Source organism: Pseudoalteromonas sp. SA25 (assembly GCF_011378705.1).
Lineage (GTDB): Bacteria > Pseudomonadota > Gammaproteobacteria > Enterobacterales > Alteromonadaceae > Pseudoalteromonas > Pseudoalteromonas arctica.
Window position 1 is genome coordinate 57,672 of sequence record NZ_WTKV01000013.1, and the last position, 85,248, is coordinate 142,919.

At 39.0% G+C, this 85,248-nt stretch carries 75 protein-coding genes and 2 pseudogenes (1 of these 77 cut by a window edge); 32 read left to right on the plus strand and 45 right to left on the minus strand.

From position 1 onward, the window contains the following. The 8 genes from GQR45_RS12000 to GQR45_RS12035 all read right to left on the minus strand — a co-directional run. Positions 1–567: the start of an ATPase, T2SS/T4P/T4SS family gene (locus GQR45_RS12000; protein WP_165726043.1), read on the minus strand. Its footprint begins 732 nt before the window's first position; the window shows 567 of its 1,299 coding nt (coding positions 1–567); the start codon lies at positions 565–567; its stop codon lies off the left edge, out of view. Positions 568–573: 6 nt separating this feature from the next. Next, positions 574–1,341 carry a hypothetical protein gene (locus tag GQR45_RS12005; protein ID WP_007586678.1) on the minus strand — a complete coding sequence of 256 codons (768 nt, stop codon included), beginning with the start codon at positions 1,339–1,341 and terminating at the stop codon, positions 574–576. A 97-nt stretch (positions 1,342–1,438) separates the two neighbouring features. Then, positions 1,439–1,828 (minus strand): hypothetical protein, encoded by a 390-nt coding sequence (locus GQR45_RS12010; RefSeq protein ID WP_010552792.1) that lies wholly within the window; start codon positions 1,826–1,828, stop codon positions 1,439–1,441. Positions 1,829–2,204: 376 nt separating this feature from the next. Next, positions 2,205–2,882 (minus strand): hypothetical protein, encoded by a 678-nt coding sequence (locus tag GQR45_RS12015; protein WP_165726045.1) that lies wholly within the window; start codon positions 2,880–2,882, stop codon positions 2,205–2,207. Further along, positions 2,879–4,798, minus strand: coding sequence for a pilus assembly protein N-terminal domain-containing protein (locus GQR45_RS12020; protein WP_165726047.1), 1,920 nt, complete (start codon positions 4,796–4,798; stop codon positions 2,879–2,881). Before GQR45_RS12020 ends, GQR45_RS12015 begins: the two co-directional genes overlap by 4 nt. A 213-nt stretch (positions 4,799–5,011) precedes the next feature. Further along, positions 5,012–5,584 carry a tRNA-(ms[2]io[6]A)-hydroxylase gene (locus tag GQR45_RS12025; RefSeq protein ID WP_007586685.1) on the minus strand — a complete coding sequence of 191 codons (573 nt, stop codon included), beginning with the start codon at positions 5,582–5,584 and terminating at the stop codon, positions 5,012–5,014. A gap of 47 nt (positions 5,585–5,631) precedes the next feature. Next, positions 5,632–6,264 carry a sulfotransferase gene (locus tag GQR45_RS12030; protein ID WP_165726049.1) on the minus strand — a complete coding sequence of 211 codons (633 nt, stop codon included), beginning with the start codon at positions 6,262–6,264 and terminating at the stop codon, positions 5,632–5,634. 14 nt (positions 6,265–6,278) lie between these two features. Next, positions 6,279–6,650, minus strand: a complete 372-nt coding sequence (locus GQR45_RS12035; protein WP_007586689.1) for an MAPEG family protein — start codon at positions 6,648–6,650, stop codon at positions 6,279–6,281. Positions 6,651–6,803: 153 nt separating this feature from the next. On the opposite strand from GQR45_RS12035, the gene GQR45_RS12040 reads away from it, so the two are divergent. Further along, positions 6,804–8,156, plus strand: a complete 1,353-nt coding sequence (locus GQR45_RS12040; protein ID WP_165726050.1) for a DUF2254 domain-containing protein — start codon at positions 6,804–6,806, stop codon at positions 8,154–8,156. Positions 8,157–8,159: 3 nt separating this feature from the next. Here GQR45_RS12040 and GQR45_RS12045 read toward each other — a convergent pair whose 3' ends face one another. From GQR45_RS12045 to ggt, 3 genes are all read right to left on the minus strand, one after another. Then, positions 8,160–8,885, minus strand: a complete 726-nt coding sequence (locus GQR45_RS12045; RefSeq protein WP_007586691.1) for an SIMPL domain-containing protein — start codon at positions 8,883–8,885, stop codon at positions 8,160–8,162. A gap of 154 nt (positions 8,886–9,039) precedes the next feature. Next, entirely contained in the window at positions 9,040–10,734 is a 1,695-nt protein-coding gene (locus GQR45_RS12050; protein ID WP_007586692.1) for an NAD-dependent malic enzyme, read from the minus strand. 142 nt (positions 10,735–10,876) lie between these two features. Continuing rightward, a complete protein-coding gene (ggt, locus tag GQR45_RS12055) occupies positions 10,877–12,655 on the minus strand; it encodes a gamma-glutamyltransferase (RefSeq protein ID WP_165726052.1) in 1,779 nt (592 codons plus the stop codon). A 97-nt stretch (positions 12,656–12,752) separates the two neighbouring features. On the opposite strand from ggt, the gene rrtA reads away from it, so the two are divergent. Beyond that, positions 12,753–13,361, plus strand: a complete 609-nt coding sequence (rrtA, locus tag GQR45_RS12060) for a rhombosortase (RefSeq protein ID WP_165726053.1) — start codon at positions 12,753–12,755, stop codon at positions 13,359–13,361. 89 nt (positions 13,362–13,450) lie between these two features. On the opposite strand, the gene GQR45_RS12065 is transcribed toward rrtA, so the two are convergent. From GQR45_RS12065 to GQR45_RS12085, 5 genes are all read right to left on the minus strand, one after another. Next, a complete protein-coding gene (locus GQR45_RS12065; RefSeq protein WP_165726055.1) occupies positions 13,451–15,955 on the minus strand; it encodes a prolyl oligopeptidase family serine peptidase in 2,505 nt (834 codons plus the stop codon). Positions 15,956–16,087: 132 nt separating this feature from the next. Next, positions 16,088–17,263 (minus strand): endonuclease/exonuclease/phosphatase family protein, encoded by a 1,176-nt coding sequence (locus GQR45_RS12070; RefSeq protein WP_165726056.1) that lies wholly within the window; start codon positions 17,261–17,263, stop codon positions 16,088–16,090. Between the two features lie 122 nt (positions 17,264–17,385). After that, positions 17,386–18,534 carry a 5-(carboxyamino)imidazole ribonucleotide synthase gene (locus tag GQR45_RS12075; RefSeq protein ID WP_165726057.1) on the minus strand — a complete coding sequence of 383 codons (1,149 nt, stop codon included), beginning with the start codon at positions 18,532–18,534 and terminating at the stop codon, positions 17,386–17,388. Positions 18,535–18,536: 2 nt separating this feature from the next. Beyond that, the gene (gene purE, locus GQR45_RS12080) at positions 18,537–19,019 is read right to left on the minus strand and encodes a 5-(carboxyamino)imidazole ribonucleotide mutase (protein ID WP_002962540.1); all 483 of its coding nucleotides are present in this window, start codon (positions 19,017–19,019) and stop codon (positions 18,537–18,539) included. A 161-nt stretch (positions 19,020–19,180) separates the two neighbouring features. Beyond that, positions 19,181–20,770 (minus strand): ABC-F family ATPase, encoded by a 1,590-nt coding sequence (locus GQR45_RS12085; RefSeq protein ID WP_165726100.1) that lies wholly within the window; start codon positions 20,768–20,770, stop codon positions 19,181–19,183. 637 nt (positions 20,771–21,407) lie between these two features. Between GQR45_RS12085 and GQR45_RS12090 the strand changes: the two genes are divergently transcribed. Continuing rightward, positions 21,408–22,616, plus strand: coding sequence for a porin (locus GQR45_RS12090; protein ID WP_165726058.1), 1,209 nt, complete (start codon positions 21,408–21,410; stop codon positions 22,614–22,616). A gap of 90 nt (positions 22,617–22,706) precedes the next feature. Here GQR45_RS12090 and GQR45_RS12095 read toward each other — a convergent pair whose 3' ends face one another. Continuing rightward, the gene (locus tag GQR45_RS12095; protein ID WP_165726059.1) at positions 22,707–23,618 is read right to left on the minus strand and encodes a LysR family transcriptional regulator; all 912 of its coding nucleotides are present in this window, start codon (positions 23,616–23,618) and stop codon (positions 22,707–22,709) included. A gap of 108 nt (positions 23,619–23,726) precedes the next feature. Here GQR45_RS12095 and GQR45_RS12100 point away from each other — a divergent pair, with 108 nt between their 5' ends. Then, positions 23,727–24,899, plus strand: a complete 1,173-nt coding sequence (locus GQR45_RS12100) for an MFS transporter (RefSeq protein ID WP_165726060.1) — start codon at positions 23,727–23,729, stop codon at positions 24,897–24,899. Positions 24,900–24,923: 24 nt separating this feature from the next. Then, positions 24,924–26,063, plus strand: a complete 1,140-nt coding sequence (locus GQR45_RS12105) for an MFS transporter (protein WP_165726061.1) — start codon at positions 24,924–24,926, stop codon at positions 26,061–26,063. A gap of 520 nt (positions 26,064–26,583) precedes the next feature. On the opposite strand, the gene GQR45_RS12110 is transcribed toward GQR45_RS12105, so the two are convergent. From GQR45_RS12110 to GQR45_RS12120, 3 genes are all read right to left on the minus strand, one after another. Continuing rightward, on the minus strand, positions 26,584–27,465 hold the full coding sequence (locus GQR45_RS12110) for an alpha/beta hydrolase-fold protein (protein ID WP_165726062.1): 882 nt from the start codon (positions 27,463–27,465) through the stop codon (positions 26,584–26,586). A gap of 30 nt (positions 27,466–27,495) precedes the next feature. Further along, entirely contained in the window at positions 27,496–28,107 is a 612-nt protein-coding gene (locus tag GQR45_RS12115) for a MarC family protein (protein ID WP_010552776.1), read from the minus strand. 167 nt (positions 28,108–28,274) lie between these two features. Then, a complete protein-coding gene (locus tag GQR45_RS12120) occupies positions 28,275–28,757 on the minus strand; it encodes a GNAT family N-acetyltransferase (RefSeq protein WP_165726063.1) in 483 nt (160 codons plus the stop codon). A gap of 107 nt (positions 28,758–28,864) precedes the next feature. On the opposite strand from GQR45_RS12120, the gene GQR45_RS12125 reads away from it, so the two are divergent. Then, positions 28,865–29,065: a hypothetical protein gene (locus tag GQR45_RS12125; protein ID WP_007586727.1), complete on the plus strand. Its 201-nt coding sequence runs from the start codon at positions 28,865–28,867 to the stop codon at positions 29,063–29,065. Between the two features lie 58 nt (positions 29,066–29,123). Here the strand turns inward: GQR45_RS12125 and GQR45_RS12130 are convergent, their stop codons facing one another. Then, positions 29,124–29,318, minus strand: coding sequence for a CPXCG motif-containing cysteine-rich protein (locus GQR45_RS12130; protein WP_007586729.1), 195 nt, complete (start codon positions 29,316–29,318; stop codon positions 29,124–29,126). Between the two features lie 287 nt (positions 29,319–29,605). Here GQR45_RS12130 and msrA point away from each other — a divergent pair, with 287 nt between their 5' ends. Together msrA and GQR45_RS12140 are read left to right on the plus strand one after the other, a co-directional pair. Further along, a complete protein-coding gene (gene msrA / locus GQR45_RS12135; RefSeq protein WP_165726064.1) occupies positions 29,606–30,205 on the plus strand; it encodes a peptide-methionine (S)-S-oxide reductase MsrA in 600 nt (199 codons plus the stop codon). Between the two features lie 227 nt (positions 30,206–30,432). Further along, positions 30,433–31,347, plus strand: coding sequence for a 2OG-Fe(II) oxygenase family protein (locus GQR45_RS12140; protein WP_165726065.1), 915 nt, complete (start codon positions 30,433–30,435; stop codon positions 31,345–31,347). Positions 31,348–31,455: 108 nt separating this feature from the next. Here GQR45_RS12140 and GQR45_RS12145 read toward each other — a convergent pair whose 3' ends face one another. Genes GQR45_RS12145 through GQR45_RS12160 form a run of 4 tightly spaced genes read right to left on the minus strand, consistent with a single transcriptional unit; the run spans position 31,456 to position 37,162 of the window. Then, positions 31,456–33,567, minus strand: a complete 2,112-nt coding sequence (locus GQR45_RS12145; RefSeq protein WP_165726066.1) for a TonB-dependent siderophore receptor — start codon at positions 33,565–33,567, stop codon at positions 31,456–31,458. Between the two features lie 24 nt (positions 33,568–33,591). After that, positions 33,592–34,905 carry a DUF3526 domain-containing protein gene (locus GQR45_RS12150; protein WP_165726067.1) on the minus strand — a complete coding sequence of 438 codons (1,314 nt, stop codon included), beginning with the start codon at positions 34,903–34,905 and terminating at the stop codon, positions 33,592–33,594. Continuing rightward, positions 34,902–36,350: a DUF3526 domain-containing protein gene (locus GQR45_RS12155; protein WP_165726068.1), complete on the minus strand. Its 1,449-nt coding sequence runs from the start codon at positions 36,348–36,350 to the stop codon at positions 34,902–34,904. Before GQR45_RS12155 ends, GQR45_RS12150 begins: the two co-directional genes overlap by 4 nt. Then, positions 36,350–37,162, minus strand: coding sequence for an ATP-binding cassette domain-containing protein (locus tag GQR45_RS12160; RefSeq protein WP_346774201.1), 813 nt, complete (start codon positions 37,160–37,162; stop codon positions 36,350–36,352). Before GQR45_RS12160 ends, GQR45_RS12155 begins: the two co-directional genes overlap by 1 nt. Before the next feature lie 363 nt (positions 37,163–37,525). Here GQR45_RS12160 and GQR45_RS12165 point away from each other — a divergent pair, with 363 nt between their 5' ends. From GQR45_RS12165 to GQR45_RS12185, 5 genes are all read left to right on the plus strand, one after another. Further along, positions 37,526–38,788, plus strand: a complete 1,263-nt coding sequence (locus tag GQR45_RS12165) for a hypothetical protein (protein ID WP_165726069.1) — start codon at positions 37,526–37,528, stop codon at positions 38,786–38,788. Between the two features lie 2 nt (positions 38,789–38,790). Continuing rightward, complete coding sequence (locus GQR45_RS12170; RefSeq protein WP_165726070.1) at positions 38,791–39,237, plus strand: hypothetical protein; 447 nt, start codon at positions 38,791–38,793, stop codon at positions 39,235–39,237. After that, positions 39,224–40,852, plus strand: coding sequence for a sensor domain-containing diguanylate cyclase (locus tag GQR45_RS12175; protein ID WP_165726071.1), 1,629 nt, complete (start codon positions 39,224–39,226; stop codon positions 40,850–40,852). Before GQR45_RS12170 ends, GQR45_RS12175 begins: the two co-directional genes overlap by 14 nt. Positions 40,853–41,015: 163 nt before the next feature. Continuing rightward, positions 41,016–41,717, plus strand: a complete 702-nt coding sequence (locus GQR45_RS12180) for a metal-dependent hydrolase (protein WP_165726072.1) — start codon at positions 41,016–41,018, stop codon at positions 41,715–41,717. Positions 41,718–42,070: 353 nt separating this feature from the next. Beyond that, on the plus strand, positions 42,071–42,673 hold the full coding sequence (locus tag GQR45_RS12185) for a thiamine biosynthesis protein ThiC (RefSeq protein WP_165726073.1): 603 nt from the start codon (positions 42,071–42,073) through the stop codon (positions 42,671–42,673). A 292-nt stretch (positions 42,674–42,965) separates the two neighbouring features. Here the strand turns inward: GQR45_RS12185 and GQR45_RS12190 are convergent. The 6 genes and pseudogenes from GQR45_RS12190 to GQR45_RS12215 form a co-directional block, all read right to left on the minus strand. Next, positions 42,966–43,939: pseudogene (locus GQR45_RS12190) on the minus strand (transposase). Between the two features lie 179 nt (positions 43,940–44,118). Then, positions 44,119–44,457 carry a hypothetical protein gene (locus GQR45_RS12195; protein ID WP_165726074.1) on the minus strand — a complete coding sequence of 113 codons (339 nt, stop codon included), beginning with the start codon at positions 44,455–44,457 and terminating at the stop codon, positions 44,119–44,121. A 248-nt stretch (positions 44,458–44,705) separates the two neighbouring features. Continuing rightward, complete coding sequence (locus tag GQR45_RS21565) at positions 44,706–44,816, minus strand: transposase (protein WP_225913170.1); 111 nt, start codon at positions 44,814–44,816, stop codon at positions 44,706–44,708. A gap of 131 nt (positions 44,817–44,947) precedes the next feature. Next, complete coding sequence (locus GQR45_RS12205) at positions 44,948–46,762, minus strand: S8 family serine peptidase (RefSeq protein ID WP_165726075.1); 1,815 nt, start codon at positions 46,760–46,762, stop codon at positions 44,948–44,950. Between the two features lie 11 nt (positions 46,763–46,773). Further along, complete coding sequence (locus GQR45_RS12210) at positions 46,774–47,778, minus strand: hypothetical protein (RefSeq protein WP_165726076.1); 1,005 nt, start codon at positions 47,776–47,778, stop codon at positions 46,774–46,776. A gap of 64 nt (positions 47,779–47,842) precedes the next feature. Further along, positions 47,843–48,299 (minus strand): annotated as a pseudogene (locus GQR45_RS12215) (cold shock domain-containing protein); the annotation flags it as partial. Between the two features lie 419 nt (positions 48,300–48,718). Between GQR45_RS12215 and GQR45_RS12220 the strand changes: the two are divergent. Next, positions 48,719–49,339, plus strand: a complete 621-nt coding sequence (locus tag GQR45_RS12220; protein WP_002961255.1) for a trimeric intracellular cation channel family protein — start codon at positions 48,719–48,721, stop codon at positions 49,337–49,339. A 71-nt stretch (positions 49,340–49,410) separates the two neighbouring features. Here GQR45_RS12220 and GQR45_RS12225 read toward each other — a convergent pair whose 3' ends face one another. Together GQR45_RS12225 and GQR45_RS12230 are read right to left on the minus strand one after the other, a co-directional pair. Beyond that, on the minus strand, positions 49,411–49,920 hold the full coding sequence (locus tag GQR45_RS12225; RefSeq protein WP_165726077.1) for a YetF domain-containing protein: 510 nt from the start codon (positions 49,918–49,920) through the stop codon (positions 49,411–49,413). 26 nt (positions 49,921–49,946) lie between these two features. Further along, positions 49,947–50,306: a hypothetical protein gene (locus tag GQR45_RS12230; RefSeq protein WP_165726078.1), complete on the minus strand. Its 360-nt coding sequence runs from the start codon at positions 50,304–50,306 to the stop codon at positions 49,947–49,949. Between the two features lie 212 nt (positions 50,307–50,518). On the opposite strand from GQR45_RS12230, the gene gloA reads away from it, so the two are divergent. The 3 genes from gloA (at position 50,519) to GQR45_RS12245 (ending at position 53,428) form a co-directional block, all read left to right on the plus strand. Beyond that, positions 50,519–51,046: a lactoylglutathione lyase gene (gene gloA, locus GQR45_RS12235; RefSeq protein ID WP_002961250.1), complete on the plus strand. Its 528-nt coding sequence runs from the start codon at positions 50,519–50,521 to the stop codon at positions 51,044–51,046. A 167-nt stretch (positions 51,047–51,213) separates the two neighbouring features. Further along, positions 51,214–51,843, plus strand: coding sequence for a response regulator transcription factor (locus GQR45_RS12240; RefSeq protein ID WP_024589303.1), 630 nt, complete (start codon positions 51,214–51,216; stop codon positions 51,841–51,843). Beyond that, positions 51,830–53,428, plus strand: a complete 1,599-nt coding sequence (locus GQR45_RS12245) for an MASE1 domain-containing protein (protein WP_165726079.1) — start codon at positions 51,830–51,832, stop codon at positions 53,426–53,428. The genes GQR45_RS12240 and GQR45_RS12245 overlap by 14 nt, the downstream gene beginning before the upstream one ends. On the opposite strand, the gene GQR45_RS12250 is transcribed toward GQR45_RS12245, so the two are convergent. The 9 genes from GQR45_RS12250 to bioB all read right to left on the minus strand — a co-directional run bounded on the left by GQR45_RS12250 (position 53,425) and on the right by bioB (position 64,363). Beyond that, a complete protein-coding gene (locus GQR45_RS12250; RefSeq protein ID WP_165726080.1) occupies positions 53,425–53,967 on the minus strand; it encodes a hypothetical protein in 543 nt (180 codons plus the stop codon). The genes GQR45_RS12245 and GQR45_RS12250 overlap by 4 nt on opposite strands. Before the next feature lie 201 nt (positions 53,968–54,168). Then, positions 54,169–54,687 carry a hypothetical protein gene (locus GQR45_RS12255; RefSeq protein ID WP_165726081.1) on the minus strand — a complete coding sequence of 173 codons (519 nt, stop codon included), beginning with the start codon at positions 54,685–54,687 and terminating at the stop codon, positions 54,169–54,171. Between the two features lie 281 nt (positions 54,688–54,968). Continuing rightward, positions 54,969–57,197 carry an endo-1,4-beta-xylanase gene (locus GQR45_RS12260; protein ID WP_165726082.1) on the minus strand — a complete coding sequence of 743 codons (2,229 nt, stop codon included), beginning with the start codon at positions 57,195–57,197 and terminating at the stop codon, positions 54,969–54,971. Between the two features lie 610 nt (positions 57,198–57,807). After that, positions 57,808–58,671 carry a protease HtpX gene (gene htpX / locus GQR45_RS12265; RefSeq protein ID WP_165726083.1) on the minus strand — a complete coding sequence of 288 codons (864 nt, stop codon included), beginning with the start codon at positions 58,669–58,671 and terminating at the stop codon, positions 57,808–57,810. A gap of 212 nt (positions 58,672–58,883) precedes the next feature. Next, a complete protein-coding gene (locus GQR45_RS12270; protein ID WP_165726084.1) occupies positions 58,884–60,467 on the minus strand; it encodes an FAD-dependent oxidoreductase in 1,584 nt (527 codons plus the stop codon). Positions 60,468–60,588: 121 nt separating this feature from the next. Beyond that, entirely contained in the window at positions 60,589–61,272 is a 684-nt protein-coding gene (bioD, locus tag GQR45_RS12275) for a dethiobiotin synthase (RefSeq protein ID WP_007586785.1), read from the minus strand. A gap of 28 nt (positions 61,273–61,300) precedes the next feature. After that, complete coding sequence (locus GQR45_RS12280) at positions 61,301–62,164, minus strand: methyltransferase domain-containing protein (protein ID WP_165726085.1); 864 nt, start codon at positions 62,162–62,164, stop codon at positions 61,301–61,303. Next, a complete protein-coding gene (locus GQR45_RS12285; RefSeq protein ID WP_165726086.1) occupies positions 62,161–63,312 on the minus strand; it encodes an 8-amino-7-oxononanoate synthase in 1,152 nt (383 codons plus the stop codon). Before GQR45_RS12285 ends, GQR45_RS12280 begins: the two co-directional genes overlap by 4 nt. A gap of 10 nt (positions 63,313–63,322) precedes the next feature. Then, positions 63,323–64,363 carry a biotin synthase BioB gene (gene bioB / locus GQR45_RS12290; protein ID WP_165726087.1) on the minus strand — a complete coding sequence of 347 codons (1,041 nt, stop codon included), beginning with the start codon at positions 64,361–64,363 and terminating at the stop codon, positions 63,323–63,325. Positions 64,364–64,456: 93 nt separating this feature from the next. Between bioB and bioA the strand changes: the two genes are divergently transcribed. The 8 genes from bioA (at position 64,457) to GQR45_RS12330 (ending at position 73,390) form a co-directional block, all read left to right on the plus strand. After that, entirely contained in the window at positions 64,457–65,758 is a 1,302-nt protein-coding gene (bioA, locus tag GQR45_RS12295; protein WP_165726088.1) for an adenosylmethionine--8-amino-7-oxononanoate transaminase, read from the plus strand. 171 nt (positions 65,759–65,929) lie between these two features. Further along, entirely contained in the window at positions 65,930–66,742 is an 813-nt protein-coding gene (locus GQR45_RS12300) for a hypothetical protein (RefSeq protein WP_165726089.1), read from the plus strand. Further along, complete coding sequence (locus GQR45_RS12305) at positions 66,743–67,783, plus strand: extracellular solute-binding protein (RefSeq protein WP_165726090.1); 1,041 nt, start codon at positions 66,743–66,745, stop codon at positions 67,781–67,783. Then, a complete protein-coding gene (locus GQR45_RS12310; protein ID WP_165726091.1) occupies positions 67,783–69,282 on the plus strand; it encodes an iron ABC transporter permease in 1,500 nt (499 codons plus the stop codon). The genes GQR45_RS12305 and GQR45_RS12310 overlap by 1 nt, the downstream gene beginning before the upstream one ends. Before the next feature lie 14 nt (positions 69,283–69,296). Next, the gene (locus GQR45_RS12315) at positions 69,297–70,313 is read left to right on the plus strand and encodes an ABC transporter ATP-binding protein (protein WP_165726092.1); all 1,017 of its coding nucleotides are present in this window, start codon (positions 69,297–69,299) and stop codon (positions 70,311–70,313) included. Between the two features lie 441 nt (positions 70,314–70,754). Further along, positions 70,755–71,945, plus strand: a complete 1,191-nt coding sequence (locus GQR45_RS21570; protein ID WP_165726093.1) for a PAS domain-containing sensor histidine kinase — start codon at positions 70,755–70,757, stop codon at positions 71,943–71,945. Then, complete coding sequence (locus tag GQR45_RS12325) at positions 71,920–72,285, plus strand: response regulator (protein ID WP_165726094.1); 366 nt, start codon at positions 71,920–71,922, stop codon at positions 72,283–72,285. Before GQR45_RS21570 ends, GQR45_RS12325 begins: the two co-directional genes overlap by 26 nt. 40 nt (positions 72,286–72,325) lie before the next feature. Further along, positions 72,326–73,390: a two-component system response regulator gene (locus GQR45_RS12330; RefSeq protein ID WP_165726095.1), complete on the plus strand. Its 1,065-nt coding sequence runs from the start codon at positions 72,326–72,328 to the stop codon at positions 73,388–73,390. A gap of 218 nt (positions 73,391–73,608) precedes the next feature. Here the strand turns inward: GQR45_RS12330 and GQR45_RS12340 are convergent, their stop codons facing one another. After that, positions 73,609–74,043 carry an ATP-binding protein gene (locus GQR45_RS12340; protein ID WP_121953997.1) on the minus strand — a complete coding sequence of 145 codons (435 nt, stop codon included), beginning with the start codon at positions 74,041–74,043 and terminating at the stop codon, positions 73,609–73,611. Positions 74,044–74,340: 297 nt separating this feature from the next. Between GQR45_RS12340 and asnS the strand changes: the two genes are divergently transcribed. Beyond that, positions 74,341–75,738 (plus strand): asparagine--tRNA ligase, encoded by a 1,398-nt coding sequence (asnS, locus tag GQR45_RS12345; protein WP_010552735.1) that lies wholly within the window; start codon positions 74,341–74,343, stop codon positions 75,736–75,738. A gap of 140 nt (positions 75,739–75,878) precedes the next feature. On the opposite strand, the gene GQR45_RS12350 is transcribed toward asnS, so the two are convergent. Both GQR45_RS12350 and GQR45_RS12355 read right to left on the minus strand, forming a co-directional pair. Then, on the minus strand, positions 75,879–76,805 hold the full coding sequence (locus GQR45_RS12350; protein ID WP_165726096.1) for an FAD-binding protein: 927 nt from the start codon (positions 76,803–76,805) through the stop codon (positions 75,879–75,881). After that, positions 76,806–77,555, minus strand: a complete 750-nt coding sequence (locus tag GQR45_RS12355; protein ID WP_165726097.1) for an electron transfer flavoprotein subunit beta/FixA family protein — start codon at positions 77,553–77,555, stop codon at positions 76,806–76,808. A gap of 221 nt (positions 77,556–77,776) precedes the next feature. On the opposite strand from GQR45_RS12355, the gene GQR45_RS12360 reads away from it, so the two are divergent. From GQR45_RS12360 to GQR45_RS12385, 6 genes are all read left to right on the plus strand, one after another. Then, positions 77,777–79,423 carry an electron transfer flavoprotein-ubiquinone oxidoreductase gene (locus tag GQR45_RS12360; RefSeq protein WP_165726098.1) on the plus strand — a complete coding sequence of 549 codons (1,647 nt, stop codon included), beginning with the start codon at positions 77,777–77,779 and terminating at the stop codon, positions 79,421–79,423. Between the two features lie 132 nt (positions 79,424–79,555). Then, positions 79,556–80,020: an acyl-CoA thioesterase gene (locus GQR45_RS12365; RefSeq protein WP_007586808.1), complete on the plus strand. Its 465-nt coding sequence runs from the start codon at positions 79,556–79,558 to the stop codon at positions 80,018–80,020. 259 nt (positions 80,021–80,279) lie between these two features. Continuing rightward, positions 80,280–80,849 (plus strand): outer membrane beta-barrel protein, encoded by a 570-nt coding sequence (locus GQR45_RS12370; protein WP_007586810.1) that lies wholly within the window; start codon positions 80,280–80,282, stop codon positions 80,847–80,849. A gap of 413 nt (positions 80,850–81,262) precedes the next feature. Next, entirely contained in the window at positions 81,263–81,967 is a 705-nt protein-coding gene (tsaA, locus tag GQR45_RS12375) for a tRNA (N6-threonylcarbamoyladenosine(37)-N6)-methyltransferase TrmO (RefSeq protein ID WP_007586811.1), read from the plus strand. A gap of 89 nt (positions 81,968–82,056) precedes the next feature. Beyond that, positions 82,057–83,781, plus strand: coding sequence for a proline--tRNA ligase (locus GQR45_RS12380; RefSeq protein WP_024589214.1), 1,725 nt, complete (start codon positions 82,057–82,059; stop codon positions 83,779–83,781). 214 nt (positions 83,782–83,995) lie between these two features. Further along, positions 83,996–85,009, plus strand: coding sequence for an IS110 family transposase (locus tag GQR45_RS12385; RefSeq protein ID WP_165725710.1), 1,014 nt, complete (start codon positions 83,996–83,998; stop codon positions 85,007–85,009). The last annotated feature ends 239 nt before the right edge of the window (positions 85,010–85,248 follow it).

Below are 85,248 nucleotides of genomic sequence, written 5' to 3' on the forward strand. Positions count from 1 at the left end.
AACTAAAAAGTCATCGTTTATTTTTTTATGGTTAAACTTACGAATAGACACAATAGCTGCGCTGGTACACGCAGGCGGTACAATAATATGAACACGGCTACCATCTTTTAGTTTGCCATCAACAATTGGCATAAGCGCATTGACTTGTCGGCCACAACCATCAAGTAAGCGATCAACAAATCGGCGTAAATGGCGTTCGTCATCAAACTTACTGGCTGTGCAAAGTAGTTTGCCTTGTTTATCAATCCAAATATCTTGCGTGTCGTTTATTAAAATATCACTTACCTGATCGTCCAGCATAAACTGTGCAATAGGTCCCAGGCCTTGAATTTCATCAAATACAGCCTGAACAACCTGCTCTTGTTGATGTTGGTTAAATGAAGATTGATTAAATTGTGGAATTTCACTGCACAAAGCAGAGATTTTTTCGAGAACATTACTTGATAAAAGCGCGGTTGGCTCTTGTTCGTACTCTTCGATAACGGCATCGTGCAATAGCTTTTTAAGCTCTTCAAAGGTACTTAAACTGGTTTGAACTTCTTCATGTTTGCTTGATAAATTAAACATAAAAACTCACTTAGCTACATATACAGCTTCATTTTTAACGCCTTTAACCACTTCGATTGTGCGACTGGTTTGTAAGCGTGAAAAGTTTTGCAAACGACCCTGTTCAATGTCATAAGCGCTATGCACAATAATTGAAACTTTGTCGGCGTTATCTATACCCGCCAACGAATAAACATCTTTTGGAAGTACCGCAAGGACTAATGAAACACCGCCCGCAGCAGAATTAGACTCTTTAGCTAAATTATCCATTACGCCACTTTTAGCGGCTTGCGATTTAGGACCTTTTGAAACACCAATAAGCTGTACATCACGGGCAACTGTTCTTACTAAGCGATTAGTTTTAGCGACTATGTCGAGTCGGTCACCTTTGTGTATGCGCGAAAGCGGAATATCTAAGGTGTTTAGTTTTAAAGTATATAAAACACGCCCTGCCGGTATGGCTTCTGATAAATTTTGGCTTTTCGCTCTAATAAAATCGGTGTCGAACAAGGGTTGTTCAACCATTTTGTTAGTTGCTAATTTTTGACCAATTAATGCACGTGGGTTTTGAACGCTCAGTGCAATATTTGAATAGTTACTTGGATCTATACTTTTTTGCTCTACATCGTGAACGGTTACTGTTTGACCGGCTGACATATTTTTGTTTACTACCCAGGCTGTTACGCTATTTTCATCGTTTACCTGTCTAATGCCCAAAGCCGAAGCTAACATGCCAGAGGTGATGAGTAATGTGAGAGCCGCAGTGGTTGCGCCTTTGTTACTTTTACTTTTCATAATATTCCTCCAGAGTAACTTTCACTGCCACACTTTTGTGGCAGTGAGCCTTAAGCTTGGTATTCAAACCTGGTTGCCTTATATTGGGTACCTTGCGTTAGTTACCTTGTGAACCGCCTGCTGCTGTACGTGTTGCAGCATCGCCGCTTGGTGTTGCATTAACAAGTGCGGCACTTTCACTAAAGTCTGATGCAACAAAAGTGAATGAACTGCCATCGCCTGCGTACACATCAACTGAATCCACAAACCCAGAGCCAGACACTTCAGCTGTGCCTTCGGCGTTAATCATGCCGTCAAATACATAGCTTTGGTCAAGTGAGCCAATTGCTTCAGCTACATCTTCAAGTTCACTGGTTACCGAGTCACGTAATGTAGATAAACCAATTACAAGTGCTGCTACCATTGAAGTAGAAAGAATGATTAGCTCTGACGTTAGTACAAAACCTTTTTGCTTTTTGCTATTTAAGTTATGTTTAATAGTTTTCATAATCGTAGCCTTTAAATTAGAAGAGCTTATGCTCACTTTACATATTGCGAGGACCATGCCAGCTATAAATAACCATTAAATACAGTTGGTTATGTTTTTAATGGTTATTGTTTATTAGATGTTTTCATTTTTGATTTGCAAAATGCAAATCAATATTAAAAAATAATTTTTAGATACTTAATGCTAGGTTTACGTTATTGAAAGTATTATTAAAACTGATGGATAGTGTAAGGAGTAAATATTAAAAGCAATCTTGTGAGGTTACGTATAAAACGTAGGATGAGCGTAAGCTTTACTCCTATTTTTGATAAATAATAAAGTGGTTTTGGCTACTAAATAATGCCAAATTTTAGGTATAAAAAAAGGCCCGAAGGCCTTAAGAATAACAATTACCTAAAACGGAGAGTTTACCGCGCCTAGCAAGTGCTTTTTTATGCGTGGGTTCTGCACGTAAAACTTGCTCATAGTAGCCACAGGCCAATAAATTATTGGTATTCGCTTCTTCAATTAACCCTTTATGGTAAAAATAGGCGGTGCTATTTAAACCAAACTTAACCGAAAGCTCTAAGTAGTTTGAAGCTATAACGTAACTGCCCTGAGCATAATGTATAGAGGCCATTTGCAGGTATGGTGAAGCATGTGTACCAAAAACATCGACGCCGTATTGAGCAATACTTTTTGCTTTAGCTAAATTACCTTGCTCTATTGCTAACGTAACCCCTAAAGTAATTGCATTTAATGGTGGATTAGCTTTATTCAGTAATGTGTTTATAACCTGTTGAGATTGATTAGCACGGCCACTTTTATAAAGTACATATGCCGATATCGACAGTATTGCCGTGTTATCGGGGTGTTCAAGCATTAACTGATTCACCTCATGCACTAGGTTTAAACAGTTACTTGCATTTATACCTTCACACTTTAATGGTTGGGCATTTAATTGGTATTTTTTAACGATGTCACCCAGCGCGTTGTAAGGATTTACTGTTGGCTTGTAATCAATATGAGCGCAACCCGATAAAGTAAGCAGTAAAATAATATAAAATATTCTCATAGCCCTTGCTCCTGTATATAGCTAAGTACTTGGGTGTCGATATTTGCCTGTTCCCACGAACGTAAGGTATTAATTGGCTCACGCACCAGGTTTGGAGTAACAACAATAATTAGCTCGCGGTTGTTTTCACTTTTACTGGTTGTTTCGCTTAACTTTCCTAGCATGCTATTGCCGTTGCCATCAGGTACAAAGTCGTGGCTTGCGTTGTTATCGGTGCTAATTAAGCCACCAATAATAAGAGGTTGTCCGTCTTTTAAACGTGTTGATGTTTGCATGCTGCGTGTATTAAATGCACTGCTATTTAAACTGCTGCCTGTACTTTGTGCAATTTTGGCGGTTAACGTGGTATCGGGTAATGAAATTACTGGGTTTAGATCAAGTGTTATTCTATCTTTGTCGTCAACCATGGCGCGTACATTTAATTCAACTCCGAATGATTTAAATTCTGTACCGCTAAACACCGACCCACTACTACCTTGCTGACCGCTTGTAATTCCAGATGGGCTATAACTTGTAGGTACAGGTACTTCACCACCGACTTTAAACACGGCACTTTCACCGGCTAAAACCGTTATTGTAGGGCGAGAAAGCGTTCGAGAAATACCTTCTTGTTCAAGTAATGAAAATAACATATCAATGGCAAACTGTGAGGTAGAAAGCTGTAAGTTATTAGTTAATTGACCGCCAATTAATTGCAGCGCATTTTCTATTGTTGCAGAGCCAGATTCACGATTAGTCATACCGTCACGGCCAAATAAACCCGCTTCTTTTTCATATCCATTAGAGAGCACGCTAATATCTGGGCGCCATTGCTTTAACCTACGTTGATTTACTTCGTATAGCTGCACCGATACACGCACTTGCGGTAAATCTTCAACTTCAATACTTGATAAAACTTTACCGCCAGCCACTGACAGCAACGTTGCTCTTGCAATGTTTGAACTTACATTACTTAAATTTAATCCTGAGGTAGCATCATTTATTAAACCGCCTGACTCGTTGGCAAGTACTTCAATACCTGAACTTTTATCCTGCGTTGCGCCGCCCATTAAATTATTAGGATCAAGAGGAGAACCCTGAGTTTGTAATGCTTGCTCTGGTTCGAATAATTTATTAATTGTATTTAATAAGCGCACTAGCTCTATCTGGTTTTTTACAGAGCCGGAAAGTAAAAACACATCGTTGTCGTCATTTGATAACTCATCAACCGAGATGCGTTTAATGGTCACTTTATCTGCGCCCATTGATTTAATCACTTCGCTAATACGCTCTTCTTTTGGCTTGGGTGCTTGAGTTACTTTTATTAAATTAATAATAGCGACTTTACTCGAGTTTTGAGAGCTGCCGCCGTTTGCGTTACCCAAGCCTTGCAAGCGTTGAGCAAGTGAATTAAACATACCTTGGTTAGGATTTGAGGTGATAACGGGTTGTGATGCTTGTGAGCTACTGGCATAAAGGTAGTTTTTTGCAGCTTCATAAGCGGCATGACGATAATTTATAGTAGGTACTTCACCACGTAATACAACAGCATGGCGATCAGGCGCTATGGTTAGCTGTACGTCAGGATGGATGTCGTTTAAGGCATTTTCTAGTACGCTGTAGTCTTCGGTTACGCCAAGTAAAAATGTTTCAGAGCTTTTATCGTCGTACCACACCATCATAGATGTACGGCCCAACTTTTTAGCTAAAATTAGTAGCTCACGGCCATTTACCACGTTCACATCAAGTGTTGTTTCGTGGCCAAGTGCAATACGAGAAATATCACGGGTAAACACAAAGCGAGTATGCGTCCATTTAACTAAGTGCGATACTTTTTGTACCCGCTCACCATTTGCATTTTCTATATAATCTAAATGACTTTCACTGCCCATAGCGGTAAAAGATATTAGTAATAGTATAAAAATAAATTTTAACATAAGCCTTTCCCTCAATTTGCTTACTGTATAGGTAGCAAGTATGAGACCAAGGGTTTTTGTATTTATAATCAGTGGATTAAGATGTATAAACGTGTTTTTTATTATTTTGATTCGCAAATTGCAAATCAACAATTCATGAAGAGGTTAACAAAGAAATAAGAGCAGAGGTGTGTGGCGCAAAGCGAGTGAAAGTACGCTTTACGCTAGTTTTAATTAATGCAAAGCGGCTGTAAACGGGATGCTTTCACAGATTTTAGCTTCAGCTATAAGCAGCTCTTCTAGACGAACATCAACTTCTTCTTTTTCAAAGTATTCGTAAGCGAGTTCTACAAATAGGTTTTTATGTTTTTCTTCTGACTTAGCAATAGCAACATAAAAATCTTTTTCTTTACCCTCAGGAAGTGCTTGTGCAACTAAAGAAAAACGCTCGTGGCCACGTGCTTCAATTACACCGCCAACCAGTAATCGGTCCATTAAAAAACCATCACGACCATGTCTAAACAGTGCACGTATTTGTTTTATGTACGGGTCTTTTTTGTCGTCACCTAAGTTTACATCTCGCTCTAAAAGCAATTTAAGTACTTGTTTAAAGTGTATTAATTCTTCTAGCGCTAAGTCGGTCATAGCTTTTACTAATTTACGTTTGTCTGGATAATGCGAAAGCATAGACATAGCCATACCCGATGCTTTTTTTTCTGCAGCGGCGTGATCTTGTAAAAAAGTATTAAAGTCAGCAAGGACAACTTCGGTCCATTCAAATGGGGTGTGGTATTTTAATTCAAACATTTTCTGTACAACTTAAATAATAATGCGGGGATTTTAACGTATTTGATTTAAAAAATCTTGTAAGGCAGTAATTTATCTATCCGTCCTTTAGCCGTAGATTCAACTTTTAACGGGTGTTTAATATCGTTCCACGCGGTAACTTTGCCGCCCATATTCATTTTTTCAAAATCAGTTTTATCACTTTTTAACGCTAAAAAATTGCATAGCTTTTTATAGCTATCAGGCTTTGCTATATCAATGGATAAAAAATCGTTGTCACGGTTATTAAAGTACGTTTGAGCATCATTAAAATGTTTTTTATAACAGTCTGCTAAGTAACTATCGTCGCTAATATTATTAAGCGAAAGCTCACTAAACGTATTTAAATAACAACGTTTTATATGAATATTAAAGCCCCCGTCGCCGCGCGTTAAATTAGTGTGCATACGCGTTAAAAGCTGTTTTATTGATACAAGCCATGCACCAAGTTCGCGCTCTAAATAAATAAACTTAGAGTCTGGGTAATGAATATCAAGCGCTTTAAAGTCATTAAATATGGGAGTGTCGGCAATCGCGTTAGCATTTTCAAAACAAGCATTAGTATACGCGGTATGCGCCGTTGTAATACCAAGCTCTAAAAATGCGTGGCACACACTAGTAGTGCCGGTACGTGGTAAACCTATTATAAATATTTTGCTCATTAACTTTTCTTTAATTATCCGCGTGTCACTAGCAATACAAAGGCGCTAACAATAATCACTAAAAATGTAGTAATGGTACCAATTTGGCGATATTTCAGGCTTTTTTCTACTATGCCTAAATTTTGAAACACACGGCCTATTAATAACGCACCACCTAATATATGACAGTAATGGCTAGCAAGCCCTTGGTACTCTGCCAAAAAAAGTAAAATTAAAGCAATTGGAACGTACTCCATAAAGTTAGCGTGGGCACGCACAGCACGTTGTAGCGTTGCGTTACCATTATCACCAAGTGATATCTGCTCCGCGCGGCGCACTTTTATTACATTAAAGCTCAAATAAATGTAAAAGAATGCAAGTAATGCAGCATAAGTTGAAATGATCACGGCGTTTTCCTGTTATTTTTATCGCATAAGCATGCGCTTTATTATTGTGGGCGTGATAATAACATATAAATTTGAGCAGCATTATCAGAAGTTTAATAAATGCCTATGCTAAGCTAAGGGTATTAAGTTAGTAGAAAATCACATAAGGATTTTATGTTTGTACCTCGCAAAGTAGCCGACAGTTACCGTGAAATGATTAACAGTATTGGCTTTTACCCTTCTATGCTTTCAGTGGGCTTTTTAGTATTTGCCATTATAACTATGTCGGTTGAATATTTAGCCCCTATTGAGCAGCTGAAATCGTTTATATCGGTTGTACTTGTTGATAGCGCCGAAAACGCGCGTACTATTTTAAGCACTTTAGCGGGGAGTATTATTTCGCTTACTGTGTTTAGTTTTTCGATGGTAATGGTGGTTTTAAATTCGGCCAGTGCGAGTTTATCGCCCCGCGTAGTGCCTGGGCTTATTACGCGTAAATCACACCAAATGGTTTTGGGCTTTTATTTAGGCAGCATAATTTACTCAATTATTATGCTTATAAATATTAATAAACTTGAAGGTGGCAGTACGGCTATTCCTTCAATTGGTGTGTTGTTCGCACTTGTTTTTGGATTGATTTCATTAGGTTTATTTGTATTTTTTATACATTCAATCTCTCGCGCCATTCAGGTTGATAACGTATTAAATGGCTTGTTTAGCCAAACTAAAAACGAAATTAAAACAATAATACTAAGACAACAAGAGAACCCAGTTGAAGACTTTCCAGACTTTAGCAAGTGGCATTCGGTAAGCAGTAAAACGGAGGGATATTATAAAGGCGTACAAACCGATAAGCTGTGTGCCATTTTGGCAGAGCAAGATATAAAGGTGTATATCTCTGTTAACCAAGGCTATTTTACAGTTAAAGGTTACCCGTTTTTAAAATGTAATAAAGATATAGCAAACGATGAAGAGTTGATAAATAAAATTCTCGACTGCTTTATTTTTTATATAGAAGAGTACATCAGCGATCATTACCGTTATGGGTTAACGCAAATATCTGAGATTGCAGTTAAGGCAATGAGCCCGGGCATAAACGATCCCGGTACTGCGGTTAAATCAATTGATATGCTGAGTATTTTACTTATTCAACGACTTTCGATTAACGATATTAACTACTCGTTTAAGCACAGTGATAATGCCCCATTGTTGTACCTTCACGAAACAAGCTTTGATGAGTTATTACACGACAACTTTACACCGCTGCGTAATTACGCCAAAGGCGATGCATACGTAATGACAAACGTGCTTGAGGCATTTAAAAATATTTTGTTTGTTGCCCATAAAGATACCGATGCACGCAACAGTTTATTTAATTATTTAAATGCGATTGTTGATGACATAAATGAACATGTAACTAATGAATACGACAGACGCGAAGTGACTAATATGCTCAACTCAATAGCGCGTATTAGCCAAGAGCAAGGTGAGAAGTTGGTGGCACGTTTTGAGCACCACCAAAAATAAAGTTTAATCTATGTAGTACACAGCATAGCTTGAGGCAGTAACTTTAATCTCTCCAGCATGGTAGGCATCAGGTACATAGTTACTTGGTGCGCTATCAGCCATCATTACTTTTTCTGCACGCATGTACGGCTGCGACTGCACATTGAGTGGACTTAGTGACGCGCTATATAATCCTTTTAAATCAACGCCATAATCTTCACTAAACTCTTTTGCTGCATCCCGTGCGTCTTTAATTGCTAACTTTTGCGCTTTTTTATGCAGCTCGTTGTAGTTACTTGCTAAAAATTGCGTTTGATTAATTTCGTTAATACCGTTGTTAACTAAGCTTTGTAGTAACTCAGGGTATTTATTTATATCGCTGAGTTTTACTGTTAACGTACGAGAAACCTTAAAGCCTTTAAATTCTTGATTACCGGTAGTGCGGTTGTATTGGCTATCACGGTTTATTGAAATTTGTCCGGCGTTTATATCTCCCTCTTTAACACCAATTTCTTTAACGAGCTTAATTGCTTTAGCGATGGTTAAGTCGGTTTTATTTTTAGCTGCAATTAAGTCTTTATCAACTTCAGTAATACCTACACTAAGCTGTACGTAATCTGGCATTGTGGTAAGAGTAGCTTCGCCTTTAACATAAATATGAGGAGCATCGGGAGTCGCTGCCGCAAGTGCATCAAAACTAAGTACGTTTAAAGCCAGTGCACTACCTAAAACAAGAGTCAGTGTTTTCATTAAGTCGATCCTTTAATTTTGTAAACGCTATTAAAGACCTTACGTGGTTAATTAAATATGAACAAGCACAAAAAAACAGGCAATTGCCTGTTTTTTGTTAAGCGTTGTAACTGTGCCTACAACGTTATTTATTTTTAATTACGTATAAACCTAATTAAACACTACAACGTTTATAGTTACGGTATTTTGGTAACCAGTAATTTTTGTCGATTGCTGCCCATAACGCATCATCAGTAATCTCAAGAGCAACGCCCTCTTCGATTGCTTTTTTAGCAATGGCAAATGCAATACGCTTACTTAGCGTTTCAATTTCAGTCAAGGCTGGTAATAAACTACCTTTACCTGTGTTGGCACGCGGCGACGACTCTGCAAGCATTTCGCTAGACACGCTTAACATAGCATCTGTAATGCGTGTCGCTTTAGCTGCAATAACCCCTAAACCAATACCAGGAAAAATATAGCTATTGTTACATTGTGGGATTGGGAAAATTTCACCGTTGTGTTCAACCGGATCAAACGGGCTACCTGTTGCAACAAGCGCTTTACCGTCAGTCCACTTAATCACATCAGCAGGATGCGCTTCTACCTGCTTAGATGGATTACTCAATGGGAAAATAATTGGCTGTTCACAACCGGCGTGCATTGCACGAATAGCTTGCTCAGTAAATAAACCAGGTTGGCCTGAAACACCAATTAAAATGTCTGGTTGTGCACAGTGCATAACATCAAGAAGTGATGCGTATTCACCGCTGTAAGTCCAATCACTTAACGAGCCTTGCGGTTGTGCAAGTGCTTGTTGGAAATCGCGTAAGCCTTCCATACCCTCTGAAAGCAAACCAAAACGGTCAACCATAAATACTTGGCTACGCGCTTGAGCTTCTGTAATACCTTCAAAAACCATTTGGCTAATAATTTGCTCAGCAATACCACAACCAGCAGAACCTGCACCCACAAACACTACTTTTTGTTGGCTTAGGGTTGAATTTTTAACGCGACACGCAGCAAGTAAAGAACCTACAGTTACAGCCGCAGTACCTTGAATGTCATCGTTAAAGCTACAAATTTCATTGCGGTAGCGCTTAAGTAACGGCATTGCATTCGGCTGTGCAAAATCTTCAAACTGAAGTAATACATTTGGCCAGCGACGTTTAACCGCTTTAATGAATAAATCTAAAAACTCATCGTATTCGTCTTGAGCAATACGCTTATGGCGTGCACCCATGTACATAGGATCGTTTAAAAGTTTTTCGTTATTAGTACCCACATCAAGCATTACAGGCAATGTGTATGCAGGGCTTATACCACCACACGCAGTGTAAAGTGACAATTTACCAATTGGGATACCCATGCCACCAATACCCTGATCGCCTAGGCCTAAAATACGCTCGCCATCGGTTACAACAATCACTTTTACTTTACCTTTGGTAGCGTTGCGTAAAATGTCGTCAATTTGGTAACGATCTTCATACGAAATAAATAAGCCGCGTGCGCTGCGATAAATGTCTGAGAATTTTTCACAAGCGTCGCCAACTGTCGGCGTGTAAATGATTGGCATCATTTCTTCAAGATGATCACGCACTAAACGGTAGTAAAGTGTTTCGTTGTTATCTTGAATCGCACGTAAGTAAATATGCTTATTAAGGTTGTCGGTAAAGCTAGAATACTGCTGATAACAACGCTCAACTTGCTCTTCTATTGTTTCAAAGCGAGGAGGAAGTAAACCAGCAAGATTGAAATTTTCGCGTTCTTTTTTACTAAAGGCACTGCCTTTATTTAATAGCGGTGTTTCAATTAGGCCAGGGCCAGAATGATGAATATATAAGTAGTTAGGATCAGTATTAGTTGTCATATTTCCAGGCTTTAACGGAGTCTTAAGTTATGATCTGTCATTATCAGTGTTAAAGGTTTAATTGCAACGACAATTAAGCTAGTCAGACCATTGAGAGAAAATACATGCGGGCTTCACTGCCCACATGCATATTATACATAATTTAAAATTGTATAGTGGCGTTATTATCAGTTAAATCAGATAACGCAACACCTTCACGGCGAGGGTCCGCACCACCATATAAGGTATTATTTTTAACTTCAACTGCGTGTAAGCCTGAGTTTAAATCAATAATACGTACATTGTGGCCACGTTTAGTAAGCGCAGGCGCAATGGCTTCAATGGTTGTGCCTTTTTCAAGGCTGGTGTAATCGTTACGATTTGTTGTACGCGGCAAGTTAATAGCGTCTTGTGCTGATAAATTCCAGTCAATAACACCCACAACAACTTGTGCAACGTAATCTATGATACGACTACCACCAGGTGAGCCTACAATTAAACGTAAGCTACCATCTTTATTAAATACCATTACCGGTGACATAGAGCTACGCGGGCGTTTACCAGCCTCTACACGGTTTGCTACTAGCTTACCGTTTTTACGTGGCGATAACGAAAAGTCAGTTAGTTGGTTATTTAAAATAAAGCCATTAACCATAACCGTAGAGCCAAACGCCATTTCAATTGAACTGGTCATCGAAACTGCATTACCTTTACTATCTACAATAGAGACATGCGAAGTAGAAGGTAACTCGTATGAATCATCCATTGCATAACTTAAGTACCCTACAGGATTACCTGCTACGGCTTTTTGGTCTGTTTCGGTAATTAATTTAGCGCGTGAGGCAATGTAATCTTTGTTTAAAAGCTCTTTTGTAGGTACTTGAGTGAAATCGGGATCGCCCATGTACATATCGCGATCGGCAAATGCAATACGCGAAGCTTGGCTAAAGTAATGAATCGCCTTTTCGCCATTTGGTTTAAGTGCGCTCATATCTTTATGCTCAAGTAGGCCAAGCATTTGTAGTACTGCTACACCGCCACTACTTGGTGGTGCCATAGAACACACGTTATAAGCACGGTATTGTATACATACCGCATCGCGTTCTTTACTTTTATAATCTGCTAAATCTTGCACACTTAATTTACCAGGGGCAATTTTAGAGTGCTGTACAGCATTAACCATTTGTTTAGCGTTTTCGCCTTTGTAAAATGCATCAATGCCCTGCTTTGCAATGTCTTTGTATAAATCAGCAAGTGGTTGATTCTTTTTAACGCTACCCGCTTCGATTAATTTACCATTTGGGTAAAAGTATTCGTTAATAATTGGCATGCTCAGCACGCCTGGGTTTAACTGGCGTGCTAATAAACCATGTAAACGCGGAGAAATTACAAAACCTTGCTCTGCAAGTTCAATAGCCGGTTTAAAAAGCGCTTCCCACGGCAATGTACCGTATTGTTTATGCGCGCTTGCAAAGGCATGTAAAATACCAGGCACACCAACAGAGCGTCCGCCTACTACAGCTTCAATCCATTTAACGGCTTTACCATGCTTATCTAAAAACAGCGTTTCGTCTGCATTTGCAGGTGCTGTTTCGCGGCCATCAAAACTAGTCAGCTTATTGTTTGCTTTGTTGTAGTACATCATAAATGTACCACCGCCAATACCTGACGACTGCGGTTCAACTAAAGTAAGCACTAGTTGAGTAGCAATGGCAGCATCTACGGCACTGCCGCCTTGGGCTAAAATTTGTTGACCGGCTCTTGAGGCATATGGATTTGCCGCAGCAACCATGTATTTATCACCTTGCACTACTTTTTTATGAATTAATCCAGTAGCGGCTTCAGGTTCGCGAGTTTCAATTTGAGTTGCTTGCTGTGCAAATGAAGGCAGTGATACTGCGCACAGTCCAATGGCAAATAATGAGTTAAGTTTAAAATGCATAAAAATACTAAAAACACTTAATTACGTAGTTGTATTTGGCATCTTAAAGTTAAACGGGCACAATATGCAAAAATTTTGACTAAAAAAATATAATAAAATGCTTAATTTACCTATTCAACCACGTTATATATTACCGCCTATTATTCTGCTGCTATTTAGTACCATTTTTGCTGCATTTGATTTAAATAATTTACTTGAATTTAACCGAAGCCTAATTGATGAAGGCGAACTGTGGCGAATCTTTTCTAGCCAATTTGTTCATGCCAATTGGGCTCATTTGGGATTAAATGCCAGTGGTGTTTTATTAATATGGCTTTTACATGGCGAATACACATCACCTACTCGCTACGCTTTTAACACAAGTGCGCTAGCACTGTGGTGTGGGCTCGGCGTGTACTGGTTTTGCCCAAACATACATATTTACACCGGATTAAGTGCTCTGCTGCATGGTGTAATTATTTGGGGGGCAGTTAAAGATATAACTGTAGGGCTTAAGTCTGGTTATTTATTATTTGTAGGCGTATGGATTAAAATAGCGTTTGAGCAATTTAGCGGCCCTAATGCTGATATAGGAAAGCTTATTAACTCCACTGTGGCTATTGACGCACATTTAATTGGTGTAATTGGCGGGACTCTGCTTGCCATACCACTGGTTATAGAACTCTTTAATAAGAACTTTAAAAAGAACTTTAAAAATAAAAAATAAAGTTAGATTTTGTTCAATCCAATAAAAACGCCGCATAGGTTAACTAAACCAATGCGGCGTTTTTGTTTTTATAATTTAATAGTTAAAGATTAAAGCGTTTCTTTAAATAATTTATGAATACGGCGGTATTCGTCTAACCAACTTGAAGGCTGTACAAAACCATGTGGTTCAACAGGGAATATAGCTGTTTCAAAGTTTTGTTTTTCAAGCTCTATTAAGCGCTGTACTAAACGCACTGAGTCTTGAAAAAACACGTTATCGTCAACCATGGGTGCATTAATGAGTAAACGTTTGTTTAAACCCTCAGCGTAATAAATTGGCGAGCTGCGCTCATACGCAATCGGGTCAACATCAGGATGGTTTAATATATTAGCCGTGTAACCTGTGTTGTAATGCGCCCAGTCGGTAACAGGTCGTAGTGCCGCACCTGATTGAAATAACTCAGGCGCAGTAAACAATGCCATAAAGGTCATAAAGCCGCCGTAAGAGCCACCATAAGTACCGACTGCTTTGGTATCAACGTTGGCATTTTGCGCCATCCATTTAACGCCATCGGCTAAATCTTGTGTTTCAGGTGTTCCCATTTGACGATAAATCGCGGTGCGCCAATCACGCCCGTAACCTTTAGATGCGCGGTAATCCATATCCATTACTATGTAACCTTCATCAGCGAGCAATGAATGAAACATAAATTCACGAAAATAAACCGAAAATCCCATATGTGAGTTTTGTAAGTAACCCGCGCCGTGGTTAAAAATAACTGCTTTGCGATTTTTACCTACTTCACCTTCAACGTAATCAGCTGGGTAGTACACTTTTGCGTATATTGGTTGTTCGGTATGGCTAGATGGCACGGCAACAATTTTAGGTGCAGTTAGCTTTTTAGCTAAAAACTCATCCGACACAGTATGCGTTAATCGCGTTGCTTTTGTATTGGCTTGTGCGTCAGCTACATAAAGCTCATTAGGCATGGTAATTGTAGAGTGCTTAAGGAGTAACTTGGTTTCATCTGGGCTTAACGTGTAATCAGTCATGCCATTTAAATCAGTAACTTGCTCGCTATTACCTGTTTGCGGGTTAACACGGTAAATTTCGTACAGACCTGGGTGTTCAACATTCGCTTTGTAATAAATTGCGCTGTCGTCACTTGTAAGCGTTAAGTTAGAAACCTCAAATTGGCCTTGTGTAAGCGCAGTTGCACTTCCATTGACTGGCTTTTTATAAAGTTGGCTGTAACCCGACTCTTCCGATAGGTAATAAAGCGTGTTCGAGTTATGTAACCACCCAAAGTCGTTAAACGCATAAGCAATCCATGCATCGTCGTGTAGGCGATGTTGCGACACAAGTTTATTGTTTTTAAAATCTACGGTAGCAAGCCAGCGGTCTTTGTTATCCCATGCTTCGAGCATGATAGCCACTTGCGAGCCGTCATCGTTCCATACTATTGGGCTTTGCTCAAAACCCCAGTCCATAATAAGGTTAATGCCACGAGGCGCCTTTTTAGACTTATATGTTTTACCTTTCCGTGCATAGTTTTCTTTTTTAACTGCGGCTAAAACATCTTCGTCAAAGCCCGGTAAAGTATTAAAGCTAAGTGATGTTTGCTCTTTATTAGTTAAATTGATGTAGACAAGCTTTGACGTTTCTTCTTTAGCGTCAGCTACTCGGCGGCGTGCTTTTTTAGGTTCAATCGTTGCATCATTAGTGATGTAATTTGGCATAATATCGCCATCACCACGCCAATCAGTTTGCTTTTGTACAACAACTAATAACGCATCACCATTTGGCGAAAGCTGAGCCTCAGCAACTTTATTACCGTCACCTAAGTAGTAAGCCGTATTAGCAATTGAATCGTTTTGTTCATTAATTTGCTCATTACGTGCTTGCTTGTCTTTTTTATTTTTTTGTTGAAGCGCCACAAACTTAATCAATTTATGCTGCTCTTTAGCAATATACGTGCTTGGCTCTTCAATCCCTTTTGGCTCATCAGTAAGTTTTAAGTTAGCAAGCTCGCTCGTTAAGCCTGTTTTTAAATCAACTTTAAAAAACACATTGCCTTGGCGGTAAACTAAATCGCCATTATTTAAAAATTGTGGTTTAGACTCGTTTGCTGATGTCGCTGTAATTTGCTTAAGTTCACCCGTTTTTAGGTTTTTAACAAACACATTGCCTTTAAATGTATAAGCCGCCATTGTTTTATTTTTAGAATAAACGGCTTTATTAGAACCCACAGTATGAAGTTTTTTAAGAGCTACCTGCTCTGCTGTTTGGCTAGTAACAGATTGGCTAAATAAATTGCGTAGTGTATTACCTTGCTCTTTTTGAGCATAAATTATAGTTGCCGAATCGCTAGCCCAGTAAGCGTTCTCTGGTTGATTGCCCATCCAATCAGGATCGGCCATTGCTTGTTCTAGCGTTATTTTTTGTGAGCCGATATCTGCTGGCGTGTTCACAACCGCAGCAACCTTACTTGCTGGTAAAGCACTTTGCTGTGTTGATGAGGTGTTAGCGGTAGCGCTACAACCTGCAAGCATAACACTTGAGGCAACAGCTAAGGCCACTAACGTTTTAGATGAAGAAAAATTAAAAATCATAGTGCTTCTATACGGTTATTATAATTAAGCCGTATTTAAGCAGAAGCACTTGAGTTATTGCAATTTTTTAAGATAAATAGCCATTAAACAGGGTAAAGCTCTGTTTACTAGCGCCTCTTTTGTTAACAGGCGTTATTCAATTACCAAATCAAGCCAAACCATGCGGTGATCGCTCGATGCGTTTCTATCTTTAATTAAACGATATTCACTACTCGTTTTAGTAGGCCAAAACACACCACCGTCCTTAATTTTTAAACCATAGTTTGACGGTAAAACGTAATCAACACGCGCTTGCCAATTAGCACTGTAATTTTGTGCATAAGGCACTGCATACTGCTCTTTAGCGCCCTCACTTTTTGGAACAAAGCTTGCATTTATCAATGGATTTTTAAGCAGTTGATCAGTGGTACTTGTGCGGGCTTTATCGCCTTCAGGGGCTGCATTTAAATCACCTAAAATAACAAACCGAGAGTAAGTTTTTAAACCGCCCTTTTCGCCTTTATCATCGTAAATATACTTAGCGTTTGAAACGTAATCGGCAATTAACCTTACTTCATCGTGGTTACGTTTGCCGTTTCTATCCTCTTCACCGTCAAATACAGGAGGTGTTGGGTGAGATGCAATAACATGAATGGTTTTATCATTTACGTTAATAGGTAAATCCCAAAACGATTTAGAGCTAAGTCTTAACGCTTGCCATTCTTGTGTGTTATACCAGTTTTCGCCTGTTTTAGGCATTACGGGCATTTGTGCATTTGGCATGTCTTTATATTTAAAGGTTTGAAGGGTTCTTACTTTATCAAAATCGATTGGGTATTTTGACAAAATAGCCATACCGTAATGGCCTTCAAAAAAGCCAAAACCTTGTGCATCGCCCATCACGCCATTTTTCTTGCCATCGTTATCTAAATCAAACTCGGTAGCTAGGCCTGTATTTACAGGGGCAATATAAGAGTAAGGGTAATTAATAGCGGCTTGTTTTTGCTGACCTACATTTAAATAATGTTGATTAAAGTATTCAATTCCCTGCTCTTTTGGGATGTAATCAAATTCGTTAAGTAAAATAATATCAGGGCGAACACGTTGAATAATTTCCGCTATGTTCTTAATTTGCTGGTGGTTTGCTTTAAGTGCATTAACTAAAGCATCACTTTTAACTTGCTCACCTTTAGGGGTGTGATTAGTTGCATCCATACTTACATTAAAAGTAGCAACACGAAGAGAGTCTGATGCAAATGCACTGTTACTAAAAAAAGGACTAAAAGAAGCGGCAACAAGTAGTGCGCTATAAATTGCTTTAAGTTTCATTAAATAATTTCACTGTAAAATTTTAGACTCAATCATTATTTCACAATCTAGGTAACCTTGCGCTTTTTTTAAGTACAAAAAAATGCCGAGCAAGCTCGGCATTTAATAAAACGGTTAGCCATTTAATGAAGGATTAAATTTGCCGCCGCTTTTAAAATACCTGGATAATCATGCTCAGGTAGATATTCAGTAAGCTCACCTAATTTATCTGCTAGGTCGTTCATGCTAGTGGCCGATACGTTTATATGGCCCATTTTACGACCTGGTTTTGCAGTTTTACCGTACCAATGGCTAGTCACATCTGCATATTTAAGTACGTCAGCTGGAATATTAGGTTGCCCTAGTACGTTTATCATCGCGGTAATGTGTTTAAGCTCTGTATTACCAAGCGGTAAACCTGCAACAGCACGCATGTGGTTTTCAAACTGTGAGCAATGGCAGCCTTGTTGCGTCCAGTGGCCTGAGTTATGTACGCGCGGTGCAATTTCGTTAACGAGTAACGTGCCATGTACATCAAAAAACTCAATAGCTAACACGCCAACGTAGTTAAGCTCGTTTGCTATTTTTGTAAATGCATCGTTTGCTTGCGCTTCAACGCTGTGATTATTTTTACCAGCAATAGAAAGCGTTAATACACCATTAGTGTGCTCGTTTTCTGTTAGCGGATAAATAGCAACGTTACCGTGTTTATCGCGCGCACCAATAATAGATACTTCACGATCAAACGGGATCATTTTTTCAGCAATAATTGTATGTGGCGCAAGCTCGGTGCCCGATGCAATAAAATCAGACATTTGTGACCAAATTTCGTCTATTTGACTATCCGATTTTAAACGCCATTGGCCTTTTCCATCGTAACCCGCTTGGCATGTTTTAATAACAAGTGGCTTTCCTAGGGTTTTAACTGCGTGTTCAAGATGCGCTTTTTCAGTAATTAATTGATACGGCGCACAAGTTACGTTTGTTTTATCAAGCAATGCTTTTTCAAGCGAGCGATCGCCACCGGTTTTAATAGCGGCTTTCCCTGGGTAAAACTTATTGCTGTTACAGCAAAGTGTTAATACGTCATCAGGAATGTGCTCAAACTCTGCAGTAATTGCATCAGCGTTTAATATTGCTTGTTCAAGTGACGTGCTATAAACCTCACCAGTTAGCGGATGCTTAATTTGCTTGCTGCCTACATCGTATGCAACCACATTTAAATTAAGCGGCGCGCCTGCAAGACTCATCATACGTGCAAGTTGCCCTGCACCTAATATTAAAATATTCATTATTACTCTGCAGGGTTTGGATTAGCTAATATAGTGTCGGTTTGAGCTTTACGAAACGCTTCAATTTTTGCAAAAATTTCTGGATTTTGACACCCTAAAATTTGTGCGGCTAGTAAACCTGCGTTTGCTGCGCCCGGCTCACCAATTGCAAGTGTGCCCACTGCAACGCCTTTAGGCATTTGGCAAATAGATAAAAGTGAATCAACACCATTTAATGCTTTTGATTTTACAGGCACGCCCAGTACAGGAAGCGATGTAAAAGCAGCAGCCATACCTGGTAAATGAGCCGCGCCGCCAGCGCCAGCAATAATAACTTTAATACCGCGTTCTGCGGCTGAACTTGCGTAATCAGCAAGTAATTGAGGAGTGCGGTGTGCAGACACGACTTTAGTTTCGTACTTAATGCCAAAATGCTCAAGCATAAGTGCTGCATGTTCCATGGTTGGCCAATCTGATTTAGAACCCATAATAATGCCAACAGTCATAAATACTCCTCAGTAATGTATTTTTAAAATAGCGGACTTATGTCCTGTTTAAGCCGGGTATTATACCCAAAGCCATATTAATTGCGACTAATACAAAGCCACAAAAACAAAAAAAGCCATGTTTAAACATGGCTTTTTAGGGTTAACGGGTAAATAGCTAATTAAGCTTCTTTACTCGCTAGGTATTCTGCGTAGTTGCCTCTAAAGTCAATGATTTTACCATCTTTAACTTCCCAAATTCGGGTAGCTACCGATGATACAAATTGACGATCGTGCGATACAAACATTAATGTACCTTCGTAGGCTTCAAGTGCTAAGTTAAGCGCTTCAATAGATTCCATATCCATGTGGTTGGTTGGCTCATCCATTAGCAATATGTTTGGTTTATGCATCATAATTTTACCAAACAGCATGCGGCCTTGCTCACCACCTGAAATTACTTTAACTGACTTCTTAATATCGTTTTGAGAGAACAGCATACGACCTAAGAAGCTACGAACCACTTGCTCGTCGTCGCCCTCTTGTTGCCATTGCTCCATCCACTGAAACAAGTTCATGTCGGTTGCAAACTCATCTGCGTGATCTTGCGCGTAGTAACCAATATTTGCATTTTTTGAGAACTTAAACTCACCGGCTTTAGGAGCTAAGCGCCCTGCTAATGTATTAAGTAATGTTGTTTTACCAACACCATTTTCACCAATAATAGCAATACGTTCGCCAACTTCTACTAAACCTTCAAGCCCAGAAAACAACGTGTTGTCATCAAAGCCTTGCGTTAAGTTATTCATTTCAAGCGCGTTTCTGAATAACTGCTTTTCTTGGTCGAAGCGAATAAACGGCGTTTGGCGTGAAGACGCTTTAACTTCGTCTAACTGAATTTTGTCGATACGTTTAGCGCGCGATGTTGCTTGCTTAGCTTTAGATGCGTTAGCAGAGAAACGTGATACAAACTGTTGAAGTTCAGCAATTTGGTTTTTCTTCTTCGCGTTTTCGCTAAGTAGTTGCTCACGTGCTTGCGTTGCTGCAAACATGTATTCGTCGTAGTTACCTGAGTAAATACGTAGCTCACCGTAGTCAATATCGGCCATGTGAGTACACACAGAGTTTAAAAAGTGACGGTCATGCGAGATGATTATCATGGTACAGTCGCGTTGGTTTAACACGTCTTCTAACCACTTGATGGTGTAAATATCCAAGTTATTGGTAGGCTCATCAAGTAGCATTATATCTGGGTCTGAAAACAACACCTGTGCAAGTAGCACACGTAGTTTAAAACCCGGTGCAATTTCTGACATTGGGCCAAAGTGTTGGTCTGTGCCAATACCTACGCCTAATAGAAGCTCGCCTGCTTTAGATTCAGCAGAGTAACCATCCATTTCAGCAAACTCAGTTTCAAGATCGGCTACTTTCATACCGTCGTCTTCACTCATTTCTGGTAAAGAGTAAATACGGTCGCGTTCTTGTTTTATTTTCCACAGCTCTTTGTGACCCATGATCACAGTATCAATTACTGAGTATTCTTCGTAGGCAAACTGGTCTTGGTTTAGTTTAGCAACACGTTCATTTGGATCAGTACTTACATTACCTGAAGACGCTTCGAGCTCACCACTTAGAATCTTCATAAATGTTGATTTACCACAACCATTTGCACCGATTAAACCGTAACGGTTTCCGTCGCCAAATTTTGCTGAGATATTTTCAAATAATGGTTTAGCACCAAATTGCATGGTGACATTAGCTGTACTAATAATAGCGCTACCCTCCAAAGGAGTAATGATGTATTTAAATTGCGCGCAGTTTAAACCAAATTGCCCTGTTTTTCTATGAAAGTTTAAAGGCAAACCACTGCGTTTTAGGCATTTATTATGGCTATGTAGTTAGTAGTAAAAATAACGGATTAGATTTAATGGTTTCGTTAATTTTTATTCAACTTATTCTAATTAAAATTCATAAAGTATGTTTTACAAACAGGCATAAGAGATTAGAAATTACGATACAAATTAGAGTAAAAACACTTTTAACGTGTTTGTGTGTTTACTTAACTCATTTTTGTACAACCTATAACAATAAAAAGTTATATTTATGAAAATAAAGCACTTTTAGAGCTTTTGCACTAGTCGCTATTTTTTAATCAAGATGAAATTAATTCAAATTAGAATTTTAACACACCACTTATTACCAATCCTTTTTACCTACAAAACAACTAAAAAAACAAACCTCAGCAACACTTGAAAAACAAAATTAACCTTGAGTGAATGTTAATTAAGTTTTCCTTCAAATTTTGTTGATTTTTTTTCACTTTTGAGCCGTTTATTGCTTTGTTAGTCTTCGAATCTGAATTTTTACCTACGTAAAAAACTGACCAATTTACACAGGGCAACACACAAGATGAGCAAAAAATTAGCGACGCTTATTAGCGCAAGTATTGTATTCGCACCCGCTGTTTCGGCAGTAGAGTTATACAAAGATGACAAAAACACTGTTGAAGTAGGTGGATATCTTGATGTGCGTGTAATTAATACACAAAACGAAACCGAAGTTGTTAACGGTACCTCGCGTATTAACTTTGGATTTACCCGAAAGCTTAAGAAAGACTGGACTGCCCTCGCACTCGTAGAATGGGGTGTAAACCCTGTTGGCAGCAGCGATATTATTTATAACAATCGTTTTGAGTCTATTCAGGATGAGTTTTTGTATAACCGTTTAGGTTACGCAGGCCTTTCACACGAAAAGTACGGTCAACTTACCATTGGTAAACAATGGGGTGCATGGTACGACGTAGTTTATGGTACAAATAATAGCTTTGTATGGGATGGTAATGCAGCTGGCGTTTACACCTATAACAAAGACGATGGCGCTGTAAATGGCACTGGCCGTGGCGATAAGTTAGTGCAGTACCGCAATAGCTATAACGATTTTAGTTTTGCAGTACAAGCGCAGCTTAAAAACAGCGAATTTTATACCTGTGACGTAAGCGATATTTCAGAAGAAGAATGCGAAACGCTATGGAACTCTGGCGATAGTGCAGCCCAAGAAGTTGAATTTAACTACACATTTGGTGCATCTGTAACATATACCCCTACCGATATGCTCACGCTTACAGCGGGTATTAACCGTGGCGAGTTTGATTTAACGTTTGGCGATGGTTCTACTCGCAATGTTGAAGATTTAATTTACGGTGCAGGCATTATGTGGGGCAACATTGATAAGCCCGGACTTTACGTTGCTGCCAACATAAATAAAAACAAAAACCACGACACCGATAATATTGGTCGCTTAATTGATGACGCAATAGGTATAGAAACATTTGCATCTTATCGCTTTGATAACGATTTTCGCCCTTTTATTGCCTACAACGTGTTTGATGCCGGTGATGACTACGTAATTCAGCCAAACTTTAACGCCGATCCAGACGATATATTTAAGCGTCAGTTTGCTGTTATTGGCCTTCACTACTTAATTGACGAAGACACTATTGCCTACGTAGAAGCGCGTAAAGACTTTAGCGACTTTGAAAGTGATAACGACGATCAACAAGCACAAATGGAGCAGTCGGAAGATGACGGTATAGCATTTGGTTTTAGATATAAGTTCTAAATATAAGCTCTAAATATAAGTTTAAAAACGACTACAACTTCCCTAAGCACAACCCTTTTAGCCCTTTTAACTTTTTTAACTGGGCTTTTTTTATTCCGCCATACTTTTTTCAATACTCGATTTTGCATTTAAGGCTATTTCAACAAATGCATTAACAGCTGCATTGGTATCTGCTTTTTTAATTTGTAATAGCACCGGGATTTGCGTGAGTACGTCGCTCAGTTTTATAAAATGGCACCCTTCACTATATAATTTACGTACGCAATATGGCGCAATTGCCACACCAAGGCCAGCAGCTACTTCAGTAACTAATGTTTGCATATGCCTAGGTTGGCTAATAATGTTCGGTGAAAAATGAGCTTGTTTGCATTGCAAAATGGTTTCATCAAAAAGACCAAGTGCTTCCTCTCTATTAAAAATAATAAAAGGCTCATTTTTTAGTTTAGCTAAATCAATATTTTTATAATTTGCCAGCGCATGGTTTTGATTAACGATGGCCACCAATGAATCTACATAAATAGTATGACTTACAAATTCATCATTAATTGAATCAGGTAAAGGCCGTGAAAAACCCACATCAATTAAATCATTTTTAAACGCATGTATTTGCTCAGTTGCAGTCATTTCAAACAATGTAACGTGTACGCTTGGGTATTGCTGTTTATATTCTCGAACCAGTGCTGCCATAAAGGTTAAACATGCCGAGCTTAAGTGCGCAATATTAAGTGTACCTACCTGCCCGTTGTGGGCACGTTTAACCTGAGTTTTAGCTTTGTCAGCTAGAGCCAAAATAGCGCGTGCATCTTTTAATAGCTGCTCACCCGCTTGAGTTATTGCAACATCGCGTGAATTTCTTATAAACAGCACAACATCAAGCTCGCTTTCGAGCTGTGCAATATGCCTACTTATTGCAGGTTGCACGGTGTGTAGCTCTTTGGCCGCTTCTGAAAAACTCTGATGCTTGGCCACGCTGACAAAACTTTTTAATGTTTTAATATCCATTACGCACCTTAAATACATTATTTGCATAGATTCTATAAAATAATATCATTTTTGTTATAGGTAAAGAACTCATACCATAGCGGCATGAGTTAACAACACTAGACAGCTATGACCAAACCTGAACAAAATCAGTCATTAAGTCGATTTATTTTATTACTAATGACCACTGCAATTGCCGCAACAGCAGCAAACTTGTACTACAACCAGCCTATTTTACCGCTTATAGCGAACGAATTTAATTTAACTGATTCGCAGCTTGGGAGTATTCCCGCACTTACACAAATTGGTTACGCGTTTGCGTTATTATTTATTTCTCCGTTGGGTGACTCGATTGCTCGCAGGCGTTTAATTACTATTTTGTCGTGCTTATTAGTAGTGGCTTGTAGTGCAGCAATGCTTGCACCTAACTTACCTTTATTACTTATATCGGTATTTTTAATTGGTGTAAGCGCCAATATAACCCAGCAATTAATACCCTTTGCAGCATCGCTTGTATCGAGCGAGCAAAAAGGTGCCACGTTAGGCACATTAATGATGGGCTTAACCATCGGTATTTTACTTTCAAGAACGTTAAGTGGGTTTGTAGGTGAGCAATTTGGTTGGCGAAATGTATTTTTAATGTCGGCAGTACTCGCGGCATTATTTGGTATATTACTGCGCGTGTTTTTACCTAGCAATAAGCCACACACTAATTTGCGTTACTGGCCTCTCATTAAAAGTACGTTGGCGTTGTTTATTAAACATAAATCACTGCAGCATTTTACACTTTCGGGCGCATTTTGGTTTGCATCATTTAATGTGCTTTGGGCAACACTTGCAATTTATGTAAGTAACGAGCCATTTAACTACAACGCTCAACAAGCCGGTTTATTTGGTGTAATAGCATTGGCTGGCGTAATTGGCGCTAAGTCGTCGGGTAAATGGGTCAGCAAACTGGGATCTAAAGCTCTAATTATGATTGCACTTACGCTTGCGGCAATCGGCTTTGCTATTACAGGTTTGTTTAATGGCAGTTTAGCGTCGTTAGTTATTGGCATTATTCTAATCGACTTCGCCATATTTAGTGCACAAGTGGCTAACCAGGTGCGTGTTTTTAGTATTGACCCCACTGCGCAAAGTCGCATAAATGGAATTTACATGCTGGGTTATTACATTGGAGGCGCTGTTGGCTCAATGGTTGGTGTTAAAGCATTTGCACTTTATCAATGGCATGGCGTTGTTGCTGTAAGCATTATATTTATTTTGCTAAGTGGCATTTTTAATTCATTTGCTAAAAAGTAATCGCTTAAAACTTAAGGAGTAAAAATGGGTACGTTAAAAACAGCGGGTAGCTTTACATTACTGTGTATCGCCAGCTTAACTATTATGGTGGGAACCCTACTTGCGCCAGGTTTAGTAAGTATTTCACAAGGATTAGGTATAACCGATAACACCGTACTTTTAATTACGTTGCCATCGTTAGGCGCTGTGGTTTTTGCGCCGCTAGCAGGAAAATTAATAGATAAATACGGAGCTTATAAACTTTTAGTAATTGGGTTATTTTTATATGGGGTTGCAGGTGCCAGTGCTTACTTTTTAAAAGGCCCAACGCTTGTATTTGCTAATCGATTTTTACTCGGCGGTATAACTGCTGTGGTAATGGCAAGTTGTACGGTTTTAATTTCTGCTTGGTACACAGGCGAAGCACGCCTTGGCATGATTGCAAAACAAGGCATGGCGATAGAGTTAGGCGGTGTTATATTTTTATTTTTAGGCGGATTATTAGCGTCGCAATTTTGGGCGCTGCCATTTTCACTTTATTTAATAGCGTGGGTATTTTTGGCCATGCTTTTATTGTTTGTGCCAAGTAAAAACTCACTGGCTAGTAATAACGATGAAGTGTCAGAACATCTACATCACAAAGCTAATAATGGTCTCTCGTTAAAAAGCGTTTATGTAATTTCAACACTCGCGATGACCATATTTTTTACGTCTACTGTGTTACTACCCATTACAATGAACGAAGAAAACTTTAACGAATCACAAATAGGCCAACTACTCGCATTTATATCTTTAGTGGCTATAGTTACCGCAGGCTTTATGCCTAAAATAACAAAGAAGCTTGGTGAGCCCAAGGTTTTGGCATTTGCCTTTTTAGCGTTTAGTTTATCGTATATTTGTTTTACACAAGTAAGCACCCTACTTTTAATTTTAGGCGCAATATTAATAGGTATAGGATTTGGTTTTAGTATCCCGCTTTTAAACCATATGACGGTAGAGCTCAGTGATGTGAAAGTACGCGGCCGTAATTTATCGTACTTTACGATGGCTGTATTTTCGGGTCAGTTTTTTACCTCATTTATGCAGTACATACCTGGTGGTGAAAAAAACGTATTTATAATTTGTAGCGTTTCAGCATTTATAATTGCACTGGTATTGTTTTTTAAACCGATCAAAGCAAAGTAGTCGTAACTTAAAAAAGAGCATTTTTATAAATGCTCTTTTTTATCTAAACCTCCCGCTTTATTATTTGCACTACCTCACTGATTACTTTTTTCTAATTTAACTCTATTGCTAAGTTTACCATTATAACAACATTTAGCATGATGTGTTCTTTTACTATAAAGCCACCAGCTAATTTATATTAACTGCATTAAGAGTGTAAAAAGATGGTGAAATTATATTGAAATTGCAAAGTACTTACACTGCTTATTGCTGATCACAAAGGCGTAAGGCTGATTAAAAGCAGTAACAAATAGATGTGTATATGCTCATAGGTACTGACTGGATTCTAACTCAATAGCTGAATACTGTATATAAACACAGTATATATATTTCCTGTCAAAAATAACTTAAACCAACTTCCCTTTGTAAGTCGTTAATAATATTAAACTAAATAAAGTGCTATAAAACTGATTCGTTATCATAAATAGATAAAACAGCGGTAACTGTATATGCATACAGTTACCACTTAAACCTATCTAACCTACTTTTTAATAAACGCACTATAACCAGCTAATGCCTTTGATACACTAAGTGGTGGATTATCTGAATGCTCAGCACCTTCGTTTATAGCGCTTTGCCACGCAAGGTTATTATTAGGGTTTGCTTTTAAAGCAGACTCTAAATTATTAAACGCTTTTAACATTAACGGATGCTCTGCTCCACCCACCGAAAGATATAAATAAGTAGGCGCCTTAACTTTGTTAGCTTGAGTAGTTAAAAACGCTTCTACATTATTAACCACTGTCATGTCGTCATACCAAGCCGCTGGGCTAAATGCAAAGTAGCCATTAAACAGTTCAGGCCTTGTATGAAGTGTATAAAGTACAAAGCTGCCACCGGCCGAAAAACCACTTAATACACGGTTATTACTAAGCTTATATTTTGCCGATAAATACGGGAATAACTCAGTTTCAATAAACGCTAAAAACTTGTCGGCTTCACCATTAGGCTCTATAAGTATTTCGCCCTCTGGGCGCGCTTGTGTATTTACATCTTGGCGAGCATAGGGAGGCACTAAATCGCGATTACGTGTATCTGTAAAAAACAAATTAGGAATAGACACCAATATAGCCTTATCCCCTTTTTCGCTCTTAGCTTGTTTTGTAAGTGCTTTGTCCCATGTATCTAAATTAAAGTTACCATCGGTTTTAATAATTAACGGATACGCTTTTTTAGGATTGTAATTAGCGGGTAATCTTATAAACACTTTGCGCGACTCATTAAGCACGCTTGAGTTAATTGTTACGTCTGTATAGGCCGATACATAATGGTTGTAATAACGTATGGCTAAAATACCGATAGCAAAAATGACTACGGCTAAACTTAAATTAATAAAATAGTGTTTTGTTATTTTTATTGCCATGCGGCATTCCTTTAAATGTTTAGGAGTTATTTAATCGAGCTTAACCCATTGTTTTATTTCAAGCGCGGTCATAATAAGCTCAACCGAAAACGCGGCTAAAATCATCCCCATCACACGCGTTAAAATAGACGCGCCGCCAGTACCAATAAGCTTAATTATTTTACCCGAAAGCAGCAACAGTATTAAAGTAATACCCAACACACCAATTGTAACAAGCGCTGTGCCTATTTGAGTAGTAATTGGGTGTATGTGGTTGTCGGTAAGTAGTATCACCGCCAAAATAGCGCCAGGGGTCGCAGTTGCTGGTATAGCTAGCGGAAACACCGCAATATCGTGATCGGGGTCTTGTTTAGCTTTGTTAGAATCGTTTCCAAATATCATTTGCAGGCCAAACAAAAACAATATAATTCCGCCCCCTAACTGAAACGACACCAACCTAATTCCCATCGCATTAAGTATTAGCTGCCCTATTAAAATAGAACCCAATAGTACGCAACCAGCGTAAAGCACCGTTTTAAAGGCTGTTTTACGACGTTGTTGATCTGTTAAATGAGAAGTAAGCGCAGCAAACAGCGCCATAGTGCCTATTGGGTCAATGGTTGCCCAAATAACAAGCGCATCTTGAGATAGTTTTTCTAGCATATAAAATCCTTGTTAAGCGTAAATATCTAATAAAACACGGGTAACAAATTCATTTGCTTACGCTTAACTATAATAGAAAGCCGTTATTTTTTGTATTTTATTTACACTTGGAGGCGTTGACCTTTCAGGATTGAAAAAAGATAAACACTTATAATTGCCGTCTTTCGTTAAAGTGATTTATGCCAAATAGAATTTTCTCTTAAGCTAAAACCTAACTTAATAAGTAAATTATGTGAACGTGCATTGTGTGCACTCACCTCAGCCGATAGATGTTTAAGCGCAATTTCCTTAAGTAGCGCTTCAATAAAACCGGTGACTACTTCAAACATTACGCCTTTATCCCAAAAGTCGGGGTGCAGCTCAAATCCTATAAACGCACTACTTTTACACGGTGTTAAATTATAAAGCCCACAAGTACCCATTAACTTCCCAGATGTATTATGTTCAATTGCGACTCTAATCACTTCGCCTTCGTAGTAGGCACTAATATCATCTTGTATTAATTGTTTGATTTGTGTTTTGCTGAGCGGTGTTTCGTAGTCGTTAAATTCTGACACATGCGGGTGGTTTAAAATATTAAATAAACACGCAGCGTGTTTGTGGGTAATTAAACGCAGCGTAACGCGTTCAAGCTTTGTGGTATTAAACATTTTATTTAAGTGGTTAGTTAAATTAGCTCTTTATGGGCAGGCATTATTAACTTACCATACCCCATTAACAAGCATTATCTTTAAAGCAAAAAGAGTAAGAGAACGTAATGAGTGACGATTTTCAAGTAATACAACCCACTACCACAGTATATTGCCCAAAGCGCGGCGAAGGCTGGACCTTAACAGGCATTACTAATATTAACGAGTTTACCTCAGTAATGTTTGACGGCACACGCTATACACTTCCAGCACGCGAAATAGTAGAAGAACTTCTTCCTAACCAGCTAGCGCGTGAGCAAAATAGCTAACCAAACACATACACAATAAAAAGGCTGCAATTTTGCAGCCTAATATCTAATTAACGAGTTAAAATGCTTCGTCTTCACTGTAAACATTAACGTTTAACTCGTCCTCATCTTCAAATACTACAAACGAAATAGGCTTACAGCATACTTGGCAGTCTTCTATGTATTGCTCATCAATATCTGCTGCATCAAGTAATACTTCTATACTTTCTCCACAATAAGGGCAGCTTATTGATGTTTCTGTTAACTGGTTCATTTATCACCTGCTAATTTATATCTCGAATGTTGTCACTTTAATGAACACGTAAGCATAATTCAACACCCCTTTAAATAACGCATACTTGGCTAACCCAATTAAACCATGCTACTAACTAAAAAGTGATCTAAATACCAGCTTTACGTTTATAAAACATCTTAAGCACATTAGTTTGCACCATATATAAGTTAGCCAGCTAAAACTATGCCTCTACAATGAAATAGTATTAGCACTTAGCGGGTCTAACTTCATAAGTATTTAAACTCACACTTCAGGTGGATAATTTTATGAAAAAATCACTCGCACTCGCATTAACATCTGCCGCAATATTGTTTAGCACATTTACTCATGCAGCTAAAACCGAAAAAGCCGTTTTAGCTGGAGGTTGTTTTTGGTGTATGGAAAGTGACTTTGAAAAGCTAGAAGGCGTAACCGATGTAATATCGGGCTTTACTGGCGGCAAACTTAAAAATCCAACATACAATGGTAATCATAAAGGCCATTACGAGGCCGTAGAAATTACTTACGACCCAGCCATAGTAAACTATCAGGGTATACTTGATCATTACTGGGTAAATATTGATCCTTTTGATGCCAGAGGCCAATTTTGCGATAAAGGCCCTAGTTACTTAAGCGCTATATTTGCACAAAACGACGAACAACGTAAATTAGCTGAAAAAACAAAAGCAGCAGTAGTTGCCGAGTTTCCTAATCAAACTGTGGTTACACCTATACTAAACGCAAGTACCTTTTACCCTATAAAAGGGAGGGAAAGCTTTCACCAAGATTATTACAAAAACAACCCAATCCGATACAACACTTATCGTTGGCGTTGTGGTCGCGACAGCCGCCTAGAAGATATTTGGGGCGACAGAGCAACCCACTAGTATTTTATTAAGCAACTTAAATTACACCAACAAAAGGCTACGTATTGTGCAGCCTTTTGCTTATCTACAAAGCTAGCTTTCTCTGCTTCAAAAAGTATATAAACCTTCATTATCAATAAATAGTATATTCTGTTTCCTGAAGCAGGCTGTTTATCTACTAAATCAAATGCAATAAATTGCACTCCTAGATTGATATAAACCAAATTCAACAACTGGAGTTACACAAAATGTTTGCCAATCAATTACAGCTAGCGCGTGCTCTAGAGTTACCTACACGCCAAGCCATGCTTTACCGTGAACCATCAGTACAACACTTTTGGAATAGCAACACCGACCTAATTACAAACGCGTGGAGCGAATGGGAAACAACATCAATAGATGGCTCAACGTTTACGGTTGACGACACACTACTTGATAAAAACCTACGTGAAGCAGTAAAGCAAGCATGGGAAGATCCATCAAAAGAGCTGGCCGTAAAAGCGTTATTACACGAAGTAGCGCCTGATGTATTTCAATTTCAATTTTTTGATCCAGAGCGCCTTGCCGTATTACGCGGGTATTTAGAACAAGTATGGAATTCGCAAATTCCTATGCGCCCACCATATGGCATAGTGTTAAATCGCCGTGGTGCAATGCTTGATAGCCGATCAGAAGGTTATTTAGCAGCGCCAAGCTTTCAAGCGTTTTATAACGAAATACTAAACACTTATATGCGCCCTATTTCGCGTATGTTGTTCCCGGAGGTTACGGGGTTTGATACACAAACATTTGGTTTTTCTATTTATTATGAGCCAAACACAGATTCGTCAATTCGCCCACATACCGATGCATCGGCCGTAACGCTTAATATTAACTTAAACTTACCAGGCGAAGAGTTTACAGGGTCAGAAGTTGACTTTTATCACCCGTACACAGGCGACATTAAATCACTTACGTTTAAGCCCGGCACTGCCATGTTACATCGTGGCAATATTGCACACGCAGCAAAGCCTATTACCAGTGGTGAGCGAACTAATTTTGTTTTGTGGTTGTATGGAGAACGCGGGCGATTACCAGCACAAGGTGCACCACGCATTCCTATTGATGCTAAACAGCGCTGGATTAACCCTAAAAAAACGAACGACGGCTATACACCGTTTTAATCGAGTTTTTAACTAAGTTTTTAACTAAGTTTTTAACTAAGCTTTTAACTAAGCAAAAAGGCTGCTTAATTTAAGCAGCCTTTTTGTTAGCATCGTTTTAGTTTACGTTTAAAACTTATACGTTGCAGATAGCCTTACACTTCTGGGTGTGCCCGGTTGAACCCAGGCATCAGCAAATGAGTTAGTGTAATAGGTTTCATCAAACAGGTTATCAACCTCTGCACGCAAGCCAATAGCCTTAGTTACATCAATATCTATAAACGTACGCGCTGTTGTATAGCTTGGTAGCTCAAAGTCGGTACCAAAAAAACCGTTTCGAGAGTCTACATAAACTAAACCTGCGCCAAATTTAATTGCTTTGCCATATAACTCGGCTGATTTAACAAGCTGTAAACTAAGTTGATGTTTAGGAATATTTAATAAAGAACTACCCGCTTCAACGGTATAGCCAAAGTTAGCATCAAAAAATGAGTTTTCAATAGTTGCATCAACATACGCATACGATAACCATAGGCTTACATCATCCGTTAGCTCACCGTTTACATCAATCTCTATGCCTTTGCTTTGTGCTTCGCCAATTGCAGCAAAGGTAAATGCAGTGGGATCGTCAACCACCAGCATGTTGTCTTGCTCTACTTTAAACATCGCGATAGTGCCAAATAAAGCGCCATCGTTTAAAGTAAATTTAACTCCCAACTCTGTTGAAGTAGATTGATTTGGTTCAAACCCATCGCCATTTGTATCAGTGCCTGATAAAGGCCTAAAGTTTTCGCCATAAGCGGCATAAACAGATACAAACTCGCTCGCCTCATACACAACACCTAACTGGGGGCTAACACGTGACTCATTTTGTTTTGATTGTGTATCAGCTAAGCGGTTATTAAGTGTTTGCTGGTAGTCATCAAAACGTATACCAATACGTACATCAAGCTTATCGGTTAGGCTTATTTGGTCTTGTATAAATACACCTAACGACTCCTGCACTTCTAACTTATCGGTATTGGCCGTTGGCGTAGGTAACTCATACGCTCCATATACAGGATTAAAAACATTTATATACTGATCGCCACGTACACGAAGAACAAATTGATCATTTTCGAACTTATCAGAATCAACACCAATTATTAAACGGTGATCCAACCCTGCAACCTCTAAATTACCTGTCACTTCGGCTCTAAATACCTGATATTTTGCATTGTAATCACGGTAGCGCCTAAAGCGATTTACCTCACTATCAACAACACCTGCAAAACCAGTTTCGGTAGCAAACCCTTCAAGCGAGGTATCACGGTAGTTAGCGCCCAGCAATACGCTCCAATTATCATTAAAGTCATGAATAAACTCTAATTGATGGCCAAGTACGTCAGCCTCTATTGGGCCATCACCTGGCTCACCTAAAAAGCGGCTCTGTGGTATTAAACCAAGTTCGCTATTTATGGCTAATACGCCTCTATCAAAAGGGACCTCTTGGTCACTGTATTCAAGCTCATATATTAGTTGGCTATTATCATTAATAATCCATGTTATTGATGGGCTAAAGCCTTGTTTAGTTGTTTCTATTGTATCGCGAAAGCTTTTTGCGTCTTCATAAAAACCAACCAGTCTAATTGCTACGTCGTCGCTAAGGGGCGTGGTGTAATCTACATCAGCGCGGTAGGTGTCAAAGCTGCCTACGCTTAGCTTTAGCTCGCCGCTTGTATCAAACGTTGGGCGCTTAGTAACGAGATTTACTGTACCGCCAGGTTCACCACGGCCAAATAAAGCAGCACGTGGACCTTTTAACACCTCAACCGATTCAATACCCGACAAATCACGTGAGCCACCAAAACCACGCCCGGCATTAAACCCATTAACAAGGTAATTGCTTGGCAAGTTTTCATCGCCTACAAAGCCGCGTAGCGCAAAGCTATTCCAAAGCCCGCCAAAGTTATTTTGACGCGCTACCGATGCCGATAAATCAAGCGCTTGATTTAAATTTATCGCACCTGCGTTTTCAAGCGCTTCTAAGTCTATTTTTAATTCTGATTGCGGTGTTTCTAAAGGGCTAAAATTACCTTGATAAGCTTGGCGCGAGCCAATCACTGCCAATCTTTCTATAGAGCTATTATTTACGCTGTCATCCTTTGGGGTTTGTTCAGCAGCCATAGCGTGGCTGCTAAACAAACTGACTAAGCATGCGCTTAAATAGCTGAGCTTTAGCCCATTTTTATTGGTATTCATTATAAACCTTGTTAATTAGTTGACTCATAAATTTTCTTTTAGCTTAACGCCTGTAACGTCAGGCTCATCCGTTTCATTAAGCATTGTTTTTTTAAAGCTAGGCATACTCTTAAGCGCAGCTTTAGGTGGGTTGTCTTTTATAAACAGCCAAGGGTAGTAAAACTCCCTTAAACTTTTATGAAATCCTCGCATACGGTATTCATATCTAAATGCAGCTAAAGCATCAGTGCTCGCCAATCGGGTAAAACTGCGTTGTAGCAATAGTGGTGGTGAAAACCACGATACAATCCCCGCTAGTTGATACTTTGTATGCGCTGCATCACGATAAGCATGTGAAAGTTCACCTGCTTTTTCGTCTCCAACTTGCTGAAATGCGTAATACCATTTCCACTCAAACTCGCTTTGCATATCAACATGATCTTTCCACTGTGGATTTGACGCTACAAAAGCATCCATTGTGGTTTTCTTTGGTAAGTCCCATGCATCGTTAACCGCCTCACGCTGAGTAAGCACAATGTCGCCGCCCTTTGGTGAGTGAACCGTTTTGTTTATAACTAAATCGCCTAAAATAGGAATAATAAAGGCAACTAACACCCAAAAACCGATTAATGTTGAAGCAACACGCGGCGCACTGTTGGCATTTTTGCCCCACCACACACTGAGCAAAGTCCAAAACGCAATGTAAATTACACATATAAAAGTAACAAACCCCACATCAGCAAGGGCCGAATGACTAAGCAATGTACCTACATAAAATGGCAACATTAAACACACTATTACTGCTATTAACCTTACAGCTATACGTGCCCCCCATAATGCAAAGTACGACTTAGCCGTTGTCACTAATAAGTCATGCCTACCACTTGTTCGCTCATTAGCAAATAAATCATGAAATAGTAAAATAACTATCAGCGGTGCTAATGCACTAATTACAAATACAAAATCAATTTTACCTGCCTGCGCTAGCTCTGCGTTTTGTGAATCGCTTTCATAAATTTGTCCCTCTAGGGCAAGTAAGTTCAGCCGATGTTTCCACGGATAAATATCACGCTCGCCTAAAGCAGCAAACGCTAAATTTGAAGGTGCTGAATACGTTAAATGAAAGCTGTAATAGGCAAGCGAACCAGCATCACTGTATTTATTTTGTACGTTAGCTAATTCAGTTAAATCAGCCGTTTTTAAACGCTCAATAGTATGTTGTTGCTGGCTTACTTCACTAAGGCCGCTGAAAACTGCAAACCCCGATATAGCAAATGTACATGCTAGTAATATCACTAAATATTTTTGACGAAGTAAAAAACGCCATTCACGAATTAGCTGTGAAAATACATAACTCATAACAAACGCTTCCCTACAAATTTAATACCGCCTAACAGCACTGCAATCCAAATAAATAACTGTAAAAATGCTGGGATACTTCGCTGTGCTCTCACTTGTGCGTTATCTACATTAAAAGTAAAGTTTTGCAGTACTTGCCAATTTTGTGCACTTACACGAGCTTGCTTAGTTGCTTCGGTACTGGCATTGCGGTTCATATCGTCTTGGTAGCTAAGCTTTTCTACATGAACTTTGTTAAGCCCTTGCACAAAGTCAAAACGCAACTGTTCGGTTTCACGCAAAAAGCGGTGATGAGTTTCAATACTCGTCCCTACCACTATCATCGATAACGACCGAATAGCCACCATAGGTGAAACCCAGCCAAAATAACGAGATACCTTCGTTTGTTTAAGCTCTGCTTGCATACGTTGCTCGGCAAATTTGTTTAGTACGTTAGTCAATTTTGCTTCAGATTCGCTGGCTACTAATCCTCTAAAATTAATCGGTAGCTCATCTATACTTTTAACGTTGTATTTATTAAGGAGTGATTGTTTAAATTGCATAAATGCGGGGTCGTTTGCGTTATGGCCGTCACCTAGTTTTCTAAGTTGTGCTTTTACAGCAAAGTCTGTTTCTATTTTACCGGCAGATGGCACCGCCGTTGAGGCACTGGTACTTGCTACGCGTGGCATAACAATACACAGTAAAATCCACACAAAGGCAAGTGCGGTAAAGCTACCACTATTTTTACTAAACACGCTCGATGCCAGTAAAATCAGTAATACCCACACAGTTAAATATAAAGCGTAGCCAACAACAAAACTTACAACTGCCAGTAAGCTTTCGCCCGCAGCAACCGTAAATAAAGCCGATACCGTAAGCGGAGTTAAAATTAAGCCCACAACAGAAAGTAGCGCCAATCCTTTACCTGCAATTAGCGTTACACCCGATGTACCTTGCGATAACAAATAAGAAAGCGTTTGCGATTCGCGCTCTCGGCTAATACCGCTGTAGCCAATTAATATTAATAATAAAGGTGCGAGTGTTTGCACAATAAATGCAGGCGTTAAACTGCCTAATTTAGTTAATGCAGTCCCTTGGCGACTATCTGCAAACATTGCGCTGTTTTGTCTGTGCCCTTCTAAAAATATAGAGTTGCCTGTATAAGCGTCAATACCAGGGTCTAGCGTACTAAGTGGCGAAGGCGTTCTAAATGCATAATGCCCGTAATGCACCATTCTGTGTGGATGGCGGTCTGGTTGATCAACAAAGCTCTTATCGCTTGTTGTTTGTAACTCATGGCGAGTATGGCTTAGCTCCATCATAGTAATAGCCGTTACAATTACCGAAGCAAGCGTGAGCACCAAACCAATAGCAAGCACGGTCATTGCTAATTTTGAGCGAAGCCAATAACGCCACTCATCTTTGGCAACAATCACCACCTTTGAAAAGTTATTTATACTCATTAAGCACCTCTTTTAGCGTGATGCCCAAACGCAGCGTGTACTTGCTCGGTATCTATACGCCCACTTTGGGGCGCATCAAACTCACCCACCAGCTCACCGTTTTTAAGTAAACCAATTCGATTAGCGACTTGGCAGGCACCGTATACATCGTGGGTAACCATTAAAATGGTCGCACCCGTTAATGCAAGCTCTCGTACAAGTTGATTAAATTCATCAATAGCAACAGGATCAAGACCAGAGGTTGGCTCATCAAGTAAAAAAATGGGTGCTTCACGCAGTATCGCAAGTGCAATTGCTGTTTTTTGCCTCATACCTTTTGAATAAGTTTGCATGTGGCGATCCCATGCATCGTGTTGCAATGCAACTCGATTAAAAGCCGCGTTAATTTGCTCATCTGATTTTTTAATATCAGCGAGTGATAAAAAATATTCAACATTTTCACGAGCTGTTAAATGCGGATATAACGTAGCCGACTCTGGCAAATACGCTGTTTTACCTCGCACAAAATCAAGCGCTTTACTCACCTCTTTACCCGCTACTTTTACAGAGCCTTCGGTTGGTTTATTAAACCCAAGTAACGTTTTTAACGTGGTTGATTTACCCGCACCATTACCACCAAGTAGCGCATAAACCTCACCTGCAGCCACACTAAAGCTTAAGTTTTTTAAAATAGCGTTATTTTTAATACTAAAATTTAAAGAACTCACTTCAATCATCGCATCACTCAGGTCGGCTTCTGAATTGCTAAGTTGTTTATCAAAAGTTTTAGGGGCAATTGTTGGTGTTTTATTAATCGTGGTAGGTGTTGTCACACTCAAACTCTATTTAGGGAAATTACATAGATGTGAATGTTATACTATATCAAATAGTAATTGCAACAATATAACATCCCAACAGTTAACAAATAAGATAATTATGGTTACTTAGTTAATAAATTATTACTTTAAGAGGTAAAAATTAAAGCAACTTAAAATAGCCACTTTTAAGTGGAATTTATGATGGTGTTATGTGTGTTTATTTACAATTTAACGTAAATTAAAAACCAAGCATAAAGAGTGTAATTTTTTTAGCTTTGCCATGCTAACGCCTTTGGTAAAATCTTATGTTGGGTAAGTTGGTAATTTTAAAAAATGTGCTATCTTTTTATTATCCATATCATAAAAATAAGCGCTAACATGTTGTTCCGAGGTACAATTGCCATAGCCATATTGGTAATTTCTGCTGCTAATAAAAGCGATGCAAATGAAATAGACGTGCAATTTAGTGGTTTTGCATCTTTAACACTCAGTTACACTGACGATTCAGATATCGGCTTTGCATCAAATTATTTAAACGAAAACGATACAGGCTTTTCAGCAACGCGTGATTCAATTTTAGGTGGGCAAGCTAATATATCGCTCTCAAAAAATTGGGACTCTGTGGTTCAAGTAGTAGTACAAGATCATAGCTTCAAAAGTCTTGATAACTTTTTAGAACTCGCTTTTGTACGTTACCGCCCATCACGCCATTGGGCTATTCGTGCTGGCAGGCTAAACAGCGACCTTTACTTACTCTCCGAATACCCTTATGTAGGATACGCCTATTTGTGGATCCGCCCTCCTCACGAATACTACTCTTTTGCAAACATTGCAGGAAATTACGACGGTGTGGATATTGAATACAGTAAAGCCATTGATGAAGGTTTTTTACGTTTAAAGCTCGCATATGGAAGCTCTACAGCAAAGTTAAAAGCCTATAATGACGACTTTTTTATTGATTTTGATAATTTAACCACCTTTAGTGCTACCTATTCACTGGATTCTTGGACAGTGCGCTTTTCACTTTCAAAGTCTGATTTTGGTGACTATAAGCTGGACTCACTAGATGAGTTTTTAGCTTTACTAGACGCTGTCCCACAAAGTATATGGCCACAAGCACAAACGATATCTAACAAATTTAATACCAAAGGCCACAGTATAGAATACGCGGCTTTTGGACTTACCTACGATCATAATAATTGGCTTATTCAATCTGAAGTAGGTATTTCGGAATCCGATTGGATAATAGCTCCATCAGTATTCAGCACTTATATTAGCGCTGGTTATAGGGTAAACAATGCAATATTTTACACTAGCTTTTCAGCAGCAAAAAATCGTCACGATGTTATACAAGTAAACGAACCTGTTTTTTCACCAGGCATATCCGATCAAATTTCAGAGCCAATACAACAGCTAGCACTTGCAACACAGGCTGCTATTAAGGTGCCTTATGTTCATCAGCATTCAATTAACATAGGTGTAAAATGGCAACTGTCGGAGCGATTAGCGCTAAAAGCTCAACTAGACCGCTTTGATATAAAGCCCGAAGGCGCGGGTTTATGGAGTCTTAGTAATCCTTCCGATGTAGACAAAGGCCACAAAGTACATATGCTAAGTTTGAACGCTAGTATGGTGTTTTAACAATGATGAGCTATCGTAACTCACTCCTTTATGTGTTGCTGCCGCTTTGCCTGCTTCTTGTTAGTGTTAATGCCAAATCTACAGAGTTTGTAGTAGTGGTAAATAAAAGCAATACAATTAACGCCTTGTCTAAGCGCGAAGTTATTGATATTTACATGGGCCGTTATTTAACGTTTCCTGATGGTGAAACCTCTAAGCCACTTGATTTACCGGCGCAATCAACATTAAAAAATGATTTTTACCTGCAACTAGTCAACAAAGATGAGCAAAAAATTAATGCTTATTGGGCAAGGTTATTATTTTCAGGGCGTGCAAAGCCTCCATCACCGTCAACATCCGTTGAAGACGCGTTAAACAAAATAGCTGCATCACAATTTGCAATTGGTTATATTCCTCAATCGCAAGTTACAGACGCAGTAAAAGTGGTATACACATTTGATAAAAATTAGCCAAGCACTCTACGTACGCGTTGCTCTATCAATCGCTATTGTCGCCATTGTAGTCACGTTAGTATCGTCAACACTTTCTTATTACTCGAGTCTTAAAGAAAAGAAAAATACCAATTACCTACTCGTGCAGCAGTTAGCACAAACAATGGGAAAAACAGCCGCCATAGCAGCCTACCTAAACGATCGTGAATTAAGCCAAGAAATTATTAATGGCTTGCTAAGTAATGATCTAGTGCAAGGTGCAAGCTTAGAAGGAGAAGTAAACCCAAAAGGAGAAATGGATTTATTTATTGCAAGTGGCTCTACTAACAAGAAAAAAGAAGCTGTTTTAATTAAATTAGTTCACCCCTTTATAGAAGACACTTTTATAGGTGTACTGGCCATATACCCCGACGATAACTTTATTGAACAACAAGCACAGTCATCACTTATAAAAGAATTTATTTTAATGCTGATTCAATCAATCGTCATCGCTTTTTTTGTGTCGCTGGTTGTACGCAAATGGCTCACTCAGCCTATTCAAAACCTAACAGACAGCTTTGCGACAATTGATCCTACCAATCCCGAAACCATGACAATGCTAGAGTTCAAGCAAGGTAAGCGAGACGAAATAAGCAGGCTAACACAAGGTATAAATGCCTTAATGCATGAGTTAAAGCTAACCATTAGTAATGAGCAATCCCTTCGTAAAAAAACTCAAGAACTAGAAGCTAAATTTAGACTTATTTTTGAACAAGCCAGCGCCGGTATTTGTTTATTAGATGACAAAAATATTATCACCACCTTTAATCCCGCGTTTAAACATTACTTTACCGTACCCGGCGAAGAAGAATTATCAACCTTGCACTTTCCTGCTCTGTTAAATAACGTTGATGAATTACAAAGCCTGCTTGCAGATATTCGTTGTGATAAAAACCCACCACAAGCAACCTTAGATATAGAGTGTAAAGTGGGCCATAAAACCATTTGGTTGCACTGCTTATTTGTTAGATTAACAGAGCAACGTGAAACAAAGCGTAGCGCTCAACAAGAACACTTAGTTGAAGTAATTTTACATGATGTAACTGAGCGCGCCGAACGCGAATTTCAAACCCGCTTTGAAGCCGATCACGATCCACTTACTGACCTACTTAATCGCCGAGCCGGCGAAAAGCGCCTTAAAAAAGCACTGCGCGAGTGCATTAAACACAATCAGCACCTAGTACTAATGATGATTGATTTAGATAAGTTTAAACCCATTAACGACACCTACGGCCACGAAGCCGGTGATAAAGTACTTATTGAAATAGCACACCGATTTAAAAAGCACTTTAACCAAGAAACCGACATATGCATCCGCCTAGGCGGTGACGAGTTTATTGTTGCAAGGCAGGTTAATACCTACAACAAAGCAGCCACGCGTGAGCAATCAATCGCTTTGCTAAATGAGCTACAACAAGACATTTATATTTCACAAAATAAAACATGCGCCGTGGGTGCAAGCATTGGTATTGCAGTAGGCCCTAATGATGGTGATGAACTACTCGAATTAATGATCAATGGTGACAAAATGCTCTACCACGTAAAAGAAACTGGCCGCGCGCAAATTGCATTTTATGACGAGTTTAAAAAGTAAGAGGGTTAATTGAGCTCTTTCAACGCAGTTAGCACTAAAAATGGCTACTAGAGAGTGATTTATAAACAGAGCCCAGGTTATTTAAGCCCAATTTTTAAAGAACATTGAACAATAAACTTTTCAATTGATAGAATGCCCCCCTATTTTCCTATCAAGAGATACAATGGCAAACTTCAATACTCATCTTAATACTGCCGTAATCATCACAGGCTTAGCCTCAGCCACCTTATTATCTGCAGGACATATTGAATTAAAGGGCGCACTCTGGTTATGGTTTTTAGGCTCAATCGGCGGCTTATTACCAGATATAGATTCAGATAACTCAACATCACTCGATACTATTTTTAACTTATTCGCACTCAGCGCTGTATTACTGGTACTGCATTACATAACCACCGAGCTCATTATTGAAATTAGCTTTATCGAGTTAATCGTAGTGCCGTTATTGGTGTACGGGTTTATGAAATATATTATTAGACCAATTTTTGAATGGATCACAGTACATAGAGGTAGTTGCCACTCTTTACTATTTATACTGTTATGCGCGCTATTAACGACTCAAGTAACATGGAAACTGAATGACCAATCAACCACACAAGCTGCCGTCTTTGCCTGGTTAACGGGTGGGTTTATTTTACTAGGCGGATTAATTCATTTATTGCTGGATGAAATTTACAGTGTAGATTTAAGTAATGTCAGAATTAAACGCTCTTTTGGCACCGCTTTAAAAATAGCTGACTTCGATAATAAGTTAATTACGTTGGCATCAATAGTTGCCATTGCAGGTTTAATCTATGTTGCGCCCCCTACAGAACAAACTATCACAGCGTTAAGTGATTGGTCTCACTTTATATTTCTATCTTAACAAAGTAGGTTTTAAGCTCTTTTACAGCATTGCCTGACTACAATAAGTGGCTTTTACAAAGTCACTTATGTCCATTGCTAGAATACGTGTAAAATGCCCTCTTAGTAATCTAAAAGTTAATTCACTAAGAGGGTGTGAGACCCAGCGTTTTTAGAGGCATAAATGGCTTGAATCACAACGACTTTGCCGATTTAAGTTTTAATTAAAATCCGTAGCTTGAGCCTATTTGTTATTAATTATTACTTTTGTAGGTTTGAGTGAAATAATTAAATAGCTTTACCTGTCTTCTACCCAAGTATGAGAGCTATTACAGCTTTTTAAAGCATAAAATATAAAATTATAAGAGGTACATAATGGAATTTACGAATAAACGCACCATGCTAATTGCGGCATCTTTATTGTTGGTGTTAGCGATAACACAGGCTGTTTTTACTGCCCTTTACAGTGCAGAAATTAGTTTTTCAAGGCAGTATGCATGGGGACTAGAAGCCGTGCTTTTCACTCTACTTGTTGCCTTTGCGGGTTCTGCTATGGTGCAAGCACAAAACTCTCAGCTAGGATGGTCGGCTATAACATTTAGCGCAATTCTTAACATAGTGCAGGTAAGCATTGGCCTTACTTTGTTTTCAACATTTGGAAAAGTAGCGGGTGCCGTAGAAGGCGCACAACCTTTAATTAGTGGCGTGGTTTCTTTGTCATTCATGATTTACTACGCAGCTAAATTATTATTAGGGTTAGCAGCTCTTGTTTTTGGCCTGTCTTTTATAGCTAAAGGCGGCAAAGCGATTGGAGGGCTTACTGCCTTAGCTGGTGTGGTTGCTATGTTTGCCAATGCTATATTAATCATCTTTGGCCGTGATGGATTTATGCCATCAGGTGTTGCTGGTGCTTCGGGCATGATTGCAACGTTACTTTTAGCAATATGTTTAATAAGCCTTTACCGTAAAGCAGACTAAGGCTTAATACCTTACAAGTAATGTGCTTACTTAAATAAGTCATAAACATCGGCGTGTATTAGAAATGCTAATTCGCCGATGACTAAACTAGACAGCCACTTTAATTGAACAAACAAAACTATGCCAAAAAATTCGCTCTTCAAGTTCAAAATTTATCTTTTATGACTGGGTCACTTTATTTCATCCGTTAAATGAGTAATTAGCCCTATTAAACCTAAATTACACGCATGAAAATAACTGCATAATGCAGTTGTGATTTATTACTGAATAGTTTTACTGAGTAGCTTAAGTTTTATGCGAGTAGCTTTTCGCAGTTGCTAATATTTGATCGCCGTTTACGCTTTAAATTTTCACAGTAACTTGCTTGTGAAGTGGGTCTGCCTACTGCACCATGAAATACGCGCGTAAATTGCGTAGTGAGTTTTAGCCAGTTCTCTGGGGATATATTAAGCCTTTCTAACAAAGGAAGGTTCATATTATCAATATGCCCGCGTTTATCTTCTCGTATTATTCGCCCTGTTAGCTCAACAAGTTCAAGGTACGATTTAAGCTCAAACGGCAGCCCTTTGGGCATAATCTGACGAGCATACCAGCAAAACGTAGTAACTGTTTTGGTTGTTTACCTTCTGCTGCGCATGTTAAACGCTTTTGTACACTGGTATGGTTTGACTCTTCTGGTGTGTTAGTCATTTTAGCTCTAATGGGATTTAAATCGACATAGGCCATACAGGCCGCAAGTGCTGCTTCATCTAGTAATGCCTGCGATTTGAATCTACCCTCCCAGAACCTACCAGTGCAGTTGTCTTCTTTATTTGCTCTGCGCGCAATGTCTTCATTTAAGAGCCGCATAAACCAGCTGATACTTGATAAGCGTTCGCGGTATTGTTTAACCGTTTGGTTGAAAAAGATGAGCTCAACTTTACTTAACTTCTCACCTCGAACATATTTCTGCGTTAACACTGTGCCTTTACACAGTTTATGCCAGCGGATAACAATCGCTTTATCATTCAGCCTGTTTGCTCGATTATCATCTACATACAGGACTAAGTGAGTGTGATTACTCATAACAGCATAAGCACACACATCAATACAAAATACCTTTGCTAATTCAAGCAGCTTATCTTCAACCCACCCTCGTCGATGCTCGTAAGATTGACTAGTAAAACGGTCTTCTCCACATAAAAATGCACGACGAACACAGCGTGAAATACAGTGATAGTATTTTGTATCAACCAAACTTACTTGACGCTTTCTTGCAATTGCCATAAGACACCCTGCTCGTTTTTTTGCACTAACTAAAACGTAGTCCTAAATTTTGAAAAGAGAAAAATCTAGGATGGGTGTCACTGTTAATTCCACTGTTAATTCCATTATTGACCACTACAGTCTCCACTAAAACGGGAAAAGAGCAAAGTCCTGCTTAAATGGCTTATAGTTATAAATCGTTAGATACCACACTCTAATTTTATATAATCATCTTCAGAAACTGAGCTGTCAGGTATAGTAAAACCTATATTTTTTGCAACTTGTGAATCGGTTTTATCAATAGTGAATACATGTAACTTCCCTGTTCCCCCACCACACACCGCAGCGTAAGTAAATTGAGTTAAATAACCACAACTTTCATTTTTCACTTCTACATTAGCATCGAGTAAATAACTCTTAGTTACTGAAATAGATAAACCGTTTTCCTGACATTGTAGCTCCCCCGTACTTATATACACTTCGATATCATTGTTGGAATCCGATTCATTACAGCCTGAGATCATGACTAGTGTAGACATTATTAGATAGTTAATTTTCATGTGTACTCCATTACTTTATTAAGATTTATAACGAGCCAGTAGATTAACTCGTTTTTATATGTTTTTATTTATAAACAAACCATAGCTGAGTTCCTATTTTGGTTCAATCTATTACCGTACCTTTATGCAGCATAAAAATAAGTGTTTGGTATTGTTTTAATTGGCATTTTTGAAAGTGTTATTAGTCTTTGAGTGGCTTTATTTTAGGTTAAAAGGTCTTACTCTTCTTAATTCATCGTGTTTTTCAGCTTTTCTATATTATGAACAAGGCAATACAGTTGACATTGCGCATTCACTTTAATTTGACCTCGTAAGGTTGTAGTGATCAATTTATTCATAGCTTTATTCACACTTATTAAAGCTTAGTAATTCGTTTAATTAGGTGCACAATTTAGGATCGGTGTATTGTTAAATATATTTTCCCGAAAGGGAAAAGCGCACCTAAGTGCGTTTTTGATAACATGATTTTTTACTTACAAGATTCAGGTTTAAACTCTTCTGTAGCCAAGTCTGTATTAACCTCAAAGAAAGTATCATTACAAACACCTGACTCACAATACTGAACTGTATAGTCATTTTCAGCTACATTTAAAGCACTAACATAAGCTTCGCTTTTGGTGTATTCACCGATAAGAGTAGCTTCTTCGGTAGTTCCCTTTGCTGATTCGAAAAGTTTAAATGTAGTATTAAAAGCAATGTTACCCGCAAAGAACGTTACTTTTTGAATTTCACAAATCGGTAATGCGTCACTAAAGTTATTTAACAACCAAGTATCATCACAAGCACCATCTTTATCTAAAACGAATTCAATTGTATTCAAAGTGCCATTTGCCGCTCTTTCTGAAATATCAATCATTTTCATTAGATTTGGAACACCCGAACCACACATACTAACACCACCAATAACACAATCATCTTTAATCACAGATGAGTTAGAGCTAAATTTCAGTGCTAAGTCTAAAACTTCTCGACTTGGATTAGCCTTTAGTCGCGTCGCAGCGATAACACCAGCAACTAAAGGTGATGCCGTCGAGGTTCCTGAAATAAGGCAAGAGTCGTTTGTTTCATCACACGGTGTCGCTAAAAACTCACCTAAAACTGATACTTTGACGTTTTCGTCATAGTTAGAAAAGGATGATTTAGAGCCGCTCTTATCAAGTGATGCTACAGATATTACATTTTCACAAGATGCCGGCACTGCCAATCTGTCATTAGCGTTATCATTACCAACCGCAACAACGACAGTAAACCCAGCGTCAGTCGCTTTATTAATTGCTGCTTGCAATGTATCACCACAACGATCACTAATAGCTCTTAGACTTATATTAATAACGCCTGGCTTACCTTCGTATGGATTAACGTTTTCAATAGGTTTACCAGCAGCCCATTCTAAAGCTTCTATTGAATCAGATAGATATCCTTTACCACAAGTCATAACGCGAATAGGGTGAAGTACTACATTATTCAACACTCCGCTAGCACCAATACCATTATTGTTTGTAGCAGCAATAATACCCGCAACACTTAAGCCATGACCAGTACAAATACCCAAATCAAGAGCTTCTTGTGGTGGATCGAAAGTATTACCACGATCCTGAAATGGTCCATTTTCTGTAAGTGGGACTAAAGAAAAACTACGTCCACCGGCAACATGGTAATCAAGATCGTCATTTAGAAAGAAAGATGAGTCAAAAACAAGAACATCAATACTATCTTTTTTATCAAACAATGGGTACTTGTCCCATGCATTAAATATATCCATTCCTACAGGCGACTCTTCGACAGAAGTAAAGTAATCATTAAGACTGCTATAGTTAGGATCGTTACTTCTTGGCGAATCAACTGATTCTTGGTTCGCAACAATTTTTTGGAAATCACCAGTAGTTACTTCATAGTCAACTTCAACATAACCAAACCGACCATCTTCGTTTAACATTTCAGCAACACTGTTTGCGTCATAGCCGTAAGAAGGTAGTTCAACTACTTCCATTTGGTTGAAACTTACAGAACTCTGCTGAGAAGCTGTGTTATAACTCACGCCAACTTTCTTAGCCTTTTTTGTTATACACCATTCATTATTTCCATCTGGCGTTGTTAAACAAGATTCGCCTACATTTGGTAAAGATGCTTGGCTAAATGTGCTGATTTGAGCTTTTTTTGAACTCACTTTTTGCATTGGGTTCTTATCTAAAACCATAAGTCGAACTGTATCACTTGCCATTGATGGTGAAGCTACAAGGGCTAATGTCATTACTGCTAGTGCTTTCATTTTAAAGTTTTTCATTTTCATATACCTTATTGTGCTTCACAAGTTTCGATGTTAGGGATTACTACTGATGTTAATAATTTGAATTCATTTTTAAACACCCATGTTCCATCGTCGTTATAAGAGCCTAATTCTTCGTTGCCAATAAATAGAGAGAAAGTGTCATACTCTTCTGAATACTCATAAGCACCAGTTTTAATTTCACTAACCAACCCTCCAGTTTGCTCAATTTGATGGTTGATATTTTCGACCTTTATTGATGTTAGTGCTGACAAGTTTTGTTCAAATGAGACTAAAGTGTCAGGAAAGTCATTTTCACTACCTTGCTGGGCGAAGTAACGTTTATTGGCTTCATCTAGTGTTGCAGCTATGTTTAAAAGTCGCTCTTTTGTCTGTTCTTCAAGGTAAGCTGCCTCCGTAGAACTGAAAATCGAACTGAAATTCGTGTAGTTTTCGTTATTAACGATTTTGGCTAATTCTGAAATTCGGTTAATTAACTTTTTTTCTGGAGTCATTAAAAGTAAGGCGTTAACATTTCTTACTGCGCTTTCCGATTTTTTAAGAATCGCAATTGCTGATGTGTTGATTAAATTGATTGATATCGTTGAATTAATGATATTCGTCGTGTCGTCAAAGTTGATAGTGAATGACGTAGATGAATCTCTAATCAATTCCCCAACAGTTACGTCTATAACCCCCGTAGTACTTGTTAACTGGGTAAAAGCCACGCTGTACGTGTTATCTGGAATTGCTTTATTGATTGTAGTAACAATGTCTGCGTTTGCATCTGTCAATGTAACCGGGAATGATAATGACTCTCCCTCTCCAACAGTATTAACATCAACCACGATATTAACTTTGAAATCTTTTATTGTTCCAGTATCGCCACCAGTATCGTCGTCATCACCGCCACCAGTTGGAGGTGTAACTGGAGTGGTTGGAGTTGGAGTTTTTTCGTCACCGCCGCCACATGCTACAAGTGATAGCGATGCCACCGTTAGGATTAATGCTTTTAAAATATTTTTATTCATCATGTTATTCCTGTTTATTAAGGTGAGGTTTATTCTATGTTTGATTACAGTATTGCTTGCCACTTGAGGTAACGTTTTGTGTTATTTTAGGAATAACAATCTTCAGATATTTTCATCAACGATGCGTGATTATTTGAACGAACACTACTTAAATTTATAGTGTTTGAGTGAGAACTGTATTTATTAATCGCATAAAAACAAAGTGCTGCAATAAGCGCTATTGAGGCAACTTTGCCCAAAAAGCTACTGGTAAAATTAGATTTGGCAATGCGATGCGGCTGTTGTGTGTGTTTTTGATAAGGTGCTTTAAGCTCTGCAACGCCTTCTATGCGGCAGTTAACTGCTTTGGTTTTACCGTCGGGCTGCGTAGCTACTTCAAAATAAATGGTGTCGCCCACTTTGGGCTTGCGGCTCATGTGTTTGAGCGCTGATATGTGTATAAATGTGTCGTGCTCTAGGGTGTCTGATTTAATAAAACCAAAACCTTTGTCTGTTTTCCACGACTTTAACAATCCTTTGTTCATGTATCCACCTGCTCTGCTTAAGCTGCGTTTTACGCAAATTCCATTTAGTTAACACTTGTTATTATACGTTCCTAAATTAAAACCATGCAACTAAATATTCATATTGCGTTAATTTTACGCTTTACCTACTAAACCAAATTATTAAACTTAGCTGTTAAATTTAGCTAAAAATAAACGTGCTAAAAAACAACTAAACCTCAACCTGTTTTATTTATAATTTGCGGCCAAATGTCCTTTAATTCACATCAACCATTACGCATTCACCAATTAGCTTAACAGCTTGTTTACACAAGGTTTTGTCATTAGTTATTTTTATCTAAATTAAGCAAATTTAGTATGATTTCTCATTCGTTATTTACTTAATTTATCTATACAATCCACACCTTATTTTTTACGCACGTATTTTAAGTGATTATCTCATGCTATTAACGATTGTTTATATTATTGGTATTACAGCAGAAGCCATGACCGGCGCACTTAGCGCAGGACGAATGAAAATGGATTGGTTTGGCGTAGTGCTAGTAGCCAGCGCCACGGCAATTGGCGGTGGTAGCGTACGAGATATATTACTAGGCAATTACCCGCTTACGTGGGTACAACACCCAGAGTATTTATTAATTACCTGTATTGCCGGTATTGTCACTACGTGGCTGGCTAAATGGGTGGTTAAATTTAAAGGCATATTTATGCGCCTAGACGCCCTTGGTTTAGCTGCCTTTAGCATTATTGGCTGCCAAGTGGGGCTAAATATGGGGCTGCATTATGGTATTTGTGTAGTGGCTGCGGTTGTTACTGGCGTATTTGGTGGATTACTTCGTGATTTAATATGTCGCCAAGCACCGTTGGTACTGCACAACGAGCTATACGCGAGTGTATCGTTACTTGTAGCGTGCTTGTACTTAGCACTACACCATTACAATATAGACGACAACATAAGCATTATTGTAAGCCTTGTTGCAGGCTACTTAATACGTATGGCGTCAATACGCTTTAAGTGGCGCTTACCTACCTTTAGTTTATTAGAGCAGCACGCTAAATAAAAATAAGCTTTAATACAAAATAAGGCAGGTAATATACCTGCCTTAGTTAATATAACTATTAGCGTATTAATTTAATGCCCGCTTACATCACTTAACGCGGTTTTTAACCCGCTGTTATTTTGCTTAAGTACGCTAAAACTGCCATCGGTTTCGAGCACTACTGCGGCTACATCTTCTATGGCTAGTATACCAGCGCCACGAATAGCGGCGCGAATTTCTGATTTTGTTACCCGCTGCGATTTAAGTGCAGCAGTGCAGTATTCACCATCACTCAGTAAAAGCGTGGGCTCTGCTTTTATAAGCGCAGCAAATTTTGACGAGCGCACACTAAACCACGTAATCACATATTGCAGCCCTATTAATACTACAAAGGCAAGTATGCCCTCAGCTAACGGAACACTTTTTGAAATAATAACAGACGCTAATATAGAGCCCAGCGCAATGGTGACTATAAAGTCGAACACGTTCCACTTTGAAAGCGTACGTTTACCCGATACGCGCAGCCAAAACACCAGTGCAATATAACCCAGTACGCCTATTGTAAGTACACGTAATACCCCCTGAATATCATCGTAAAACATAGTGGCTCCTTTTTTGTAAGTGCTCGTTATTTACTTACACTTTTTAATCTAATTAATTGCTTAATACCTAAAAACGTACCAAGTGGAATAAATAAAATCCACAGGTAGGCATAAAATTTTGAAATATTTATAAGAATGGCTGAGCTGTTTATGTTTTTATTTAACCTACTATTTAGCACGTACGTATTTATAAAAAGCCCAATTAAAGCAGGAATAATTTGTATCAGTGATACAACAATGGCTGATGAAATATGCCCCGCGATTAACTTAGGATCGCCACCAGCAAATACTGTATACGCATTATAAAACCCACTAAAAAAGCTCGTGAGTGCGAGTAATAAAAAAGCCTGTAATATTAGACTTAGTAAAGGTAAAAGTGTTTTCAAAAAAAAACGTCCTAGTTTGTTTTAATAATATGCACAAGAGATGTTTAACAGCCCATTAGTTTTAATTATACGCTTTGCAAATACTGTGCTAGTAATTTAAAGGCAATTATAACGCGTTGAATTACCTAGAATGGTTTTAATTTAAGTGGCGGTTGATTATGATGGAACACGTAATACTTACACCCTTTTTATAATTTTCAGTAAGGATCACCATGTCTAACTATAACGAATCTCCAGAACAAGTTGAACAGGCCACTCAGGGCTTTGTCATGCAACAAACTATGTTACGTATTAAAGATCCAAAGCCGTCGCTTGAATTTTACCAAAATGTATTAGGTATGAAGCTGTTAGGTAAGTATGATTTTCCTGGTATGAAGTTTACGCTTTACTTTTTAGGCTACGAGCAAGAATTGCCACAAGGTGATGATAAAACTAAAGCAGAATGGGTGTTTCGTCGCCCTGCGCTAATTGAGTTAACCCATAACTGGGGCACTGAAAACGACGACAGCTTTGAGGGGTACCACAGTGGTAACCAAGAACCTAAAGGATTTGGGCATATTGGTATTAGCGTACCGGATGTTTACGAAGCCTGTGAGCGCTTTGCAAAGTACGATGTTGAGTTTGTTAAAAAACCAGATGATGGCTCAATGAAAGGCTTAGCATTTATTAAAGACCCTGACGGCTACTGGATTGAAATACTATCTGCTGAAGGTATTACTGAAATTATTCTTTCTCAGTAATAATAAGCTGCTATGAAAAGAGCTTAGTTGTAATCTCCACCAGCAACTAATTACCAATTTAGAACCACTGGTTTTGTTACCTTGCTTTTAAGTGAGGTAACCCATTTAAACGTTTTAGGTAATTAGTTACCCGCCCCGCTGTATTGTAAGCATAAAAGGAGATTTAAATGCTCATTGGCATCATAGAAGATCATCAATTAGTAAGAGACAGCTTTAAAAAGCTTTTAGAGTTACAACCAGATTGGAAAGTAATTATTGAAGCCTGCAGCGTGACAGAAGCTAAGCTGGCTGTAGAACTTGAACAACCTGATATATTTATTGTTGATATATCGCTTAACGGGACTGAAACCGGCCTTTCTTTTTTATCGTACCTTGAAGAGTTTTTCCCGCATATTAAAAGTATTGTGGCCTCCATGCACGACCACGAACCTTATGTAAGCAATGCTTTGCGATTAGGTGCTTTGGGTTATGTGTCTAAGCGTTCTGCCTCTGATGAACTAATAGATGCAGTTAAAGCGGTCGCTTTAGGTAAAAGGTACATTAGTGAAGACGTAAATTTTTCGATGAGTAGCGAAAATTTAGCATTAACTGTGCTTACTAACAGAGAGCTTGAAGCCCTTCCGTTATTTTCTAAGGGATTAAACGCTAAACAAGTTGCGCAAATACTCGAAATAATGCCTAAAACAGCGCATGTACACAAAGCAAACATATACAGCAAGCTTAATGTTACGACCTCGTTTGAACTGCTAAAAATTGCAATTGATGCGGGAGTAATACAGTTAGATGAACTTACCTAACGTTTCTTCTTTATCTAATGTTAGTTTTACTACCGCATACAAAGAGGTAGCTAAACAGTTATTGGTGGGGCTAATTTACTTTATTGCTTCTCTCGCCGCTTTTTGGGTTAGCCAAAACCTTGAAACCGTACCCGAGAGTAGCGCGATATTTATTCCCGCAGGCGTAAAAATTGCGTTTTACTTACTCACTCCAACACGCTATTGGCTCACCTTATGGGTTGTGTCGCGCGCTTTAGCTGCACAGCTTGGTTTAACATACAGCGGGATTTGGGAGTTTGATTTATTTCATGGCTTTTGGCAGGAGTTTTGCTTTATAGCGCTTGTTTATGTGTTTAAAAATAGCCGCTGGCCGCCAAGCATTAACGACAGCCTAGGTATACTTTCGTTAATACTGCTTTGTGTTGCGAGTACATCTATAAAGTGGTTTTTGTTTGCCAGTGCGTTTGAATTTACAAATGTATTGGTTGCTAAAGAGCTACTGCAGTATCAGTTAAACATGTGCTTGGGCGATATTACTGGCTCGTTGTTAATTGCCCCTTTTATTATGTTAATTTACGATTCTAAATACAGTTTTAACACAGTCAGGTTCACTAAGTTATTTGCCCTAGTAGCCACTTTAGTGTGTTTTATATTAATTGTACTTTTTGTCTATGCGGTTCGCCCAGACACCTACCCGCTATTAAGACTTGCATCGTTATTACCTATTATTTGGTTTTCGTATAAGTATGGCTCGTTAGGGGCTGTAAGCAGTGCAGCGCTAATTAACGCGTTAATAATTGTTGAAGCAAGCATTACGCACGAGCCTAGCAATACCTACATTAGCCAGTTATTTATTTTAGCAAATGCAATTACCAGTATGGTTTTAGGCGCTGCAATTACTGAGCTTAAACGTAAAAACAACGAGTTAAAGCAAACCAATAAAGAGCTTAAAGAGCAGCTAACTCAAAACACGGCGCTGGCTGCCAAAATGGTGTCGGTGCAAGAAAACGAGCGAAAGCACCTTTCGCAAGAGTTGCATGACGAATTAGGGCAAAACCTAACAGCATTAAAAACAGATTTAGCTATTTTGTCGCACCTTAGTAACGAAGATACCCAATCGTTTGTAACTACATTAAAAATCAATGCTAATTCGATGTATGACTCTGTTTATCAATTAATGCATTATCTTCGCCCGCGTGAGCTAGATGAACTCGGTTTAGAAAAGGCAATAACACAAGGGCGACTAAAAAGCTTACTACACAAGGCAAATATTAAGTATCAGCCACAATTTAAGTTAGATAACAGCCTTTCAAAAGATCACGAAATAGCTATTTACCGAATTTGCCAAGAAGCAGTAACCAATTGTATGAAGCACAGCAATGCCAGCAAACTGATTATAAATATAATAAACAGCGACGAATTTATTGAGTTAACAATTAGCGATAACGGGACTTTAGTAACCCCAACAGATAACTCAGGTCACTACGGTTTGGCGTTTATAGAGGAGCGAACTACGGCATTAGGCGGGACTTTTAAAGTGTTTAAACAAAATGGCTTTACCATTAAAGTAAAGCTGCCTTTGAGTTTTGATGGCGCAATTAATTAGCAAACATGAACTTGTTTGGTATAAAACTTTTGCCTTAATTGGCCTTCTTCAAGGTGGTCGGAATTAACTTGAATCTCGGCTTGATTACCTAATAGCTGTAATAGCATGCCTTTTGATATTAGATAGTTGCCTAAACTTGATTTTACAATGACTTCTTTGCCTATGGCTTCTTGTAAGCGTGGCGTAGGTAGGCTCGGATGGTTAATTGGTTTTAAGCCCTCAGCTGAGGTAAATAAGTTTATGCAATGCTCTTTAGCGGCAACAATGCTTTCGTTTTTACTTTTAATCACATCTACATTATTTAAAAAATGAATTAGTGCTTGGTTAGCCCGATCAAACTCTGCTGAAACGTCATCTATATTGCGGGCGGTTGCCCATTTGCGCACAACTATATATTCGTTTTTTTTAACACGAATTAAGCTTATTGAGGCTCCTGTCATTCTGCTATTCCACTCAATGCGGTAGCAATCAGTTCCTAAGCTGTGAAGCAACACGCTCATGCTTCCAAAATCCTTTGTACTTTCATCAATCAAGCTCATTTTCGATCCCTCACTTGCAAGTTACAAGGAGTGTATAAACGATTACTTAAGTAATAAATCATCCATATTCTTAATCGCTCTAGGAAAATGGCTTATATAAATTTTGGATTTAGTGGCTTGCAAGTTAATAACTAATATTACAAACAAAAAAGCGAGTGGTTTGGCTAACTGCTAATAATTAATTTGTAAGTGATTTATAACTTATTTATAAGCCCAGGCATCGGTTATTGTTACTTGGCAATTGTTATAACTGGCCGCTTGTTTTTGCGCAATACCTCTTACTCTAAAGTTTGTTGATTCATTAGGAAGTATAATTAGGTCTTCGTCGGTTATTGATAGCGTATCGACTAGCGTGTTTTGATCTGTTAAAAAATCGACCTTAAACTTTATATTTTTAAAGGTGAATTCCGACTCGTTTTTTACCTGCCCTATGCATGCAACATACAATGCATCGTTTTCATTTTTAGTATGAATTTGGCTAACATTAGCGATTAAGTTTTTTTGTGCTTGATCTTCAAGCCCTGCTACATAAATATTTTGATAAAAAATAAACCCAAAAATACCAACAATACTAAGTGCTAATGCACCAATAATAATGGGATTGTTTTCTAAGTTAGAATATTTGGCTTGAAGTGAGGTGCATTGTGGGCATTTTTTAGCCCGTGAATCTATAGCGCTAAAGCACATAATACATTCTTTAGTGTGTTGCACCTTTTCCATTACAATAAGCATCCTTGTTAAGTATTAAATGTTAAGTATTGCTGGCTTTAAAGTATTTTACTTTACTCGTACCTAGTAACCGCGTAAACACATATAGCTTAAAAAAGTAACGATTTTATAGAGTAATACAAATAACTGTATATAAACACAGCACATGCGGTTTTGGTATTTAAACCCGCATATGCAGCCGATACTAAATTAAAAAGTGCTTATGAAAAAATAGCCCGCATAAAATTATGTGGGCTATTTAATTTAGGGTTAAATACGTTTATTTAAATATATTATTGTTCTAGTAATGTTAGTGATACATCGTCCACATAGAAGTCAGCTGTGATCTCGTTTGATTCAACATAAAGTAATGCGACACTTTCTTGTGTTGTGATTGAATGCGTGTAGGTACCTGACAACTGTACCCAACTACCCGCGCTTACTGTTGTAACGGGCGTGAGTTCAAGATACTCAGTGCTAGCGTGCTCTATTTGTAGGGTTAGTTTTACCCCTGGTGAAACAGTGCTGGTATCGTCAGATAACTTAATCCATGCAGACACATTATAGGTTTCACCTGCTGTAAATAAGCCTTTAACATCTTTTTGAATACCATTCCACGTTTCAGTTCGCCCTTGTACTAAAGCACTATTACTGCCAGTGTGAGCTTGGGTTGCATCTAAGGTTATGCTTGCACTTCCGCGCGCTTGCCATGAATCAAGCCCAGCTTCAAAGTCACCATTGGTGAGCAGTTCTGATGAAGGTGTTGGCTCTACTACTTCAATTAGCTCTTTTAATGCATTTGCAAAACCTTGTAACGCTGGCTTAGCTGTATAGTCGTTAAAAAATAAAAGTGGCCATTCTGTAGTAGGCTCTGGCCAGTTTTGTAACCAGCTATCTTCGTCAATTACACCCCAAATAGTTATGCCACCGCGTTGATCTTCAGGGACAGTTTCTAAATAGGTTTTAACAATATTGTAGTAGTACTGCTTTTGTTCATCTGCTCTTTCACTTGTTAGGTAAGTTAAAGGAATGCCACCTTCGTTGTTCATTCGAACATCTAATTCGGTAATTTTAACTTTAATTTTAGGGCGAATATCGACCACTTTTTGAAGATGAGCTTGTATTGTAGAAATATCAGGGCTGTTGAGTGAAATATGAGATTGAAAACCTATGCCATCAATAGGCACGCCATTATTTTGAAAATCGTTAACCATAGATATAACGGCATCTAATTTGTCGGCGTTCCAAATTAGGTTGTAATCGTTGTAGTATAAATCTGCATCGGGATCGGCAGCTCTTGCGGCTTTATAGGCTAGCGGTAAAAATTCAGCACCTATGTTTTCAAACCACACCGATTCATCGGCACTGTCACTTGTGGTTTTTTCGCCACGGTATTTACCATTTTCCATAAACGCTTCGTTAACTACATCCCAACTCACTACGGTATCGTTAGCGCCTTCTTCTTCAAAATGAGTGGCTATTTGTGTTATGTGATCTTCCATCATTGTTATCCAAGCGGCTTTATCCCCTTGAAAACTTTGCATCCACGGTGCTATTTGTGAGTGCCACACAAAAACATGGCCATGCACGGTGAGTGAGTTGTCTTTGGCGTAGTTAACTAGCTCATCAGAATCATCATAAAAAAATTCGCCTTGGGTAGGTTGTAAATAGGTAGGCTTCATAATGTTTTCGGCAGATAGTTGATTAAAGTGTTGTTCAATAATCGTTTTAATTTCTGGTCTATCTATTATGCTGTTACCAAAATCGCCCGCTGGCACGGCAACGCCTATGTTAAAGTTAGGTGCTAAAGCTTTTAAACTTTGTGCTGTTACTTCGCTGTATTGCACATCAGGTATTTCGTCTGCTGGTACATCGTCTAAAATAAAGCCTGAAAACTCATCTATGTATATAGATTTATTAATGTTTTCTTCTTTTGAAAAGTGAATTGCTAATCTAACTAATGAGTCAGCTTCGGCAGTTGCTGCTGTTAATGTTATTTTTTGCCACTCGCCTGTTAGCGTTTCTTTTACTAGGCTAAGCTGGCCATAATCTGGAGCAGGTGTTTGTATCCAAAAATCGGCACTGGTTCCCTCTTCCCCTTTGGCCCAAACACTAAACTCGTAATTTTTACCGCCGGTGACAGGAATGTCCTCATAAGCTATTTCAATACCCCAAGGGTTATCACCTAATGTATTAACAGTAACCTGAACCGCTTTAGTGCCTTTGTAAGCATTAACGCCTTCTTCTGATTCGATTACTTCTATTGTTGAAGAAGCACTTGATTCTTGATCTGGCCTAAATACCCAATTTCCAACTGGTGTTGTTTGCCCTGCCGCGTCTTCTTCAAAGCTACCATTTATTATTTCAGCCGCTTCTGGGGCGTCAGGTACTGGCGTTTCTGGCACTACAACTTCAGGTGTTTGTACTTCTGGCACCTCTGCGTCGTTATTATTCCCTCCGCACGCCATTAATAGTGACACTAAGGTCACTATTCCAGTGTTACGAAAAATCGATTTTTTCATTTTTTATTCCTTAGACTAAAGCAATAAATGAGTCGTTTAGCAAAATGTTATAATCGTCATCTCAGTGAGTAAAAATGATGGAATATTTTACATCACTTCAAATAAACTTTTATTCATAATGACTACAACTAATTTAATTAAACAAATACTCATCTATTTTTATTATTGTAATATCTCATCAAATTTTAATGTCTCTCTTGTGATAAACCACAAAGATAAATTAAAAACCAATGAGTTATAGTTAAGGTTTAAATTAAATTTTTACTGTTCAATATTGTGTGTGTGAATATATCATCATTAAATTAACCTAAAACCAACATTGTTATAGTCTAATTTACAATAACTATCAAGGTTAAAATTCACTCAGTTTTTTATTAGATATAATGGCTTAATAGTAAAATTGATACTTTTACTGAGGTGCTTAGTGGGCTTTGTTATGTAAGCTAATAATAAATCAGAAGGTAAATACAATAAAAAATAAAAGGGGTTACCGCTTAGCTAAACCATACAATTTATAGCTTTAATGATATGAATATAAGCGAATTGGTATAAAACAAAAAGCCAGCGATTAAGCTGGCTTATAGGTTTGCTAATTACGTTATTTAGCTAATTATTTACGTAGTGCGTCGATTCGTACATCAAGCGGCGGGTGCGATGAAAACAATTCAGCCATGCCTTTGCCACTTGCAATACCAAAGGCCATCATTGAGCCTTCTAATTGCGAAGGATGGTTTTGCTTTAATCGCTCAAGGGCTGATCGCATTTTGTCAGCACCAACTAGTTTTGCTGCGCCGCTGTCGGCTGCAAACTCACGTTTACGGCTGTAACTTGCAACTACTATGCTTGCTAGTACACCAAATAATACTTGGAATAACATATCGAATAAGAAGTATGTCCAGCTACTGCCGCCCTCTTCTTCATCGCTATTTATAAAGTTATCTACAATGCCTGCCAGTACTTTTGCGGCAAATATTACAAAGGTGTTTACCACGCCTTGTATTAGCGTAAGCGTTACCATGTCGCCGTTAGCAATATGCGATACTTCGTGAGCAAGTACGGCTTCGGCCTGATCTTTGGTCATGTTGTGCATTAAGCCTGTGCTTACTGCCACTAATGAGTTGTTTTTACTTGGACCTGTTGCAAATGCGTTCATTTCTGGGCTGTCGTAAATTGCCACTTCTGGCATTTTAATACCAGCTTTTTGTGCTTGCGCAGATACCGTTTGTACAAGCCAATGTTCGGTTTCGTTTCGAGGCTGCGTAATTACATGCGCGCCTGTTGATTTTTTAGCGATCCATTTCGACATAAATAACGAAATAAACGATCCACCAAAACCAAATACGGTGGCTATAAGTAAAATTCCGCCAAGGCTACGATGGCTTAAGCCCAGCGCGCTCATTATTATTGAAAGCACTACACCTAATACCAACATAACCGCTAGGTTAGTTAATAAAAACAAAAATACACGTTTCATATTGTCCTCACAAAAATAGGTTTGATCACCGAACATAAAATTAAATTAGGTTAAAGCAATCACTGCGCTATGACACACTATGTTATAACGTTAGCGCTATTTTGTGACAAACTATGTCATAACACAAGTGTTATTTATGTGTTTATTGATAATTTTTTTAAGAAGAGTTTTACAGCAAATTTAAATATGAAGTTTCTTTATAAATCAGCTTATTACAAGCTGTTATTTAGCTCTGCCATATCAATTGGAAATCCACGCTCATGTGCCAATATGCGTGCAACTTCGCCAATTTTGTCGCTGCTATTATGTTTAAGGTACGACCATTGATGGGTACTGCGGTGATGATTTACAGCAGGATCGCTGCTTATTATTCCCAATTTTATAAATTCACCCACTATCTGATCTGCCGCTATTAACGTTGACGATGCTTTAACATTTTCGGCCCGTGCATAATTAATATGCGAATATAAGCTTACATCGGCTACGCGCAAAGTGTCGTCATCCCCTGGGATTTGTTGCCCGCCAAACAAGGCATTATTTTGTGTATTCGCAGTTTTAAACGCAGGTACAAACTCGGCTACATAATCAATTGCTGTTTGGGTGCGTGTTTGCAACGCTGCTTTGTCCCAGCCATCTTTAATATAATGCAGATATTTATCGGGGAGTTTAGGTTGTGCGCTCATTGGCGTTGCATCAGCTAACCCATCATTAAACAATGTAATGTTGTTAGTCATTCCATGTATTTGAAAGTAACCATTAGGGTAAGGCGTCAGCTGCGCCATACCTTCTGGCGTACCACGGTTACCATAAATAATTATTTCGGGTATTTGCCCACCAGCACCTTGCCAATGAGTAATGTAAGAGGCTTTAAATTCGACCATGCGTTTTACATCTACCCCAACCAGGTCGTCAATAATACCGGTTTGAAAACCACACGCATTAATAAGGTAATCTACCTCAATGGTTTGTGTATCGACTTGTGTATCGGTTTGAGTATCAGGTTGTTCATCAAGGCTTGGCTCTGATTGGTATTCAATGCGCCATTTAAGTGTTTGCTTATCATTATTGGTATTTATAACAGGCGATACACTTTTAACACTGGTGCTTGTTAAAACGTGAGCGTGTTTGTACTGTGCAAGTGCTAGTTGTGCACTGGCCGATAAACGAAATATATTCCAACCATATTCTTGTGCAACAATAAGCGGAAACTTTAGCTTATCTAAATCTAAATGCTTAGCCACGGGTATCATCCACTCATCTAACGACGTGGGCTTCGCTACTTGTTTTTGCTTAGCAAGCTTTAGCATTTGCTCATAACTATATAACTGATAATAATGCTCTGGCTCGCCTAATACTTTGTTAGCGCTGTCTTGTTCAACAAGCTCGCTGTAGGCTTTTACTAATTTATTTAAACGCGGAAATAAATCCTCCGGGGCGTCGTCATCGCGCTTGGGTACGCCAAATACTGTGGGGCGAACATCTATGGTGTGAGGATAAAGGCGAGCAATATCTATACATTGCTTAAGTAAATCTATGCAGTCTTCGTCGGGTATTTCACGGTATAAGTTGCCACCTGCATGCAAATGGCACATTGGAGGGCCATCAATTAACGACTTTTTCTTTTCAAGTACATAAGTTTCTAGCCCTAACGCAGCAAGTCTAATGGCTATTGTGGCGCCAGCTGTGCCTCCACCTATTATACCTACGCGTTTTTTAGGTAAGCCATAGTTTAGTGCTTTTGGCTCAGCGCTTACGTGCGCATCTGGGGCGTAGTTTTCAATAAATGGGTGCGTCATATAGTCGTTATGTCCTTAGTAACATTGTCTTTAAGCAAGCTATGTATTTATAAACGTTTATATGTGTACTAAGGCTGACTATTTCAAGATTTACCTAACAAAGTAGCTTTTTTAAAACCGCTTAAGTGTTTATAGATAACGCACTAAGCAAGCTTTTGTATATTTGTAACTTAGGAGTTTGCTCGCTGTATGGGCTTATGGCAAGTATTGGAAACGGTAAACGTGCTTTAAGTGAATCAAGGTTTGCTTGGTACTCGTCCATGTTTTTATCGACTTGGTTTGCAATCCAACCAACGCAGTTTATTCCCATACTTTGCATATGCGCAGCGGTTAGTAACGCATGATTTAAGCAACCTAGCTTCATACCAACAACCAGTATTACCGGTAGTTGCTCTGCTTTAACCCAGTCGTATAAATACTCCGTATTGTTAATAGGTAACGCCCAGCCACCAGCACCTTCGGTAAGTATGTAATTAGCGCCCTGCTGTTTTACATCATTATAAGCATCACTTAGTTTATCAATAGTAATACTAACCCCAACTTGCTCAGCGGCTATGTGCGGCGCAATAGGTGGCGCAAACGCAAACGGATTTACTACGTCGTATTTAGCGCTGACTGTTGCGCTTTCCATTAGTATTAGAGCATCAGCATTCACTAGTTGATCGAATGCCATTTCGCAGCCAGCAGCAAGGGGTTTAAAGCCAATGGCTTGTTTTTTGTGTTGGGCAAGTAACTTTAATAGCAAACTGGTAACGTGGGTTTTTCCGGCATCGGTGTCGGTGCCTGTTATAAAAAATTCTTTCATGCGTTGCCTTTAATGTCTTTGGGCTTATTTAGTGTTTTTCTAATGATAACAGCACCACATGATAAGACACACATGCTTTGTTATTTATAAGCGGATACGCACTGCATACTTTTTGTAGCGCCGATTTTGTAAGTAGCCCTTGACGTGTATTGGTATGATTTTGCGTAGTACCGCCAATAGCCTTAATTGAAGTAATAGCTTTTAAAGGTGTTGTATATTCATCGGTGTAAATACGTTTTTTAGCGCTGTTAATAGTAAACCCTGCATTTTGGACTGATTGGTTTATATGCAATTCACTATTAAAGGTATTTATGTGGCTGTTAGAATCAAGCGCTGCAAAGGCTGTTTTTATTTCGTTAAGTGAGCCCTCTACCACAGTGCTTATATACGCCTGCCCGCCTGGTTTTAATATGTTGTAAAGTGACTGCATTAAAGCCGAAAAATTAGCAGACCACTGCACTGCAAAATTACTGTAAATTACATCAACACTGTTTGCTTGTAGCGGTAAGTTATCCATATCGGCGCATATTTTAGGTGTGGTTAAATCACTACTTTGCAGCATGTTTATGCTTAGATCCATTGCTACAACGCCTTCAAACATACTTTGTAAGGTATGCGTATCAACAAGCGGACCTGCACCTAAATCAACACAAAGCTTATTTTTATTAAAGCCTGGTTTTATGAGTGAAAATAGATCGCTTGCTGCCTGTTTTTGTACATTTGCATGGGTCTTATAACTCGCCGCCGCCTTTGAAAACTTACTTTGGGTCGACTTTTTAAGCTCCTTGCTTAAATCCTTGTTTAACTCTATATCCAATTCGCTACTTACTAGGCACGGTTTTACAAGTTGTGTTTGCACTAGGTCTGTTTTTAATACTGGCTGAGCAGTCATGCTATTGCACCTACTAAATGCTTAACTAAGTGCGTTATGTCTTGCTCAGTATGTGCGGCGGTTAAAGTAATGCGCAAACGTGAGGTGTTATGTGCAACTGTGGGCGGTCTAATTGCAGTGAGCCAAATACCCTCTTGTTTAAGTTTATCTGCCGCTTGCAACGTTTGCTCAGCGCAGCCTAATACAATGGGCTGTATGGCTGTGTTTGACTCCATAACTGCAATATTATGGGTTTTAGCGAGTTGCTTAAATAATGCAATATTGGCATTTAGCTTATCGCGTTTATCATCAGCTGTTTTTATGCTTTTAATACGCGCAAGTGTGTGGCTTGCCATAAGCGGCGACATAGCGGTTGAATACGTGTAATCGCGATTAAATTGCAGCATGTAATCAATAAACTGTTTACTGCCTAATACACACGCGCCACTACTAGCCACTGTTTTACCAAAGGTAATGATTAATATATCTGGCAGCGTTTGAGTAATAAACGCTTCGCAACTGCCTAAACCGGTTTTGCCTAATGCACCAAAGCCGTGTGCGTCGTCAATCATCAGCCATGCGTTGTGCTGTTTTGCAAGTGCGAGTAATTCTTTAAGAGGCGCGGTATCGCCATCCATCGAAAACACACCTTCGCTTATAATTAGCTTGTTTTGCGCTTTTGATTTTTCGAGCCGTGAGCGTAAATGGTTCATGTCGTTGTGATTAAAACGCACTAAAGCCGCGTTAGAATGCATAGCCCCGTCGATCAAGCTTGCATGATTTAACTTATCTTGAAAAATAGCGCTGTTTTGTGCAGCCGCTTTATCTTGAAACAACGCTTTAATTACGCTGCTATTAGCGCTAAACCCTGAGTTAAACAGCATCCCTGCGCCATAACCAAATTGCTCGCATAAGTATTGTTCGAGCACTTTTTGCTGCGCCTGATAACCGGTAACCAATGCTGAGCTGTGACTCCCTAATGCGTGGGAGTCATTAATATTAACAGCCTCATCAGCAAAACCTAAATAGTCGTTACTGGCAAAGTTAAGGTAGGCTTTATTATTAACCGTTATGGTGCGCGCTGTTGCATGTTGCACTACGTGGCGTTTACGAAGTAACGCATCTTGCTGGCGAGCCTGCAGATGCTTGTTTATAAAATCAAAAGGCATTGATATAAGCCTACGCTTCGTAAAACAATTCAGACGTTGCTTTGTCGGCTACTTGCGATGAAAGCGAGGCTTCTACTGCTTCGTCTGAATAGTCGTGACGCTTTTCTGGGTTCATGCCTAATTTTTTAATTAGGTTCATATCGGCATCAGCGTCTGGGTTATCGGTGGTAAGAAGTTTGTCGCCATAAAATATTGAGTTAGCGCCTGCAAAAAAGCACATTGACTGCATTTGCTCGTTCATGGCGTTACGCCCTGCCGATAAACGCACATAACTGTGTGGCATCATAATGCGCGCTGTTGCTATGGTACGTATAAATTCAAAATGATCTAAATCGTCTGCGTTTTCAAGCGGTGTGCCTTTAACTTTAACGAGCATATTAATAGGCACGCTTTCTGGCTGTTGTGGCAAATTAGCTAGTTGCATCAGTAACCCATAACGGTCGCTTGCTTGTTCGCCCATACCGACTATTCCGCCTGAGCATACTTTCATACCAGCATCGCGTACGTGGTCAATGGTATTTAATCTATCTTGAAAAGTACGGGTTGATATAATTTGCTCGTAATACTCAGGAGACGTGTCGAGATTATGATTGTAGTAATCAAGCCCTGCGTCTCTAAGCTCATGAGCTTTTTCGTTAGTGAGTTTACCCAGCGTCATGCAGGTTTCTAACCCTAGCTCTTTTACTTCTTTAACCATTTGCGAAATGTATGGCATGTCTCTGTCTTTTGGATCTGACCATGCAGCCCCCATACAAAAACGGGTAGCGCCTTTTTGTTTTGCAAGGCGTGCTTGCTCTACTACTTTTTCTACTTCTATTAAGCGTTCGCGCTCTAAATCAGTTCTGTAATGGCCCGACTGCGGGCAGTACTTACAGTCTTCTGGGCAAGCGCCTGTTTTAATTGATAACAACGTAGAAATTTGCACTTCATTTGGGTTGAAGTTAGCACGGTGAACCGATGCGGCTTTAAAAAGTAAATCGTTAAATGGCATTTCAAATAATGCTTTAACTTCAGCGTGGGTCCAATCATGACGAACAGGTGCAAGTTCCATAATACTCTCTTATTTTTTCTCAGCGGTGATATTGGCTTAGTCTACGAGTTGAAGTACCATTGTCAACGAAGCCCACCAAGTTAAGGTTTACATATGATTAAAAAGAATACGATTGACCTTGATTTTGATCGTGAGCACATTTGGCATCCATATACATCTATGACTAAGCCAATTCCGGTATATCCCGTTACACATGCAAATCACAACATTATTCACCTTGAAACTGGCGAGCAACTAATCGATGGCATGGCCTCGTGGTGGAGCGCAATACATGGCTATAACCACCCGGTTATAAATAACGCCATGATTGAGCAAATTAATAGTATGAGCCACATTATGTTTGGCGGTATTACGCATAACAGCGCAGTAGAGCTTTGCAAAAAAATAGTAAATATAACGCCGCCTGATTTAACTAAAGTGTTTTTAGCCGACAGCGGATCGGTAAGTGTTGAAGTAGCAATAAAAATGGCGCTGCAATATTGGTTAAGCCAAGGTATTACGACAAAACAAAAATTAATGACGCCTTACAAGGGCTACCATGGCGACACCTTTGCAGCTATGAGCGTATGCGACCCCGTTAACTCAATGCATAGTTTATATTCAGGCTTTTTACCTGAGCATGTATTTGTGCCTGCACCGGTTAGTCAATTTGGGAGCGAGTTTAACCAGGCAGAAGCCCAAGAGCTTGAAGAATACTTTAAAGCAAACCACAGCCAAGTAGCCGCCTTTATCATTGAGCCTATTGTACAAAACGCGGGTGGTATGAATTTTTATCACCCTGATTATTTAGCCTGCGTACGTAAATTGTGCACCCAATATAATGTACTGCTAATTTGCGACGAAATAGCCACAGGCTTTGGCCGTACAGGTAAATTATTTGCTGTAGAGCACGCCAATATAGAGCCCGATATAATGTGTATTGGTAAAGCATTAACTGGCGGATCAATGACGCTATCGGCCACTATCACTAGCGATAAAATAGCCATTGGCATCAGCGAAGGTGAAGCAGGTGTTTTAATGCACGGCCCTACTTTTATGGGTAATCCGCTTGCCTGTGCTGCGGCCTGCGCAAGTATTAACTTGTTACTTGAGCAAAACTGGCAACAACGAATAAAGCAAATAAACACCCAGCTACAACAACTTAATAAATGCAGTGAACTAGAAGCGGTTGCCAATGTACGTACCTTAGGTGCAATAGGTGTTGTTGAGCTAAACGAGGCTGCTGGCAATGTTGATGTTGCAAAAATTCAGGCTTATTTTGTAGAGCAAGGCGTATGGATACGTCCATTCGGTAAACTAATTTACCTTATGCCACCGTATATAAGTGACGATGCAAGTATAAAAACACTGTGTGATGCCATTTATAATGCCATTAAAGGCAAGCATTACGCTTAATAGTCGGTCTCAATAACTAATCCTAATACAGGTTATAGCGCTATTTACTGTAACCTACCGCTACATTTAGTGTTTTTATCTATTAAGCGAGTTTGTGGTTATTGATCTCGTTAACTATTAGCTATATGATAATGTCTATCATTTACAATTACCTTTTTGGACTTCTTTGCTATGAAATTACTATTTAAACCAGCCAAAACTTTAGGTGCAAGCCTTTTACTAGCCTCGGCGTTTATGGCTCAACCAGTATTAGCTAACGGCCCTATTGGAGAGCATGTTAATCATCTTCAAGCTAACCTTAAAAGTTACGCAGAAGAAGTAGAATGGATGGTAGGCAAAGTTGATACCATGGTAAGCGACTACGACACTAAAGGCGCAAAAGCTGTAAAAACTGATGATTTAATTGAATACTGGGAATCAGTTAAGTTTCACAGCGCAATAGAAACTAACTTCGTACCGGTATACGCTTCTATTTGGCAGGGTATTTACGGCGTTAAAATGGCTATCGAAAACGGTAAACCAGCGGCTGAAGTACGTAAAGAGCAAGAAGCGATGAACATAGCCTTGTGGCAAGGTCTTGGGGCTGTTAAGCTTGCTGCAAAATTCCAGCAAAAAGGCTTGTTAGACGCTGTAAAAGCAACCGCTACAACTCAAATGACACAAAGTGCCACAATTGATGAAATTAAGCACAAATTAGACCGTGTAGTAGCTAAATTTGCTGAGCGCTTACAAGACGAAGCAACTGAAATTGTTCACGATACTTACCTACACCTGTTTGAAGGCGTAGAAGGTACTCTTATCGAGCAAGACGCTAAACTAGTTGAAGTGCTGGAAAAAGACTTTAACGTAACACTGCCACAAGCAATTAAAAACAGTAAAAGCGTAGATGAAGTACGCGATGTGATTAGTGATATGCAAACAAAATTAGACCGCGCTAAGGTTTTAATAGAAAAAGCCGAAAAAGCACGTAAGGATGTATTTTAAGTGAAGCGTAGGACCTTTATTCAAGGCCTAGCTGCGTTAGGGGTGGTTGGCTCATTGCCACTACCTCTTTCTCGTGCGCTAGCCGCTGATATAGCAAACCCTGTTTCTGTTGATGATTTACCAAAGCTTAAAGGTGAGCTAACCCTTTATTTAGGCCGAGGCGAAGGTGGTTTGTATGAAAACGTATTACAAGCAATCCAGAAAAAAAATCCAGACTTTAAACTCGGTATACGCCGAGGTCCAACGGCTGCTTTAGCTAATACCATTGTTGCTGAGTCTAAAGCGGGTGTTCGCCGCGCTGATTTATTTTGGGCAGTTGACTCAGGCGCGATTGGTTTAGTAACCGATGCAGGTCTTGCACAACCTATTCCAAGTGATTTATCTGCTCAGTTACAACCACAATTTAGATATAAAGAGTGGGCACCTGTAACTGGTCGTATTCGTACATTGCCATATAACACGTCACGTTTGACCAAAGATCAAATTCCAACAAGTATTATGGAAATTGCCGACAGCGATTTAAGTATTGGTTGGGCGCCCGCCTACGCTTCTTTTCAATCGTTTGTAACCGCAATGCGAATTTTAGAGGGCGACGACAAAACCGCTAAGTGGCTTAAAAAGATTCAAAAACGTGCTAAAACATACGCTGGTGAATTAGGTGTTGTTATGGGCGTTGAACGTGGCGAAGTTGATATTGGTTTTGCTAATCACTATTACACATTGCGTTTAAAATCAGGCAAGCCTGATGCTAAACTTGATTTAGCATTTACACAAAATGATGCTGGCTGTTTAGTTAATGCATCGGGTGTGTTAGCGCTTAACGACGATCCGCTTGCTACTAACTTTATGCGTTACTTACTAAGTAAAGAAGTACAAGGTTACTTAGCCAGTGAAGCGTACGAAATTCCACTAGTAAATGGTATTACCCAACCTGAAGGTTTACCGTCACTTGCTAATATTTCTCCACCTAAAGTAGATTTAACACAGCTTGCTGATTTACGCCCTACTATAGATTTGATGCGTAGCAGCGGCGTATTGTAATGAGAATACCTGCTTCTTACCCAATGGCGCTGCTTGCAGCGCTCATTACGCTTACCCCTGTTTTTATATTAATGGTACTAGCGAGCGATTCAAGCTCAGTATTTGATAGCCACAATCTTAAAATTTTAGGCAACACGTTATCTTTAATGGGATTAACGGTAGTAGGCTCTATTTTAATTGGTGTGCCACTGGCGTTTATTAGTGCCTATGTTCATTTACCTTTCAAAAAACTGTGGCTAGTTGTATTTGCAGCCCCGCTTGCAATACCTAGCTACATTGGCGCATTTACCCTTTATGCTGCTTTTGGTCCTGGAGGTGAAATAAACACCTTAACGGGAATAGAAACACCATCAATGTATGGCTTAACAGGCGCAGCAATTGTAATGACGCTGTATACCTTCCCATTTGTAATGATGACAACTCGCTCATCCCTACTTAGCCTTGATGCGAGTATGGTTAATGCAGCACGTACGCTAGGCATGTCGATGACACAAAGCGTGTTTAAAGTAATATTACCCCGTGTAGTTAATGGTATTGCAGCCGGCTCGTTATTGGTCGCGCTTTATACATTATCAGACTTTGGCACGCCCGCAATGATGCGCTTAGATACGTTTACCCGTGTTATTTACGTTGAATACAACTCGTTTTCTTTAGGTCGCGCAGCAATGCTCTCCTTGCAATTGTTGGTAATTGTTGGGTTTTTATTATTACTAGAATCACAAATAAAAACAGCGAGCGAAAAGCAAGGTCGTTCATTAGTGTTATTCCCTAAAAAATGGCAGTTGAGTGCAATGTTTATAACGTTTGCCCCTATATTGTTTTTAGCTATTGGTTTGCCGCTTGCCATATTTTCGCTTTGGTTAGCACGAGATGGTTTAAGTTCTTTTGATTTTAGTATTGCATGGAATTCAACATATGCATCGGGTATTGCGGCAATTGTAGCCGTTATCGTTGCGATCCCCGTTGCACATGCCGCACTGAGTGGAAAAGCGGGTCGTATAATGGAACGTGTTACTTACTTTGGTTTTGGTATTCCGGGTATAGTAATGGGCACAGCGCTTGTTTACGGTGGTTTGCAGTTACCGTTTTTATACCAAACACTAGGACTGCTTATTATTGCTTATATGCTGCGGTTTTTACCACTTGCTGTAGGCTCTGTTAGAACAAGCACCGAACACTTAGATCCAAGCTTAGTAAAGTCTGCGCGCGTATTAGGGGCAAGTCCACGTGAAGTATTTACTCGTATAACACTGCCTTTAACTATGCGCGGTATTATTGCCGGTGCAGCACTGGTGTTTTTAGAGTCAATGCGCGAACTCGAAGCCACGCTATTACTTGGCCCAACAGGGTTTGAAACCCTCTCTACATATTTATGGCGTGTATACGAAGCGGGTTATTTTGGTCGTGCTGCTGTGCCTGGGTTACTTTTAGTCGTGATTTCTGCCTGCGCGTTAGCTATTATGCTTTCTGGCGAAAAACGCAACCAGTTTGAACACTAAGGATTTAAAAATAAATGCTATCTGTAAGTAAGTTGTCTATAGATTATGGAAGTAACCGTGTAGTAAGCGATTTAAACTTATCACTGGGTGAAAACGAAATCCTTATGCTTGTAGGACCTACAGGTTGTGGTAAAAGTACTATTTTACAAGCACTCGCTGGTCTTATACCTATTAGCGAAGGTGAAATAAACACGGGTAAATGGCGTGCAACACCAAAATTAACACTGCCTCCTGAAAAACGCAGTGTAGGTATGGTGTTTCAAGATTTTGCATTATTTCCGCACTTAACCGTACAGCAAAATATTTGCTTTAGATTAAAAGATACAGCCCCTGCCGAGTATTGGATAAACCTACTTGGACTGAGCGACTTTAGAGATAAAAAACCAGCAACGCTTTCTGGCGGACAAAAGCAACGTGTAGCACTTGCGCGCACCCTTGCCCACCAGCCAGACTTTGTATTGCTTGATGAGCCGCTTTCTAACTTAGATGCCGCCCTTAAAGACATGCTTCGTTGGGATATTAGAAACGCACTTAAAGCCGCTGGCGTACCTGCTATTTGGGTAACACACGATCAAGAAGAAGCTCTTTCGGTTGGTGATCGTGTTGGCGTTTTAAAAGGCGGCAAAATTCAGCAAATTGATTCACCCGAGCGCTGCTTTAGCACGCCAAACAATCGTTTTGTGGCACGTTTTTTAGGTGAAGCCAGCTTTATTGCAGGCAGCTTTGAAAACGGACAAGCAACCACCTCGATTGGTAATGCGCCCGCTCATGGCGTTGACTGTGAAAGTGGCGACGTTGATGTACTACTTCGACCAGACGATGTGTTACTTGTACAAAGCAGTGTTGGCAATAACGGCGAAGTAATTTGGGTACGTTTTGAAGGTGGCAGCCGCTTGTGTGCTGTAAAACTTGCGTGCTCTACGGTTGTAACTAGCCGAGTAAGCCATGAAGTTGTTGTAAACCCTGGCGACGAAGTGCATGTATCACTAAGTACCTCGCACCCATTAGCGGTTTATAAATCTATAGACTGATTAAAATATTGATGTAGGCATTAATTTAAACATTAATACCTACATCAATACTTACTATTTAGACCCAAAATTCAGTTTAAATACGTTCCCCGTTAAAACCCTATCTCGCTTAAAACTAATACTTTTTACCTTTAAGAAACTCACTATAGTCAATAAACAATAATAATATGCAGGTTAAATTATGAACCTCTTGCTATTAATCAGCTGTTGCTGTTTACTGAACAAAGATTAATGTTAAACAGTTCCTCTCAGATATCACTTATCAGGTTACGTCTTTTATATTAGTTAAAACCACACACAAACATTAAAACACATTATTAAGCATTGCTTTTAGCGAACGTATTATAAAAATAAAGCTATATTCAAGCATTGCTGAACCTTAATTATCCTTTAAACGTTTATAAAGTTGTTCAGCCCTTAATGGTACAAAGGATCTAGATAGTGAATAAAATAAGTACCAAGAAAGAACTATTAGAATATTCCGAAAGTATTGTAAATACGGTTCGAGAACCACTGATTGTTTTAGACCAGCACTTAAGAGTAGTAACAGCGAGTCGCTCATTTTATGAGTTTTTCCGCGCTAATCACAAAGACACCGTTGGAAAGTTAATATATGACCTTGGTAATAATCAATGGAACATTCCCAAGCTTCGTGAATTATTAGAAACCATATTACCCCAAAAAACGAGCTTTGATGATTACAAAGTTGAGCATAATTTTAAAACAATTGGCTGGCGTACAATGCTGCTCAACGCAAGGCAAATTAAGCGTACTCAGTCAAAAGATCGAATTATTTTATTATCTATCGAAGATATTACCGAACGTAATGCGATTCAAGAAGGGTTAGTAAAAGCAAACAAAGAATTAGAAGTACTTACAAATGATTTAGAAAGTGCGGCTCGAGTTAAGTCAGAGTTTTTAGCAAATATGTCGCATGAACTGAGAACCCCGCTTAATTCTATTAATGGTTTTTCTGAGATACTTTACGATGAGACATTTGGCACTTTAAACGACAAACAAAAACAGTATGTTAAAAATGTACTGGTAAGTGGCAAACACTTACTGTTACTTATTAACGAAATACTGGATATGGCAAAAATTGAAGCTGGAAAAATGACTCTAACCATCTCTCATTTGCCGATACGCCAAGTATTGCACGAAATTACAGGGCTTACAGCAGATACAGCTAACCAGAAAAAATTGAATATGTGTCTTGATATTGCTGATGACTTGCCACCAATTGAAGCTGACTCCCTTAAGGTTAAACAGATACTTTATAATTTGCTTTCAAATGCAGTGAAGTTTACACCCGATGAGGGTCAAATTGGCGTTAAAACACGACATACTGATACAGAAATAGAAATAACAATTTGGGATACGGGTATTGGTATTGCGGCTGAAAATATGGAAAAAATATTTGAAGGCTTTTTTCGCATAGAAACCCCCTACTCTAGATTAACAGAAGGTACAGGACTTGGACTGCCTATTGCAAAAAGTCTAGTAAAGTTGCATGGAGGCGAATTTGTTATTGAATCTGAAGGTGTTAATAAAGGCACATCGGTTCGTATAACTTTGCCAATTAAACAAAAGCCTATGGTAAAGCATAATGAAAACCAAAATAGTAGTAGTTGACGATAACGCTAATAATCTATTGCTAGAGGAGGATCTTTTACTCATGGCAAATTTTGAAGTATTCACGGCAATGAATGCAAAAGATGCCCTTTTGGCAATAAGACGTGAACACCCAAAAATTATTATTTTAGATGTTCAACTACCAGATATGTCTGGAACAGAAATTGCCAAAATTTTGCGTGATGAAAAAGAAACTGCAAATATCCCTATTGTATTTGTTACGGCTTCTGTTTTACCCGCTGATATAGACCAATTACTGTGTATACCTAACAGTGCGTATATTTCTAAGCCTATAGACACACGCATGTTCGCTAAACAAATAAGTTTATATATAAAGTAATAACCACCCTGGTTCAAACCTTAATACGCAGGAAAAGTTAATGAAAGATAGCCCTTTAATTTTGGTTGTTGATGACAATCTTCAAAATATAGAACTCATGCAAGCTTATCTTGAACCCAAGGGATATAAAACAGTAACAGCGACTGGCGGGCAACAAGCATTAGATATCTTAGCACAACAACCTGTAGACCTTATTTTACTTGATATAATGATGCCCGGTATGAACGGTTTTGAAGTAACGCGCCGTGTTAGAGAAAATGCTGTATTAAAACTTTTACCTATCATACTTATTACTGCTTTAAGAGAGACAAAAGAACGAGTAAAAGGAATTGATGCTGGTTGTGATGATTTTATTACAAAGCCTGTAGATAAAAACGAGTTGTTATCGCGTGTTAAGTCCCTTCTTAAAATTAAAGACTATAACGATTTAAGAACTAATTATCAGAAGCAATTAGAAGCTGAAGTAGCCCAAAGAACTGAGTCATTAAAACAAGCAATGCAAGCTATTAAAGACGCATCGCTTGAAACAATTAATAGATTAACTAAAGCTGCTGAATATAAAGATGAAGAAACTGGTGCGCACATTCAACGTATGAGTTTGTATTCTGAGGCCGTTGCACGCAGTGTAGGGCTAGATGAGGGAACAGTTGAAAATATTTTATTTTCAGCGTCGATGCATGACCTCGGAAAGATTTCTACACCTGACCATATTTTGCTTAAAGCAGGACAATTAGATGCTGCAGAATGGGAAATAATGAAACAGCACACCGTTGTAGGCGCCAGCATACTTTCAGGTTCTGATTCTGAGGTTATTAAACTCGGTGAAATTATTGCCCGCTCACATCATGAAAAATGGGACGGCTCTGGTTATCCTGATGGCTTAAAAGGTAATGAAATTCCAATTGCAGCACGCGTAGTTGCTATTGCTGATGTATTTGATGCTCTCTCCTCAAAACGTCCTTATAAAAAATCATTCTCACAAGAAAAAACATTTGCCATTATTAAAGAAGGTAGTGGGAAGCACTTTGACCCCGCAGTAGTGGATGCTTTTTTTGCAGTTCAAGAAGAGATTTTAGCAATTAAACAAAAGTATGCTGAAAAGTAACACGTCCATAATTAATTAGAGGGAACCCCATGAACGGACCAAACCCCAATAATCCTTCACCAATGGAAGGTTTTCCTCAAGTAGGTTTTTATATTTGACGATAAAACAATAAATACGCTGCTAGATATAGCTTGGTGGGATTGGAGCAATGAAAAAATCACTGCTCATTTAGATACTATAACTCAAAATAATTTAGATGTGCAGTCTAAAATTTAGCACTACCACTCAAACATGTAGGCCATTTTGCTTATTGTTTTAAGCGGGACATTATGCGAGTTACGTTTAGCATATAAGTGCTGCATTGATTTGTCTTTCACTTCACCCACTATCACTTCTTTTACTTGATAACCTAAAGCAACAGCAGCTTGAGTGTAAGCTATAAATTCCCACTTTTTAATATTGGTGTTATCTACAATTACCAATGGCATACCTTGAGCAAGTGCATTTATAAAGCGCGCTAAATTTAAATTATGAAATTGCGACAATTTAAATTTATCGAAATGATATTCGCCCAGCTCATTAATAAAGTAATCATCAGTTGAGCAGATTAGGTATTGGCTTTCGTCAACTCCACCTAATTCGTCAGCAAGGCTTTGCGCGTAGTAAGACTTACCGCTTCCTGGTAGTCCTCGTAAAATAAAAACTTGTTTCATAGCATCGATTTTTTAAGTGTGAATAAATATTAATTTGATTTGTTTGTTAATAATGCCACAAAATCATTAAATTTAAGAGCAACAAATCATAATAGTAGTAATTAAACTCTAAAAACTGTTTAAAAATAAACCGCATGCATAAAAACTTTTAAAGAGTTGCCCACAATAGTTTTTTTATTCAACTTTACTAGGTAAGATACAGGGTTCAAGTGCAGCGCCGTTTATGTGCAATTTATGCCCGAGTGCTGCGCACAGTTAAAATAAAATAGTTAGGCAACTTATATCATTGGAGTGAAGATGAGCCATTTAGCGATTTCAGAGCTATTAAAAGGCAATGTTGCGGTAGACAGCCAAGTAACAATTAAGGGCTGGATCCGTACTCGCCGCGATTCAAAAGCAGGAATTTCATTTTTAGCCGTTCATGACGGTTCGTGTTTTGATCCTATTCAAGCGGTAGTTCCTAATTCACTGAATAATTATGATGAAGTTACTAGCTTAACAGCCGGTTGTTCTGTGTCGGTTACTGGTGTTTTAGTACAATCTGCTGGTCAAGGTCAATCTTACGAAATTCAAGCTAATACAGTGACTGTATTAGGTTGGGTAGAGAACCCAGATTCATACCCAATGTCGGCAAAACGCCACAGCATTGAGTACTTACGTGAGCACGCTCACCTTCGCCCTCGTACAAATATGATTGGCGCGGTAACTCGTGTACGTAACTGTTTAGCACAAGCTATTCACCGTTTTTACCACGAGCAAGGCTTTTACTGGATCAGTACGCCAATTATTACGGCAAGTGACTGTGAAGGCGCTGGCGAAATGTTCCGTGTGTCTACGCTTGATATGCAAAACTTACCGCTTACAGACAAAGGCGAAGTTGATTACAGCGAAGATTTCTTCGGTAAAGAAGCATTCCTTACTGTATCTGGCCAGTTAAATGGCGAAACTTACGCGTCTGCAATGTCAAAAATTTACACGTTTGGGCCAACATTCCGTGCAGAAAATTCAAATACATCACGCCACCTTGCAGAATTTTGGATGGTAGAGCCTGAAGTTGCGTTTGCTGATTTAGAAGACATCGCAAAACTTGCTGAAAATATGCTTAAGTATGTGTTTAAAGCCGTACTTGAAGAGCGCCGTGATGACATGGAATTTTTTGCACAACGTGTAGAAAAAACCGCAATTACGCGTTTAGAAGAATTTGTAGAAAAAGACTTCGCACAGGTAAATTACACTGAAGCAGTAGAGATCCTTAAAAACTGTGGTAAAAAGTTTGAGTACGCTGTTGAATGGGGTGTAGATTTACAATCTGAGCACGAGCGTTACTTAGCTGAAGAGCACTTTAAAGCACCGGTAGTTATTAAAAACTACCCACGTGACATTAAAGCATTCTACATGCGCCAAAACGAAGACGGTAAAACCGTTGCCGCAATGGACATTGTAGCACCCGGTATTGGTGAGATCATTGGTGGTTCACAACGTGAAGAACGCCTTGATGTACTTGATGCACGCTTAGAAGAAATGGGCTTAAACAAAGAAGATTACAGCTGGTACCGCGATTTACGTAAATACGGTAGCGTGCCACACTCAGGCTTTGGTTTAGGCTTTGAACGCTTAGTTGCTTATGTAACAGGTATGGGCAACGTACGTGACGTTATTGCCTTCCCTCGTACTAAAGGCAGCGCAACTTACTAATACTAAGTTAGCCGTTTATAAATACTAAAAACCAGCCAATTGGCTGGTTTTTTTGTGTCTTTAATTTACCGAATAAAAAAGCCGCAGCACTCAAAGAGCACCACGGCTTTCAACCAGAATAAATTTTGCTTAATTAAGCGCTATAAAGCACTCTCTAACTGTGGCAGTACTTCAAACAAATCAGCCACTAAACCGTAATCAGCGACTTGAAAAATAGGTGCATCGGGGTCTTTATTAATCGCGACAATTACTTTTGAGTCTTTCATACCGGCTAAATGCTGAATAGCACCGCTAATACCTACTGCAATATATAAATTAGGCGCTACAATTTTACCTGTTTGCCCTACTTGCATGTCGTTAGGTACAAAGCCTGCATCAACCGCTGCGCGCGACGCACCAATCGCTGCACCGAGTTTATCGGCAATACCATTAAGTAGTGCAAAGTTTTCACCGTTTTGCATACCGCGACCACCCGATATAACCACAGTGGCAGCTGTAAGTTCAGGTCGTTCAGACTCTGTTTGTTCAACACTTACAAAGCTACTTAATTGCGAATCAGACACTGTATCAATGCTTGTTATAGCCGCTGCTGATTGCTCGCCTTGTAAATCAAAGCTACTAGCACGTACGGTAATTACTTTTTTACTGTCGAGTGATTTAACTGTTGCGATTGCATTACCTGCATAAATTGGACGTTTAAATGTATCGGCGTCCACTACTGCGATAATTTCAGAAATTTGCGCAACATCTAATAACGCAGCAACACGTGGCATAAAATTTTTGCCTGTTGTAGTAGCACTTGCAACAATGTGGCTGTAGGTGTCGCTAAGAGATAAAACTAAATCGCTCATGCTCTCAGCTAACTGATGTTCATAAACGCTATTATCGGCAACTAAAACATTAGCTACGCCATCAATGCTGGCCACTTGTGAGCTCATTGCGCTTAGGCTGTTACCTGCAATAAGTACATCAACAGGAAAACCAATTTTTACTGCGGCGTTAATAGTTTTTGAGGTTTCTGGTTTTAAGGCACCGTTGTCGTTCTCTGCAATTACGAGTGTTTTCATTTAAATCACCTTTGCCTCTGTTTTTAATTTTTCTACAAGCTGTGCAACGTCTTCAACAATAATTCCTGCGGTACGTTTAGCTGGCTCTTCTACACTTATTAATTGAATACGCGGTGTTAAATCAACACCAAGCGAATCAGCTGCTATTACTTCAAGCGACTTACGTTTGGCTTTCATAATATTTGGCAGTGATGCGTAACGAGGCTCGTTTAAGCGTAAATCAGTTGTAACAACCGCCGGTAAATTAAGTGCTACCGTTTGCAGGCCCCCATCAACTTCGCGGGTCACGTTTACTTTGCCATTTTCAATAACAACCTTGGATGCAAATGTACCTTGGCCACGTTTAGTTAAAGCCGCTAGCATTTGACCTGTCTGATTATTATCTGAATCGATTGACTGTTTACCTAAAATTACAAGTTCTGGAGATTCTTGCTCTACAATTTTAGCGAGTAGCTTTGCAATATGGAGTGACTCGAGCTTTTCATCGGTTTCGATGTGAATGGCTTTGTCGGCACCCAGTGCTAATGCTGTGCGCAATTGCTCTTGCGATGCTTTAGGACCAATAGTAACAGCAACAACTTCATTGGCTGTACCGGCTTCTTTAAGGCGGATTGCTTCTTCTATAGCAATTTCACAAAACGGGTTCATTGCCATTTTTACGTTGGTTAAATCCACGTCGCTGTTATCACTTTTAACGCGTGCTTTTACGTTGTAATCAATCACTCTTTTTATTGGTACGAGAACTTTCATAGGAACTCCATAATTATTTAAACCTACAAGGTAACGTGCACGTCAACTTATTTATTTTATGAAATTAGACTACTTCCTGTTGACGTAAACGTCAACCTAAAATAACCTTTAACTATTCACAGTCTGTAACGTTTAATTTGCAAGGTTAAAAATAGGCTGTACACCTTATTTAAATGCGTAGTAAACATTCGAATAAGTCCGTCATAGATAAAGAGGTTATTATGGTCGAACGTGAAACCATGGAATTTGATGTAGTAATTGTTGGCGCAGGCCCTGCGGGGCTTTCAAGTGCAATTAAACTCGCGCAATTAGCACAAGAAAAACAACAAGAGTGCATGATTTGCGTCGTCGAAAAAGGTTCTGAAGTGGGTGCACATGTACTCTCAGGCGCTGTTTTTGAAACCAAAGCTTTGGATGAACTGCTACCAAATTGGCAAGAGCTTGGCGCACCGGTTACAACCAAAGTAACTAACGATGAAATTTATTGGTTTAATAACGAGCAAAAATCGACATCAATCCCCCACTTTGCTACGCCAAAAACATTTCATAATGACGGTAACTACATTGTATCTATGGGTAATGTATGTCGCTGGCTTGCTGAGCAAGCTGAAAGCTTAGGCGTAGAGATTTTTCCAGGATTTAGCGCACACTCTTTAATAATTGAAGATAAAGCAGTAAAAGGCATTATTACTGGTGATATGGGTGTCGACAAAGACGGTAATGAAAAAGACGGTTACATGCCTGGCATGGAGCTTCGTGCAAAATACACTATATTTGCAGAAGGCTGCCGAGGTCATTTAGGTAAGCAGCTAATTAATGAGTTTGCACTTGATGCAGATTCATCGCCGCAGCATTACGGTTTAGGCTTTAAAGAAATTTGGCAAATTGATGAAAGTAAGCATGAGCTCGGCAAAGTTGTTCATGGTACAGGTTGGCCACTTAGCGGCGATACTAATGGTGGTGCATTTATGTATCACAGTGAAAACAACCAAGTCGTTGTAGGTTTAATTGTTGATTTAAATTACTCAAACCCACATTTAAGCCCGTTCGATGAGTTTCAGCGAATGAAGCACCATCCAGTATTTAAAAACGTACTTGAAGGCGGTGAACGTATTGCTTACGGTGCGCGTGCTATTGCTAAGGGCGGTTTACATTCATTACCAAAAATGCATTTTGCTGGTGGCTTAATTATAGGGTGCGATGCAGGCACACTTAATTTTGCAAAAATTAAAGGTAATCACACCGCAATGAAATCAGGAATGGTTGCCGCTGAAGCTATTTTTGAAGCATTGCAAAATGAGTTGGCAAATACCGATTTAACTCATTATCAAACTGCGTTTGAGCAATCGTGGGCATATAAAGAGTTATATCAATCTCGTAACTTTGGCCCTGCTATGCACAAATTAGGTAAATTTATAGGTGGTGCGTATAACACGCTTGATCAAAACATTTTTAATGGTGGTTTACCCTTTACGTTTAAAGATAATACGCCCGATCATTCAACCCTTGTTGATGCTAACGCCGCTGACAAAATAGCGTACCCAAAGCCAGATGGACACCTTAGCTTTGATAAACTCTCAAGTGTGTTTTTATCAAATACTAACCACGAAGAATCACAGCCTTGTCATTTAAAGCTCAAAGATGTGTCAATCCCTATTAACGTAAACCTAGTTAAATTTGATGAACCCGCACAACGTTATTGCCCAGCAGGCGTTTACGAAGTACAAGAAATAGCAGGCAATAAAGAGTTTGTTATTAACGCCCAAAACTGTGTGCACTGTAAAACCTGCGATATTAAAGACCCAAGCCAAAACATTACCTGGGTAACCCCAGAAGGTGCTGGTGGGCCAAACTACCCTAATATGTAACTAAATTATGCGTTATATACACATATAGTCACTTTTTTTACATATAAATTATAAACATATCCTAAATTGCAGGGGCTTCGGCCCCTTTTTTACGTTATGCTAATAGTAGTTTTAATAATAAGAGTGTTATCTATGCCGTCGTCAAAAGTTGTTTTTCGTTTTTTAGCAGAGCCTACCGATGTTAATTTTGGTGGTAAAGTTCATGGTGGAGCAGTCATGAAATGGATTGACCAAGCAGGCTATGCATGTGCTGCGGGTTGGAGTGGTCACTACTGCGTAACGGTTTCGGTTGCGGGTGTAAAATTTAGACGCCCAATTCTAGTAGGTCAAATAGTCGAAGTAGAAGCTAAAATTGCCCATACGGGTAGAAGTAGCATGCAAATATTTATACAAGTGCGTTGTGGCGATCCAAAAACACAAAATATGGTTGAAACAAATCATTGTGTTATCAGCTTTATTGCAATGGATGAAACGGGTTACCCAATAGAAGTGCCTTCGTTTAAAGCTGTAACAGAAGAAGATATTAAATTAGAAAATTACGCTATAAAAATGAAAGAAATAGCAATTGAAACAGAAAACTTGCTTCATACAGTGTAATTACTAGTTTAAATAAAGTCAGGCTATGTAAAAAACTCATTATACTTTGTAAAACATACAACTTATTTTAGAGTACTCAATTACACAAAAGTTCACTTTGATTATAAAACACGCTAAACACCGTAAAAACCAATACAAAAGAATTAATTAAGGCGTGTTTTTAATTCATTTTAATATTGGCACGCTCGCTGCAAGTAGATAATTGAAGTTTGATTAATGAAATCAAGCATTTGATTATTTTTTGTAAAGGAGCTATTCAATGATTAAAACACTTTCTCTTTCAGCTATTGCACTAGCAACACTGGGTTTTAACTCTGCAGCACACGCTGACATTTCTGATTTCGATTCTCCACGTATTTATACTGGTATCGGTTACGGTCAATATTCTTTTGAATTTGAAGACAGTGATAACGACACTGACTTTGACGACGATGCACAAATGCTTAAGGGTTACGTTGGTGCACAATTTAACGAGTACTTAAGCTTAGAGCTTGCTTATCAAAACTTTGATGAAGTAAGTGATATAGACAGCAAAGCTGAAATTGATGGCGTATCGCTTGCCGCACGTTTGGGCTACCCTATAACAGAAAGCTTTTCTGTGTATGCAAAAGGCGGTTGGCTTGAATGGGATGCAGATTACACACAAGATTTACCAGTAGGTGGCGTATCAGCGTCTACAGATGGTGGTGATGCATTTTACGGCGCTGGTATTGAATACGCGCTTACAACAAATGTACAATTTCGTTTAGAGTATGAGCGTTATAAACTTGATGACGACATTGACCCAGATATGGATGTAGCGTCTGTATCAGTTCAATACATGTTTTAATTAGTCTTTAGCATGTATAAAAGGTAAGCCCAAGGGCTTACCTTTTTTGTTTTAGACTCTTTTTAAATATATTAATATAAACCAATCAGTCTAATAAACAACTTTAAACCGTTTGGTCTATAATGCCAAGTGCATTAAATAAGTGTTCTATTATAGCACTAAGAAAATAGCGCAATAACAAGGCAAAATTATAATATATAATTGTTATCACTAATTGCTCCCTGCATTGCTCTACCTCCTGCATCCATGCAGTCAACTATGAATAATTCCTAACAAAGTAAGTGCGCTATTTAATGCAGTAGAATAATCATATTTTTAATAAAATTGGTATACGCAATAAACTTGCTTACATTAATGCCATAAATGCTAAATGCGGGTAGAATAGCGCTCTATTTTATTTGTACTCGAGTACTATGAGCGATTATACCATTTCGGCTATTGGCCACATTCAATCTCCTTATAAACAAAAGTTTGCTATACCTAGGCAACCACGTTTAGTGCCACAAGCTAAAGCAAAGCTTATATTTGCCCCCGATTTTAATCGCGAAGAGTTTGTACGTGGTTTAGATGAATTTACTCATATTTGGTTATTATTTCGTTTTCATGAAACAGCCGATAAAGGTTATTCTGCCATGGTGCGCCCGCCTCGTTTGGGTGGCAATGAGCGAAAAGGTGTATTTGCGACTCGTGCTACATTCAGACCAAACGCAATTGGAATGAGCGCCGTAAAACTTGAAGGTATTGAATATAAAAATGGACAACTTAGCTTATTACTCGCTGGCATTGATTTACTTGATGGCACACCGATTATTGACATAAAACCGTATTTGCCGTATTCAGACTCTATGCCGGATGCAAGTGCTGGCTTTGCAGATACACGCCCTGAAACACAAATGACGGTTGAATTTAGCCCTCAGGCAATTGAGTTTGTTAATGCGCAAACACAATACCCAGATTTACATGATTTTATTGCCAATGTTTTAAAACAAGATCCTCGCCCTGCATATAAAAAACAAAAAGACGGCGAGCAGAGCTATGGTATGACTCTGTATAATTATAATATTCGCTGGCAAGTCAATGGCGAGCATAACGTAGTAACAAGCATAGAAAAAAACTAAATAACTCAGTTAGCGCTTTAGTGTAAAAGCATCCGCTGGTAAACTTAAGCTCTATTAAAAGATTATAATTACTCTATTTCGGAAAAAACATGCGTACAAGCCAATATATACTCGCAACACTTAAAGAAACGCCATCAGATGCTGAAATCGTATCGCATCAGTTAATGCTTAGAGCCGGTATGATCCGCCGCGTCGCTTCGGGTTTATACACTTGGTTACCCTCTGGTTTACGCGTGCTACGTAAAGTAGAAAACATTGTACGTGAAGAGATGGACAAAGCAGGTGCAATTGAAATGCTTATGCCTGTTATTCAACCTGCTGATTTGTGGGAAGAGTCTGGCCGTTGGAATGAATTTGGTCCAGAGCTTATGCGCTTTACAGACCGTCATAACCGTACATTTGCACTTGGCCCAACACACGAAGAAGTAATAACTGATTTCGTACGTAAAGAAATAAGCAGCTACAAGCAATTACCAGTTACTTTATACCAAGTACAAACTAAAGTACGCGACGAACGTCGTCCTCGTTTTGGTGTAATGCGTGCTCGTGAATTTACAATGAAAGATGCCTACTCTTTTCACTTAAGTGAAGAGTGTTTAGATGCGACTTATCAAGCAATGCACAAAGCATATTGTAATATTTTTGAGCGTTTAGGCCTTGATTACCGCCCTGTTATAGCCGATACAGGCTCTATTGGTGGTAGCGTATCGCACGAGTTTCATGTACTTGCTGAGTCGGGCGAAGATGCAATCGCGTTTAGTGATGGCAGTGATTACGCCGCTAATATTGAAAAAGCAGAAGCACTGGCACCAAGCGAGCCTCGCCCTGAAGCATCAAAAGAGCTTAAAGCGTTTCCAACTCCTGACGCTAAAACGATTAACGAGCTTAAAAAACACTACGGTGTTAAGCCACATCGCGGTGTTAAAACGTTAATTGTTTATGGTACGCCTGATGAAAACGAAGTACGCGGTTTAGTAGCCTTAGTACTGCGTGGCGATCACGAATTAAATGAACTAAAAGCTGAAAAGCACCCATTAGTAGACTCTCCGCTTGAAATGGCAACAGAGGCAGATATTGTTGCTGCTATTGGCGCAAAACCTGGCTCATTAGGCCCTGTCGGCTTATCTATGCCTATTATTGTTGATAGAGCCGCTAACATACTTGCTGATTTTGTTGCCGGTGCAAATAAAGACGACGAGCATTACAGCGGTATTAACTGGGATCGTGACGTAACTGATTACGAAGTTGCTGATATTCGTAATATTGTTGAAGGCGATATGAGCCCATGTGGCCAAGGCGTTTTACAAATTAAACGTGGTATTGAAGTAGGTCATATTTTCCAACTTGGCACTAAATACTCAGAAGCGATGAAAGCGGGTGTATTAAACGAAGGTGGTAAAAACCAAACCATGACTATGGGTTGTTACGGTATTGGTGTTTCACGTATTGTTGCTGCTGCTATTGAGCAGAACAACGATCAATACGGGATCATTTGGCCAAAATCAATCGCGCCATTCGATTTAGCAATTGTTCCAATGAACATGCACAAATCACATCGTATTCCTGATATTGCAAATAACCTTTACCAAGGTTTAAAAGATGCTGGTCTTGATGTGTTATTTGATGACCGTAAAGAGCGCCCTGGTGTTATGTTTAACGATATGGAACTCATTGGTGTGCCATTTACGCTAGTAATTGGTGAGCGTAACCTTGACGAAAACAAAGTTGAGCTTAAAAACCGCCGTACAGGTGAAAAGCTAATGATTGATATCGATACAGCAATTGATGCAATTAAAGCAGCCGTTAAAGGTTAAGCTAAAAATACTTATAAGTAATTTTAAAACCGCTTTTTAAAAGCGGTTTTTTTATACCTAAATTTTATGCGTGTTATTTGGCTTTAGTATTACTGTCGTATAATTGTCATTTTTATTCCCTAAAGTATTTAACCTGATGTAATGGTCTCCTCCCTATACGGCATCTATGTGCCATGATTAAAGTGGTTACAATAATCAAAGGGAGAAGACCAAAATGAAGATTACAACAATTGGTTTAGACATAGCAAAAAGATTTTTCCATGTGGTGTGCTGCAATGAACAAGGGCGCTTAGTTAAAAAGAAAATGTTAAAGCGTGCGCAAGTGTTATCTTTTTTCCAACAACACACTACGTGTTTAGTTGCTTTAGAGGCCTGTGCAACTTCTCATTTTTGGGCTCGAGAAATCAGAAAATGTGGTCATCAGATTAAGCTTATTCCACCTCAGCATGTAAAAGCCTTCTTAGTTGGCAATAAAAATGATTATAACGATGCTTTAGCAATTAGCGTTGCTTCAAAACAACATCATATTAAGAGTGTCTGTATAAAATCAGTTGAGCAACAAGATAACCAAGCACAGCACAAAGCGAGAGAATTAGCGGTCAGACAAAGAACGGCACTATGCAATCAAATCCGAGGCTTAACTGCTGAATACGGAATTATTTTAAATCAGGGTGTAAACACAATACGCAAAAGTATCCCCCTAATTTTAGAAGATGAAAATACCGGATTATCAGGCGCATTTAAAGCGGTACTAAAGCAGTTAGAAACACAATTGAGTAACTTAGACAGCTGCATTGAAACTTACAGTACATTAATAGTTGAAACAGCAAAAAATAATGATATTTGCCAACGGATCCAAACAATACCTGGATTTGGTCCTATGGTATCAAGCGCCTATTTCAATGAAGTTGGAAATGGCAGTAACTATAAAAGAGGCCGCGATGTTTCAGCGTCTTTAGGTATCGTTCCGCGTCAACACAGTAGTGGCGGAAAAGATACTTTACTTGGGATAAGTAAGCGAGGAAATAGCTACTTAAGGTGCCTGTTGATCCAAGGAGCAAAAGCTGTTGTCTCAAGAGCAAAAACGAAGAATGATAAATTAAGTCAATGGATAAACCGACTGGTTCAAACTCGAGGGCATAATCGAGCATGTGTAGCTTATGCCAACAAGATGGCGAGAATGGCTTGGGCTATTAGCGCTTCAGGTGAGAGTTACTCACCCGTATAAATACTCTTCAAAGAATTGCGTAAGTGGCTAAAACGATGACATAACAGGTCAAACCTGCATATTGAAAACCTATAGAGTTCAGTGGTAGTAAATACCGATAACCTGATCAGGACAATATGCGCGGATTACATCAAGGTCAGAAGTAATAATCTTCACTAAAAGACCGTATATATGACAGCAAACCTGTCCCTGCTATCGTTGAATGACACCTTGCAATACTGGAGGAGACCATATATGAA

Excerpts from the sequence above, each read along its gene's own strand:
- GQR45_RS12005 (WP_007586678.1), bottom strand. The coding sequence starts at position 1,341 with ATGAAAAGTAAAAGTAACAAAGGCGCAACCACTGCGGCTCTCACATTA.
- GQR45_RS12010 (WP_010552792.1), bottom strand. The coding sequence starts at position 1,828 with ATGAAAACTATTAAACATAACTTAAATAGCAAAAAGCAAAAAGGTTTT.
- GQR45_RS12015 (WP_165726045.1), bottom strand. The coding sequence starts at position 2,882 with ATGAGAATATTTTATATTATTTTACTGCTTACTTTATCGGGTTGCGCT.
- GQR45_RS12020 (WP_165726047.1), bottom strand. The coding sequence starts at position 4,798 with ATGTTAAAATTTATTTTTATACTATTACTAATATCTTTTACCGCTATG.
- GQR45_RS12025 (WP_007586685.1), bottom strand. The coding sequence starts at position 5,584 with ATGTTTGAATTAAAATACCACACCCCATTTGAATGGACCGAAGTTGTC.
- GQR45_RS12030 (WP_165726049.1), bottom strand. The coding sequence starts at position 6,264 with ATGAGCAAAATATTTATAATAGGTTTACCACGTACCGGCACTACTAGT.
- GQR45_RS12040 (WP_165726050.1), top strand. The coding sequence starts at position 6,804 with ATGTTTGTACCTCGCAAAGTAGCCGACAGTTACCGTGAAATGATTAAC.
- GQR45_RS12045 (WP_007586691.1), bottom strand. The coding sequence starts at position 8,885 with ATGAAAACACTGACTCTTGTTTTAGGTAGTGCACTGGCTTTAAACGTA.
- GQR45_RS12050 (WP_007586692.1), bottom strand. The coding sequence starts at position 10,734 with ATGACAACTAATACTGATCCTAACTACTTATATATTCATCATTCTGGC.
- ggt (WP_165726052.1), bottom strand. The coding sequence starts at position 12,655 with ATGCATTTTAAACTTAACTCATTATTTGCCATTGGACTGTGCGCAGTA.
- rrtA (WP_165726053.1), top strand. The coding sequence starts at position 12,753 with ATGCTTAATTTACCTATTCAACCACGTTATATATTACCGCCTATTATT.
- GQR45_RS12065 (WP_165726055.1), bottom strand. The coding sequence starts at position 15,955 with ATGATTTTTAATTTTTCTTCATCTAAAACGTTAGTGGCCTTAGCTGTT.
- GQR45_RS12070 (WP_165726056.1), bottom strand. The coding sequence starts at position 17,263 with ATGAAACTTAAAGCAATTTATAGCGCACTACTTGTTGCCGCTTCTTTT.
- GQR45_RS12075 (WP_165726057.1), bottom strand. The coding sequence starts at position 18,534 with ATGAATATTTTAATATTAGGTGCAGGGCAACTTGCACGTATGATGAGT.
- purE (WP_002962540.1), bottom strand. The coding sequence starts at position 19,019 with ATGACTGTTGGCATTATTATGGGTTCTAAATCAGATTGGCCAACCATG.
- GQR45_RS12090 (WP_165726058.1), top strand. The coding sequence starts at position 21,408 with ATGAGCAAAAAATTAGCGACGCTTATTAGCGCAAGTATTGTATTCGCA.
- GQR45_RS12095 (WP_165726059.1), bottom strand. The coding sequence starts at position 23,618 with ATGGATATTAAAACATTAAAAAGTTTTGTCAGCGTGGCCAAGCATCAG.
- GQR45_RS12100 (WP_165726060.1), top strand. The coding sequence starts at position 23,727 with ATGACCAAACCTGAACAAAATCAGTCATTAAGTCGATTTATTTTATTA.
- GQR45_RS12105 (WP_165726061.1), top strand. The coding sequence starts at position 24,924 with ATGGGTACGTTAAAAACAGCGGGTAGCTTTACATTACTGTGTATCGCC.
- GQR45_RS12110 (WP_165726062.1), bottom strand. The coding sequence starts at position 27,465 with ATGGCAATAAAAATAACAAAACACTATTTTATTAATTTAAGTTTAGCC.
- GQR45_RS12115 (WP_010552776.1), bottom strand. The coding sequence starts at position 28,107 with ATGCTAGAAAAACTATCTCAAGATGCGCTTGTTATTTGGGCAACCATT.
- GQR45_RS12120 (WP_165726063.1), bottom strand. The coding sequence starts at position 28,757 with ATGTTTAATACCACAAAGCTTGAACGCGTTACGCTGCGTTTAATTACC.
- GQR45_RS12125 (WP_007586727.1), top strand. The coding sequence starts at position 28,865 with ATGAGTGACGATTTTCAAGTAATACAACCCACTACCACAGTATATTGC.
- GQR45_RS12130 (WP_007586729.1), bottom strand. The coding sequence starts at position 29,318 with ATGAACCAGTTAACAGAAACATCAATAAGCTGCCCTTATTGTGGAGAA.
- msrA (WP_165726064.1), top strand. The coding sequence starts at position 29,606 with ATGAAAAAATCACTCGCACTCGCATTAACATCTGCCGCAATATTGTTT.
- GQR45_RS12140 (WP_165726065.1), top strand. The coding sequence starts at position 30,433 with ATGTTTGCCAATCAATTACAGCTAGCGCGTGCTCTAGAGTTACCTACA.
- GQR45_RS12145 (WP_165726066.1), bottom strand. The coding sequence starts at position 33,567 with ATGAATACCAATAAAAATGGGCTAAAGCTCAGCTATTTAAGCGCATGC.
- GQR45_RS12150 (WP_165726067.1), bottom strand. The coding sequence starts at position 34,905 with ATGAGTTATGTATTTTCACAGCTAATTCGTGAATGGCGTTTTTTACTT.
- GQR45_RS12155 (WP_165726068.1), bottom strand. The coding sequence starts at position 36,350 with ATGAGTATAAATAACTTTTCAAAGGTGGTGATTGTTGCCAAAGATGAG.
- GQR45_RS12165 (WP_165726069.1), top strand. The coding sequence starts at position 37,526 with ATGTTGTTCCGAGGTACAATTGCCATAGCCATATTGGTAATTTCTGCT.
- GQR45_RS12170 (WP_165726070.1), top strand. The coding sequence starts at position 38,791 with ATGATGAGCTATCGTAACTCACTCCTTTATGTGTTGCTGCCGCTTTGC.
- GQR45_RS12180 (WP_165726072.1), top strand. The coding sequence starts at position 41,016 with ATGGCAAACTTCAATACTCATCTTAATACTGCCGTAATCATCACAGGC.
- GQR45_RS12185 (WP_165726073.1), top strand. The coding sequence starts at position 42,071 with ATGGAATTTACGAATAAACGCACCATGCTAATTGCGGCATCTTTATTG.
- GQR45_RS12195 (WP_165726074.1), bottom strand. The coding sequence starts at position 44,457 with ATGTCTACACTAGTCATGATCTCAGGCTGTAATGAATCGGATTCCAAC.
- GQR45_RS21565 (WP_225913170.1), bottom strand. The coding sequence starts at position 44,816 with ATGAATAAATTGATCACTACAACCTTACGAGGTCAAATTAAAGTGAAT.
- GQR45_RS12205 (WP_165726075.1), bottom strand. The coding sequence starts at position 46,762 with ATGAAAAACTTTAAAATGAAAGCACTAGCAGTAATGACATTAGCCCTT.
- GQR45_RS12210 (WP_165726076.1), bottom strand. The coding sequence starts at position 47,778 with ATGATGAATAAAAATATTTTAAAAGCATTAATCCTAACGGTGGCATCG.
- GQR45_RS12220 (WP_002961255.1), top strand. The coding sequence starts at position 48,719 with ATGCTATTAACGATTGTTTATATTATTGGTATTACAGCAGAAGCCATG.
- GQR45_RS12225 (WP_165726077.1), bottom strand. The coding sequence starts at position 49,920 with ATGTTTTACGATGATATTCAGGGGGTATTACGTGTACTTACAATAGGC.
- gloA (WP_002961250.1), top strand. The coding sequence starts at position 50,519 with ATGTCTAACTATAACGAATCTCCAGAACAAGTTGAACAGGCCACTCAG.
- GQR45_RS12240 (WP_024589303.1), top strand. The coding sequence starts at position 51,214 with ATGCTCATTGGCATCATAGAAGATCATCAATTAGTAAGAGACAGCTTT.
- GQR45_RS12245 (WP_165726079.1), top strand. The coding sequence starts at position 51,830 with ATGAACTTACCTAACGTTTCTTCTTTATCTAATGTTAGTTTTACTACC.
- GQR45_RS12250 (WP_165726080.1), bottom strand. The coding sequence starts at position 53,967 with ATGAGCTTGATTGATGAAAGTACAAAGGATTTTGGAAGCATGAGCGTG.
- GQR45_RS12255 (WP_165726081.1), bottom strand. The coding sequence starts at position 54,687 with ATGGAAAAGGTGCAACACACTAAAGAATGTATTATGTGCTTTAGCGCT.
- GQR45_RS12260 (WP_165726082.1), bottom strand. The coding sequence starts at position 57,197 with ATGAAAAAATCGATTTTTCGTAACACTGGAATAGTGACCTTAGTGTCA.
- htpX (WP_165726083.1), bottom strand. The coding sequence starts at position 58,671 with ATGAAACGTGTATTTTTGTTTTTATTAACTAACCTAGCGGTTATGTTG.
- GQR45_RS12270 (WP_165726084.1), bottom strand. The coding sequence starts at position 60,467 with ATGACGCACCCATTTATTGAAAACTACGCCCCAGATGCGCACGTAAGC.
- bioD (WP_007586785.1), bottom strand. The coding sequence starts at position 61,272 with ATGAAAGAATTTTTTATAACAGGCACCGACACCGATGCCGGAAAAACC.
- GQR45_RS12280 (WP_165726085.1), bottom strand. The coding sequence starts at position 62,164 with ATGACTGCTCAGCCAGTATTAAAAACAGACCTAGTGCAAACACAACTT.
- GQR45_RS12285 (WP_165726086.1), bottom strand. The coding sequence starts at position 63,312 with ATGCCTTTTGATTTTATAAACAAGCATCTGCAGGCTCGCCAGCAAGAT.
- bioB (WP_165726087.1), bottom strand. The coding sequence starts at position 64,363 with ATGGAACTTGCACCTGTTCGTCATGATTGGACCCACGCTGAAGTTAAA.
- bioA (WP_165726088.1), top strand. The coding sequence starts at position 64,457 with ATGATTAAAAAGAATACGATTGACCTTGATTTTGATCGTGAGCACATT.
- GQR45_RS12300 (WP_165726089.1), top strand. The coding sequence starts at position 65,930 with ATGAAATTACTATTTAAACCAGCCAAAACTTTAGGTGCAAGCCTTTTA.
- GQR45_RS12310 (WP_165726091.1), top strand. The coding sequence starts at position 67,783 with ATGAGAATACCTGCTTCTTACCCAATGGCGCTGCTTGCAGCGCTCATT.
- GQR45_RS12315 (WP_165726092.1), top strand. The coding sequence starts at position 69,297 with ATGCTATCTGTAAGTAAGTTGTCTATAGATTATGGAAGTAACCGTGTA.
- GQR45_RS12325 (WP_165726094.1), top strand. The coding sequence starts at position 71,920 with ATGAAAACCAAAATAGTAGTAGTTGACGATAACGCTAATAATCTATTG.
- GQR45_RS12330 (WP_165726095.1), top strand. The coding sequence starts at position 72,326 with ATGAAAGATAGCCCTTTAATTTTGGTTGTTGATGACAATCTTCAAAAT.
- GQR45_RS12340 (WP_121953997.1), bottom strand. The coding sequence starts at position 74,043 with ATGAAACAAGTTTTTATTTTACGAGGACTACCAGGAAGCGGTAAGTCT.
- asnS (WP_010552735.1), top strand. The coding sequence starts at position 74,341 with ATGAGCCATTTAGCGATTTCAGAGCTATTAAAAGGCAATGTTGCGGTA.
- GQR45_RS12350 (WP_165726096.1), bottom strand. The coding sequence starts at position 76,805 with ATGAAAACACTCGTAATTGCAGAGAACGACAACGGTGCCTTAAAACCA.
- GQR45_RS12355 (WP_165726097.1), bottom strand. The coding sequence starts at position 77,555 with ATGAAAGTTCTCGTACCAATAAAAAGAGTGATTGATTACAACGTAAAA.
- GQR45_RS12360 (WP_165726098.1), top strand. The coding sequence starts at position 77,777 with ATGGTCGAACGTGAAACCATGGAATTTGATGTAGTAATTGTTGGCGCA.
- GQR45_RS12365 (WP_007586808.1), top strand. The coding sequence starts at position 79,556 with ATGCCGTCGTCAAAAGTTGTTTTTCGTTTTTTAGCAGAGCCTACCGAT.
- GQR45_RS12370 (WP_007586810.1), top strand. The coding sequence starts at position 80,280 with ATGATTAAAACACTTTCTCTTTCAGCTATTGCACTAGCAACACTGGGT.
- tsaA (WP_007586811.1), top strand. The coding sequence starts at position 81,263 with ATGAGCGATTATACCATTTCGGCTATTGGCCACATTCAATCTCCTTAT.
- GQR45_RS12380 (WP_024589214.1), top strand. The coding sequence starts at position 82,057 with ATGCGTACAAGCCAATATATACTCGCAACACTTAAAGAAACGCCATCA.
- GQR45_RS12385 (WP_165725710.1), top strand. The coding sequence starts at position 83,996 with ATGAAGATTACAACAATTGGTTTAGACATAGCAAAAAGATTTTTCCAT.